The organism is Citrobacter sp. JGM124, assembly GCF_018257795.1.
In the GTDB taxonomy this organism is placed as follows: domain Bacteria; phylum Pseudomonadota; class Gammaproteobacteria; order Enterobacterales; family Enterobacteriaceae; genus JGM124.
In genome coordinates this window covers 173,015-288,357 of record NZ_JAERJD010000002.1, presented here as the reverse complement: position 1 = coordinate 288,357, position 115,343 = coordinate 173,015, and the positions used below count along the sequence as shown (strand labels likewise).

Genomic DNA, 115,343 nt, shown 5'->3' with positions numbered 1-115,343 from the left:
TGGCAGCGTGTGCGTCTGGCCGCTGTCTTTATGCAGATAGACCCACACATCAATGCCAGGGGGCAATTATTATTACTGGATGAGCCCATGAATAGCCTGGATATCGCCCAGCAGACTGCTGTGGACAGGCTATTACACTATTTCCGGGAGGCGGGGATAGGGATAGTCATGAGCAGCCATGATCTGAATCATAGTCTGGGGCATGCGGATCAAGTCTGGCTGTTGCGCAATGGTGTGATGCTGGCTAAAGGGCGTAGTACAGACGTGCTTTCTCCGCGGTATCTGGATGAAGCTTATAATATGTCATTTCGTGTATTATCAGTGGAAGGACACACTATGCTGGTTCACTCAGCATAGCCGTGGTGACGCGTAGTTCATTCATTAAGCTGATGAGGTTTTTAGAATGCGTGTATGGCTGATTGCAACATGGTGCTTGATCCTGGTTGGGTGCAGTAGTCATCGTGCTCCACCACCGAATTCCCGCCTTTCTGACTCAATAACCGTCATCGCCCAGCTTAGTGATCAGTTACGCACCTGGCATGGTGCGCCCTATGTTTATGGTGGCATGAGTCGCCGCGGAATTGACTGTTCGGGATTTGTTCTGACCACCTATCGGGACATATTTTCCCTGCAACTCCCCAGAATGACCAGCCAGCAAGCTAAGGTTGGAACGCGTATTGATAAAGCAGAGTTATTACCGGGGGACCTGGTCTTTTTTATCACCGGGGCCGGCGAGAGTGGGCTACATGTGGGGATTTACGACACGGATAACCAGTTTATTCATGCGTCCACCAGCCGGGGTGTCATTCGCTCTTCGTTGGATAACGTTTACTGGCGGGATAAATTCTGGCAGGCGCGCCGCATTTAGCTCACTCCGCACTTTTATTCTTTTGCGGGGGCGGAACAATCCATGCTGGCGTCAATTTAAGGCCTTTACAGGCTATTACTTTCATAAAGATACAATCTTAAGCACAATTTGGATGGAAATTATACTTTGTGCACCATATTATACTGATGCTTATATTGTGTGTCTTTCTTGGTTCAGCACTGACAGCCTCTCCCGGCAGGTATGCTTACCCTGGTCAATTCAGGCATAAATCGCGGTACAAATCCGAACCTACGGGGTTTGTGTTGCATGTCGGGGGGTAAACAGCAATGCCCCTCAATGAGATAGATGCTCATGCCCCTGTCATTTATATCAGACCACTATTTCAGGGCTCTTTATTTAACGCTGTAATATTCGTAGCTTATATTGCGGGCCGCAAGACAGATGGCTCGGGATATATTTGTATTTCAAGGTACTGGAGCCAGTACTTTGTTATTTCGGTCACTATGCCTAAGGATGGGAAAATGATTAACTTGTTTACTGATATTGGTTCTCCCCAGTATGTCTTTGTCCCTGTCCGGAATGCCCATAACCATCTGCTTGGGGTTGAATTAGCCCGCCATGAAGCTAAAGAAAACGCCGTTAATTCTGGTTCGACAGGATGTGACGATGCACAGCAACTAATCACTTTTCATGAAAAAATAACGCTTATAGAAAAATATAAACAGCTGTTATCTTCCTGTGAAATAATCGTCTGGGTGAATGTTAATGATATTATTCTCACTGAAATAATGCAGGACCATAATTGGGTCACACGCTTACAGGAATTACCCTTTTTAACGTTGATGGTTGATGAGTCTTTTTCAGGAATATCCTATGGACGAAATAACTTACGGTTAATTTGGCTGGTAGAAAAGTTTCCGTTAGCACTGGCTAATTTTGGCGGTGGGAACAGCTCAAATCGCGCCGTGTTCGATGGCCTGTTCCGCCATGTGTTTCTGGACAGAGATTTTGTCCGTAACCAGTCACAGCGTTTTTCCTTCATCCCATTTGCCAATGCGATTATTCGGCAGGTCGCCCCATGTTGTCAGGGGCTGATGGTATCAGGGATTGATAACTCGGCGCTTTACAACGAAGTGAAAAAGCTCGAATTTACAGGGATGAGTGGCAGTTTATGGCCAGCTGTTACCGCTGATAATTTACCCACGCTGCTTAATATGGGTAAACACACGTCACCGTAATTCCCCTGGTTTTCGGCGGTATTTAAATTCTTCGCCAGGGACTACACTGTGAGGCGGAGGATCTATGACAAATACTATCGCGTTTCAAAATAGCTGGCATGATGAATTACCGGGTTTTTATACGGCCCTCTCCCCGACGCCTTTAAAAGGGGCGCGTCTGCTCTGTCACAGTCAACAACTGGCCCAGGATTTAGGTCTGTCAGACTCTCTTTTTGATGCGTCATCCTCCGGTTTGTGGAGTGGTGAAACTTTGCTACCCGGTATGCAGCCCCTGGCTCAGGTTTATAGTGGACACCAGTTTGGGGCCTGGGCCGGGCAGTTAGGTGATGGTCGCGGTCTGTTACTGGGAGAGCAACTGCTGGCTGACGGGCGAAAAATGGACTGGCATCTTAAAGGTGCAGGTTTGACTCCCTATTCCCGAATGGGGGATGGTCGCGCGGTGTTGCGATCCACGATTCGTGAATTTTTGGCCAGTGAGGCCATGCATGCCCTGGGTATCCCCACCACTCGTGCACTCACGATTGTGACCAGCGATACGCCAGTACATCGTGAAACCATTGAACAGGGCGCGATGCTGGTTCGCGTTGCGCCAAGCCATCTTCGTTTCGGTCATTTTGAACACTATTACTATCGTCGCGAGCCAGAGAAAGTGCGTCAGCTCGCCGATTACGCTATTGCACACCACTGGCCACATTTACAGAATGAGGCCGATGGCTATGCGCTCTGGTTTACTGATGTGGTCAAACGTACTGCCGGGCTCATTGCGCACTGGCAGGCCGTTGGCTTTGCCCATGGGGTCATGAATACGGACAATATGTCTCTGTTGGGGCTGACCATGGATTATGGCCCTTATGGCTTTCTTGATGACTATCAGCAGGATTTCATTTGTAACCACTCAGATTACCAGGGGCGATACGCGTTTGATAATCAGCCCGCTGTAGGGCTTTGGAATTTACAGCGTCTGGCCCAGACCCTGTCGATGTTAATTACGGCGGACAGGCTTAATGAAATTTTGGGTGAGTATCAGCCTCTGCTCATGCAGGCCTTTGGCCAACGAATGCGTGCTAAGTTGGGCCTGTTTACCGCCCGGAAAGATGATAATGCCATCCTGAGTGAGCTGTTTGCGCTAATGAGTAAAGAGCGTAGTGATTACACCCGCACTTTCCGTATGTTGAGCGAAACCGAACAAGGGAGTGCTGGCACGCCTTTGGGGGATGAATTTATCGATCGGGCTGCCTTTAACCAGTGGTTTGCACATTACCGGCAACGGTTGCAGGATGAACAAATTGAGGATGCCGAACGTCAGCAGTCAATGAAAGAGGTAAACCCCTCACTGGTACTGCGTAACTGGCTGGCTCAGCGTGCCATCGCCGGGGCAGAGCAGGGGGATACTGGGGAACTTGAGTCACTGTATCAGGCGTTGTGTCAGCCATTTGCGGACAGGGATGATGATTACAGTCAGCGACCACCTGACTGGGGGAAAACACTGGAAGTCAGTTGTTCCAGTTAAGAACGTAACCCCGCAATAGCGGGGTTTCAATTATTGTTCCAGCAACACCTGGGGAACCGGGTGATCCGGGTGGCGGAGAACCCGCAGATCAGCCTGGTACCAGCGCTGCAAAGTCTGCTCGTCCAGTACGTGGTCAGGCGTGCCGTCAGCCACGACGCGCCCCTTGTGCAACAGGATAATACGATCTGACCACAGGGCAGCCAGATTGAGATCGTGGAGCACGACGCAAACAGAAAGTGCACCCATTTTCGCGAGTCGCTTTAGCAGGCGTAATATATGCTGTTGATGATAGAGGTCCAGGGCGGAGGTGGGTTCATCAAGAAAAAGCCATCCCTGAGGAATGTCATCATGCCATAGCTGGGCCAGTGCTCGGGCTAACTGTACTCGCTGTTGTTCCCCACCAGAAAGACGGGAAAAATCCCGCCCCTTAAGGGCATCACACCCGGTTAACGCCATCACTTGGTTGACCACGTGATTCGTGTTATCAGAGGGCCATGGGGCACGCCCCATGGCAATGACGTCTTCAACACACCAACTGAAAGCCATGGTACTTTGCTGACGCATTACCGCCCGTAAGCGTGAAAGGGACTCACTTGACCAGCGTGTGAGATCTTTGCCCTTCAGCAAAACCTGCCCACTTGTTGGGGGCTGGAATCCGGTCAGGGTTCGCAGAAGCGTCGATTTTCCCGCACCATTAGGGCCGATGAGAGCCACGACTTCCCCGGGGTGCAGGCTGACATTGATATTCTCAAGCAACTGCTGATGACCTATTTTTAACGATAAATTCTCAGTATGCAGTTGTGCTGGCATCAGCCCCTCCCTTGATTACGGAAAATCATCCACAGGAACCATGGGCCACCAATCAGGCTGGTGATTAACCCGACGGGCATTTCTGCCGGGGTTACCAGGGTGCGGGCAAGCGTATCCGCAACCAGGAGCAGTAATGATCCTATCAGTACCGAACCCGGCACCAGCCAACGGTGGTCGGCCCCTAACCACATCCGTGCCAGGTGTGGTACTACCAGACCGACAAAACCGATAACCCCACTGACGGCAACCGCGGCTGCAACGAGCAGAGCACTCAGAACCAGTAACTGACGTTGGGTGCGTTTAACATCAACGCCAAGGTAGTGTGCTTCCTCATCGCCAAGCTGGAGCAGGTTAAGACGCCGTGCCAGTAATCCGATACCCCATATGGCTGGGATCACAAACGAGGCGGCAGCCAGTAAGGTCGGCCATTGTGACTGCCCCAGACTACCCATGCCCCACAGGGATAATTGACGTAACTGGGTGTCGTTACTCAGCCAGGACAGTATGCCAACCGCTGCACCACATAAGGCGTTGATAGCGATACCGACCAGCAGTAGCCGTGACAGATTATGGCTCCCCTGGCGACTGAGCAGAAAAATAACAAAAGTAACCACTAAACTGCCGATGAATGCGGCAAACATGGGGGCATACAGTGCCAGTATGGCTGGTAAGGCAAGAGGAAAGACGACGGCCAGGCCAACAAACAGTGCCGCGCCGCTACTGATCCCCAGCAGGCCTGGATCGGCAAGGGGATTGCGAAACAGGCCCTGCATTACGCATCCCGATAGCGCCAGAGCCCCACCGACCAGGATGGCAAGCAGAACGCGGGGGAGGCGGATATGTAGCCAGATATGACGCATAGCATCGTTATCAGACTGCCATAATACCGCCAGAGAGAGCTTCATGGCACCAAGATTGGCTGCAATGAGCACCGTCGCTATCAGGATGGCCCCCATTAGCCACAATGTGTGGCGAGGCTGGGGACGTCGTATCACGGAAGCTGCTCCGCTTTATGCCGAAGGTCAATCACCTGCTGTGGTGTATGGATACCAAATCCTAATAGTGCCATATCATCCACAACCATTAGCTGTTTGTGCTGACCCGCAGGCGTTTGTGCAAGGCCCGGCAAAGCCCAGACATTCTCCTCGCTACCTAAAGTTTTCACACCATCGGTAGTGACCAGAATAAGGTCTGGCTGACTGGCGATAACGCCTTCCTGAGACAGCGGCTGATAACGGGTGAATCCTTGCATCGCATTTTGCAGGCCAGCGGCACGGATCACGGCATCAGCCGCCGTTTCCTGGCCAGCTGCCATTGCTGTGGTGCCACCATGACTCATAATGAACAACACTTTCTTGGCCAAAGGCTTTGTCGGCAAGGACGCCAGCTTTTGTTTCAGCTGTGCCCGGAGTTCATTTCCTTGCGATTCTTTATCAAGGGCTTTTGCAACGGCTTCAACCTTGGCATCAATCACGTTCAGGTCATTTGCCCCAGGGATGGTGACCACTTTAACATTCGCATCCTCCACTTGTTTCAGTGCCAGTGAGGGTTGCGCCTGAGCGCTTGCCAGAACCAGGGTCGGACGCATGGCAAGAATACCTTCAGCGTTCAACTGACGCATATAACCCACATCCGGCAATTGCGTTACCGCCGGGGGCGTAAGGCTGGTGCTGTCTCGTGCGACTAAGTCTTTATTGGCGCCCAGTGCCCAGACAATTTCAGTGACATCGCCACCGATAGAGACCAGGCGTTCGGCCGCACCTGCCATGACTGGCAGGGCGAGAAGGGCGAGCAGCAGCCGTCTCATGCAGTTAATCCTTTACTGAGCAGGGTATCGATTTGTTTACGCCATTGCTGTTGCTCTGGCTCCCCTTCAGTACGCTGGCCATACAGTTGGGCAATCTGAGTACCATCAGCAGCATAGAGCTCCAGGCTGGTAACATGACCATCTTTGGTTGGTTTACGTGTCACCCAAGTTTCAGCAATTTTGTCTGACATCAGGTGCAAGGTAAACTCTGGGTTAAACACGTTAATCCAGTTTTCCATTGGCATCAGCTTATGAATTTCACCGGTGAATATTTGCACACAACCACGGTTGCCCACGAAAATCATGATCTCGTTTTGATCTTCTTTTGCCAGATCAAGCAGGTCAGACAGGGCGTGATTGTCCACCTTGCAGGCTAAATCATCACTTACCAGACGGAATGCTTGCTGGCGAGTCAGCTGATAGCGTTTCAGCAGAATAAAGAAGTCATGCACATCAGTGAGTGCCCGCCATTCTGCTTCAAATTTCGCGGCATCAACTACTGGTGTGGCTTCGGTTGGAGCCTCAACAGGGGTTATCACCAGATCAGGGTTTTCAGTTTGCGTAAATTCCGTAACAACTTGATCCCAGGCAGCAAAATCTGTTTTATCCGTGGTATAGACTTTTAATACAGCATCACCATGACGATCAAAGAACTGAATACTCTGACGTTCGCCACGTGCAGTGGTTTCCCGAATATAGAACGCATGCACCCACTGGCTAAAGAACAAACGCAGATCCAGAGCCCGTGGATTAAGTATCAGGCCAGCGTGACCGTCCAGCTGCTGATTATCAAAACGTCCTACCTGCTCATGTACCGCATACTCATTACGGCAGATACATTTGGTCTCGCCCACTGCTTGCAACGCTTTTAACAGGGCTTTGGCATCACTTTTTAAACGCCTGGCATCATGACCAACACGGGCGTGGGTCAATTCGGCTTCGCTAATGTGCATCAATTTAGCAATATCCCGGGCATATTGCTTCGGATGCTCTGCCTTCAGCTGTAACCAGGTTTCATAACGCTGACTCATGTAATGCTCCTTTACCATTGATAGCTCACAAAAATTTTCCCATTCCGGCCATCCTGTGGGATTCCCTGAGGTGACCAGTACTCTTTATCGAAGGCATTGCCCAGCACTAATGAGGTTGTGATACCGCGGAACTGCTGCTGCCCCGTATAACTGATGTAGAAATCGTTAACACCATAGCCTGCTTGCGCCTTAGTCGATGGTGCAAGATCTCTGTAGCGATCAACAAATGTGCCGACCCAGCCGACAGAGAAACCACTGTTTGAGACAGGAATATCCAGGGTGGTGACAACCGTGTCCGGGTTTACGGTAGCCAGCCAGTCATTGGTACCTTCTTTCTTCCCTTTCGTTCGGTTGTAAGACACACCCAGACTGAACAAGTCGCTGGTGTATTTGCTCATAACATCCCAGCCCCATATTTTGGCTCTGGGAATGTTGTAAGACATGGTGGTGTTGTTATCCATGTCGACAGTGGTATCGATATAGTCTTTGGCTTTGGTATCAAAGTAACTGGCTTTAAACTCCAGCCCATCATTAGCCATCAGTAAATCGTCAAAACGCAAACCGAAACCGTATTCCTGGGTTTCATTGGTTTCTGGGCGCAGGTTAGGATTAGGTACCCAGTAGTTTGTTCTGCCTGGGTACAAGGTGAAATGTTTTGAGTCGTTATACATTTCAGCCATAGTGGGGGCCCGGAAGGCTTGAGCCCAGGAACCGAATAGCATCAGCCATTGTGTCGGGGTCACGGATACCGCACCACGAGAGGACCACTTACTGGCATCAACATCATCGTAACCATGGCTGCTGCCTTTGTAGTCATCATACCGGGTACCGATAAGGAAACTAACAGGGAGGTCACGCAGGGTGATTTCATCTTGCAACCAGCCTGATTTAAAATCGATGGTCGCCTGTGGGAAACTTTCCGTCTGACCACCCGGGTGCTGCTTCTGGCGATAATATTCACTACCGTAGGTAAAGGTGTGAGCCGCCGGGCTGTCGCTGAATGCGTCACTGCGATTCTCAAGCTTAATGCCATTGGTCGTCTGTTTACGGAATTCCCCTTTGAAGTCATCTGTTTGCGCATTGATACGAACTTCTGACCAATAAAGAGTAGCGTCAGCATTTAACCAGTCACTATTCTGCGGGTCGACGTGGTATTTAAGCTCTGCATCACGCTGGATCGTTGAGCGGTTCACCATAGGATTGCTGGTTGTCGGCTCGGTGGTTTGGGGATTTTTGGGTTCGCGAGCACTGTTGTTATAATAGCGAACGGATCCAGTAAGGGATTGAGCATCATCAACAAACCATGTGCCTTTGGCGAGCATATTGCCAATCGTTTCGTCATTGGGCGCGGTCTGACCATCACTTTGGCGCAGGTTGCCACGATCCCGGGCAGACCAGGATACGATCCCATCAAGATTATCCGTGCGACCAAATGCACTGGCACCTATGCCAAAACTGTGATCGCCTGTGGCCGCATTTGAAAAGACACGATAGCCGCTATTCTGCCCGTCATAGAGTAAATCGGCTGCATTCACGGTCTGATAAGAGATAACCCCCCCCAATGCGCCACTGCCGTACAGTAACGCAGAAGGGCCACGAACCACTTCGATACGCTTAATTAATGCCGGGTCGAGGAAGGTACTATTCAGGTGTCCAGTGTCGGTGCCCTGGCGAACCCCGTCAACTAAAGTAACAATCCCTGAGCGGCTATAACCGCGCATTGAAATATCCTGGCCATTAACACGACCAGAGCCTGAAACGGAAACACCAGGTACGCGGCGTAGCATATCGGCGGCAGATGCAGCGGTTTCACTTTCGGGGGTATTGCCGTCGATGACAGTGACCATCATAGGGGCTTCAAACGTACTGCGCTGATTACCTGTGGCAACGACAGTCATTTGATCATTTTTGGCAAAAGCAGGCAGAGTACTGAAAACGACCAGGGTAATGACAGACAGGCGAAAGCCTGCCGATTTAATGCGAGGCATGCAAGATTCTCCATAGAAATCAGAAAATGCTGGCTGCCTTGGTCATAAAAACCTGGGTGGCTGGCTTTAACTATTTATGTTTTAAAACTATTTTGTCAGGATTAGTTTTCCTGCCTGAGTCTGTCGTAAAAGGTACTGTTGACCTTCATGCACGATAACCACTTTGCCTTCAGGTCCCAGTAATTTTTTACTGTCAATTTGCCGAGGCATTTCTGGGGGAAGTGGGCTAGCAGGGGAATATGATTTATTCATGCGACTCATTCAACTCATAAATGGCAATCACAATAACAATAACAATAACAATGATAATCATTATCATGAAAAGTTAAGGACGCTGCAAGTTTTATTTAGGCAAGAGCAGCTGAAGTGTAAGTCCTGTGTTAAAAATATAACCAAAGGGGATAAAAAAACATCAGTAAGGTCTGTCACCACCAGAAAATCGGGAGATGACAGAACCAGAACATAATAAAACACTATATATTATATAGAGATAATTACTGGAAGCGTGATTCAACAGCTGTAGCTAATTTATCCAGTAACGTAACAGTATCTTCCCAATGAAGGCAGGCATCCGTAATTGACTGCCCATAAACCAGAGGCTTACCAGGGATCAGGGGCTGCGTCCCTTCTTTAATGAAGCTTTCCGCCATAATACCAACAATAGCCTGCTGCCCATTAATAATTTGCGCACAAATATCATCACAAACCATTAATTGCTGGCGATGTTTTTTCTGGCTATTCCCGTGACTGAAATCCACCACTAAGTGAGGCGCTAATTGATGCTGCTCGAGCATTTCGCATGCCCCCGTAATATCCTCTGAATGATAATTAGGCTTTACCCCACCACGCATTATTACATGCCCATAAGGATTACCACTGGTCTGGTAAATTGTCATTTTCCCTTGTTTATCCGGGGAGAGAAACATATGACTGACTTGGGCTGCCCGGATGGCATCGATAGCAATACGAATATTTCCGTCAGTGCCATTTTTAAAGCCAATCGGGCAGGACAGTGCCGAAGCCATCTCCCGATGGATTTGGCTTTCCGTCGTACGCGCTCCAATAGCTCCCCAACTAATTAAGTCAGCAATAAATTGCCCCGTTACCATATCGAGAAATTCCGTAGCGGTAGGAATTCCCAGCTCATTAATGGTCAGAAGTAAACGACGTGCTTGTTCCAGGCCGTGATTGATACGGCAGCGGCCATTTAAATCAGGATCGGAGATCAATCCCTTCCAGCCAACGACAGTACGAGGTTTTTCAAAGTAGGTACGCATCACAATTTCCAGCCGGTGCTGGTATTTATCACGTATTGCCGCCAGGCGCCGGGCGTAATCAACGGCGGCCTCCGGATCATGGATTGAGCAAGGGCCAACGATGACTAACAGGCGATCGTCATGACCGCTGAGGATCTTCTCTATTCGTTTGCGGGAGTCGGTCACATGTTGCGCAACAGAAGGGGAAAGGGATAAACGAGTAATTAATTCAGCGGGTGTTACCAGGCTTTCAATAGGCGCAGTACGCAATTCATCTGTCTTATGCATGATAGTCTCAAAATATTAGCGTTCTTAGCCTTTGCCAGACTAAGAAGTGATGGGAGTCACAATAAACGAAATCAGCATGATTTCAACGCATGTTTTAACCAGTGTAAGCCGTAAGCATGTGTCCCACAGAATTAAACATACTGTATCACAGATGAATGATCTTTTGTACTAGCATATTAGTACATGCGGCGATTCAGTCCCATAATATCCAGAATCTTTGTCGCCATCTCTTCAACTGAATAGTTGGTACTATTAAGATAACGAATCTTATTCTTGCGAAAGAATGCCTCAACCTCAGCCACTTCCAGACGACACTGGCGCAGTGAAGCGTAACGACTATTCTCCCGGCGTTCTTCACGTATTGCCGCCAGACGCTCTGGGCTAATCGTCAGACCAAACAGTTGCGGCTGCAGTGTTTTCAGTTCCTGGGGCAACTGCAGGTTGTCCATATCATCGGCAATGAAAGGGTAATTTGCTGCCCTGATCCCGAATTGCATGGCTAAGTAAAGGCTGGTGGGCGTTTTACCGCAGCGAGATACGCCTAATAAAATGACCTGTGCCTGATCAAGATTACGCATAGAAATCCCGTCGTCATGGGCAAGGGTATAGTCAATAGCAGCGATGCGTGCATCATACTTAATGATATTACCGGGGTTAAGACCGTGGGTTCGATGGGCGACGGGCGTTGGGTCTATCCGCAGCTCATTCTGTAGTGGGGCCACCAGTGCCTGGACGATATCCTGACAAAACCCTTCACTCTGGATAATTATCTCACGAATTCTGGGAATAACGATTGAATAGAAGACCAACGGACGGACGCCGGTTTGCCGATAGATACGGTCTATCTGCTCTTTTACGTCATAAGCCCGGGTTTCATTTTCTACAAACGGGAGTGTCACACTGTTAATGGACACTGGAAATTGCGACATAACAGCATGTCCCAGTACCTCTGATGTAATGGCTGTGCCGTCTGAAATATAGAAGACGTGGCGATCGACTTTGCTATCCATAGTTAACCCTGTCGTTGTGATCTTGAATGACAGCATAAATGAAAAGATGACAGATGGCAGGGTAAATGATGTTGAACATCGATGATGAGTTTTTGGTTAAAAAATTCATGAGCCAGTGCCTTTCATTCACACTGAAAATAATACTTTATTGATTTATTCGGGTCACTATTTGGCTTTTTTTTATATAATTCATTATTAATCATTGGATTAACTCTCATACTGATTTATATGAAAAATTAAAAAAAATTTTTTGCTTGAACGATTCACCAGGTTCATTCTTATCGCGGAATATGCAAAGCTTATTAAGAAGTCTGGTATTTCTTATACCCATTCATTTTAAAAAAGGATTGCTTTGATGCCCAATACTGATTCTTCACCACTGGTACTTTGGTATAACCAACTTGGTATGAATGATGTAGACAAGGTCGGGGGCAAAAATGCCTCCCTGGGAGAAATGATTACAAATCTTTCAGGTATGGGCGTGTCTGTACCTAATGGTTTTGCGACTACCGCCGACGCGTTTAATCAGTTTCTTGACCAAAGTGGTGTGAATCAACGCATCTACGCGTTACTGGATGTGACTGATATAGATGATATTCATCAACTGACGAACGCCGGGGCACAAATCAGGCAATGGATCATCGAGACACCGTTCCAGCCTGAACTGGAAACCGCGATCCGTGAAGCCTATCAGACGCTTTCTGCGGATGATGATCAGGCCTCATTTGCTGTGCGTTCTTCCGCCACGGCCGAGGATATGCCTGATGCTTCATTTGCCGGGCAGCAAGAAACCTTCCTGAACGTTCAGGGGTTTGAGGCGGTGCTGGTAGCAGTCAAACATGTGTTTGCCTCGCTATTTAATGACCGGGCTATCTCTTACCGCGTACATCAGGGCTATGACCACCGGGGGGTGGCGTTGTCTGCCGGTGTTCAGCGCATGGTGCGTTCCGATTTAGCCTCGTCCGGGGTGATGTTCTCTATTGATACTGAGTCGGGTTTTGACCAGGTGGTCTTCATTACTTCCGCCCTGGGGCTGGGTGAAATGGTTGTGCAGGGAGCGGTTAACCCGGATGAGTTCTATGTACATAAACCCACTCTGGCAGCGGGAAGACCCGCGATAGTGCGCCGCACGATGGGATCAAAAAAGATTCGTATGGTCTATGCCGCAACACAAGAGCATGGTAAGCAAGTTCGCATCGAAGAGGTACCCGACGTTGAGCGTGATCGCTTCTCTGTCACGGATGAAGAAGTTCAGCAACTGGCCCAGCAAGCGATACAAATTGAAAAACACTATGGCCGTCCGATGGATATTGAATGGGCCAAAGACGGGCATACGGGAAAACTCTTTGTCGTCCAGGCTCGTCCTGAAACGGTACGTTCTCAAGGGCAGGTAATGGAACGTTACCAGCTTCACGCCCAGGGTAACATCCTGGCGGAAGGGCGTGCGATTGGGCATCGCATTGGTGCCGGTGTGGTGAAAGTGATTCACGATATTGGCGAGATGCATCGCATTGAACCGGGGGATGTGCTGGTCACTGATATGACAGACCCGGACTGGGAACCTATCATGAAAAAGGCGGCCGCCATTGTGACCAACCGGGGCGGGAGAACCTGTCATGCGGCGATCATCGCCCGTGAGTTAGGCATACCTGCCGTAGTCGGTTGTGGTGATGCAACTGATCGCATCACCGAGGGGCAAAGTGTCACCGTCTCTTGTGCTGAAGGGGATACTGGATATGTCTACAGTGAGTTACTCGACTTTAGTGTCAAAAGCTCTACGGTGGACAAAATGCCAGATTTACCGCTAAAGATCATGATGAACATAGGTAACCCGGATCGGGCTTTTGACTTTGCCTGCTTACCGAATGAAGGGGTCGGGCTGGCCCGGCTTGAGTTCATTATCAACCGCATGATAGGCGTTCATCCCCAGGCGCTGCTTGAATTTGACCAGCAATCTCCCGAGCTGCAAGCAGAAATACGTACCCTGATGAAGGGCTACGATAGTCCGACTGAATTCTATGTGGGGCGTTTAACCGAAGGCATTGCGACCCTTGGTGCTGCTTTCTGGCCGAAGCGTGTCATTGTACGTCTCTCGGATTTTAAGTCTAATGAGTACGCCAACCTGGTAGGTGGGGAGCCTTACGAGCCAGAAGAAGAGAACCCGATGCTGGGCTTCCGTGGTGCAGGTCGTTATGTGGCTGACAGCTTCCGTGACTGCTTTGCGCTGGAATGTGCCGCCATGAAGCGGGTGCGCAATGACATGGGCTTAACTAACGTGGAAGTGATGGTGCCCTTTGTGCGCACGGTTGCCCAGGCGAAAGCGGTGGTTGAAGAGCTGGCACGCCAGGGGCTAAAACGTGGTGAAAATGGGCTGAAGCTGATTATGATGTGTGAAATCCCGTCTAACGCATTGCTTGCGGATCAATTCCTTGAGTACTTCGACGGGTTTTCTATCGGCTCTAATGATATGACCCAGCTGACTTTGGGGCTTGATCGTGATTCCGGGGTTGTCTCGGCGCTGTTTGATGAACGTAATGACGCGGTCAAAGCATTACTGTCGATGGCGATTCATGCAGCGAAAAAACAAGGGAAATATGTCGGGATTTGTGGTCAGGGCCCTTCTGACCATGAAGATTTTGCCGTCTGGCTGATGGAACAGGGAATTGATAGCCTGTCGCTGAACCCAGACTCGGTGGTGCAAACCTGGTTGAGTCTGGCAGAACAAGCCCGCTGATTTTTTTCGCTGATAAAACAAAACGGCCCCCGGAACGTGGAACACCCACGCCGGGGGCTGTTCTGTTCAAACCTGTGGTATTTAAGCGCAAAAAAAAGCCCATCAAAGATGGGCAAAGACTACACAGCAATTTGTCCCGGGGGAGGTCTGAGCAACCCATGGGGGATGAGGTTGTTGCACGAGTTTATTCTTTGATATTAGATACTCACCTGTGCAGCGTCATTCGGATTCATCCCAATCGTCAGTGAAGGAAAAAAGAGTGTTAAGGGCATCACAGAAAACAGGCGATATCCTTCCCACTCAGTCGCATCACTTATTTGTCACTGGCTTCCTGATGCATATTTTCTTCTATCTGCTCTATGACTTTATGGGGGGCGTCATGAGGTTCAGGGACTTCATCCATCCAGACAAGCACCAGACGGTAGGAGACAGCCAGCAGCATTGGGCCAATAAACAAGCCAATCAGACCAAAGGCAATTAAACCGCCGATAACACCACACAGAATCAGGACCATTGGCAGATCAGCACCCATGCGGATCAGCACCGGGCGGATAACACTGTCCATGGTTCCTACCACACAACTCCAGATCAGTAGCAGCGTGCCCCAGGTAGCATCACCACTCCAGTAAAGCCAAATAATGGCGGGTACCAGAACCAGTAATGGGCCCACCTGAACCAGGCAGCAAAGAATCATTACCACCGTGAGCAATGAGGCAAATGGAATCCCCGATATTGCCAAGCCAATACCGCCCAAAATCCCCTGTGCCAATGCGGTGACCACAACACCCAGAGCTACAGCGCGAATGGCCTGAGAGGCGAGAATGACTGCGGCATCACCGCGTCTGGGAGCAAGACGTGCAGCAAAATGACGGAGACTGAAGCCGATACTTTCCCCTTTGGCAAACAGCACAATACTGAATAACAGCATCAGGCCTAAATGGATGAACAGGCTACCAATTTGTATTGCCTGGTTCAGAAACCAACTTGTGGTCATACCAATATAGGGCTTAACACGGTCAAACAGGGCATTGCCACCACTGTTTAGCAGGCTATTCCATAAGTTATGCAATGAATTACCCACCACGGGGATGTCATGAAGCCAGTCGAGGGTGGGCAGAACAAAATGGCCCTCTTTCGCCCATTCAATCAGCGGGGCACTGTTTTGTACCAGGCTGCTGGCAAGTAATGAGATAGGAATAACAAAAATCATGATTAGCAGGAGCATCATGGCGATGACGGCAAGAATACGTTTTCCCCATAACAGGCGTTCTAGCTTGATAAGCAGAGGCCAGGAAGTGATAACGATGGTACCGGCCCATGCCAGCCCCAATAAGAAAGGGCGGATTATCCAGATACAGGCGACGATCATCACTGACATACATAAAACAGAGAGGACTATCCGCAGAAGATCCTCGGGCTGATTGGTTTTAACCATGGAATAATCACCTTAAGAAACAGCAAAAATGTGTAAACAACGTTAACTGAAAACAGAATCATGGTGCATGTTGTCGGTTTTTAACAAGGCTACTGAGCGTCTTATTATCTTAAATAACTACCGCAACTTTTAATGAAGTATGATAAAAAAAGAGACGCAAACGATAACTTACAACGATTATAAACAGGGTCGGCGAATCAATGATCCCACAAATTTCTCAAGCACCTGGTGTGGAAAAAACGGTGCTCAATTTTTTAAAAGCGCTGGAGCAGCAAGGTTTTACTGGAGATAGCGCTACGCGCTATGCCGATCGTCTAACCATGGCAACGGACAACAGTATCTATCAACTGTTGCCTGATGCGGTAGTTTTTCCTCGCTCTACCCAGGATGTGGCGTTAATCACTCGGCTTGCCAGCGAGCCTGCTTTCACTTCGCTGGTTTTTACGCCACGTGGTGGCGGTACCGGGACCAATGGCCAGGCTCTGAACCGTGGCATTGTGGTCGATATGTCCCGCTATATGAACCACATCCTGGAGATAAACCTGGAAGAAGGCTGGGTGCGTGTCGAAGCGGGGGTGATTAAAGATCAGCTTAACCAATACCTTAAACCCTATGGGTATTTCTTTGCCCCAGAGCTCTCTACCAGCAACCGAGCCACCCTTGGAGGCATGATCAATACGGATGCCTCCGGGCAAGGATCACTGGTTTATGGCAAAACATCAGACCATGTCCTGGGGGTAACCGCGGTTTTAATGGGCGGAGAGACTCTTAATACTTACCCGATGCCTACTGCACTTGCCGAAGCCAGGGGACAGGAAGAGGGGGTTGTGGGGCGCGTTTACCATCAGGTACTGACCCGCTGCCGTGATCATCGTGCACTGATCCTCGAAAAATTTCCAAAGCTGAATCGTTTTCTGACAGGCTATGATTTACGCCATGTGTTTGATGATACGCTTTCTCAGTTTGACTTGACGCGCATTCTGACTGGCTCAGAAGGGACGCTGGCATTTATTACCGAGGCAAAACTCGACATAACTCCTTTGCCAAAAGTGCGTCGTCTGGTCAATGTAAAATATGATTCGTTTAACTCTGCCCTTCGCAATGCGCCATTCATGGTCGAGGCTCGTGCCCTGTCTGTTGAAACGGTGGACTCCACAGTATTAAACCTTGCCCGGGAAGACATTGTCTGGCATTCGGTGAGCCAGTTAATTACTGATATCCCCGGGAAAACCATGCTGGGCCTCAATATTGTTGAGTTTGCTGGTGATGATGAGACGCTAATCAATCAGCAGGTGGATACCCTGTGCCAACGTCTTAATGACCTGATAGCCAATGCCGAAGGCGGGGTGATTGGCTGGCAGGTTTGCGATCGACTCATTGATATAGAAAGAATTTACGCAATGCGTAAAAAAGCAGTCGGTTTGCTGGGTAATGCGAAAGGGGCGGCGAAACCGATCCCCTTTGCCGAAGACACCTGTGTGCCTCCACAGCATTTGGCTGATTACATTGTTGAGTTTCGTGCCCTTCTTGATAGCCATAATCTCAGCTACGGCATGTTCGGGCATGTGGATGCCGGGGTGCTGCATGTGCGTCCAGCGCTGGACATGTGTGATCCACAGCAAGAAGTACTCATGAAAAGCCTTTCAGATGAAGTGGTTGCATTAACTGCAAAATATGGGGGCTTACTGTGGGGGGAGCATGGCAAAGGCTTCCGGGCTGAATATAGCCCGGCATTTTTTGGTGAGGTGCTTTATGAGGAGCTTTGCCGTATTAAAGCCGTCTTTGATCCGGATAATCGCCTTAATCCGGGGAAAATATGCCAGCCCTGGGGCAGTCATGCCCCAATGATGAAAGTGGATGCGGTGAAGCGTGGTACCTACGATCGCCAAATCCCGGTCACTGTCCGCAGTGCCTGGCGAGGCGCAATGGAGTGCAATGGCAATGGCCTGTGTTTCAATTTTGACGTCAAAAGCCCCATGTGCCCCTCCATGAAAATTACCCATAACCGGCTGCATTCACCTAAGGGGCGGGCAACCCTGGTACGGGAATGGCTACGGATGCTGTCTGAACAAGGCGTTGACCCACTTAAACTGGAGCAACAGTTGCCTGAATGGAATACCAGCCTGCGTTCATTAATCGAGCGCACACGTAACAGCTGGCAAGCCCGTAAAGGGGCTTATGATTTCTCCCATGAAGTGAAAGAGGCAATGTCAGGATGCCTGGCTTGTAAAGCGTGTTCCACACAATGCCCGATAAAAATTGATGTTCCTGCCTTCCGTTCTCGGTTTTTACAACTTTACCATACACGATATTTGCGCCCTGTTCGGGACCATTTGATGGCGAATGTAGAACAGTATGCCCCTGTGATGGCTCAGGCGCCGAAAATGTTTAATTTCTTCATGCGCCAGACGTGGATGCAAAAATTGTCAGAAAGACATATTGGGTTAGTCGATTTACCGTTGTTATCCACGCCCAGTTTAAAACAGCAATTGGTCGGGCACCGTTCTGCTAACACCACGCTGGAACAGCTGGAGAGTTTTAGCCCTGAGCGTCGGGCTAAAACGGTGCTGGTGGTGCAGGACCCCTTCACCAGCTTTTATGACGCCCAGGTGGTGGCTGATTTTATCAAACTGGCGGATAAACTCGGTTTTGAACCCGTGGTATTGCCTTTTTCACCGAATGGCAAAGCCCAGCACATTAAAGGATTCCTGAAACGATTTGCCCGCACGGCCAGTAAAACGTCAGAATTGCTGAATCGGATAGCCCGATTAGGCATGCCGTTGGTGGGGGTCGACCCAGCCTTAGTGCTCTGTTACCGGGATGAATACCGGCAGGTACTGGGAGAGACGCGGGGCGAGTTTCAGGTGCAACTGGTACATGAGTGGTTACAGACCGTCCTGGAAGGCACAGCAAGACGATCCTCGGAGGATGAAGCCTGGTATCTTTTAGGGCACTGCACTGAAACCACGGCATTACCGACCAGTACCGGGCAGTGGGGGGCTATTTTTGCCCATTTTGGCGCAAAACTTGAAGGCGTGAATGTGGGATGTTGTGGTATGGCGGGTACCTATGGTCACGAGACACTTAATCACGCTAATTCCAAAGGGATTTATGCCCTGTCCTGGCAGCAAGCCTTACAGCGTTTACCACACCAGCGTTGCCTGGCAACAGGTTATTCATGCCGTAGCCAGGTCAAACGAATGGAAGGCCAGGGGGTTCGTCACCCGCTCCAGGCCTTGCTGGAGATAATCTGATGCTATGGCGACGTACAGCAAGCCTGGAACAGCTCAATGGCATGAGCCACCACACCCTGATCGCACACTTAGGTATTGAGTTTACACGGATAGGTGCGGATGAGCTGGAAGCCACGATGCCTGTTGACCAGCGAACCAGACAGCCTTTTGGGCTGTTACATGGTGGGGCTTCTGTGGTCCTGGCGGAAACGCTGGGATCGGTTGCCGGCTATTTATGCTGTGAAGGCGAACAGAAGGTGGTGGGGCTCGAGGTGAACGCCAACCATGTGCGTTCAGCAAAAGAGGGGATTGTCAGGGGAGTCTGTCGTGCTATCCATGTGGGGCGGCATAATCAAGTCTGGCAAATTGATATCTACAATTCACAAGGGCAGCTCTGCTGCAGTTCGCGTCTGACAACCGCCGTTCTCTGACAACTCCGCGTCGACCCGGGAGACTGAGGTGTTCTTCAGGGAGGATGGAGATTGTTTTTTCTGTTACTACTTTACATCCTTCCAGTAAGGGCCTTAAACGGCCTTCAGGACGTTAACCGTCATTAAAGAGGGTAGTTGCAGGGCTGACAGATGGAAAGCGTTTAGCGAGCGGCTGAGAGGCTTAAATGAAAGGCAAAAAAAAATGGCGCACAATGTGCGCCATTTTCATCAAGCTACTCTTACTTACGGTAAGAATGAGCCAGATTATCCAGACGCTGGTTAGCACGAGCTGCGTCGTCTTTAGCTGCCTGAACGTCAGAACGAACTGCGTTCACGTCGCTGCTCAGCTGATCAACTTTAGCGTTCAGAGTCTGAACGTCAGAAGACAGTTGATCGATTTTAGCGTTGCTTGAGCAACCAGCCAACAGTGCAGAACCCAGGATTACCGCGCCCAGTACCAGTTTAGTACGATTCATTATAAATACCCTCTAGATTGAGTTAATCTCCATGTAGCCTTGTAAGTATTACACAAAGTTTTTTATGTTGAGAATAATTTTTTCAGGATAATGCATTTAAAGTTGATCGTTCGCTCAAAGAAACATCGAATAGTGGAAAAAAATAAAAAAAAATGGTGTCCGGGATCAGATGTTTCTTATTTAAGGTCCTTGCCATAAATAAAAAAAAGACGTTTTTATTTGCCGACTTAAAAATAAAAAGAGAAAGAGAGCAAATGGCTTAACTTTCCTCGTCGGCTGACAGGGGATCGCTGACAATAAAAAAGCGCCCGCAGGCGCTTTTAATCATCAACGACGGGGCGTTAATTACAGAACATGTACTGAAGCGGTATTGGTTGTGCCGCTGGAAACCAATGCGCCGGAGACCATAACAACAATTTCACCTTTCTTCGCCAGGCCACTCGCCAGGGCGGCTTCTTTACCTTGCAGGTAGAAATCATCAGTCGAAGCAATCTCTTTCACCAGATTGCTCACAACGCCTTTACTTAGTTGTAACTGACGAGCGGTAATTTCATTGGTTGTCAGTGCCAGGATGGTTGCGTTCGGGAAGTATTTACGCACAGCTTTAGCGGATTTGCCCCCATGGGTCGCCACAACAATCAGGACAGATTCCAGTTTTTCTGCTGTTTCCACCGCACCACGACACACAGCTTCAGTGATACGCAATTTACGGTTATCAAAGCTGCTATCAAGACGGCTGTTCATTACACGGTCGGTACGCTGGCAGATAGTTGCCATAATGGTAACGGCTTCCAGGGGATATTTACCTTTGGCAGACTCGCCAGAAAGCATAACGGCATCGGTACCGTCCAGAATGGCGTTAGCCACATCGCCCGCTTCCGCACGTGTTGGGCGTGGGTTCTTGATCATTGAGTCAAGCATCTGGGTCGCGGTAATCACGACTTTGCGTGCGCGTACACATTTTTCGATCATCATTTTCTGGGCGAAGATGACTTCTTCAACCGGAATTTCAACACCCAAGTCACCACGTGCAACCATGATGCCATCAGAGGCTTCAAGGATCTCGTCAAAATTATTCAGACCTTCCTGGTTTTCAATTTTAGAGATGATATGAATATTTTCACCCCCGTGAGCTTTCAGGAATTCACGAATTTCGACAACATCAGAACGCTTACGAATGAATGACGCGGCGACGAAATCAACGCCTTGTTCACAACCGAAGATAAGATCCTGTTTATCTTTTTCGGCCAGCGCGGGCAGGGCAATAGAAACGCCTGGAAGGTTCACGCCTTTATTTTCACCCAGCTCACCATTATTCAGAACCTTACAGACCACATGCTTACCATCAATACTGATGACTTCCATGCCAATCAAGCCATCGTCAACCAGTACTGTGTTGCCCACGCTTAAATCATTGGTGAAACCTTCATAAGTGACAGCAACAATTTCATTGTTACCGACCACGGTCTTATCGGTGGTAAACGTGAAGGTCTGTCCTGCTTTCAGGCTGACATCATTGCCGCCTTCCAGTTTAATCGTGCGGATTTCCGGGCCTTTGGTATCCAGCAGTATGGCAGCAGGTTTACCGGTTTTGGCAACGACGTTGCGCAAATTTTTAATACGTTGACCATGTTCTGCATAGTCACCGTGGGAGAAGTTTAAACGCATAACGTTCATGCCAGCGTCCAGCATTTTGGTCAGCATCTCTTCAGATTCAGTTTTTGGACCGATAGTACAAACAATTTTAGTTTTTTTCATAATAAGCTTATCTATAAGTTGAGGAGGATTGTTAAAGTCTGATCCCGCGGGACTGAACCCACGAAACTTAAATGTGTATGCGTGTTGCGCAAAGAGTACTTATTAAGGATAGGTGACAGAAAAGAAGCGTGCAGAAGAAAATGTGCTAGTGGTTCAGCGGACGGTGATGAGGATGATTTTTGTTGTATTAAGAAGGAGTCCAATGGGCTGAAACCTTTCAAGTTAAGAACGCGCGTATTATAAAGATTTATTCTCGTGAAGGGAAAGAAAAACGGCTGACAGATGAAGAAAGAGTATATTTATCCGCGGGCTTGCCTGGCAAAGGGCAATAATATGAATATTTGTTCAGTAGCAGGGATAAAAAGGGGCGGAATGTGGCATGGGCAGTAGATAAAACTGGTTTTGCGCAAATTGTAAAAACTTTGTTTTACTGACCAGAATATCAGTGAAGTTCAACGGCAAAACGGCTGCCACTGGCGCAATATTTATTTTATTTGAAATTGTACTGGAAAGTACCGGGTGCCATTTAACGTTGTTAAATGGTGCGTCCGAGTGGACTCGAACCACCGACCCCCACCATGTCAAGGTGGTGCTCTAACCAACTGAGCTACGGACGCACTGAGCAAGAAATGGTGCGTTCAATTGGACTCGAACCAACGACCCCCACCATGTCAAGGTGGTGCTCTAACCAACTGAGCTATGAACGCATTGTGTCTTTGTGACAACGGGGACGAATATTAACGGCACCGTTGCCACCTTGCAAGGGGAAAAATACAAATTTCTGCACTATTTCAATCAACTGTCGAGACTCTGTGCAGAATGCTGCTAAAACAACCGCCTCAGCCAGTGCGTGAATGGTGGATCAAGACCGTTACCGGGCCGCCCGCTGTAAAATGAGTGTTGCAGGCTGACGCTGTAGCCAGCGTACACGCAGTACCATCAGTACCGCTGCGGAGGTCAGGCCAACAATGAAGCCTATCCAAAAACCAGCAGGCCCCATAGGAGCTCCTGCCCAGTGGGTCAGGGCGAGAATATAACCTGAGGGTAATCCGAGGAGCCAGTATGCGGTGAAAGTGATGTAAAAGATGGCCCGAGTGTCTTTATAGCCTCGTAATATACCGCTTCCCACGACTTGTATTGAGTCTGAAATTTGGTAAATGGCTGCCAGTAGCATTAAATGGGTTGCCAGAGCGACAACCGCAGGGTCGCTGTTATAGAGTAGCGCAATCGGTTCGCGGAACGTGATAGTAAACAGTGCCGTCATGACAGCCATGCAAACACCAACAGCAAAACCAGTACGGGCCGCCACTTGAGCATGGGCTGTGGAACCCTGCCCAAGGTAGTAACCGACACGAATAGTTACGGAAACGGCCAGGGAGAGCGGTAAGACGAACATTAACGAACTAAAGTTAAGGGCTATCTGGTGCCCGGCGACATCCACAATACCAAGAGGGGATACCAGCAATGCGACCACGGCAAATAAGGTTACTTCAAAGAACAAGGCAAGGGCGATGGGCAAACCTATCTGCGTTAAACGTTTGAGCACCATCCAGTCAGGTTTACTAAAGTAGAGTGGGTTTTTAATATCACGCATTGACCCCGCTCTTCGGATATAAGAGGTCATACAAAAGAACATGGCCCAATACACGACCACGGAAGCAACGGCACAGCCGACGCCACCTAATTCAGGCATGCCTAAATGACCGTAAATAAAAATATAGTTAATGGGAATATTGACGAGCAAGCCAATAAAACCGACCACCATGCCGGGTTTTGTTTTAGATAGCCCCTCACACTGGTTACGCCCCACTTGATAGAATAAATAACCCGGTGCGCCCCATAATAAGGTACGCAAGTAGTCAACGGCTTTATCTGCCAGTGCCGCATCGACATTATCCATAGCCCGGATAATATATCCGGCGTTCCAGAGCACCAGCATGACCAGGACAGCAACAAAAGCCGCTAACCAAAAACCCTGACCCACCTGATGGGCAATCCGATGGCGTCTTGCAGAACCATTAAGCTGGGCAATGGTTGGGGTTAATGCCAATAACAAGCCGTGACCAAAGAGAATAGACGGGAACCAGATTGAGGTTCCTATCGCCACTGCCGCCATATCCGTGGCGCTGTATCCTCCCGCCATGACCGTATCGACAAATCCCATTGAAGTGAGCGCCACCTGGGCAATAATAACGGGGATAGCCAGGGAAAGAAGCTGCTTCGCTTCGGTAAAGTACTTCTGCATACACCTACCTGATTATTTCTATTTATATCGGTAAACCCTATGGCGTATTCGCACCCAGGGCTGCAAACAGTCTGAATGGCATGGGGTATAATTGGAGACTAAAAAAACCGCAATTGCTGGCGGTTATAAGATGTAGTGTTTCTTAATCAGGTCTATTGTAGCGAGAGAATATTTATAAACCAGTGAAAAATAGTTCACTACAGATGATTGCTGGCACGCTTTTTTTTCAGCTGATAGAGTGTGTCACTATTAATAGGCTTTAAATACGATAAATCCTTATGTATCGTCAGGAGTTTAAGCATGTTTACAGGTATTGTGCAGGGTGTTGCTCCCCTGGTATCTATTGAAGAAAAATCAAACTTCCGCACCCATGTCATTGAATTACCGGAAGAACTATTACAGGGGCTTGAGACGGGGGCATCGGTTGCTCATAATGGCTGCTGCCTGACGGTAACCACCATCGAAGGAAATCGCGTAAGTTTTGATTTAATCAAAGAAACCCTGCGCATCACTAATTTGGGTGAGTTAAAGGTTGGCGACAGCGTTAACGTTGAGCGTGCCGCGAAGTTTAGTGATGAGATTGGCGGTCATTTGATGTCCGGGCATATTGCTACCACGGCCGAAGTTGCAAAAATTTTAACCTCTGAAAATAACCGTCAAGTCTGGTTTAAAGTTCTGGACCCGTCATTGATGAAATATATTTTGCATAAAGGTTTTATTGGTATTGATGGTATTAGCCTGACGGTGGGAGAAGTAACCACAACACGTTTTTGTGTACATTTAATCCCGGAAACGCTGGAGCGTACTACCCTGGGTAAAAAGAAACTTGGCCAACGGGTAAATATTGAAATTGACCCGCAAACTCAGGCAATTGTGGATACCGTTGAGCGGGTTCTGGCAAGCCGTGAAATTAAATTGCCCGCGATCAATGCGGAAGAATAATTTCAGCATCAGTATTTCCACCTGAGCCATCAAATGTGATGTGCTAAAAAAAGCCGGGCAGCTCAATCAGCCCGGCTTTTTTTTATTAGGCAGGTGGTTGCCTGCTGATATAAAAGTCACCACATCGCGTGTTAGCGAGCGACCCGTAGTCCATCCGTCACCCCGTGGCTGAAGACAACCTGCCACAGCTGAATATCACGCGCCCTGAAAGCACCCGCGCAGGCATAAAGATAATAGTTGAACATACGATAGAAACGATCATTGTAATGATCACTGATCTCAGGCCAGCTCTTCTGGAATTTTTCAGCCCAGGCCATGAGTGTTTTATCGTAGTCTGCACCAAAATTATGCCAGTCTTCCATCACAAAATAGGGCTCGCTGGCGGCAGCGATTTGATAAACAGACGGCAGACGCCCATTCGGGAAAATATATTTATTGATCCATGGGTCAACATTATCATCAGATTTATTTGAACCGATGGAATGCAGTAAAAAGAGGCCGTCAGGTTTGAGATTGCGGTTGACCACATCAAAGTAGGTGGCATAGTTCTTGGGGCCTACGTGCTCAAACATACCAACGGAAACGATACGGTCAAACTGTTCGTTAAGGTCACGGTAGTCCTGAAGCATGATTGTGACATCAAGTCCCTGACAACGTTGCTGCGCCATTTTCTGTTGTTCTGCCGAAATGGTCACACCAAAAACTGAAACACCGTAATTCCGTGCGGCAAACTCTGCGAGACCACCCCAGCCGCAGCCGATATCAAGGAGTTTCATTCCCGGTGCTAATTGCAGTTTTTCACAGATCAGTTTGAGCTTGGCATCCTGGGCGTCAGACAGATTGTCTGCATCTTTCCAGTACCCACAAGAGTACTGCATGTGCTTGTCTAACATTCGCTGAAATAGATCATTACCCAAGTCGTAATGCTCTTTTCCGACGATCCATGCCCGCTTTCTCGATTGTAAATTGACTAATTTAGCTGCAGCAATACGTAATGTATCTTTCAAATGGTGGGGCAGCTGATTTTCGAGTCCGGCATCCAGTACTTTAGTAAAAAAAATGTCCAGCCGTTCACAATCCCACCAGCCATCCATATAACTCTCGCCAAGACCAAGAGAGCCTTCTTGCAGGACGCGTTTAAAAAAATCTGAATTATGTACCTGAATATCAAAAGGATTGGGGCCATTCAGCGTAATGCCTGCTCTCCCCAACATCTCACTCGCAATACGGTACCACTCATTATCCCGTAAGTTTTCTTCTTCTATACACGATGAACTCATAGTTTCTCCATCACTCCATTGTGATCAGAACCCCTGAATATTGTAGTCACTATTCTGGTCGTCGTGAAAAATTTCACGAAACGCCCGTGAGCCTGAAATCCGGAGTTTAAAAAAGAAAGGAGGAAGATCTCCTTACTTAACGTCTTTTCTAAGAAACAATATAGACTCAAACTGATTTGACGCCATTATTATAAACCCTGCAAACAAAATCAGCAGCAACTGTAATGATTATCGAAACTGATTCATAATATGCAAGATTATTATGCATTTTTGTTTGGCAGGGGCATTGTTAATGTGTGCGGGATAGGGTAGAGCGTCTGGTGTTGTACTGTAACAGATAGCCTGCACTGGCAAGCACGATAGTGCCAAGCATCACGCTGGTGGTTGTGAGCAGTGGTGTCATGACCAGCCATGAGACGACCAGACTCGCGAGGAAGCAGAGCCCTAATTGCAATGTGTTCTGCAGTGCAGCAGCCTTGCCGCTGGCATGGGCAAAGGGCAGTAAAGCCGCCGCCACCACAATCGGATAAATAGCACCGTTCGCCATGGCCATAATGCAGAATGGGATCAGTACCAGGGTTAAGGTCGCATGACCACTGATGGCAATGAGCCAAGTAGCGACAGTACTGACCCCGTAGAGCACTAATAACCATGGCAGTAATGTTTTGCCCTGAAACTTCAGCAATGCGCTGCGACAACCATAGCCACCAATCAGAAAGGCTATCGTTTGAGGAACATAGCTCAAACCAATTGCTCCCGCGCCGTAACCCATTTCACTAATAATAAAGGGCGATCCTGTTAGCCAGGCAAAAAAACTGGCCGAGCAAGCGGCGTACATTAATACATTGCCACTGTAGGTACGGGAACGGAGCAGAGAAAAAAAACTGACCTTTTCCTCTGTTTGGGCAGGGATAAATTTAGCTGGTTGTGGTTTGAGAAACAGGGCTGGCACCATAAGTATTAGCGTGATGATAAACAGCACGGCAAAAATAGCTTGCCAGTCGTAGTGATTAAGTAACCAGCTGCCTAATAACGGTGCCAGTGCAGGGGAAAGTCCCACCAGTGGCATAATTGTGGCAAAAATACGCCCCGCACGCCGGGCCGGATAGTGGTCGGTCACTAATGCCTGCCAGCTTACGGCGGCGGAACAAACCCCTATCGCCTGAATAAAGCGCAGGACGAGGAGTTGAGTGACGTTTTCGACCCACAACATTCCCAGACAGCTGATAGCAAAGATACTTAATCCCATCAGTAGAACCGACTTCCGCCCGTATTTGTCAGACAATGGCCCCCATGCCAGCTGGGCAAAAGCAAAGCCAGCAAGAAACAGACTCAGGCTGGCACTGATCGCTGAGGCATTACTGCCTAAGTCATGCTGGATTGCGGGGAAAGCAGGTAAATACATGTCTGTTGCCAGGAAGCCAAGTACGCTCAGGCCAGCCAGCCATATAAGAAATCCCTTTGATGGTTGCATATCTTTCTCTTGTATTTAGATGTAATAAAAAGCAGGCGAATGTGGCAAAAGTCTACGGAGTGGTAATATTGTTGTAAAACGCTAATATTTGCTTATTGCATTCAAAAATTTTGCAGGCAAAGCATGTGGTCTGAATATTCACTGGAAGTCGTTGATGCTGTGGCACGTAACGGCAGTTTTAGCGGTGCGGCGCAAGAGCTCCACCGTGTGCCGTCGGCAATCAGTTATACCGTGCGTCAACTGGAGGAATGGCTGGCGGTACCGCTGTTTGAACGTCGACATCGGGATGTTGAATTGACAGCAGCCGGGGCACTTTTTTTAAAAGAAGGCCGTTTTGTTATCAAAAAAATGATGGCAACACGCCAGCAGTGTCAGCAGATAGCGAATGGCTGGCGGGGAGAGCTGGCTATTGCCGTTGATAACATTGTCAAACCTCAGCGTATCCGTCAGTTGGTTATTGATTTTTATCGTCATTTCCCGGATGTCGAACTGCATGTTTCCCGTGAGGTCTTCAACGGTGTATGGGATGCACTGGCTGACGGAAGAGTGGAGCTGGCTATTGGTGCCACACAGGCTATTCCTGTCGGGGGGCGTTATGGTTTCCGGGATATGGGGACGCTAAACTGGCAGTGTGTGGTTGTCTCGACACACCCGCTGGCGGAAATGAACAATGGGCCATTGAGTGATGAATTATTACGCGACTGGCCATCACTGGTGCTGGAGGACACTTCGCGTTCCTTACCAAAGCGTATCACTTGGCTACTGGGTAACCAACGGCGGCTGGTCGTGCCTGACTGGGCATCCGCCATCGACTGCCTCAATGCGGGGCTGGGTATTGGCATGATCCCGGCTCATATTGCCAGGCCGTTTGTGGCGTCCGGCCGCTGGAAGCCATTACAGCTAGAGAACCCTTTCCCCGATTCTTCTTGTTGCTTAACCTGGCGACAGAATGATGCCTCACCAGCCTTAAACTGGCTATTAGACTATTTAGGTGACAGTGAGACAATGAACCAGGAGTGGTTACAGGAGTCAGATGCAGCCACTGACCCCTGCAAGAGTTAACGTCGGTAGTCAATAAAGGGGCCGTCCGCCACAGAGCGACGTTCAACAATTCGGGGATGAACCTCAATGGTCTGTGATTCTTCGCGCTTATTAATGATGCGGTCAAGCAACATATTAAGCGCGGTTTCACCGAGACGTTCTTTAGGTTGATGAACAGTCGTTAATGCGGGGGAAAAATAACGCGAATTTCTCACATTGTCATAACCAATGATCGAGATATCTTGTGGGACACGTAATCCCATCTCATCGGCGGCGCAAATCGCCCCCATGGCCATAACATCCCCCCCACAGAATACGGCTGTGGGGCGATGGGGCTGCCCCAGGAGTTGTTGCATGGCACGATACCCTGACTCAGGTTCAAAATCCCCCTGAACGATCCAGTTATCAGGAATAGCGAGGTTTGCTTCTTCCAGCGCTTTCATAAAACCAGCATGGCGACCACCGCCGGTATTACGTTCCAGTAGACCGGGAATGGCACCAATATCACGGTGACCCCGTTCAATTAAATAACGACCCGCCAGGTAACCACCATGAAATGCGTTATCAATCACGGAGTCAGTAAAGTCTGCCCGGGATTCTCCCCAGTCCATAACAACCATAGGAATATTACGGTACTCTCCCAGGGTCGTCAGCAAGTCCTCCGGGTATTCTGAACACATCACTAATAACCCGTCGACACGTTTTTGCGCCATCATTGACAGGTAGGCTTTCTGCTTTTCAAAATTGTTATGGGCATTGCCGAGGATAAGGGTGTAGCCCTTGGCAAAACAATGGTTTTCCACTGCTTCGATAATTTCGGCAAAGTAGGGCGCTTCACTGGATGTTGCTAACAGGCCAATAGATTTGGTGTGATTGACCTTCAGGCTTCGTGCTACGGCGCTGGGGGAGTAGTGGAGTGCTTTGATAGCTGCCCAAACAGCATTACGCGTCTCCTCTGCTACAAATCGCGTCTTATTGATTACATGCGATACCGTGGTAGTGGAAACGTTTGCGCGCTTCGCTACATCCTTAATTGTTGCCATTAATTGTCACTCCAGACCATATTGTAACCTCCTGAGGACTTGATGTTAAACGTTTGCCTCCGCCCAATCCAGACATACTCAACCGGATGGGCCTGTCGGAGTACGACATGAGATGTGGAGGGGTGTTATCAGGCGATTAAGTAGCAGAGGATTTTGGACGATCCTGATAAAAAGTGGAAGCAGAAAAAAACGCTTATTATAAGAGATAACATGATTTTTACGCACAACTGTGGGAAAATCAACGAAGCCTCAAACTTTGTAAGGTATTAAAAGGAGAATAGTGATGAACACTGATCTGAAATTATCCCTGATGACGACAGTTATCGCGTTGGCTTTGATTGTTGTGGCGGGGTTTATCGCGGCACTGCATTAATCATAAGCGTCCTCTGGTCATGCCAGAGGACGCTTATTGTGCCAGTACGCCGTGGTTAACGGTTTTCCGCCGGGACATTAACGCAGATTTTTTGCTGTCATTACACGGCGGGCGCCCACGTAATGACGCTGCCAGTAGTCCTCACTGAGTGAGGTTATCTGAATATCACGACCCGTGCGGGGGGACTGAATAAACTTACCATTCCCTACATAGACACCCACATGGTCAGCTGTTCCCCGGCCCTGAATGCGGAAAAAAACCAAATCACCACTCTCAAGTTCGCCCATTTTCACCGCAGCAGCATCTTCAAGATGATACATTTCATTAGCTGTTCGTGGGATACGGAAGTTAACCAGGTCTTTATAGGCGTAATAAACCAGCCCGCTGCAGTCAAAACCCGTTACCGGAGAGGTACCACCCCAGCGATAGGGTTTCCCCAATTGCCCCATTAATTTATGCATGGCGGTCTTTTGTGCTTTTTGTACCCGGATTCTGTGCGCCTGGGCTAATGACTGATTTTTCTGCGCTTTGAGGGTACAAGGATTTTTGTACCCTTTTTTAGTTGTGCATTTTGCAGAAGCTGACGCGGTTTTAGTTAAGGTTGCGTGCACCACTCTGGCCGTGTTTTTTTTATGCGCTGTACGTGACGGTTTAGTGGTTTTAGCTGCTGGCTGGGATTTATGGATAGTTCGTGCTTTGTTAGTGCTGGTACTGACTTGTCGGTGTGAGCTTTTTTGGGGGGCGTTTTTTTTGCTGTTTTGTTGCCGGGACTTCTCTTTGCTCTTCTTGGTTTCGCTGGTGACGGAAGCCTTGGTTAACTCAGTCGAGCGAGTTTGTTGAGATGCCTGAGTCAATGGTGTAAAGGACAATGCCAGTAGCAGAGTACAGAGAGTAAGAGAACGTGTTTTTATCCGTGCCACTCGTCAATCCTCTGGTGGAAGAAAACATGATGACGACATCGACATCACCATGGGCGGTAATCTATTAGGAAAACTCGTTATCCGCTGTTCAGTATTAGCGGAATTCGTTAATACTAATGCATAAACCCTGTTGATGTTAATAGCTTTAACTGATGAAAAACGCATAATGTTATCCACTGCAAAAATTTTAAACAGTCTGAGTAGTTAAGTCTTATTCTAGGGTATTTTGCAAGGTTAAAAAGTTCGATGTTTTGCAACCATTTGTAGCAAAGGCGACACAGATACAATCCCGTATAAAAAATGTTGTTTTCTGATAGGGGCTCTACTGGCTACAATAAGCAACTAAAGCGCTATAAAAAAGTCTGAGGAAGCATGCAATGAGCACAATTGAAAAGATTCAACGCCAAATTTCAGAGAACCCTATTCTTCTCTATATGAAAGGCTCCCCTAAATTACCAAGCTGTGGTTTTTCTGCTCAGGCGGTACAAGCGCTGTCTGCTTGCGGTGAGCGTTTCGCCTATGTTGACATTCTGCAGAACCCTGATATTCGCGCAGAGTTACCACAGTACGCCAACTGGCCAACTTTTCCTCAGTTATGGGTTGATGGGGAACTGGTCGGGGGCTGCGATATCATTATTGAAATGTACCAACGCGGTGAACTGCAGGCGCTGATTAAAGAGACAGCGGCTAAATACCCGACCCCGGAAGCATAAATACGCAGTACAGGCTTAAGAAAGGCGCCTGTTTAATCATGACCGGTAGGGGCATTCCCCTGTCGGTCATTTTTTTGCCTTCGCTCGACAGGTAATCCTTTCTGCTCTCAGGAACCTGACAGGCAGATATCTGCCCGGACGGGCCCTATGGGTATTCGTGTGAACGACTGGGGGGACTACTGTTACCACGTCATACCCTGTTGCCGTGATAACAATAGTCAATCCGGGAACGGATGATGTGGCACTTAATCAGCAGCCGATGCCGAATCTTCAGGCAGGGCTAACGGCCAGCCGCCAAGACGTTTCCAGCGGTTAACGATTTCGCAAAACAGCAAAGCTGTTTGTTCGGTATCGTATAATGCGGAATGGGCTTGAGTATTATCAAAGTCCAGCCCTGCGGCGGTGCAGGCTTTTGCCAGGACTGTCTGCCCCAAAGCCAGGCCACTCAGTGCGGCGGTATCGAAGGTGACAAACGGGTGAAAAGGGTTACGTTTCAGGGAGGCGCGTTCGGCAGCAGCCATCATAAAACTGTGATCAAACGTCGCATTATGTGCCACCATAATCGCCCGGCTGCATTCAGTCTCTTTCATACCTTTACGCACGGCCTTAAAAATAGCATGCAGGGCATCATATTCACTGACAGCACCACGTAACGGGTTATGTGGATCTATACCATTAAAAGCGAGCGCTTCAGGCTGTAAATTTGCACCTTCAAAAGGCTCAACGTGAAAATGGATTGTCTCGTCAGGCAGCAACCAGCCATCTTGATCCATTTTTAGTGTAATAGCGGCTACTTCCAGTAACGCATCGCTTCTGGCATTAAATCCTGCGGTTTCAACATCAATAACCACTGGGTAAAACCCACGAAAACGGTCGCATAAGCCATGCAATTGCGTGTTGTCTGACATCTGATTCTCTTAATACGGGGAAAGTGCAGGGCGCATTATGGCAAATTTTAGCGAGGGATGCAGTATTGGGCGTAAGATACGCCCAATAGGGTATATCAGTGGCCTAAGCCTTTACCGGCGTCTTTCTCTTCGATAAGCTCGATTTTATAACCATCCGGGTCTTCAACAAAGGCAATCACAGTGGAGCCACCTTTGACCGGGCCAGCTTCACGGGTTACATTCCCGCCATTATTGCGGATGCGCTCACAGGCGTCGGCAGCGTTATCAACACTTAACGCGATATGCCCATAAGCATTACCAAGTTCATAACTGTCAACACCCCAGTTATAGGTTAATTCAATGGCGGCGGCCTCACTTTCCGGAGCGTAGCCGACAAACGCCAGAGTATATTTGTATTCCGTGTTTTCACTGGTACGCAGTAAGCTCATACCCAATACTTTGGTATAAAAATCGATAGAGCGTTGTAAATCACCAACACGTAACATGGTATGGAGTAGGCGCATATTGTCCTCATCAGATTAAACAATGTGTTACAGGAATTGTTGAGTATAACGGCGATTACCCGCCGCTATCAATGATTGCCCGTTATTCAGACCACGTAGGGTAGTCGGTATAACCTTCAGCATCGCCACCGTAGAAGAACTCAGGCCGTTGTTCATTCAGCGGGCGCTGATGCTGGAATCGCTCAACCAGGTCAGGGTTAGCGATATAATCCCGGCCGAAAGCCACCGCATCAATCAGCCCTTTATCAATCAGTGTTTCTGCTTTTTCAAGGGTATAAGCCCCGGCACCAATGATCACACCATTAAAGTGTTCACGTACCGTGCGACGGAAGACGTCACTATAAGGCGCACCACCAACCCAGTCAGGTTCAGACAGATGAATATAGGCGATGCCACGTTTATTGAGTTCATCAATTAAATACAGTGCATCTTCTTCAGCATCAGGGCCGTTATCCACATTCTGGAAACTACCAATAGGTGAGAGACGAATACCAATACGATTCGCTCCCCACTCAGCGCAGACTGCATCAACCACTTCCAGAAGCAGGCGGGCACGGTTCTCACGGCTACCACCATACTCGTCTGTACGCTGGTTTGAAGCAGCAGACAAAAATTGATGCAACAAATAGCCATGCGCTCCGTGGAGTTCCAGAAGATCAAATCCGGCTTCACGGGCACAGGCTGCTGCATGACGAAAATCAGCAACAATACCCGGAATTTCACTCAGTTCCAGGGCGCGTGGGTCGGAAGTATCAACACGGATAGCCTGACCATTTTCATCCCGAAGGGAGGTGCGGGTTCCTGAATTGATTGCGGAAGGAGCTACCGGCGCTTGCTGATCAGGCTGAATGCTGGAATGGGAAATACGACCTGTGTGCCAAAGTTGTACCGCAATGTGTCCCTGATGCTGATGCACCGCATTAGTGATGATTTTCCAGGCTGCGATTTGTTCATCAGTATGCAAACCCGGTGCGCCAGCATAGCCTTTTGACTGGAAAGAAATTTGCGTCGCTTCGGTAATAATCAAACCAGAACTGGCGCGTTGCTGATAATACTCCGCCATTAATGGGGTTGGAATATCCCCCGGTTCAATGCTACGCAGGCGGGTGAGGGGGGCCATAAAGATACGATTAGGGACGGTGATCGCTCCAACAGTTAATGGGGTAAAAACTTTTTCACGGGACATGTGCACCTCAAATAGACTGGTCGACTAGTGAATGGACAAATAAAATACCTGTCAGGGGACAGGCACAACAAGCAAGGTCTTAATATGTGCCAGAGCATTTTCCAGGGGGGTGGCTTTACGGGATAGTTTTGCCTGCAAGCTGGCCCCTAGCCATAATGTATAAAGCACCTGAGCCAGGGCTGGTGCTTCACCGGTGAAATAGAGCTCTTTTTCAGCTCGAGCCTGTTCGAGAGAGTGCGCCAGTAATTCCATCATTCTGGTTGCACCACAGTCAAGAGCGGCACGCATATCTTCAGAGAGATCGCAGACCTCGGCTGAGAGCTTGACTGCCAGACAGTTGGTCAGATGACCACTGGCAAAAAATTCATGCAATGAATCCTGGTACCAATTGAGCAATCGTTGACCACGGGCCCCGGGTGGGGCTGCAAGCTGAGTTTCAAATTGTTGATTAAAACGGCGATAATAATCCTCAAGCATCGTCACACCAAACGCCTCTTTAGAACGAAAGTAGTGGTAAAACGATCCCTTTGGAACTTCCGCGGTACGCAACAATTCACTCAGCCCCATTCCCGTAAAACCGCGGGCGAGGCAAAGCTGTTCACCAGTGGCAAGCAGATGCTTGCGAGTATCATGCTCAGGATTTCTGTTCATCATGTCAATATAATAGACCATTCGGTCTAATGCAATATCCGGGTCATAATTTCTGGCGTAATTGCCCCAACAGCCAGCATGGTGACGCTCCCCCCCTGCTATTTTTCCTTTCAGACACAACCAGAGTTGTGACACCGTCACTTTTAATGGTGCCTGTCAGCTAACGTTTTAATCAGTGAGAGCACATTATTTGTCTTAATGACTTGCAAGAGTCGGTTGATAAGACTTCAATAAGTTTATGATTAAATCAGGGGTTGTGCCTTGTCAGAGCAGCTTGAGTTTTTTCCATTACAAAGTCCGTGCCGTGGTATCTGCCAGTCAGATGATCGCGGTTTTTGTCGTGGTTGCTTCCGAAGTCGGGAAGAGCGTTTTAACTGGCAGACGATGAATGACGGTCAAAAGCAGGAAGTTTTACGATTATGTCGGTCACGTTTGTTACGTAAACTTCGGGGGGCTAAAACCCGTCAGGATGAAGAGCCCGAGCAGCCCTCCCTGTTTTAATTGAATACGACCCGGGTTCTTTCTTAAAAGGCGATAATATTATGATGCAACGCATTAAAACAGCTCCCCAGGGCCCCGAATTTTCACGTCTGGTAATGGGATACTGGCGTTTGATGGAATGGGGAATGACATCCCGGCAGCTGGCTAGTTTTATAGAAGAACATGTTGATCTGGGGATTACAACGGTAGACCATGCGGATATCTATGGTGGTTACCAGTGTGAAGCGACTTTTGGTAAAGCCTTGCAGCAGCTTGGTCATGTGCGCAATAAAATGCAGATTGTGACGAAGTGTGGCATTGCCACCAGGGCAAAAACTGAAAACAAGATTGGTCATTATATTACCAGCCGTGACTATATTATTCACGGTGCTGAGAATTCGCTGAAAAACTTGGCCACAGACCGGCTTGATTTACTCCTGATCCATCGCCCTGACCCGTTGATGGATGCTGATGATGTTGCGGAAGCGTTTATTCACTTGCACCAGAGCGGCAAAGTTCAGCACTTTGGCGTGTCAAATTTTACCCCGTCACAGTTTTCTTTACTGCAATCCCGATTACCATTCACTCTGGCCACGAATCAGGTTGAAATATCCCCAGTCTGCCAGTATTCGCTACTGGATGGGACTCTGGATCAGCTGCAGCAACTGCGTATTCACCCGATGGCATGGTCCTGTCTGGGGGGAGGGAGTCTGTTTAAGGATGATCAATATCAGTCTTTGCGTAATGAGTTGCAAGATGTGGCCATTGAGCTCGGGGCTGAGAACATTGAACAAGTCGTTTACGCCTGGATCATGCGGTTACCCTCACAACCGTTACCGATTATCGGCTCCGGTAAAATTGAACGGGTTCGTTCCGCCATTCACGCGCTGTCACTGGAGATGGATCGTCAGCAATGGTTCCGTATTCGCAAAGCGGCGCTGGGTTATGATGTCCCTTAAATACGCCAGACATACGGGAACGAACGCCTGGGGTTGAAACGGAAGATTGCAATGAGTAAGACAACTCATGTCTGAATAGTAACTTGTTGTTATCTTCCGGTATTTTTTCGGTTTTTGGCAAACGACTAACAACGTGTTAGATTGATTTTGTGAGAGGTTCATCGGTTGTTCCCCACTCGCTGTTGTGCCAGTGTTTTCAGGTTTCAGACGCTAGCGCCTGGCTTGTCGGATGCGACTCATCGCACATCAGACAGATTATTTCTGAAGGGCAGCTAACAGCTACATTTAAATCGTTAGTGTTAAAATGTGTCTTTTGACGTGCTATTTTCAGCCTCAATCTGGGCGATTTTTTGTACATCGATTGCCTTCAAAAATACAACATACCATCTGCACCGATACGTTTAACGTACACCTTTTCATCTGACAGATTTTATCTCTGCACGATAATAAGGAGGAGTAGAAAATCAGAATATTGGGCTGGTTACTTATCAGTAAAAAGTAAAATTACCGTCAGTAAAACCTCTGAATTGTAAAGTGTACTTTTCATTTTTGTTAGTTTGTAGAATATTGAAGTGGCAAAGAGTGAGTAAACTTTATCAAAATAAGGGATTCGGTTTTGGCATTTAATGTCTGGACATGACATTAGGATCGGCAAATTAAGTTAGAAAGCTAATTATAAGGAGGTGAAATTGGAATCGCCATTAGGATCGGACTTATCCCGTTTGGTGCGTCTCTGGCGCGCATTAATCGATCACCGATTAAAGCCTTTGGAATTGACACAGACCCATTGGGTGACATTGCATAATATTCATCAAATGCCCCCCGAACAGTCTCAAATTCAACTGGCTAAAGCCATTGGTATCGAGCAACCTTCTTTGGTCCGTACTTTAGATCAGTTGGAAAAGAAAGGGCTTATTGCTCGTCGTACCTGTGCCTACGATCGTCGAGCCAAACGAATTACGCTAACAGAAAGTGCCGGAGTAATTATTGAACAAATGGAACATGTCATCGGCATGACACGTTGTGAGATTCTTTCTGGTATCAGCTCAGAAGAACAAGAACAACTCATTAACTTAATCAGCCGACTGGAAACAAATATCACCCGATTACAGGGCGGTGAGGTGTAGCATTCATACTTCTGCGACGGTCCATACCACTGCAGTATTATGCCTGCTGCGCGACGGCTCGGTTTATGTTCAGCCATAACAGTATCCCAGTACTGTAGGGTGAAATAAACGACGGTGGGAATAACAAAAAACCTGTAAATATAAGGCCTACCTGAATTATCAGGTGAGGCCTTTAGTTATATTAACGTGGAGCAACTGAGACCTGGTTGCCATTCCCTATCAGTGAAACACGTTGTCCAACAGAGAAGCGTGTTGCATCCTGTTTTTGCGTCACAACGATAGTTCTGCCACTGTCTTCACGAATTTCCATTTGTACGCCATTGGTTTTATTCAGTTCACCCTGTACACCCTGACCTGCTAAACCACCTGCGATAGCTCCCGCAGCGGTAGCCAGTGAACGCCCCGTACCGCCGCCGATAGTATTACCCAGGAAACCGCCCAGAACGGCACCGCCAATAGCACCAACGATGTTTTCATCGCTACCACCCTGAATTTGTACTGGACGTACTGACAGAATGGTCCCGTATGTCACGTTTTGGACTTGCTTCGCTTGACTGGCACTGACCACATCACCAGAAAGTGCATTGTTGTTAACACAACCCGCGAGGGTTAAACCTACCAGTGAAACTACCAGAACACGTGAAATCATTTCTATCTCCAATCATGACGAGACGCTCAAATGAGCTTCCATGAGTACTCATTATATAGGGTAAATCGATCTGATACTTATCTTGTTACAACATCAACCGGTAAAATATAAGCAGATCTAAACTAATAATACCTAAACGGATACTAAAAAAATATCGGATTGCTGCATTATTACACGATTAACACTTCATCGAATTCAGAGCAAATCAGCGTCGCCATTCTGCGGCTGAAAGCACAATATTTATGCTATGCATGATCTCGATGAGAGGGTGAATATTGAGACTGTCATTTTATCGAACAGTTCACTACAGGGAGCATGCCGCTCAGGGATATTGGCAGTATTTAGTATTAAACAGGAAATAAGCCAGAAATTAAACGTCAAAGCCTGAACATTGCTGGTATCCAAAAGATTGAGATTTTTGGATACGGGGAGCACAATAGAACTCATTCAAAAATAGTGGGTGTAACATCATGTCTGATAACGATTCTTTGCAGCAGATAGCCCATCTTCGGCGGGAATATACGCAAGGTGGATTACGGCGTCAGCAGCTCACCGAAACGCCATTACCGCTATTTGAGCGCTGGCTGGCACAGGCTTGTGAAGCAAAACTGGCTGATCCTACGGCAATGGTCGTGGCGACAGTGGATGAGCATGGACAACCCTACCAGCGTATTGTTTTGCTTAAACATTACGACGAAAGAGGGATGGTGTTCTATACCAACCTCGGCTCACGCAAAGCGCAGCAAATTGAGCATAACGCGCGTATTAGTCTTCACTTTCCTTGGCATATGCTGGAACGTCAGGTGATGGTCCAGGGAATAGCTGAAAGGTTGTCGACCCTGGAAGTATTAAAGTATTTCCATAGCCGCCCACGTGACAGTCAAATCGGTGCCTGGGTTTCTAAGCAGTCCAGCCGTATTTCTGCACGAGGCATTCTTGAAGGGAAGTTTTTAGAACTCAAACAAAAATTCCAATCTGGAGAAGTTCCGTTGCCCAGTTTTTGGGGAGGATTCCGGGTGAGCATTGAGCAGATGGAGTTCTGGCAGGGGGGGGCCAATCGCCTCCACGACCGTTTTCTTTACCAACGAAACGAAAATGGCTGGAATATCGACCGTCTTGCCCCATAAGCGCAGGAATTTCTTGTTAAGCGCTGGTACTGTGGATGCGAGCGCTTTATTCTATGCATCCAGACAATTGATGTTGCAGGTTTTGTAAGTTCAGACTCATAAACAGGGCTGTGACATGGAAGAATGGGGCGTTTAGCGCTTAATAAAGAAACTTTCGCCAGTGGGCGAAAAGCCGTGTACCGGTAAAGGTGCAGTCGTATAGAGATGGAGAATTTGATGTCAGGCATCAATTTGATAAAACAATTGCAAGAGCGGGGCCTGGTGGCCCAGGTTACGGATGAGGATGCGTTAGCAGAGCGACTGGCGCAAGGGTCAATCGCACTCTATTGCGGCTTTGATCCGACCGCTGATAGCTTGCACTTGGGCCATCTGGTTCCTCTACTGTGCCTGAAACGTTTTCAGGAAGCAGGTCATAAGCCGGTCGCATTAGTCGGTGGGGCAACCGGGCTTATTGGTGATCCTAGCTTTAAAGCCGTAGAGCGTAAGCTCAATACTGAAGACACTGTTGAAGAGTGGGTAGAAAAGATTCGTCGCCAGGTTGAGCCTTTCTTAAGCTTTGACTGTGGTGAAAACTCCGCGATTGCTGCCAATAACTATGACTGGTTTGGCAACATGAATGTACTGACTTTCCTGCGTGATATCGGCAAGCATTTCTCTGTTAATCAGATGATTAATAAAGAAGCGGTGAAGCAGCGCCTTAATCGTGATGATGTGGGAATCTCTTTTACCGAGTTTTCCTATAATTTATTACAAGGTTATGACTTTGCCTGCCTGAACAAACTGCACGGGGTGGTATTGCAGATTGGTGGTTCGGACCAGTGGGGGAATATCACTTCAGGGATTGATCTTACCCGCCGTTTACATCAGCAACAAGCTTTTGGGTTAACGGTTCCTCTGATCACTAAATCCGACGGCACCAAATTTGGGAAAACTGAGGGTGGCGCCGTCTGGCTTGATCCGAAAAAAACCAGCCCATATAAATTCTACCAGTTCTGGATCAACACCGCCGATGCGGATGTCTACCGTTTCCTGAAATTCTTCACGTTTATGAGTCTCGAAGAGATAAACCAACTGGAAGAAGAGGACAAAAATAGCGGTGCAGCACCTCGTGCTCAGTATGTTTTGGCAGAGCAAGTGACACGCCTGGTTCATGGTGATGTGGGCCTGACTGCGGCCAAACGCATTACTGCCAGCCTGTTTAATGGCAATCTCAGTGAACTGAGCGAGGCTGACTTTGAACAGCTGGCACAGGATGGCGTTCCTATGGTTGAACTCGATTCCGGGGTTGACCTACAACAAGCCCTTGTTGAGTCAGAGCTGCAACCTTCCCGGGGCCAGGCACGCAAATCTATTGCTCAGAATGCGATTACCATCAATGGCGAAAAGCAGTCTGATCCTGAGTACCGTTTTGTCCCGTCAGATATTCTGCATAATCGTTACACGCTTCTGCGTCGTGGCAAGAAGAACTACTGTCTGATTTGCTGGAAGTCAGTCTGATAAACTAAGAGCGTAGCGCAAGCTACGCTTTTTACTTTTGGCCGGTGTTCCCGTCCGGCATACCTGGTGAGTAAATAGTCAAAAATGAAAAACATCCTTGCCATTCAATCCCATGTGGTCTTTGGTCACGCGGGAAACAGTGCGGCTGAATTCCCCATGCGTCGTTTAGGTGCCAATGTCTGGCCATTGAACACCGTACAATTCTCGAACCATACACAATACGGACAATGGACGGGAAGCGTGATGCCTGCCAGCCATTTAAGTGACATTGTGCAAGGTATCGCCAATATTGATAAGCTCAAATATTGTGACGCAATACTTAGTGGTTATCTGGGGTCAGCGGAACAGGGTGAGCATATTCTGTCTATTGTTCGTCAGGTTAAAGCAGCGAATCCAGCAGCAATCTATTTTTGTGACCCCGTAATGGGGCATCCAGAGAAAGGCTGCATTGTAGCGCCTGGGGTGGCGGAGTTTCATACTCGCTACGCACTGCCCGCCAGTGACATTATCGCGCCCAATATGGTGGAGCTTGAGATCCTGTGTGGGCACAGTGTGAATTCCGTGGCCGATGCGGTGGTCGCCGCTCGGGAGCTGATTGCGACAGGGCCACAAATTGTGCTCGTCAAGCATTTGGCGAAAGCGGGATTTCATGCAGAAAACTTTGAAATGTTGCTGGTAACGGCGGATGAGGCCTGGCATATTCATCGCCCGCTTGTGGATTTTGGTGAGCGCCAGCCTGTTGGTGTCGGGGATGTGACCAGTGGATTGCTACTGGTGAAACTCCTGCAAGGAGCCTCCCTGCGTGAAGCCTTTGAGCATGTTACTGCCGCAGTTTATGACATCATGCTGAAAACCCAGCATATGCGGGAATATGAACTGCAACTGGTGGCTGCACAAGAGAATATTGTTAATCCAGAACACAGATTCACGGCCGTAGCCCTTGATTAACACGATGATGGGGAAGTGGCTTCCCCATCATCGAACGTCATACCAGGTTAAATATTACTGGGCTTCAGCCGCCAGTGCTGCCGCAACAGCAGGGCGTTCTTTCATTCGTCCCATAAAGGCTGCCAGATGGGGCAGGTGCTCTATATTTAGCCCCAGAGCATAAGCCCAGCGAGCGACAGTAAACAGATAAGCATCTGCCACACTGAAACGTTGCCCCATCAGCCACTGCTTACCCTCCAGCACGGTATCAATATAAGCAAACTTCTGCGCCAGCTGCTCACGGGTGGCTGTTTTGTTCTCTTCAGGTGTGTCTGGCTTGAACAGGGGAGAGAAGCCTTTATGTAATTCGGTGGCAATATAGTTCAGCCATTCCAGGGTGTGGTAACGAGTCAGACTGCCCAAAGGCGCCAGTAGTTGACGATCAGGCACTTTATCCGCCAGGAACTGCACAATAACGGCCCCTTCTGTCAGCAATTCCCCATCATCGAGCAGCAGGGCGGGTACCTGGCCTTTCGGATTGATTGCCAGATAATCTTCATTATGCTCTGTGCGCTTAGTGGCTAAGTCGACCTGGACGGTTGAAAAATCCAGTCCGGATTCGCGCAGAATGATATGAGGAGAAAGGGAACAGGCGCCGGGCTTGATATACAGCTTCATGAGTCACTCCTTAAAGGGGAACTAACAGATAAGTGAACAGTGTGGCATAACGGCAGGGTAAATGATTCAGCCTTATTGGCATAAGTGGTTCCTGCTTATGCCAATAAGGTCTCCTCAAATTAGCATCAGAGGAGACCTGAATGAGGTTATGGACCTATGATGCTGTTACGTCCTTCGCATCCGGGTTCATCATACGGTTCAGTCTTGGGGCCGTGAATATCATCAGCAGAGCAATAACTGCCGTCACGATACCAATTTGCAGGAACACGCGTCCGTATATTTCCAGTGACTGGAGCGGGTTATTAATATTGCTGGGCACTGCCATCATGGCCGCCACCTTTCCGGCAATAATAGCAGCACTTGCAGAGGTCAGGAACCAGCTACCCATGATGAAACCCATCAAGCGCTGTGGTACCAGCTGGGCAACCATCGCCAGACCAAGGCCGGAAATCATCAGCTCGCCAATACTCTGCATGGCGTAGCTCAGGATTAACCAGTTAGAGGAGACGATCCCCGCCGCGCTGGCAAAGCTAATCCCCAGGGGCAGCACTAAGAACGATAAGGAGCAGAGCACCATACCAATGGCAAATTTATGTGGCATTGGCATTTTGTCGCCAAGCTTGTTATAGATTGCCGCCAGAATTGGGCTGCCAACGACGATCCAGAATGGGTTCAGCCCCTGGAATTGCTCCGGCTCGACTGCAAAACCTAAAATGCTGTGTTCAACATTGCGAATAGCAAAAAAGTTCAGTGAGGTTGGCATCTGATTATAGAGGACAAAAAACACGACTGCCTGTAGCATCAGGATAAAGGCCACGATCATTTTGCGACGTGCCGTTCCTTTCAGCGAGAAAGTCTCTTTCGCAAAAATAAAAATAACCCCTATAGCTACCAGCGCCAGCATCAATCGGGCAATCCCCTGGAAATGCAGTAACCAGGTCGCAGCGGTAATCAATACTGCAACACCGATCAGAGTTGTCAGTAGTTTTCCTGCATGAAGCGGTTCAAAATCAGGTTTTGAGCCGTGATTTTTAACCCATTTGCGACAGAATAAAAAGTTAACAATAGTTATCAGCATGCCCACCACACTCAATGAGAATGCAGCGCTCCAGCCATATTTGGCAGCCAGCCAGGGGGTCGCCAGTGTAGAGAAGAAAGAACCGATATTAATTGCCATGTAATACATGGTAAATGCCCCATCGATACGGGGATCGTCCTTTTCATAACAAGTAGAGAGTAACGATGACGGGTTAGCTTTAAACAGGCCATTACCGACGGCAACGGTGGCTAAACCAACATACAGGATACCACTGTCATGACCTGAGGTGGCGATGGCTAAATATCCCAAGGCCAGCACAATGGCGCCCAGCATAATAACGCGTTTAGTCCCGAGGATTTTATCCCCCAGCCAGCCACCAATTGACATCATGCCGAACATTAGGGCACTGAAGGTGGCATACAAGGTTACCGACTGCTCCTCCGTCAGCCCCAGCATTTTGACCAGGTAGACAGTCAGAATAACTTGCAGGCCGTAGTAGCCGAAACGCTCCCAGAGTTCGATCGAGAAAATCAGATAGAAGGCGCGTGGCTGTTTAAAAACATTTAAGCTAACGCTTTCATTGGGTTGTTTGTTGTTTGTAGTTGACACATAGACCTCTTTACACATCCCGTATTAGTACGGTTTTTATATAATGCCTTGCATGATCTTCATTCCACTTGCTACCCATTATTCAGTCATTATCTGAGTCTGGCATGACCGGCAGATGGAATGTTTCCAGGCAAGACATTTAATTTTTATTATCAAAAATTAAAAAACGGCGGGTAATGTTCCTTATCCTTACCCATTCGACAAGTGATTTGACATATTTGGTTACATATAATCTTCACCAGCATAATACACTATGATTAAAAAAGGATGAAGGTGTTAAATTTCACTATCGCTCTCAATTTCCTGCAAATACTCTGCAATTATGTGGTTTTAAGGAGCGAGCGGTGTTATTCCCTGCATTATGTCACCAGGCTGGTGTGATGAACTGCCTTAATGGTAATTATCCAGCTATTTATAGGGCGAGAGCGGCTCCGGCATGCTCTGGTAAATAGAGTGAATAATTGTTTTTTACATTTTTTTAACTAAAAACTCACTAATAAATCATACGTTTCAGCAGGCTAATCTTTTTCCCTTTATGGGGCCCAAAAAATCCCGAACGCGTCAAATATCCTAATCAATGCTCCTGATGATAACCGCAATAGTTACCGGAGAAACGGCAGGGCATTATGCCTATAATCCGCACTCAGGATTCAAATACTGGTTTTTTCTTTATATTCACACAAGTCTTCAATCAGGCATGAGCCACAGCGAGGTTTGCGTGCAATACAGGTGTATCGACCATGGAGAATTAACCAGTGGTGACAGTCCACTTTAAAGGCTGCAGGAACGACTTTCAGTAGTTTGGCCTCGACTTGTTCAACATTTTTGCCAGGCGCAAATTGCGTCCGATTACAGACACGAAAAATGTGAGTGTCCACCGCAATGGTAGGCCAGCCAAAGGCTGTGTTAAGGACCACATTCGCTGTTTTCCGCCCGACACCAGGGAGTGCTTCCAGTGCCTCCCTGTTTTCTGGCACCTCACCCTGGTGCTGATCCAGCAAGATACGGCAGGTCTTTATGATATTTTCAGCTTTGCTGTTAAACAGGCCAATGGTTCGGATGTAGGCTTTAATCCCGTCAACACCTAATGCCAGCATCGCCCCTGGTGTGTTTGCCACGGGATAGAGTTTAGCCGTAGCCTTATTGACACTGACATCTGTCGCCTGGGCTGATAACAGCACCGCAATCAATAGCTCAAAGACAGAGTTGAATTTAAGCTCGGTGGTTGGATGGGGATCGTTCGCCTGTAAACGCTGCAGAATGAGCAACCTTTTCGCACTATTCATCAGGCCTTTTCCACACTGGCATCTATTATGATTTCCGCAGATTTCCCTTTGCGCGCTTTCATCCGCTCATCAATCAGATATTTTACTGCCAGCATTAAACCAAGGCCAATAAAGGCGCCAGGGGGTAACATGGCTAACAGAAAAGGGGTATCGGTATGGAAAATTTCAATACGGATGGATTTGGCCCACTCTCCCAGCAGGGCATCAGCGCCATCGAACAGGGTACCATTACCAATAATTTCACGTAATGAACCCAGAACAAACATTGCACAGGTAGCCCCGAGTCCGGTGGCAAAGCCATCAAGGGCAGCCAGGGGAATGCTGGCTTTGGCTGCATAGGCTTCTGCCCGGCCAATGACGATACAGTTAGTCACGATCAACGGGATAAAGATCCCCAATGACTGGTAGAGACCAAAAGCATAAGCATTGATCAGCATCTGAACCACACTGACGACCGACGCGATGATCATCACGTAGATAGGGATACGTATCTCTGCGGGTACCCAAGAACGAAATGCCGACACGGAGGCATTTGTCAGGGTGAGTACCAGCATTGTCGCCAATCCAAGTCCCAGAGCATTCGTTGCGGTTGAGGTTACGGCCAGCAGTGGACATAGCCCCAGTAGTTGCACCAAAGCCGAGTTGTTCCTCCAGACGCCGTCGCCCAGAACACGTTTTGCTTCGTTCATGACTGTTCTCCGCAAGCACTAAGTTGATTAAGCATAGGTGGCAAGGTCCGGGCAAACAGCCCGGCGCGTTTCACCGCATTGACCACCGCGCGTGGTGTGATAGTTGCACCAGTAAACTGGGTGAACTGCCCGCCGTCTTTCTGTACTGCCCAGTTCGGATCCTGGTCATTCTCAATGTGTTTATGGGCAAAATGTGTGATCCAGTCACTGAGACGCAGTTCAATTTTATCACCCAAGCCCGGTGTTTCATGGTGTTCTGTTACTCGGGTGCCAATGATTGTGCCGTCAAAATCGGCGCCCACAAGTATTTGTATAGCACCAGAATAACCATCTGGCGCGGTGGTTTCCATCACAACCCCGATGGGGGTAGGCCCTTTGCGTGCGATATAAATTCTGTGTTCCCCTTTGCCTAGAGGGGAGTCTTTTACCAGTAAACAGCTATGCTGAATATCATTATCATAGAGATCATGATCGATAACCTGATCGAATAACTGCTGTTGCTGTAAAGCGGTTTGTATTGCAATAGTGGGCTTAGTGAGCTCATTCACGAGAGCGGTTAATCCCGTCAACAGAGCGGCAAAAAACGCCAGTGTGACACCATGTTTTCGCATTGTCTTTAACATCGTCTTTCCTAACGGTGGCCATAAGGGCGGGGACGGGTATAATAGTCAATGAGCGGGACCGTAATATTGCCTAAAAGTACCGCAAAAGCGACACCATCTGGATAGCCTCCCCAGGTACGAATTAACCAGACCAGTAGCCCGACCAGCCCGCCGAAAATAAGTCGCCCGCGATCCGTGGTTGAGGCAGTAACCGGGTCTGTCAAAATAAAGAAAGCACCGAGCATGGTGGCGCCAGAAAATAACATGGTCAGTGGCGGCAGGCATTTATCAGGTGCAATCAGCCAGCCGAGACCAGAACAGAACACCAGCATGGCCAAAAATGCCACGGGCATATGCCAGCGTATAGTGCCACGCCAGAGTAAGAAAAGGCCGCCAGCCAGATAAGCAAGGTTTACCCATTGCCAGCCCACTCCCGCCAGAGCACCAGAGAAAAGAGGCATCTGGAGTAAAGACTCCGCTGACTGCCCGGAATGCAGACCCGTTTTAAATGTATCCAGGGGGGTCGCCTGACTAATACCATCAATATCCAGTCGATATTCCTGCAATGTCTGACCACTTTGAGTCACACCATGGAGGATCAAGTTCATGCTATCCAGTGTGTCCGGGGTGGACGCTGCAAGCACATTCGGGGGTAACCATGTGGTCATCTGTACCGGGAAGGCGATAAGCAGCACCACATAGCCTATCATTGCCGGGTTAAACGGATTGTGTCCCAGCCCGCCATATAATTGTTTGGCAATGATAATGGCGAAAGCGGTACCCAGAATAACCATCCACCAAGGGGCGAGTGGTGGAATACTGATACCAAGCAGCAACCCCGTCAGCAACGCAGAGTTATCATTCAGATAAGCCCGGGGGGATTTTTTACGCAGCTGCATAACCAACGCCTCGGTAAAGAGTGCGGTGGCAACAGCCAGCAATAACTGAATCAGGGTGCCGGCCCCAAACCAGTACCATTGGGTTACAATCCCGGGTACCGTGGCGAGGCAAACGAGCATCATAATCCGCGAGGTATTGCGCTGATTATGGGTAAAAGGTGAGCTTGCGATTTTAAAAACCATTTATTCCTCTGAAGGCATCTGAGCGGCTTTCTTTGCCTGGGCCCGGGCAATGGCGGCCTCAACCGCCGCTTTCCGTGGGTCGACAGGCTCCGCAGGGTGCGCGGTTGCCGCCGTATCGGCCTGCTGCTTACGGGCTTTGGCCCGGGCAATGGCGGCCTCAACTGCCGCTTTTCGTGGGGCGACAGGCTCCGCGGGGAGTTCGGTTACCGCTGTGTCGGCCTGCTGCTTGCGGGCTTTGGCCCGGGCAATGGCGGCCTCAACTGCGGCTTTTCGTGGGTCCATATCAGCAGCTAATTCAGACGTCTGGTTTTGACGGGGCATGCTCGCGCCTGAATTATCATCAGCACGATTTTTCTCGGCCTGGCGTGCTCGGGCAAGGGATTTACGGGCCTCACGACTGGCAATTACGGCACTATTGTCTGGCACGGCTCCAGGTGTGATAACCGTGGACTGTTTGTCCCCGTTTATTTTGCTTTGTACGCGTGCCAGAGCAGCCTGAATTGCGGCACTGTCCTCACGACTGGGTTGCGCGGCGGCGGCTTTATGTTTTTCCTGGCGTGCACGTTTGTCGCGATCCAGTCGTTGCTGACGGGCTTCAAAGCGCGCTTTTGCTTCCAGGGTCCGTTTTGCTTCGAGCTCGATTTCACGTATCTCGGCTTTTTCCTGACGGAAATACTGGATCAGGGGAATGTTACTGGGGCATACCCAGGCACAAGCCCCACATTCGATGCAGTCAGACAGGTTATAACTTGTGGCTTTATCATGCTGTTTCCCCTTACTGAACCAGTATAGCTGTTGGGGTAACAGGTCAGCAGGGCACGCATCTGCACAAGCACTGCACCGAATACACCCTTGTTCTTCTTGGGGCGGGGCTATCTCTTCACTTGACGGTGCAAGTAAGCAGTTCGTGATTTTAACTACGGGGACATCAAGCTCCGGCAGGGTAAAGCCCATTAATGGCCCTCCCATGATGACTTTTTGCTCGGCGCTGGTTCGGAAGTGCGCAAACTTGAGCAAATGACGCACCGGCGTACCTAAACGAGCCCAGACATTACCTGGCTGAGAAATGGCTTCACCTGTCAGGGTGACCACACGTTCGGTTAACGGTTCCCCATCAATAACCGCTCGCTTAATCGCATAAGCGGTGCCAACATTCTGCATTAAAATACCGATATCTGACGAGCGTCCCCCATGGGGAACTTGCTTACCGGTCAGAATTTGTGTCAGCTGTTTGGCTCCACCAGAAGGGTACTTAGTCGGAATGACCCGCAGTTGCATATCATGGCTTTCAGCCAGCACTGCACGCATCATTGAGATTGCCTGAGGTTTATTATCCTCAATCCCAATCAGGATTTTCTGGGGCTGCAGAATATGCGCCAGGATGCGAATCCCCTCGACAATTTGTGCGGCACAATCCTGCATCAGGCGATCATCTGCAGTGATATAGGGCTCGCACTCGGCAGCGTTGATAATCAGGGTATCAATATTATCACCACCACCACGCAGTTTTGTTGCGGTAGGAAATCCCGCGCCACCCAGGCCGGCGACGCCAAACTGATGGATACGCTCAATCAGCTCGGTTCGGGAGCGCTGGGTATAATCACTCCAGCCCTCTCTCTCAAACCAGCGATCTTCACCATCAGCAAGCAGAATGATGCAAGGCTCCGTCAGGCCTGAAGGGTGCGCTGTAATATGATGTGTGATCCTGTCAATGGTTCCAGAGGTCGGAGCATGAATCGGTAACATGCGTCCGAAGCCGCGTGTTAACGGCTGACCACGCAACACCTTATCCCCAACGTTGACGCACAGTTCACCTTCATCCCCGATATGCTGTTTCAGTGGGATTACCAATGTTGGTGGCAGCGGAACCTGACGCAGAGGCGTGCCATTAGATTGGGTTTTCATTTCAGGGGGGTGAATACCACCGTCAAAATCCCAAATTCGATTTGCATTAAAACGTTTTAAAAAACTAAACATGATTATCTACCGGGATATTGCGTACTGGGATGCTGTTTAAATCCCATTTCCAGCTTTCAGTTGTCACAACTACAGGGCGCAGTTCGATACAAAGGGTTGGACAAGGGGCAACACAGAGATTACACCCGGTACATAAATCACTGATAACGGTATGCACGGCCCGGGTCGAACCGATAATGGCATCCACCGGGCAGGCCTGAATACATTTGGTGCAACCTATGCAGTTTGCCTCATCAATGATGGCCAGCATACGTTCCGGCTCTGCCTGATTATCACCGTCAAGGGGGAGGGGATCGACATTGAGCAGGGTAGCAATTTTGTGCATCACCGCTTCACCGCCAGGGGCGCAGAGATTGATTTTAGCGCCCTGGTTACCTACTGCCTCGGCATAAGGACGGCAGCCAGGATAGCCACACTGCCCGCACTGACTCTGTGGCAGTAATTCTTCAATACGTTCAACAATGGGGTCCTCGGTGACAGCAAATTTACGCGAGGCATACCCCAAAATCAGGCCAAAGACTAACGCCAGTAACGTCAGGGCGATAATCGCCATCCACAGGGTACTCATCAGAACTTCACCAATCCGCTGAAGCCGAGAAAGGCCAGTGACATCAGACCTGCGGTAATTAAGGCAATGGCATTACCTTTAAATGGGGCGGGAATATCTGCGACGACCAGGCGCTCACGCATAGCGGCAAACAGGACCATCACCAGCGAAAATCCAACCGCAGCAGAAAAACCGTACAGAGCCGATTGCAGGAAGTTATGGTTAAGGTTGACATTAAGCAATGCGACCCCCAAAACGGCACAGTTAGTAGTAATCAGCGGTAAGAAGATCCCTAACAGGCGATAGAGCGCCGGACTGGTTTTACGTATAACCATCTCAGTAAACTGAACGACTACCGCGATAACCAGAATAAACGAGAGGGTGCGTAAATAACCCACGTCCAGAGGTATCAGGATAAGCTCATTAATTATCCATGAAAAAATGGACCCAATGGTCATCACGAACGTGGTGGCAAGTCCCATACCTATGGCACTTTCCAGCTTTTTGGATACACCCATGAAGGGACACAAGCCAAGGAACTTCACCAATACGAAGTTATTGACCAAAATAGTGCCCACAAAAAGCAGCAAGTAATCTGACATGATTTGACCTAAAACGAAAAAAGCCGCCTATTATCGACTAATCAATCGATGGCAGCAACAGGCTGATTGTAGGGTTATTACGGATTTATAAAAGTTTCTTTAACCCTTTTAGACCGTTTTAAGTAGGGAACTGCTAACGCCGCAGCCAATAATGGGAACATCAGCTGGCGCAGGGCGAGACTGTCACTGACGGGGGACAGAGCAAAAGCCTTGATGGCCAGAATCAGGGACAGCATTAGCCACAAAATATAATGACGGACGACATTGCGGCGGCGCTTAAAGAATGCCACCGTCAGCCACAGGGTATAGCACCACATAGCTAATGCGCAAATAACTGAGAAATACCATAAAAACAGCATGTTATTTCCTTGCGCGGCCATCATCTGATGAGTGTCAGGGGCCAGCAGCATCATCCCGTAAATAGCAACCGCCAGGGAGCTGCTAATCAGTGACATTAAAAGCCAGGCCAAAGGTGCAAGTAACCAGCCAGCAATACGTGGGGGTTTAACCGTCATAAAAAATCCCGAACCACCGAAGATAAATAAAGTCCGTGATTATAAGTGTTTTTATCATGAATGCTACCGCTACGCTTGTTTGGGGTAATTATGGTCTGGCTGTGTTATCCTGGTCATACACGTTATAGTTCAAGCCGCAGGTGCGTTGGCTGTCCTCGCTCACCCCGGTCACTGACTGATGTCAGCTCCCGGGGATTCGCTGCGTTGCCGCCTGCCTGCGACTCGAACTATTTAGTGTATGAATGTGATAGTTCAAGCCGCAGGGGCGTTGGCCGTCCTCGCTCACCCCGGTCACTGACTGATGTCGGCTCCCGGGGATTCGCTGCGTTGCCGCCTGCCTGAGACTCGAACAATACCATCGTCCAACTGGGCCACACCCATAAATGAGGAATGCCAATGAGTGAAGTTATTCGTGTCGGGCTTGTCGGTTATGGTTATGCCAGTAAGACATTTCATGCCCCGTTGATTGCGGGAACCCCGGGAATGGTGCTTGCTGCCATCTCAAGCAGTGATGCAAAAAAAGTGCATGCAGACTGGGCACAAACCCCAGTCGTTTCGAGTCCACAGCAGCTTTTTGATGACCCGAATATCGACTTGATTGTTATCCCAACTCCTAACGATACGCACTTCCCGCTGGCGAAGTCTGCGCTGTTAGCGGGCAAAAATGTGGTCGTCGATAAGCCCTTTACTCTGACCCTTGAGCAAGCGTATGAGCTGGATGATCTTGCCCGGCAGCAAGGTTTATTGTTATCTGTATTTCATAATCGTCGCTGGGACAGTGACTTCCTGACTCTCAGGCAACTACTTGCCGGGGGAAGCCTGGGAGATGTTGTCTATTTTGAGTCTCACATTGACCGCTATCGCCCTGTTGTGCGCGATCGCTGGCGTGAGCAGGCCACTGCCGGGAGTGGTATTTGGTACGACCTGGGGCCACACCTCATCGACCAGGCGCTCACCTTGTTTGGTCAGCCGACCAGCATTACTGTTGATTTAGCACAGTTACGTAACGGGGCAAAAGCAACAGACTATTTTCATGCACTGCTGACATATCCCGGGCATCGGGTTGTCCTGCACAGTACCGTTCTGGCTGCTGCAGAAACGGCACGTTATATCGTCCATGGTACTCAGGGCAGCTATGTTAAGTTCGGTTCAGACCCTCAGGAAGATCAACTCAGAGCCGGGGCCCGATTGCCTCAGGATAACTGGGGTCTGGATACGCGTGATGGCGTGTTGACCCTGGCGAAGGAAGATAAACTTGAGTCACACCCTCTGCCAACCGAGCCGGGTGATTATCCCGCTTACTATGCGGGTATTCGGGATGCCTTGAACGGCATTGCTGAGAATCCGGTGACAGCGAAGGATGCGATTGCCGTGATGGAGCTGATTGAGGCGGGTATTGCCTCTGCCCGGCAAAATAGGACAATTGACGTTATTTAGCCTGTTATCGCTACCGGCAGGGTTTGGCAGTATTGGAACCGTGTTGCCGTGATGCGAAGAACCGCTGGCACGTCGTGAAGGGCGGCAGAGCATAGCATATTCGCCACGGTGTGGTGGGCACGCACACCGTGGCGTTCGATTAACAGGCGCTAACTTTTTGTATCAGTGCCTGTTTTTCCGCAGCGGTTAAAAATGCAATTTCCAGCCCGTTTTTCTGGGCAGTACGGATATGCTCCGGGCTTAATCCTGCCAGAGGGGCAGCAACCTGATATTCATGAATGATATCAATCCCCTGAACGGCAGGGTCATCAGTGTTAATGGTTGCCAGGATGCCATGATCCAGGAATCTCACTAACGGATGTTTATCCAGGGTGGCTATTGTGCTGGTCTGAATATTGGATGTCAGGCAGGACTCAATGCCTATTCTCTGTTCGGCGAGAAAATCCATCAACGCAGGATCTTCGACAGCTTTCACGCCATGTCCAATACGTTCAGCCCCCAGTTCACGAATGGCCTGCCAGATACTTTCCGGGCCGGCGGCTTCGCCTGCATGTACGGTAATATGCCAGCCAGCATCACGAGCCCGCTTAAAATGCTCGAGAAATAAACCGCCAGGAAATCCCAGTTCATCCCCTGCCAAGTCCAGGGCCGTAATCTGATCCCGGTGAGCCAGTAAGGCATTCAGTTCCGCTTCACAGGCCGCTTCACCAAAGGTACGGCTCATTATGCCAATAAGGCGAGCCTCAACGCCAAAATGGCGGCATCCCTGAGTGACACCCTCTATCACGGCTTCGACAACACCCGCCACTGGCAGGTTATGCCTCATCGCCATATAACCTGGAGAAAAACGCAGCTCAACGTAGTGCAGACCATTACGGGCGGCATCTTCAATATTTTCCCAGGCGACACGGCGACATGCCTCCAGCGAGCCCAGTACGTTGACTCCCCAGTCCAGTTTTTGCAAAAAACTCACCAAATCAGGGGCGGTTTCTACCACTTGCACGTGTGGGCGTAAGGTTTCCAGCGTCTCTGCTGGTAGGCTGATGTTGAACTCACGACCAAGCTCAAGAATGGTTTGCGCGCGAATGTTACCATCAAGATGGCGATGCAGATCGGTTAACGGCAGGCGGGTATCAAGCATAGGGCACTCATTATTACAAAGAAGAAGTGCGTCATATTATAAGAATATTTGCCAATAAAATGCTACGAAACTCATTCTGTTGCGCAACAATAAATTGCCGAATGGCGGTTTGACAGCCTGGTTTGGGGAGGCGAGTGGGACGACGGTCGTCGTCAGAGAGGGGATGTAGGTCGCGAAAAACCGGAAGCACGGGGTGCTTCCGGTTTGCTGGTAAGCCTTATGGCTGTGGTGCTTCTTCTGGTGCGACTGAACCCGGAGCAGCTTGAGGTTCTGACACGGCCGGGGCTTCTCCCTGACCTTCATCGCTTTCCAGGCTAAATGGTAAGCTACCAAACAGATCACGTAATGGAATCGCTTCACCATTGAGCGTGGCTTTGTCATTAGCAAAGGTCAGACTGGCAGTAATGCTGTTGTTCTCAACTTTAGTGATATGGAACATTTGTCCCATTGCGGCCAGGCCTTTCACTTGTTGATTTGCCAGTTTTTCAGCTTCTGCAGGGGAGGCACCTTCCAGTTGCGCAACCTGGCTCATCAGCTGGATAGCCATATCAAAAGGGATCACCAGACGGGTATCGAGGTTAGTGATATATTGCCCCAATGCACCTTCTACAGAGTCGGCAGGCGCACTGGCAGATTGGGGATCCTTCAGCGCCAGTGCCAGATTAAAGGTTGCTTCACCTTTACTGTTTTTCCAGCTTAATGGTGAAACACTGATGTTTGGATTACCTTTTAACAGCTGTGGGAAGCTGGCTACTAAGGCTTCAACCATCTCTTTACGATACAATTCAGGATCCTGCATGATGTCAGGATCTTGCAACAACCTTTGTGATTCCTGGGCATAAGCCTGGCTCACGGCACTTAAGGCTTCTGCATCCAGGTTGTCCAGCTTAATAGCCAGTTTGCCGCTACCGAAATCGTGCCCCTGCGCCTTCAGTGCATCCAGACTGTAGTCAGTTTGAATGGCAATATTCTTTTTATCTGCCTGTAGTTCAGTATTCGCGGACAGCACCAAACCATTTAATGCAGCCAGCTCTTTATCCGCCACATTGAGTGACAGGCTTTTTAAACTTGCTTTCTGAGTGCCTACACGTAAATCAGCAACACTGTTTTGTGAGTCAGAGGTGATGTTAATGCCATTGAAACTGATTTCAGTTGGCTGTCCGGCTTCATTTTTGGTTTTAATACTGCCACTGTTAGCATCAAGGCCAAAGGTCATTTTGTCCCCTTCGGCGTCAACATCCGCGTTCATTGTGCTACCACTGAAAACAAAATGTGTGTCGTCTTTAGTATAATCAACAGGGATTATAGAGATAACAGATGACGTGGCACCGTCAAATGCGACACGAGTCACCCCATTAATCAGTGATTTGTCTTGTGTCATGTCAAACAATGGTTGAGTGGTTTCGTTTTTCGCCAGTTCGGAATGAACAGAAGCCATCCCGGGGATGAAATTGAAATGTGTTAAACCCGGGAGGGGGCCGTGGGAGATGGTTTCATTGAAGATAATATTCTCACCAACAGGCAACAGAGGGCTTTTGGCGTCGGCGGTAGTCTTAATGACTAACTGCATTTTGCTATCCAGCAGCCCGCGTTGATAATTTTCATAGCTCACGACGAGCCCTGAATCAGGTAATGCCTTGGTGAGTTCTTCATTGGCTTTTTGAACCATATCCGCCATACGAACTTCGACTTCTTTACCAACATACCAGGATGATCCCGTCCATACCACACCCAAAGCGATAATAACACCAACCGCAACCAGAGATTTTTTCATTGTATTAAGTTCCATATTAAGTACCGGTAGTCGCCCCTACCGGGTGGATGAAAACGCCTGTAAACAGGCGCTGAAACGGCTAACCAGACGGAAAAAAGCGGCTTTCCTTGCTGTCTGGTAATTGTTTAATACCATAACTCAATATCGTCAGTACCCGACGCTAAACGTTTCTGTACTGTGGTTTGAGCGACCAACTGACAATAAGCGTAGCAAATTATAGCAAAAAAGAGTTTGTTAAACTTTGTTGTAAACACGAGCCAGCCGCCCATGGCCACTGATACTGACGGAAGGTTCATTAGCGGCAATGAACGCTGACTCACCAGCGTTAAGCACTAACTGCTGCTGCGCGCGGGACAGTACAGCTTCTCCTTCAATACAAAAAACGATGGCGGCACTTCGTTGCACAAGCGGCACTGCCTCGGTACGCAATGTATGGATAGAGAAAGCAAAATCATCAACAGGGATCGGGAAGTCCAGACTGTCACCGTGCTGTTCAGGTTGCATCAGCAACTGATTCGCCGGTTTGGCTATAAACTTAACATTAGCGATAAGTTCAGGAATATCAATGTATTTTGGTGTTAGCCCTGCACGTAACACATTATCTGAATTCGCCATGACTTCAAGAGCGACACCATCAAGATAAGCGTGCGGCGTCTCTGCAAACAGGAACATTGCCTCACCAGGTGCCAGTTTTACCACGTTCAATAATAATGGTGAGAAGAGGCCCGTGTCATTAGGATAAAACTTACTGATACTGCGAATGGTATCCCAGGGCTCACCTTGCTGACGGGAAAGGGCTGATTTTAAGACCGCAAGGGCCTGGTTTTTTGGTTCGCCCTCCAGGGCCAGTAAACCTGCAAAAAGCTGTGATAGTTGTTTTTCATCTGGCTGTTCAAGGAAATGACTAATCAAATCATGTGCTTCAGAAACTGGCTGCAGTAGTGTCATTATCTCTGAAAACTCACGAAAACCGTTCATTGCTAAGAAGGGGGTCAGGGCATAAACCAGCTCAGGTTTGTGATTTGGATCTTTATAATTTCGCTGGGGGGAGTCCAGCGGAATACCGCGTGCATTTTCTTTGGCAAAACCATCCACGGCGGCTTGCTTACTTGGGTGAACTTGTATTGACAAGGGTTGTGCGGCACACAGTACTTTGAACAGGAAAGGGAGCTCACCAAAACGTTCTGCTACCGTTTCCCCCAGCAAAGCCGACTTCGCCCCGTCAATCACATCTCGTAAGACGCGTTCATCACCGTCTTTATCGACTAAATATGAACTGCTCTTTGGGTGAGCGCCCATCCACAATTCGGCCATAGGCTGATTGTCAGGATTCGGGTAACCATAAAGCGCTGTTAAGGCGTTATGGCTTCCCCAGGCATAATATTGGATAGAATTGCGCAGCTTTTGCATGGTAGCTCCCTGGATAATATGTTGTGATACCCCTCATACTTCAAGTCCGCCAGGTACAGGACGATAACGAGCATCGATTGCAGCCCATTGATGCAGCTTCGACCGTACAGGGAAACGGCTTGAACTATTTAGGTTATATGTCCTTATTAAAGCAATAAATCGCCAGGAAGTAACCTTGGCAATAAAAAGTCGTATCAGTCGCAGTTTTTGTTAAAAAATTGTGTAGCATATTATGACTTGTTTTTAACGCGGCGCAGGCGTTTGCGCCGAACAATAATATTAACGTTGCTGTTGTCGCAAGTGAGATAAAATGTCGAATAAAGCGTTTCATTATCAAGAACCTTTCCCGCTAAAGAAAGATAAAACGTCGTACTACTTACTGACCAGTGATTATGTCTCGGTTGCCCATTTTGACGGCAACGAAATAGTAAAAATTGACCCTCAGGCTCTGACCTTGCTGGCCCAGCATGCTTTCCATGATGCATCATTTATGTTGCGTCCGGCCCACCAGCAGCAGGTGGCAGACATTCTGAGTGATCCTGAGGCCAGTGAGAACGACAAGTATGTGGCTCTGCAGTTTCTGCGCAACTCAGAAATCGCTGCTAAAGGCATATTACCAACCTGCCAGGATACTGGCACTGCGATTATCATGGGTAAAAAAGGCCAGCAGGTATGGACCGGTGGCGGTGATGAAGAGGCCTTATCTCTCGGGGTCTATCGCACGTTCACTGAAGATAATCTGCGTTATTCCCAAAATGCGGCCCTGGATATGTATCAAGAGGTTAACACGGGCACTAACTTACCCGCGCAGATAGACCTCTACAGTGTTGATGGTGATGAATACAAGTTTCTCTGTATTGCCAAAGGGGGAGGTTCTGCCAATAAAACCTACCTTTACCAGGAAACCAAAGCGTTACTCTCACCCGGCAAACTTAAACATTATTTGGTCGAAAAAATGCGTAGTATCGGTACTGCGGCTTGTCCTCCGTACCATGTTGCCTTTGTGATTGGTGGCACATCAGCAGAAGCCACCCTGAAAACGGTTAAGCTGGCTTCCACCAAGTATTATGATGAATTGCCCACCGTCGGGAATGAATACGGTCAGGCATTCCGTGATCTTGAGCTGGAAAAAGAGTTGCTCCATGAGGCGCAACGTCTTGGTTTAGGCGCGCAGTTTGGCGGGAAGTATTTTGCCCATGACATTCGCGTTATCCGCCTGCCACGCCACGGCGCATCTTGCCCTGTCGGTATGGGGGTTTCTTGCTCGGCAGATCGTAACATTAAAGCCAAAATTAATAAGCAGGGTATCTGGATAGAAAAGCTGGAAAATAACCCCGGGAAGTATATTCCAGAGTCATTGCGCCAGACCGGTGAAGGTGAGTCCGTCAAAGTTGATCTGAACCGCCCCATGTCTGAGATCCTGGCACAACTCTCCGCCTATCCTGTGTCCACCCGACTCTCGTTGAGTGGCACCATTATAGTGGCCCGTGATATTGCCCATGCGAAGTTAAAAGAGCGTATCGATAACGGTGAAGGTTTGCCGCAATATGTGAAAGATCACCCCATTTATTATGCAGGGCCGGCTAAAACCCCGGAGGGTTATGCCTCAGGCTCGTTAGGCCCGACCACCGCGGGGCGTATGGACTCTTATGTTGATATTTTACAGGCCAACGGAGGGAGTAAAATCATGCTGGCGAAAGGTAACCGTAGTCAGCAGGTTACTGATGCCTGTCATAAACATGGTGGGTTCTACTTGGGTAGCATTGGTGGGCCGGCTGCCGTACTGGCTCAAAACAGTATCAAAAGTCTCGAATGTATTGAGTACCCAGAATTAGGAATGGAAGCTATCTGGAAGATTGAAGTGGAAGATTTTCCGGCATTTATTCTTGTTGATGATAAAGGGAATGACTTCTTTCAGCAAATTCTGTCCTCCCAGTGTTCAGCATGCCTTAAATAACCGGGGAGCCGTCCGGTAGTGTTACCGGGCGGTTTTTTTACGTATTAACATGCCATGGCAGGGCGAGTACCGTTGCATACAACCAGACACCAGGCCACTTAATGCTGACAGTAAAGGTGCAGTCTGGGGATAATCATTTCCAGTGGCTGGGCATCAGGTTTATGGCGGTGGTGAATATTGTCCGCGTCATAGTCCAGGAGCTCACCTATCTGAGGAATCGCCTCCCCCTGTTTCCGCTGACAGAGGATCAGTAGTGGGGAAGGGCAAGCATACTGTACTTGCTTCTGAATTTGCTGATACCACACCCTGGCAACGGGTTGTACTTTTACTGGTCGTTTGATTTTCAGTCTGCTTTCTTCGGGTAATCGTGCAATGTCGTTGATCTCTTGCGTCAGACGGCTGGCCCACTGTTCTTTAGTCCAGGGGGGAACAGCGCGGCAAGCTTTCAGACTTTTATTCAGCCCCTCCAGCACCTGCTCGCGGGTGAGATTTTTAATAACGTGCTTATTGGCCCAGCCAAACCGGACCGTGTCCGGTGCCTCCAGTAGCGTAATCGTCCGGTAAGCATTCAGAGTAATAAGACCGGGTATATAACGATGAACCCATTCAAATCTTTGCGCAGAAGCCAGCCCGGCATCAACCGTGATGATTTGTTCCAGCGCCTGTTTCAGCGTGTTGATTAATGATATTTGTTGGGTTAACTGCTGGTGCTGCTTTTGAGTTACGTTGTAACAAATTGCGCCGGGTAATCGCACAGCAGCCTTGCTGCTGATATTTTCAGACTGCTGCTGAATAAACAGGTGTGTTAAATGCGTCAGGCTTGCCTGATGCGCCGCCTGTCCGACACTCTGACTCACCGCAATACGGGAAACGGGATCATGCTCTTTAGCTTTCGGGATCTGCGGTAGTACAAAAACGCGCCCGGCAAGCAGCTCAGACTGCTCCAGCCCTTCACGAAGTTGCAGCAAAGCCTGTTCAAGAGTACGGAAAGTTGACGTCATGCGTTCAACTACGTCATAAGTCGCCATAAGCATCTCAAAATAGTTACAACATACTTTTATTTTTAGCACAAGTGCCAGGCATCAGCAATGGGAACCGGCTCGCCTGGCAGGAAGAAGGGGATTAGCTTGTTACATGGGGGGCCACCGGCCAGGTAAAGCAAATGCTGGCACCGCCCAGTGGACTGCTTGATATGCTCACACTCCCACGCATCGCGACGGCGATAGAGTGTACAATCGCGAGCCCGAGTCCACAGCCCCCGGTTGCCCGATCACGGCTAGGGTCAAGGCGAACAAAGGGTTCCAGCACCCGGATGCGATCGCTTTCCGGGATACCCGGGCCATCGTCCTCAACTTGCAGGTAGGCTACCTCTCTGTCGCGCCATAGACTGACCCGCAGTCGTTGCTTGCCATAACGCAGGGCATTGTTAATCAGGTTATCTGTGACACGTTCCATCAGGCGTAAATCCAGCGCACCATAGTCTACGGGAACCAGGGTTTCTGTTTCGAGATCGATCGTTTGTTGGGGATTCATCAGTCTGACATCTTCCACATGACTTACCAGCCACTGGCTAAAATCAGAGGAAGTGAGATGCAATTCGGTTTGTGGCCGGTCGAGACGTGCATAGGTCAGGAGTTCATCAATAAGGGACTCCAGCTGGCCAATGTCACGGTTCAGCATCAAAGATTCTTCTTCACTGAGATTATCGCTGATTGCCAGACGATAGCGCAGTCGTACCAAAGGGGTACGCAGCTCATGAGCAATGCCATCGATTAACCGCTTTTTACTGCTAATCAGCGTATTAATATTATCCGCCATTGTGTTGAAAGTGACTCCCAGACGCGTAAAGCCTGAGGTATTGTCAAAATGGACACGCTCTTCAAGATGCCCTTCACCTAGCCGTTGGGCGGCATGTTCAAGTTTGAGCATGTCTTGCCAGTGTGGACGTATCCAGATAAACACAGGTAAGGCGAGAGAAAAAGCAATAAAGGCAATAAAGGCGATATCCATCAACCGCATTTGATGCAGAAAAAACAGATAAGGTACCGGGCCAACGACCAGCACATAGTGACTACGAGGAATACGCTGGATAAAGGTGTACTCCTCGTCGAGGGCGACTATCTCACCATTACGCAGATGCTTCATACTGACTTCATCAAGGTCAAATTTATTCAGAGGATGGATATTCAGTTTAAACGAAAGGTTCAGATCCAGTTGGTGAATCGTTTTGTTCCAGTCGCGTGGTGGAGTCTCACGTAGCTCACTGCGCATGAGATATAAGGAACTTTTCATTAAATCATCAAGGGTTTGCCTGCCTGCGCGTTCCGCCGTAAATTTATAAACTAATCCGACCAGCATTGTCATTACCAGGAAGCAGACAAAAAGCAGCAGATAGAACTGAATAAATAATTTCTTCATCAGACATCACTTTCCCAGGCATGGGGTGCAAATAAGTAGCCTTTGTTACGAACTGTTTTGATGCGAAACGGCTCAGTTGCACTGTCGTACAGTTTTTTACGCAAGCGTGATATCGCCACATCAACACTGCGATCCATGCCGTCATAGCTCACACCACGCAGGTTTCTCAGCAAGGCATCACGGTCCATAATTTGGCCCGCATGGGTTGCCAGTTCCCATAGAAGGTCAAAATCGGCAGTGGATAAGATAATATTTTCATTAGCCAGGGTAACCTGTCGGTTGACTGGATCGATTGACAGTGTGCCAAAATGGATGGCTTTATGTGGAATTAATGCCTGATTACGATCATCACTGACCGCTGGCCTGGCGGGAAGATTCTGACGCAGATGTAAGCGTAACCGTGCGAGGAGCACTGCTGGCGGCGTCGTTTTTAACAGATAATCATTGGCACCCATTTCAAGGGACAGAATATGATTCATATCGCTGTCCAGGGCGGTTAAAAGAACTATTGGCCCATCCCAGTGGGGGCGTAGGTCCCGACACAGGGTCATACCATCTTTACCGGGTAGCATAATATCCAGTAATACTAAATCAGGCTGCTCGCGAAAAATGACGGCTTCAGCCTGGTCTCCCCGGCCTTCTACTATTACGTCAATATCATGTTTTGCCAAATAGGCTGCAATTAAACGTCCTACTTCGGGATCGTCTTCGACAAATACGACTTTATTCATTATTGATAACACCGGGTCAAAAGATTGGATCCTGATTGGGTCACTATACCATGGCACTAAATTAACGCAGAGGGCGTCCGCCATCGACACCATGTGTACGGCCAGTGACATAGCGACTATTCAGGAGGTACTCAACCAGACTGATTATCTCCCCTGGGCCGGGTTCAATTTTCATCAGGGATTTATCCAGCGCCTGATGCCGGTAAACGGCGTCATCGTGCTCGTTAAACATGATCATTGCTGGGGCAATGGCATTGACTTTCACTGCCGGCGCCAGCTTGCGGGCGAAAGAACGTGTCATATTATCGAGAGCAGCTTTGCTGGCTGCATAAGCAATATGCTTATCGCTCCCTCGTTCCGCAACATAATCCGTCAGATGAATAATATCGCCACCAGCCAGGCCCGACTGACTTAATAGCGGGGCAAGTTGATGATTTAACAGATAAGGGACTTTAACATGAATCTGCATCATTTTATCCAGGGTACTGCCGAGTGTCTGAGCCGAGCCTTCTGCCTGCCAGTCACTGGCATTATGGATAACAGCACGTAATACAGGAGTGATTGCCATAACCGCGGTAGCAAAATCCACAATTCCCTGGTCAGTTGAAAAGTCTGCGTAGAGGCAGGTGACCCCGGCCTGCTCTAACTGTGCTATCGCCGGGTAGTAGCTACGGTAGCTAATAATAAGCGGTTGCTGTTGGTCAATAAAGTGTTGTGCCAGGGCCAGGCCAATGCGTTTCCCGCCGCCGGTCAGAACAATGGGGCTTTGTGTCATAAAATTTTTCCAACCTCAGGTCTTGAAAATAAAAAGAGAGTCAGCAGGCAAGAAAGTGGCACCTCACCATTGGTCAGATATTCACATCAGAGTCTCACACAGATGATAACGCGCTCTGGCTACACAGGTAGTCTATTATCTGTAAGAGACCATTAAAAAAAACAGACTGGGATAAAAAAGCGTCAACGTGAGGCGAAAAATGGCGATATATGCATCTGTTTTTTCAGCTGGCGAAAAAAAAGACAGCCCAGGCTGTCTTTTTTATCAGCACGGTGGTTATTTATACAGGTCAGCACTTACTGTAAGGTTACCGCCATTTTCCTGCCACTCACGCGTGATGTGATAGTACTTCGCGCCTTTCTTGGCTGCACGTTTAGCCACCTGGTAAGATACTTCCGTGGTGTTACCGTAGTTACCCGTGAATTTGACACTGTCAAAGGGCACCATTTGCGCTGCGGTGACTTTGTTAACTTCTTCAATTTTTGTGCCGTCAGGCAAGGTAACGCTATAGCGTCCGCCTCGGGATGTTTGTGTTTCAAAGAAACGTCCCACATCACTGCTTGGCATTTCAGAAGAAGCAACTCCCGGGATTTCAACGCGTTTAGCGGCCTCACCACCTTGCGCCAGCGCCACTTTTGCGGCTTCTGAATCAGCAGGGATCACATCCGGGCTCTGGACTACGCGCTCTTTAGCATCGGCTTTATAAATATAAGCCGTAATACGCTGGTTACCACCCTGGTTGGCATCAATTTGGCGAACGATAAAGAACGCGGCGGCTCCTTTTGCTTTTGCTGCTTTCGCAATGGCTTCGTTAACATCAGGCTGGTTACGATAGAATCCCTGAATTGTTACTGTGTCGAATGGCTCTAATTTATAAGCACGATCTTTAGGTAATTCAGTGACCCCTGCGATGACACGATCTTTGGGGGCAGCTGCAGCAGGCGCATCCGATTTATAAACTGCAGCCACTACACGCCAGTTACCGCTATTCCCTGTATCACTGGTGTCCTGGACATAAAATGAGGCAGCGCCGATGTGGTCTGCGCGACGAGAAACAGCGGATACAGCATCACCAATGGAGTTAAAATGCCCGGTCACCACAACCGTATCATAAGGTTGCAGAGCGGCAGCTTGTTCTGGTGTCAACTCTGTTGCCGCCTGGACGGACAGCGAGGTAACTGAAAAAATAGCTGACGCCAGAATAGTATTCTTGAGCTTCATAAAAATGATCCTTCGCCTTGCGCAAAATGAGTACGGGTGCTGATTTCTAAGGCCAGCACCTGTTAGGCCTCGATTATGGCATTGAAACAACACAGTTGTCTGCGCCATTTTTGCTCCAGATATTATCTAAGTGATAACCGGCGGCAGTCTGAAGTGATAATTTCAGAAAATAGACACGTTAATCGGCAGAATAGATAAAAGTAATCACTATTTTAGTTAATGCATTGTTAAAAAACATTATGTTGTGGTTCAGAATCATGTTTTTATTGCACCGATAAGTGAATTATCGGGTCTTAATTGTTGATTTAAAATCAAAATGACTGGTTTAACACCGTAAGTGGAAAGTTTTACCGCTATCCAGAGTAAATAGTTATAGCCATATCTGGATCACAAGCGTTATTTTCAGTAGGTTATAAAAGATTACCAGAGAAATATTTTTGTAACGGGTGATGAAGTCGTGGTCTGCATGCCACAGTAAAAACAACTCGCTTATGCTGCTGTGGCAAAGTCTGACAAACCACAATAAAAACAGATGGAAGGGAATAGTATGCGTATTGGTATACCCAAAGAGAGGTTGGCCAATGAATCCCGCGTCGCTGCGACACCGAAAACGGTAGAGCAGTTACTTAAACTGGGATTCACCGTCGCCATTGAAAGTGGTGCCGGCAAAGAGGCAAGTTTTGATGACGAGGCGTATGAGCGTGTTGGCGCCAGCGTGACAGAGACAGCTGATGTCTGGCAGTCAGATGTCATTTTAAAAGTGAACGCGCCACTGGACAGTGAGATACCGCTGACACGTGAAGGATCGACGCTGGTCAGTTTTATCTGGCCCGCACAGAACCCAGAGTTACTTGAAAAATTAGCTGCACGTAATATCACCGTCATGGCGATGGACTCGGTGCCACGTATTTCACGTGCCCAGTCTCTTGATGCGTTGAGTTCGATGGCTAACATTGCCGGATATCGTGCGATTGTTGAAGCTGCACATGAGTTTGGTCGCTTTTTCACCGGGCAAATTACTGCCGCGGGTAAAGTTCCACCTGCAAAAGTGATGGTCATTGGTGCAGGTGTTGCTGGCCTTGCCGCTATTGGTACCGCTAATAGCCTTGGGGCGATTGTTCGTGCCTTTGATACCCGCCCTGAAGTGAAAGAACAGGTCCAGAGCATGGGCGCTGAGTTTCTTGAACTGGACTTTAAAGAAGAGGCTGGCAGTGGTGACGGTTATGCAAAAGTGATGTCTGATGCCTTTATTAAGGCTGAAATGGCTCTTTTTGCTGCCCAGGCGAAAGAGGTGGACATTATTGTTACCACCGCACTGATCCCTGGTAAACCTGCACCGAAGCTTATCACCCGTGAAATGGTTGACTCCATGCAGCCGGGGAGTGTCATTGTTGACCTCGCCGCACAGAATGGGGGGAACTGTGAGTATACCGTAGCGGATCAAGTCACCATTACGCCTAACGGTGTAAAAGTGATTGGTTACACGGATTTGCCCGGGCGTTTACCTACACAGTCATCTCAACTGTATGGCACAAACCTGGTAAACCTTCTGAAATTGCTGTGTAAAGAGAAGGACGGCAATGTTGTCGTTGACTTCGACGATGTGGTTATTCGGGGTGTGACGGTGATCCGCGACGGTGAAGTGACTTGGCCTGCGCCACCTATCCAAGTATCAGCCCAGCCTAAGCCAGCAGCGGCGAAAGTGACAGCACCTGTTGAAGAGAAAAAACCTGCGTCACCATGGCGTAAGTATGCCCTGATTGCGCTGGCTATTATCCTGTTCGGCTGGCTGGCGAATGTTGCACCGAAAGAGTTTCTTGGACACTTTACCGTCTTTGCACTGTCCTGCGTGGTGGGGTATTACGTGGTGTGGAACGTATCACATGCACTGCACACCCCATTAATGTCGGTCACTAATGCCATTTCAGGTATCATTGTGGTTGGGGCATTACTGCAAATTGGCAGTGGGGGCTGGGTCAGCTTCTTGAGTTTTATTGCAGTATTCATTGCCAGCATCAATATTTTCGGTGGCTTCACCGTGACTCAGCGCATGCTGAAAATGTTCCGGAAGAATTAAGGGGTAATATATGTCAGGAGGATTAGTTACAGCTGCATATATTGTTGCCGCTATCCTATTTATTTTCAGTCTTGCGGGGCTGTCTCGCCATGAAAGTTCAAAACAGGGTAACCTGTTTGGCGTCATCGGGATGGCTATTGCCCTAATCGCCACAATCTTTGGGCCTGAGTCAGGGAATGTGGGTTGGGTTATTGTCGCCATGGTATTGGGCGGGGCAATTGGTATTTATCTGGCGAAAAAAGTCGAAATGACGGAAATGCCAGAGCTGGTTGCGGTACTGCACAGTTTTGTTGGGCTGGCGGCAGTTCTGGTTGGTTTTAACAGCTATCTGGAACATCAGCCTGGCCTTGATTCGGTGATGGAAAATATCCATTTAACTGAAGTTTTCCTGGGGATCTTTATCGGTGCGGTGACGTTTACCGGGTCCATCGTGGCCTATGGTAAATTGCGTGGCAAGCTCTCTTCCCGCCCGTTGATGTTGCCCCATCGCCATAAACTGAATCTGGCAGCACTGGTGGTTTCATTGCTGCTGCTTATCATCTTTGTGCGTACGGAAAGCACCGGTGTTCAAGTACTGGCTCTGTTGGCAATGACCATCATTGCGCTGGCTTTTGGCTGGCATTTGGTCGCCTCTATCGGTGGTGCTGATATGCCAGTTGTTGTCTCCATGCTGAACTCTTACTCAGGTTGGGCGGCGGCGGCGGCGGGTTTTATGCTGAGCAACGATTTACTTATCGTCACTGGCGCGCTGGTGGGGTCCTCGGGGGCTATTCTGTCTTACATTATGTGTAAGGCGATGAATCGTTCCTTTTTCAGTGTGATTGCAGGGGGCTTTGGTACGGATGGTTCTTCTTCCGGCGAAACAGAAGAAGAGGGTGAACATCGGGAAATCACTGCGGAAGAGACTGCTGAGATGTTGAAAAATTCGACCTCAGTGATTATCACCCCAGGCTACGGTATGGCCGTTGCCCAGGCGCAGTATCCGGTCGCTGAAATTACAGAGAAACTTCGTGCCCGTGGTATTAAAGTCCGTTTTGGTATTCATCCGGTTGCCGGGCGTTTGCCTGGACACATGAACGTGTTACTGGCTGAAGCACGCGTACCCTATGATATTGTGCTGGAAATGGATGAAATCAACGATGATTTCACTGATACCGATACGGTGCTGGTCATTGGCGCCAATGATACCGTCAACCCGGCTGCACAGGATGATCCTAAAAGCCCGATTGCGGGAATGCCGGTACTGGAAGTCTGGAAGGCACAGAATGTCATCGTGTTTAAACGTTCAATGAACACTGGCTACGCGGGAGTGCAAAACCCGCTGTTCTTTAAAGAGAATACCCAGATGCTGTTTGGGGATGCGAAAGCCAGCGTTGAAGCGATTCTGGGAGCATTGTCAGACAAGTAACGAGGTGTTCTGACCCCATGTTTTCAACATGACAGATCAAAGAGGGAGCAAGTCTGCTCCCTCTTTTTTTACAGCCGTCCTTTGAATCAATGACGATCACTCATCCTCATCTTCTTCGTCATCATCGTCCAGTTCAACAGAGCTTTTGAAGTCGTCAGGTTTGATAACCAGTAAGTCACAACGCAGACTGCCAATGACTTGTTCAGCTGTATTGCCGAGGAAAGCTGCCGACAGACCCGTCCGGCCGACAGTACCCAGCACGACAATGCCGACATCAAGTTGGTCTGCCAAGTCAGGGATAACCTCTTCCGCCTGTCCCTTAACAACATGAACCACATCTTCATTGATCGAAAATTTTTGCCGCAGTGCCTTCATGGCAATGAGATGCTGGGCACGGATTGCATTGTTATAAGTGCTGGAGTCGAAGTCAGGTAATTCAATGGCAATACTGATGGGCGTGATGGGGTAAGCGCCAACCAAATGAACTTCAGTTTTGTTAATTTTATCTGCCAGTAGTAGCGTTTCCCGTACTAACTTTTCGTTTAGCGGGTCATGGTGGGACTCTTCGCTGGTTAAATTAACAGCAACCAAGGCCTTGCCACCCTCAGGCCAGGGTTGATCATTGACTATCCAGACCGGGCACGGGCATTTACGCAGCAGGTGCCAGTCAGTTGGTGTGAACAGTATGGCACTTAAACGATCATACTGGTGTGCCATTTTCAGCACCAAATCGTGTTGTTCTGCGATGACTTCCTGAATAATGGCTTCAAAAGGGCGATTATGCCAGACGACCTTTATCTCAATAGGAACCCCTGCATCGAGATAGGCCCGGGCCTGTTCTTTAAGCCATGCGGTTCGTTGACTGATAACCCCTTTACGCATCGCTGTGCGCTCATCAGGTGATAGCAGGGTCGTCATTTCATAAGAAAACTCATAAATTGGCAGAAAGGCTTTAATTTTGCAGCCGATACGATGATGCAAGTAAACTGCCCGGCGCAGGGCAGGTTGGTCGTCCTGGCTTGCATCAATGGCTACCAGTACATTTTGATAGTTTCCCATACCGTTCTCCTTACAAAGCGAACCAACGCTGGTGTAATTAGAGTACATTAAAGCGTCGAAGGAAACAGCAGAGTGATGATTGCCGGCTGAAATAAATGCACACTCACCGGCAATGGGCAGGAGGGTTAACTAGCGAACGGCTGCGATTTGTGGCTGCCCTGCGAGTTCCGCGAGCATTTCACTGTTTTCAATAGTGATGTATTTGCCTTTAACGGCTAACATTCCACTTTTCTGGAAGCGGCCCAATAAGCGACTGATGGTCTCAACGGTCAAACCGAGGTAGTTGCCAATATCACCGCGAGTCATGGTAAGTCGGAACTCCCGTGGTGAAAATCCGCGTTGAGCAAAGCGCCGGGAGAGGTTGTAAATAAAGGCAGCGAGACGTTCCTCAGCATTCTTTTTCGACAACAGCAGAATCATCTCCTGATCGTTTTTAATCTCACCACTCATTAAACGCATCATTTGCTGGCGCAGGCTCGGCACTTTGCCCGATAAATCGTCAAGCGTCTCGAAGGGAATTTCACAGACCATTGAGGTTTCCAGCGCCTGAGCAAAGCTCGGATGGCTGCCTGCACCTATAGCATCAAACCCGACTAAATCCCCCGCTAAGTGGAAGCCAGTAATCTGCTCATCACCCTGTTCGGTAATGGTATAGCTCTTAATGGTACCGGAACGAATGGCATACAATGACTTAAGATCATCGCCAGCTTTAAAAATAGTCTGCCCCTTCTGAATGGGCTTTTTGCGCTCAATAATATTATCGAGTTGATCTAATTCATGCTCGTTCAAAGTAAATGGAATGCATAACTGACTGATGCTGCAGTCCTGGCAATGAATTGCACAGCCACCAGACTGAATACGTCGAATAATGCGCTTTTCTGGAATCATAAATAAGCTCTCGGCGTAATTGATATTGATCAATTTTAACATCTTTTCGGAGTGCAGGTAAGCATAACGAAGAGCTGTTAAAATAATATAAGATCAATACTTCCAGTAACCTTTACTATCATTATGAATTATAACGAGTTGATGATTTCATTTGCGCATTTTTTGATAAATATTTTTTTGCTATTCTTCGTTTAAAAAACCTTCATGCCGTAATAACCAGGCTTTCCTTGCCACCCCACCGGCATAGCCCGTCATGGAACCGTCACGGCCAATTACACGATGGCAGGGCACAACAATACTCAGGGGGTTCGCACCATTCGCTGCGCCAACGGCCCGTGCTGCGGTCGGACGCCCTATTTGTTGAGCCAGCTGTCCATAGTGGAGTACCTGCCCGCAGGGAATGGTGCGCAAAGCTTGCCAGACATCGCGCTGGAACGGTGTTCCCATCGTTGCGGTAGGCAGATGAGTGACCGCATCCAAATCACCCGCGAAATAAGCATGAAAAGCATCACTTAACCCGCCAGGATTGTGACTGAAACCACGTGTGATGCCCATTTTCCCATAGTGGATATCGAGCAGTTTCTCCAGACGCCAGCGGTGTTCTTCCCACTCGACAGCCCGAAGAGTGAACTGGGTATCACATAAAATACACAGCTCCCCAAGGGGAGTATTAATCTTGTCTTCTAAAAAAGTTAGCATTGTCGCCCCATTGAATGATTTCATGCCGTTATTTATACACCACGCAGGCTGATTAAAGCGGGTGAATACTATAAATAAATCGTATCAAAAATAGAGTGCTTTATGGCAACGGGGCATGCGATCAAGGGGTAGTATCACCCTTCATGGCGTTGAGCCTGGAGGGGGGCAGCGTTATAGTATTCGGGTTAATTATGGGGGAGGCTATCATGGATTTTGCGGACAAGTCATTGTTTTTGGAAGCAATGGGTGATGTGACCCCGTTGAAGAATGGTGAAAATCAACAATGGCTAAAATCACAGAAGACACCGGTGAGACAACCGCCAGACCTTACGCAGATCGATAACTTCCTGACAACGGATTTTTTAGAAATAGTGCCGCTCAATACTCCGCTTGAGTTTAAACGGGAAGGGGTGCAGCAAGGCGTTCTGAATAAACTGCGATTAGGGAAGTACCCCCAGCAAGCGAGCCTGAATCTCTTGCGGCAGCCGGTTGAGCAGTGCAGGCAGATGCTCTTTAACTATATTATTACCGCCCGACAAGAGGGATTCCGCAATATTCTTATTATTCATGGTAAAGGTCGTGAGGATAAGTCACACCCCAATATTGTGCGTAGTTTTCTTGCCCGCTGGCTGGTTGAGTTTGAGGACATTCAGGCTTTTTGTTGCGCGCTACCACACCATGGTGGCAGCGGTGCCTGTTATGTGGCGTTGAAAAAATCCCCGGAGGCCAAGCAAGAGACTTGGGAGCAGCATGCCAAACGCAGTCGCTAAATGGATTAGCTGCCCTGTACAGACTTGCGAATCAAAGAGATAAGTATCTGTACCCCAGTCGAAGGTGCGGTATCGACGCGGGTTAAAATACCGATAGGTTCAGCATCACATGGTGTAATGACGGGCAAGGCAGTCAATACCCCTTGTTGTAAATCGTCTTTTACTGCCCCTGAAGGTACAAACCAGACATAGTTATAATTCAGGGTTAACTGGCGCGAGAGTGAGGCTGAGAGTGTTTCAACACAAGCCGCCGGTAGCTGACAACCCTGGGCGGCAAGTAGTGCTTCGGCATTTTGCCGTGGTGCTGTGCCCCGGGGCGAAACCACAACCGGCCAGTTCATCACCTGGCTCATGGTGATATTTTCATACAATAATGGGTGATTAGGGCGTACAACCAATTTTAAAGACTCAAGGAATAGTAGTTCATAGTTGAGTCCGACCATCAGTTCCGGGTCGGATATCCGCCCAACGCCTAAATCCAGTTCACCTGACTTGAGCCCGGAGAGGATCATGGTGTTATTCATGGTTGCCACTTGTAATGTCACATGGCGTTGTTGTTTGTGAAATGGGCCAAGAACCGTGGGTAATATTCCCAGGGCTGCGGTTGGCAGTGCTCCGATACGTACCCACTCTGGTGGTGTTTCTGTTTTGTGGTTAAAAGACTGCCCGGCCTGATTAAGGGCATCAAGGATTTTCATTGCATGCCCAAGAAACTGTTCACCGGTTAATGTGAGCTGCGCGCCCAGACGGCCGCGTTCAAATAAGCGTGTCCCAGTGAGCTGTTCCAGCTCAGTTAATGTTTTAGAAAGGGCTGGCTGGCTCAGATTAAGTGTTTCTGCCGCCCGCCCCAGTGTGCCTTGCTGCGCAACCGCCAGGAAAGTATGCAGATGGCGCAAGCGAATGCGCTGAATGAAGAGACCATTTTTTTCCATACGGAATGTTAAAAAATAGCCCTCTACTGGACAAGGGCTATTGTTTGAATTTGATAACCTGATTGCAAAATTAAATTAACATTTACCGACAGATCACAACATCAGCCGCGCGGAACAGGCAAAATTCCGTGAGCGGAGAGGAATGGACTAACGATGTCCGGCATTCATCTCCACTGGGATGTCAACATGCCAGAATTTTGTGTTCACGTGGGATCACAAAACGAACATTCTTCTCACATTAATCCAGGCCAGGCACTAGGCTTTCAGCAGAACGCATTAGAGAGTGACGATTATGCCGAATATTATCTCAGCCGATGACATCAGAGAAAGATTTTCACAGGCCATGTCGAGCCTGTATCAGACTGAAGTTCCACAGTATGGTGAACTGCTGGACTTGGTCGCTGATGTGAATCTTGCTGTACTGGAGTGTCATCATGATCTTTACCAGAACCTTGAGAATAACGATCAATTATCCAGACTCAATGTTGAACGCCACGGAGCCATTCGGGTGGGTAAAGGAGAAGAGTTGGCCACCTTAAGGCGTATTTTCCAAATAATGGGAATGTATCCGGTGGGGTACTATGACTTATCTCAAGCAGGCATACCTGTACACTCGACGGCATTTCGCCCCATAGAGGAAAGTGCCTTAGGGCGAAATCCATTCCGTATCTTTACCTCGTTATTGCGACTGGAGTTGATCGGGAATGAAACATTGCGTAACAAAGCGGCTGACATTCTCAACACGCGGGATATCTTCACTCCTCGCTGTCGGGCATTGCTGGATCTCTATGATCAGCAAGGCGGTTTTACCCTTTCTTTGGTCAACCAGTTTATCCCTGAGGTTCTGGAGACGTTCCGCTGGCACCAACAGGCCATAGTGGACAAATCAACCTATCTGGCCCTGCATAATGAACACCGGCTAATTGCGGATGTGGTCTGTTTCCCGGGCTGCCATATTAATCATCTTACGCCACGAACTCTGGATATCGACAGAGCACAATCCTTAATGCTGGAGTATGGAATGCATCCCAAAGCCATTATTGAAGGTCCTCCTCGTCGTGAGGTGCCGGTTTTATTACGCCAGACGAGTTTCAAGGCACTTATGGAACCGGTGTTCTTCACCGATCAGCAACAAGGTACCCACACGGCCCGTTTTGGTGAAATTGAACAGCGTGGTATTGCTTTGACCCCCAAGGGCCGGGCGCTTTATGACGAACTACTGTGTGAAGCCGGGCTGGGAGCCGATAATTTCCAGCATCAGCAGCAGTTATGTCAGGCATTCAGCCGCTTTCCGGACAGCGAAACTGTATTGCGGCGTCAGGGGCTGGCCTATTTTCACTATCGTCTTACCCTGGCGGGGGAACGCCATCGTCAGGAGATAACCCCGGCAGATGATCCTGAAATATTGATCGAACGGGGCTGGTTACAGACGCAGCCCATTATTTATGAAGACTTCCTGCCTGTGAGTGCTGCGGGTATTTTTCAGTCCAACCTCGGCGGGGAAAATATCACGCATCAACAGGGGGCAGGGAACCAGGCTGCCTTTGAACAGGCCCTTGGTGCTGTACCGGCCAATCCGTTTATGCTCTATCAGCAAATGGAAGCACGTAGCAAGTCCCGGTGTGGTTTGTTGTCGTCATGTACTTATCCAGTGACGATGAGTTAACGGGCCGTCAGAGTGTTAATGGGAAGATTAACGGGAAGCTTTTTCTGTGAATGTCTTGTGAGCGGAAAGCCGGCCCCTTTTTATGGGAAAAGTCTGGTCATTTTTCTCTAGAGTGTTCCATTGAAACAGGGCAGAATCTGGGTATTGCGCTGCGCTATCCCGGCAGTATATTCCCAGAAATGAGGACAAGTTTCCAGGCATGAATCGTAGACGTTTTCTTAAAGCCTCCATGGCGCTTGCAGCCGCTTGCGGCACCCCGGCACTGGCCACTTTGTTTTCCCGGGCAGCTTTTGCCAGTGGGGTTGATATTGCCGACGGTCAGTCGACCAAATTTGACTTCACTGTGTTACAAAGTATGGCCCATGATTTGTCAACTCAGCCCTGGCGTGGCGCACCAGGACCACTCCCTGACACTCTGGCGAATTTGACACCTCAGGCCTATAACAGCATTCAGTATGATGCTGGCCACTCCCTGTGGAATAACCAGAACGATCGTCAGCTGGATGTTCAATTCTTCCATGTGGGTATGGGGTTTCGCCGCCGTGTTCGTATGTATTCGGTTGACCCCGCGACCCATCTGGCGAGGGAAATTCACTTCCGCCCGGAGCTGTTTAACTACCATGATGCTGGTGTTGATACTCAGCAGCTACAGGGCAAGTCTGATCTTGGTTTTGCTGGGTTCAAGGCATTTAAAGCCCCGGAAATTGCACGCCGTGACGTGGTCTCATTCCTGGGAGCCAGTTACTTCCGCGCCGTTGATGATACTTATCAATATGGCCTGTCTGCACGGGGACTGGCGGTTGATACTTATGCCGGTAAACCGGAAGAGTTCCCTGACTTTACTGCCTTCTGGTTTGAAACCACGAAACCCACAGACACCACATTTGTGGTCTATGCTTTGCTCGACAGCCCAAGTGTCACAGGGGCTTATAAGTTCGTGATTCATTGCGAAGAAAAACAGGTCGTGATGGAGGTGGACAGTCACTTGTATATGCGAAAAGCGGTTAAACAACTGGGTATCTCGCCAATCACCAGCATGTTTGCTTGCGGCACAAATGAGCGTCGTGTCTGCGATACGATTCATCCGCAAATTCATGATTCTGATCGGCTGGCTATGTGGCGGGGTAACGGTGAATGGGTGACCAGACCCTTAAATAATCCGCAAAAGCTACAGTTTAATACCTTTATGGATGATAACCCGAAAGGCTTCGGTTTATTACAGCTTGATCGTGATTTTAACAGTTATCAGGACGTTATTGGTTGGTATAACAAACGTCCAAGCCTGTGGGTTGAACCGCGCAACAAATGGGGTAAAGGTAGTATCGGATTGATGGAAATCCCCACCACAGGTGAAACGCTGGACAATATTGTCTGCTTCTGGCAACCAGAAAAACCCGCTAAAGCAGGGGACGAGTTTGATTTTAAATACCGGCTCTACTGGAGCGCATTCCCACCAGTAGAAAGCGCGCTGGCTCGCGTTTATGCAACCCGAACCGGGATGGGTGGCTTCCCGGAAGGATGGGCACCGGGTGAACATTACCCGGATAAATGGGCCCGTCGTATTGCTGTTGACTTTGTGGGTGGGAATTTAAAAGAGGCCGCCCCGAAAGGGATAGAGCCTGTCATTACGTTATCCAATGGTGAGGCAAAACAGGTAGAAATACTCTATGTTGAACCATTTGATGGCTATCGTATCTTGTTCGACTGGTACCCTACCAATGACTCTACTGACCCTGTAGATATGCGGATGTTCTTGCGTACTCACGATGAGACATTGAGTGAAACTTGGCTGTATCAGTACTTTCCACCGCCAGCAGAACAACGTCAACATCATGATGATCGCATAATGTATTAACAGCAACCCACTCCCAGGTGAGCATGGGTGCTGACAGTCCAGGGATTTTTCCTGTGGTCATCCACGGAGTGTCGTGAGGTTTCTTCAACGACTGAATCCCTTCTTTTATGATGGATAACACGACAGAAAACTAATGATGACAACCCATTCTGTGACAGATTACAGCGCAAAATATGGCCTGACCGCCACGCACTCCGAAGTCATTGCGGCGCTGGGGACCGTTCTCCCCGGTAATGCGCTTGATTTAGGCTGTGGGAACGGACGAAATAGCCTCTATTTGCAACAGCAAGGCTTTAACGTGGTGGCCTGGGATAAAAACCCGATGAGTATCGCCAATCTGAATAGCATTATTGCCAGTGAAGGACTGAGCGGGATCACCACGGATGTTGTCAATCTTAATGGACTTACCTTCGATGGTGAATATGACTTTATTCTCTCCACCGTTGTGATGATGTTTCTTGAACCAGCGACCATTCCAGGGCTTATAGCCAATATGCAGCGTTGTACGAAACCTGGGGGCTACAATCTGATTGTGGCCGCCATGGATACCCCGGACTATCCCTGCACGACAGGATTCCCGTTTACCTTTAAGACCGCAGAATTGGCCCGTTATTATTCCGGCTGGACATTGTGTAAATACAATGAGGATGTCGGCCAGTTACATAAGGTTGACAGTGAGGGCAACCGTATTTCCTTGCGATTTGCGACGTTATTAGCCCGTAAAGCGGTTTAATAACAGAAGGTAACTGAGGCTGACAGGAGAGTCTGTGGCCTCGTTGTACTCTGTAAGATCCAGATTCAGGATGACATTCCCCGACGCAGTGACAGCAGTGTATAACTGGCTCCACCCGCGACCAGCCCCCAAAAAGCAGCCCCTACCCCTGCCAGAGTGATACCTGAAGCAGTAACCAGGAACGTAATAATTGCGGCATCACGCTCTTCCACATGGCTTAATGCCTGGTACAGGCTGCCGGCAATGGTGCCAAGTAGTGCCAAACCAGCAAGGGTTTGAATAAAAGCCAATGGCAGGGCCGTCAACAGGCTGGAAATGGAACCGCCGAACAGCCCCGCTAACAGATAAAAGCCCCCAGCGGCGGCGGCAGCTATCCAGCGTTTACTTCTTTCACTATGGGCATCCGGGCTTTGACAAATCGCGGCAGTGATTGCAGCGATACAAACAGAGAACACCCCGAAGGGGGCAAGGAGCAGGGCAATCAACGCTGTGACGACAATCAGCGGCGATACAGGAACGTTATAGCCAGAGGCATTGAGCGTGGCAATGCCAGGGGCATTCTGAGATGCCATGGTAACCAGAAAGAAAGGGATACCGATGCCGAGTAAATCAGCCCAATGAAACTCCGGCGCAGTCAATTCGGGCATGACTATATTGATGGGGTCGGCAGCAGGGGAAAACTCGCCGTTAAGCATACAGACCGCCAGCCCGACCACCAGGGCTGCAACCACGGCATAGCGAGGTGCCAGTAATTTCAGTAATAGCCAGCTTATCAGCATACTGAATGATAAAAAAAAGTGACCCTGTAACGAAACGAATGCATCCAGTCCAAATCGTAGCAAAATGCCGGCTAGCATCGCTGCGGCCAAAGAGTGTGGGATAATCCGCATCAGACGTGCAAACAAGCCACTGACACCACAGATAAGGATCAGGAATGATGAAAAAATAAAGATGCCCACCGCCTGGTGCACATTGCTTCCTGCTAAACTGGTTGCCAGTAGCGCCGCTCCCGGAGTTGACCAGGCCGTGAGGATTGGGGCCCGATACCAGAGCGTTAATGCCAGGGTACTTATTCCCATGGCGATCCCTAGCATGGTGAGCCAGCCCGCTATTTGTTGTGGTGTGGCTCCGGCAGCCGCGGCAGCCTGCCAGATAATAGCGGCGCTGCTGGCGTAACCGACCAGAACGGCAATAAATCCGGCGAGGATGGCGGGGAATGGAAGGGTAGACAGACGCATTCAAACAGTCTCTGTGCGTTATAGCGTCCGGTGACTCTATCATTGTACGTTATAGCGCACAAGGCGTTATACTGTGCAAGTCAAGGAGAATACATCATGGATTCGGCACACTATCTGGCTATTACACTTAAGCATCTTCGCCATGAAAAGGGGATGAGTCTGGCTCAGGCGGCAGAGCGGACGGGCGTCTCTAAAGCAATGCTTGGGCAAATTGAACGTCATGAATCTAGCCCGACAGTGGCAACACTCTGGAAAATTGCGACAGGTTTTAATGTCCCGTTTTCACGGTTTATTGCCCCGGCTTCACCCTTGATAAAACCGCGTTATAACCCGCCATCACAGGATATGCAGGTTGAGCCACTGTTTCCTTTTGATGCAGAACTCAGGTTTGACCATTTTTCGATAAAGCTGGCCCCCGGCGCGCTTAGTGAGTCATCCGCACATGATACGGGGGTGGTAGAACATGTGGTAGTGATCAGTGGGGTGCTTGACCTTAAAATTGACGATCAATGGCAGACATTACAGCCAGGAGAGGGGCGGCGCTTTGCCGGGGACAAAGCCCATAGTTACCGTAATCGTCAATTGGAAGAGGTGCATTTCCATTCATTGATTCACTATCCTGTTCCTGAGTTATAAATCCCCTGTTTTTGTGCGGGGGATACGACTACAATAGTCGCCTTTCGTTTATTATTACAGAACTCGATAAATATGCGCCTGCACGCAAATCAACTTGAATTACTCAGTCCTGCTCGTGACACGTCTATCGCCCGTGAAGCGATTCTTCATGGTGCGGATGCCGTGTATATTGGTGGTCCTGGTTTTGGCGCTCGTCACAATGCGGGTAACAGCTTACGAGATTTAGCTGAACTGGTGCCTTTTGCACACCGCTATGGGGTGAAAATATTCGTTGCCCTGAATACCATCCTGCATGACGATGAACTGGAACCTGCCAGACACCTGATTCATGACCTGTACCAGGTCGGTATTGATGCCCTGATCGTGCAGGATATGGGGGTACTGGAAATGGATATTCCGCCGATTGAACTTCACGCCAGTACCCAGTGTGATATTCGCAGTGTAGAAAAAGCTAAATTCCTTTCCGATGTGGGTTTCTCGCAGATTGTTCTGGCGCGTGAATTGAACCTGCAGCAAATCGCTGGCATCCATCAACAGGTTGATGCCACGATAGAGTTCTTTATTCACGGCGCATTGTGTGTCGCTTATTCCGGGCAGTGCAATATTTCCCATGCACAGACCGGGCGCAGTGCTAACCGTGGTGATTGCTCCCAGGCGTGTCGTTTGCCTTATACCCTGAAAGATGATCAGGGGCGCGTCGTTGCTTATGAAAAGCATCTGTTATCTATGAAAGATAACGACCAAAGTGCAAACCTGGGCGCACTCATTGATGCCGGGGTGGGATCTTTTAAAATAGAAGGGCGTTATAAAGACGTCAGTTATGTAAAAAATATTACTGCTTACTATCGCCAGTTACTGGATGAGCAGATGGAGTCCCGAGGGAATTTACGCAGAGCTTCTGCCGGCGTCTCGTCACATTATTTTATTCCTTCACCGGATAAAACGTTCCACCGAGGCAGTACTGACTATTTTGTCAATGAGCGTAAAATAGACATTGGTGCGTTTGACTCACCAAAATTTATCGGGCTGCCCGTTGGCGAAGTGCTGCGCGTCAGCAAGGATTACCTTGATGTGGACGTCACTGACACCCTGAATAACGGTGATGGTCTCAATGTTCTAATCAAGCGTGAAATTGTTGGTTTTCGTGCCAATTCAGTCGAAAAAACGGGCAAGAATCAGTACCGTATTTGGCCAAATGAGATGCCCGCCGCGCTAAAAAACCTTCGCCCACGGCACCCCCTCAATCGCAATCTTGACCATAACTGGCAACAAGCGTTGCTGAAGACGTCCAGCGAACGCCGCGTGGGGGTGGATATGGCCCTGAGTGGTTCAGACCAGGAGCTGGTATTAACCCTGACAAGCGAGGAAGGGGTTAGTGTGACCCAGCGGTTAGCCGGCCCTTTTGCTGCCGCCAATAACCCTCAACAGGCTTATAACAACCTGCGCGATGGACTGAGCAAGCTGGGGCAGACCCTGTACCGTTCACGGCAGGTGGATATTCTGTTACCTGAGCCGCTATTTGTCCCTAACGGTGCTCTTAACCAGCTCCGTCGAGATGCGGTCGATACGCTGAACGCAGCACGTTTACAGAGTTACGTCTCTGGACGTCGTAAAGCGGTATCTGTACCCGCCCCCGTCTACCCCCATACGCACTTAACGTTTCTGGCTAATGTCTATAACCATAAAGCCCGCGAATTTTATCAGCGTTATGGTGTGCAATTAATTGATGCCGCCTATGAGGCTCATGAAGAGAAGGGGGATGTGCCGGTAATGATCACCAAACATTGCCTGCGTTTTGCATTCAACCTCTGTCCTAAACAGGCAAAAGGCAATATTAAAAGCTGGAAAGCGACGCCAATGCAGCTGGTACAAGGGGATGAAGTACTGACGTTAAAATTTGACTGCCGCCCCTGTGAAATGCATGTGGTGGGTAAGATGAAAAGCCATATTCTGAAAATGCCGCTACCCGGTAGCGTGGTGGCCAGTATTACGCCTGATGACTTAATGAAAACTTTACCAAGTAAAGCATTGCGCTAAATGGTGAGACGGGTGCATGAATACTGGGCTAATAATCATATTCATGTACCAGTAACAGGGAGTGAATCTGATGATATAACAAGCAAAAGCAAGAGGTTGCTGAATAATTAACCTCTCTTTTCTTATGCTCACTGTTATTTTCTTAAGGTCGAATTAAGCATTTTCTGTTAAATTCACGTGGTGAAGAAAAATAATTAGATATCTAAACCCACATTCTATAAAACGTTGTCGTTCTATTGAGTCTGTGTGAACCATTATTCGGTCTGTTTGTCGACATACAGCGATTATTTTAAGGAATCCATGTAATGAATGATTTTCTGCCATTTTCACGTCCTGCATTTGGCGCTGAGGAAATTGCAGCCGTAACGGAAGTTATGCAATCAGGATGGATAACTACCGGCCCGAAGAACCAGGCTCTTGAGCAAGCCTTTTGCGAACTTACCGGTAATCAACATGCGATAGCGGTCAGCTCTGCTACCGGGGGTATGCATGTCACATTAATGGCACTCGGTATTCAGGCCGGTGATGAAGTGATCACGCCTTCAATGACCTGGGTCTCAACACTGAACATGATAGTACTGCTGGGTGCCGAGCCTGTCATGATTGATGTGGACAAAGACACCCTCATGGTGACACCTGAAGCGATTGAGGCTGCCATTACGCCGCGAACTAAAGCTATTATTCCGGTTCATTATGCGGGTGCCCCGGCGGATATGGATGCTATCCACGAGATCGGTAAACGCTACGGTATTCCTGTCATTGAAGATGCAGCTCATGCAGCGGGAACGGAATACAAAGGGCAGCATGTTGGTCGCAGTGGTACCGCAATATTCTCCTTCCATGCCATCAAGAATATGAGTTGTGCGGAAGGTGGGCTGATTGTTACCGATGATGCTGAACTTGCCACCCGTATTCGTAGTCTCAAGTTTCATGGTCTGGGTGTTGATGCTTTTGACAGGCAGACTCATGGGCGCGCTCCCCAGGCAGAGGTTGTCTCACCTGGTTTTAAATATAACCTCGCTGATATTAATGCGGCGATTGCGTTAGTCCAATTAGATAAGTTGCCACGGCTAAATGCCCGACGCACAGAGATAGCTGAACGGTATTTGCGTGAACTGGCGGATACACCATTACAGCCACTGGCTATTCCTGCCTGGCCACATCTCCATGCCTGGCATTTGTTCATTATCCGTGTTGATGAGGCGCGTTGTGGTATCTCCCGTACCGGGTTGATGGAAGCGTTAAAAGCACGAAATATTGGCAGTGGATACCATTTCCGTGCTGCCCACACACAGAAGTATTACCGGGAACGCTATCCGCAGCTCCAGTTACCGAATTCTGAGTGGAACAGTGATCGTATTTGCTCTATTCCACTGTTTCCAACCATGACTGACGACGACGTTACGCGCGTCATTCATGCATTACGTGAAATTGTAGGACAATAAGATGATAACCACGGATCCAATCAAAAAAGTTTCTGTTGTGATACCGGTTTACAATGAGCAAGAGAGTTTACCTGAGCTTATTCGCCGTACCACCGAAGCTTGCCAGCAACTCAATCGTGACTACGAAATTTTGCTGGTTGATGATGGCAGTAGTGATAACTCCGCTGCCATATTAACCGAAGCTGCCGGCGTGCCAGGGAGTCATGTGGTTGCGGTACTGCTTAATCGTAACTATGGGCAACATTCAGCGATTATGGCAGGTTTCAGCCATGTTTCGGGTGATTTGATTGTTACTCTCGATGCTGATTTACAGAACCCACCAGAAGAGATCCCTCGTCTGGTTGAAACCGCAGATGAAGGCTACGACGTTGTCGGGACTGTGCGCCAAAATCGACAGGATAGCTGGTTCCGTAAACGTGCTTCAAAAATGATCAACCATTTAATTCAGCGCACCACAGGCAAAGCAATGGGGGATTACGGATGTATGCTACGTGCTTACCGCCGCCACATTATTGATGCCATGCTCAACTGTCATGAGCGCAGTACTTTTATTCCGATTCTGGCTAACACGTTTGCCCGCCGGGCGACAGAGATCCCTGTTCACCATTCTGAGCGTCAGTTTGGTGATTCAAAATACAGCATCATGGGTCTTATTAATTTGATGTATGACTTGATAACTTGCCTGACGACAACACCTTTACGCCTCTTAAGCGTGGTAGGTAGTGTGATTGCATTATCGGGTTTTGCTCTGGCCGTATTACTGGTGATATTACGTCTCGCTTTAGGCCCGGAATGGTCTGGTGATGGCGTATTTATGTTGTTTGCCGTGTTATTTACATTTATTGGTGCGCAGTTTGTTGGTATGGGCCTGCTCGGTGAGTATATCGGTCGTATCTACAACGACGTGCGTGCTCGTCCGCGCTATTTCATTCAGCGGATTGTTAGCAGTAAACAAGCTTCATCTTCAGAGGAACATAAATAATGAAAGCTGTTGTTTTTGCCTATCACGATATGGGCTGTGTAGGGGTCAAAGCCCTGGTTGAAGCCGGTTTTGAGATTGCGGCAATTTATACACATCCTGATAACGCGGCAGAGAATAATTTCTTCGGCTCAGTTGCGCGTACCGCAGCAGAATTCGGTATTCCTGTTTTTGCTCCAGAGGATGTGAATCATCCTTTGTGGGTTGATCGTATTAAGGCCAGTGAACCTGACGTTATTTTCTCTTTCTATTATCGTAATCTGTTAAGTGAAGAGATCCTTAATACTGCGAAAATCGGTGCATTTAACTTACATGGTTCATTGCTGCCGAAATTCCGTGGCCGGGCGCCACTGAACTGGGTTCTGGTTAAAGGTGAAACGGAAACTGGCGTTACCTTACACCGCATGGTGAAACGTGCTGACGCGGGTGACATTGTGGCCCAGGAGCGAGTCGCTATTGCTGCTGATGATACAGCCCTGACGCTGCACCACAAACTGTGCGCCAGTGCTAAATCACTGTTGAGTAACGCGTTGCCAGGCATTAAAAGTGGCGAATTTAGCGAAACCGCGCAAGATGAGAGCCAGGCAAGCTGCTTTGGCCGTCGTTCACCAGAAGATGGTGCTATCGTCTGGACGGACTCAGCCAGTGCGGCGCACAATTTAGTCCGTGCCGTCACTGAACCATGGCCGGGCGCGTACAGCTACGTCGGTGGTAATAAGTTTATTATCTGGAAAAGCCGTATTGTTAAAAACAATCATGGCGTTAAAGCCGGGACAGTCATCTCTGTGAGCCCGCTGATCATTGCCTGTGGCGAAGATGCCCTGGAAGTGGTCACAGGTCAGGCTGACAATGGCGTTTATATGCAAGGGACTCAGCTGGCACAGTCTCTGGGGCTGGTGAGTGGGGCGATTCTGAGCAGCAAACCGGTTTCAGCTATCAAACGTCGCACCCGAGTGTTGATCCTGGGTGTGAATGGCTTTATTGGTAACCACCTGACTGAACGTCTGCTGCAAGATGATAACTTTGAGATTTTCGGTCTGGATATCGGTTCTGATGCAATAGGCCGCTTTATGGGTAATGATCGCTTCCACTTTGTGGAAGGGGACATCAGTATCCATTCAGAGTGGATCGAGTACCACATCAAGAAATGCGATGTTGTACTGCCACTGGTCGCGATTGCTACCCCGATTGAATATACCCGTAATCCATTACGCGTATTTGAACTCGACTTCGAAGAGAACCTGAAAATCATCCGTGATTGTGTTAAATACAAAAAACGGATCATCTTCCCATCCACTTCAGAAGTGTATGGCATGTGTTCTGATGACGTATTTGATGAAGATACTTCACCACTGATTGTCGGGCCTATCAACAAGCAGCGCTGGATCTACTCTGTTTCTAAACAGCTGCTTGACCGAGTCATCTGGGCTTACGGTGAAAAAGAAGGCTTACGCTTTACGCTGTTCCGTCCGTTCAACTGGATGGGGCCACGTCTGGATAACCTGAATGCGGCGCGTATCGGGAGTTCACGTGCAATTACTCAGCTAATTCTCAACCTGGTTGAAGGTTCGCCTATCAAACTGATTGATGGCGGCCGTCAGAAGCGTTGCTTTACCGATATTGGCGATGGTATTGAAGCGTTATTCCGTATCATTGAAAATAAAAATAATAACTGCGATGGGCAGATTATTAATATCGGTAATCCGGAAAATGAAGCCAGCATCAAGCAACTGGCTGAGATGCTGCTCGAAAGCTTTGAGCGCCACCCACTGCGTAGCCAATTCCCTCCGTTTGCTGGCTTCCGTGAAATTGAAAGCAGCGCATACTATGGTAAAGGCTATCAGGACGTGGAACACCGTAAACCAAGCATTCGCAATGCCCAGCGTTTACTGGAGTGGACTCCAACCGTTGAGATGGATAAAACTATCGATGAAACGCTCGATTTCTTCCTGAAAACTGTGGATTTAACGGACAGCGATTCATGAGAAAAGTCGGCCTGCGCATCGATGTCGACACTTGGCGAGGCACCCGTGAAGGGGTGCCTAACCTTCTGGAAACACTAGGTTTACACCAAACACAGGCAACATTTTTCTTCAGCGTCGGGCCCGATAATATGGGGCGCCATTTATGGCGCCTTATTAAACCTCAGTTCCTGTGGAAAATGTTACGATCTAACGCCGCCTCACTCTATGGGTGGGATATTTTACTGGCGGGTACCGCCTGGCCTGGTCGACTTATTGGTAAAGGGAACGCTGATATTATTCGGGCTTCCTGTGAACAACATGAAGTAGGGCTCCATGCCTGGGATCACCATGCCTGGCAAGCCTGGGCGGGCGTTTGGGACCGGCAAGCCATGGAGCGCCAAATTGGGCTGGGGCGTGATGCTCTGGAACATATCATTGGTCAACCGGTAACTTGCTCTGCTGTGGCAGGCTGGCGAGCTGATGAACGGGTTACTGAAGCTAAGGCCGCGTTTCCATTCAGTTATAACAGTGATTGTCGTGGTACAACGCCTTTTATTCCACAGCTCCCTGATGGGCGACTCGCCGCACCACAGATCCCTGTCACACTACCTACCTGGGATGAGGTGATTGGCACCCGTGTAAGCAAAGATCAATTCAATCGTTTTATCCTTGATCAAATTCATCAGGATAAAGGCGTGCCCGTCTATACCATTCATGCGGAAGTGGAAGGGATGGTCATGCGGAATGAATTCAATGAATTGCTGACCATGGCGAAAGCTGAAGGTATCGAGTTCTGTCCCCTTAACAGACTGTTGCCTGACGACTTAACCACCTTGCCCAAAGGCAAAATCGTTCGTGGAACCATTCCTGGTCGCGAAGGATGGCTGGGCTGTGAACAACTTATTGAGTCCTGAGTTAATGAAATCAGTAAAATATGGCAGTGCCTTACTGGCCTGTTTTATCTTGCTTTATTTAGTTCCACTGGAATTCCGTGCCCTGTGGCAGCCTGATGAAACACGTTACGCTGAAATTAGCCGTGAAATGCTGGCAACCGGTAACTGGATTGTTCCGCATTTCCTCGACCTGCGTTATTTTGAAAAACCAGTAGCCGGTTACTGGATAAATAACATCAGCCAGTATCTTTTTGGGCATAACAATTTCGGCGTTCGTTTCGGTTCTGTTTTTTCGGTTACCCTCAGTGCATTACTTACCGCCTGGCTGGCGTTTCAGTTATGGCGTGATAAGACGATTGCCATCTTGTCTGGCGTGGTTTTCCTTACCTGTTTGTTGGTCTACGGGATAGGCACCTATTCTGTTCTTGATCCCATGATTACTCTGTGGATGACCGCGGCGCTCTGTTGTTTCTGGGGAGCATCAAGTGCGAAAACGACAGGGGGTAAAATTGCGGGCTATATCCTGCTGGGATTCGCCTGTGGTATGGGTGTGATGACCAAAGGTTTTCTGGCCCTGGCGGTACCCGTGGTAGGTGTCCTGCCCTGGGTTATTGCCCAAAAACGCTGGAAGGAGTTGCTGTTATTTGGACCCATTGCGGTTATCAGTGCGGTTCTGATTACCTTACCCTGGGCCCTGGCAGTGGCAAAAGCCGAGCCTGACTTCTGGAACTATTTCTTCTGGGTTGAACATATTCAACGTTTCGCAGAAAAGGATGCCCAGCATAAAGCCCCGTTCTGGTACTACATTCCCTTCCTGATTGCGGGAAGTCTACCCTGGCTTGCTTTTTTACCTGGTGCGATTAAGCGAAGTTTCCAGGAAAGACGGGAACAGAATGGTGCTTTCTACTTACTTGGTTGGGTAGTTATGCCACTGCTGTTCTTCAGTATCGCCAAAGGTAAACTGCCGACGTATATCTTGCCTTGCTTTGCACCATTGGCAATTTTGATGGCGCGTCACGCTGTGTTACTGGCCAGAGCCGGTTCGCGTACTTTACGGGTGAATGGCTGGATTAATCTGGCCTTTGGTATCCTTTGCGTCTTGATTGTCTTGTTGGTATTAGCCCCGTTTGGGTTGTCAAGCCATCCCGTTTATGATGCAACGGAAAACAGTAAAGTTGTCCTTGGGGTGATAGCCTTTGGTGTATGGGGCGTTGTCGGCGCTCTGACCTTGTTCCAGAGCTCTCAACGCTGGTTTTGGGCCGGAGCTTGCCCGTTAGGCCTGGCACTACTGCTGGGTGCGGTGATCCCTGTGCAAGTGATTCACTCGAAGCAACCACAGGCATTTATTGAGTCGGTTCGCCCGGAACTTGAAAAGAGCCATTTTGTGTTAACCGATAATGTCGGTGTGGGGGCGGGTCTTGCCTGGGAATTGAAACGGAGTGATATCATTCTCTATGGCAACAAAGGCGAGGTTAACTACGGACTGAGTTATCCGGATGCCCGGCACCGGTATATTGATGGTGGGGATCTCGCTGGCTGGCTGGCTGAACATCGTCACGAAGGTGCTGTCTCGTTAGTCATTTTGTTGTCAAGGCAGCGTGACTTGAGTGATCAAGGGCTGCCTCCCGCGGACAGTGAATACAGCGATGGTCGCCTGGTTTTGTTGCAATATAATAAGCAACCATGAGTATGTTAATGATTATTCTCGCGAGCTTGCTGAGTTGCGCGGGGCAGTTATGTCAGAAACAGGCCGCCCAAGGGAAGGGGCGGCGCTATTTGCTTATTTGGCTGGGGCTCAGTGTGTTGATGCTCGGACTCGGGATGCTGGTATGGCTATGGGTACTACAGCATGTTGACGTCAGTATTGCTTACCCCATGCTAAGTCTCAATTTCATTTTTATTACTTTGGCGGCGCACTGGATTTGGAAAGAGCGAATTTCACTGCACCATTGGGTGGGATTAGTGTTAATTATTTCGGGTATTGTGATGCTGGGGGGCGCTGCCTGATGGGCTATTTATGGGCGTTATGCAGTGTCCTGCTGGTGAGTGGGGCGCAACTCACCATGAAATGGGCGATGATGCAGTTTCCTTTGGTGTCATTTGATCCCGAGTTTCTTTATCAGGTGTTATTTGAACACTGGCCTGCACTCTTCGCCTTGTTTACCGGCCTGGCTGCCTATGCCTTATCGATGCTGTGCTGGTATCTGGCGTTACGTAGGATCCCCCTCAGTAAGGCCTATCCATTACTCAGCCTGAGTTATGTGCTGGTCTGGGGGGCCGCCATTGCTTTACCCTGGCTTAATGAGCCTTTCAGTGAGATAAAACTCATCGGGGTTGGTATTATCTTTATTGGCCTGTTGTTTATTTTCTTTCCCGGTAAAGTGAAAGCGACGTAATAAAAAAGCGTCGTATTTTCGTTGTTGCGAAACGCTCCCCTTTAATTGCTGAAGGCGGTTTAAACGAAGGTATCCCATGAAAAAACTCACTATTCCACCTGAAGAGTATCAAAAGCTGAGTGAGTTCATTATTGACTGGTTTGATGATAATCACGAACTCACGCTGGGGCAGTTTGAATCGGCTTTTTTCCTTGATGAATTAATCAAAAGAATGGCTCCCGTTCTATATAATCAAGGGCTGGATGATGCAATTAAAGTGACTCAGCACAACATGTTGACACTGGAAGAGTTACTCGATTTAGAAAAAGTTATACCATAATATTTGGCACAGGGTTTGCAGCGGGGTACACTGCAAGTCAGTCATTCCTGTTTGACTCATGAGGTGACAATGAAAGCATCATTATTAACGACTCTGCTGGCCAGTTTGTTCCTGAGTGGATGCGTCACTATCCCCCAAGATATCAAGGGGAATACAGGCTTACTGACGACGGCAAACTATCGGAGTATTAACCAAGACATTTCACGCTTTAAAGGGCAAGAGGTTCGCCTTGGCGGCAGAGTTTTAAATGTGGTTAATACCCGGGATGAGACCTTATTTGAAATTGCGGTACTGCCGCTGGATGATAGTGCCAGACCGCTGCTGGGTAGTGCTTATCAAGGGCGGATTATTGTAAAAGCCAGTAAGTTTATTGAGCCTTTAACACTGAAAGACCATTTGGTCACCGTGCTGGGTAACGTTGTCGGTACAACTGACGGCAAAGTAGGGCAGGCAGAATATAAATATCTGACCCTGAGCTTACTGGGTTATCAGGTCTGGCAAATACGGGACAGTATCACACCAGTTAACTACCCGCCTTACGGTATGTATGGGCCGGGCTCTTACTGGCGGGATGGTTATGGATGGGGGCCAGGTAATCCGGCGCTAATGTCTGGCTGGGGATGGTATCCTGGTGAACCGATGTTTCAGATTGAACCGCAGGTTGTAGAATAACCTTAAAACAGTATGATGGCCGTTGCTCGCCAGGGCAGCGGTATTTTTACGCCCTGTTTATCGCCCTCGCTATTTTTGCCTGTCACCTGTTCCTTTTCTTTTTCATCCCTGCAAAGGTATCTTCCTGGCACAGGTCGGGATCTGTTATTGTGCCGCGTTGGAGCCTGACAAGGGATATAACGCTTATTCTGAGCATGCTTTGAACAGTAGGCGACTCGGCAGACCTGGTGATGAATAATCTGGGGGCCACAAGCTGAAATAAGTGCAAATATGGGGTAGTGTAAGCGCGGATGTATCTCACAGTGGCACTTCGGAGAGTCAGAACGCATGAAAAAGCTCATTATTTTATTACACGGTGTTGGAAGCTCTGGGGCTGACCTTGAAGGGCTTGGTTATTTTGTTCAACAAATGATGCCAGATATTGTTTTTGCTTCCCCCGACGGAAGTTCGGTGTTTGATGGAGGTGGAGAAGGATATCAATGGTTCAGTGTTACCGGTGTTACGGATGCGCTGCGTACTGAGCGTGTTGTTGAGGCAAGAGCAGCATTTGATAATATTATCAATGGTATTCTGGCTGAACACGAAATCGTTCCGGGAAGGGATAAAGTGATGCTGTTAGGCTTCTCTCAGGGGTCAATCATGGCCCTTGATGCCCTGGTGACGGACCGTTTCCCCCTCGCCGGCGTGGTAGCGTTTTCGGGGCGACTTTCTTCCCCAAAACCTTATCATCCTTCTGCTGATGCGGCAGTACTGCTTGTACATGGCATGGCGGATACAGTGATACCCTGGACTGAGAGTGAAGCGGCTGCTACCGGGCTGACTGAGGCAGGGGTGAGTGAAGTTGAAACCCTGTTTGAACCTGGTGTGGTCCATACTATCAGTAGTGAGGGGATCGCCAGGGCAATGGCATTCATTACTGAACAATTCGAGCTTAACTGATCAGTCTTCCCAGGATGCTATTTTACCGGCTCATTCTGATGCTACTTTGATATGTTTTGCAGGGGAATGAGCCTGTTTTTTCTTATTCGCGGGGGTAAAGTGACAGGCCATACTTCGGTAACAGGTAAAGATAGGTAAAATATTTCACTTATGGTCTAATTTGTGGTAAAAAATTCCGGTGTTTAACTACTGAGGACAATTTTCTATCCGCAATCGATGAGAAGCAATACCGCGGATAAGTTGGAAAATCTATGGACAATATGTTCAAAACCCGTTCAAACAATCATCTCGCAACCTCTCTGTCTGCAGTTTCTCTCTCTGGTGAGCAGCACTGGCGCAACGCGCTTTAGTCCTTTTCTTCTGACAATTCTGATGTTAACAACTGGCCTGTCGCATTATGCGTCTGGCGTATATCTATAATTTTATTTTCTCTGTCAGGAGAGAAAAATGATTTACTGGATTTTTCTAGGGATGGCTATCGTCGCTGAAATTACCGGCACCCTTTCGATGAAGTGGTCAAGTCTCAGCGAAAATAATACTGGTTATATTTTTATGCTGGTAATGATTGCTCTTTCATATATTTTACTGTCATTTTCAGTGAAAAAAATTGCCCTTGGTGTCGCCTATGCGATGTGGGAAGGGATCGGTATTTTGATCATTACGGTGTGCAGCGTCTTATTATTTGATGAATCTATTTCTCCCCTTAAAATATTGGGTCTGACGACTCTGGTTGCCGGGATTATATTGTTAAAGTCAGGCACTGCGGGTAAAAAAGAACGTCAAATAGCTGACCCGGAAAAACGGGGGGAACATGCTGTCATTTGAATGGGTACATGGGCTGTGGCTATTTTCAGCCATTGTGTTAGAAATCCTCGCGAATATTTTTCTAAAACATTCTGATGGTTTTCGCCGCCCGATCTATGGCATTTTTTCGTTGATAGCTGTATTAGCGGCATTCAGTGCTCTATCCCAGGCAGTAAAAGGTATCGAACTTTCTGTTGCCTATGCCTTATGGGGAGGGTTTGGCATCATGGCCACAGTTGCAGCAGGCTGGATACTGTTTGGTCAGCGGCTCAATCGCAAAGGCTGGATAGGACTGGGTTTATTATTAACGGGCATGATTATTATTAAAATAGCCTGAAAACAACCCTCTGCTACTGAGAAGATGCAGAGGGTTGTGATTTCTTTACAACGTCAGAATACCTGCAGTGATCTCAAACGATGTGTTAGTAGAATAGATCTAACTGATAAGGTTCACCAATAATTATCCTGTTACCGGCTTTGTTCAGGATAAAATTTGCCTGATAGCGGGTATTTTTTATTCCCGCGACCAAATTATCCAGAGTGCTGTAGGCACTTCTTATCGCGGGTGTTTTAGCCCATAAGGGAATATCATCTATACGGTAATCAAAGACGACTGATACAGTACCATCCTTGTTATGGGTGATCTCATCAATGTGATTAACTCGCATTTTTCCATAGCAAAAATCCCCCTTTTTTTTAAACTCTTTTTTTCCTTTATCGGTGAGCACCCATTGTTTATTATGGGAGCCTCGCACCATCATGATCAAACCCGCATCACTTAACGCTGCCATTTTGGCATATACCCAGGTTGATTCATGCTGTTCGGGAAGCGGCCAGGTTATTTCACCCAGGCAGAGTGGCGGCTGTTTATCCAATGCTTGCTGGATAAGGTTAACATAGGCGCTTGTCCGGGCGTGGCTGCAGCAGGGCAGTGTTACGATAAAAAGTAAAACAGAAGGCTTCATTTTAGCCTCTCGATACTGAAGTGCTTAAAAGCCTCATCGATGTCCAGATACCTTTCCGTGGAGGTATAGGCAGAGGTGTATTCCCAGGAATAGGGTGGAACACCCGGGCTATCCTGATAAGGGCTCATATCATAGCGAATAAATTTGACGGGCAATGCATCAGCCATATCGTCACCATATTGACCACCAGTAACCTTATTAGCACTGATAATAAAATAACCAGATTTTTTCTTATATAAAGAGTAATCTGATATTTTTACTGTTGAGGCGGATAAAATAAAATCAGACCAGGTGAAGCCTAAATCATTGGGCACCGGTACAATGTAATACTTCCCTTGCTGATTTTTTATAAAGATAGTCATGGTGTTGTTGGGATGCGAAGTATTATTTTCGAACCTGGAACCGATAACCAGATCGACAATACCATCCCCATTAATATCCAGTTGGTTGATACCATCCTTAAGAGTGACTCTACTGTTAATCAATGAGAAACCATTCATTGAGATCAATAATGAGAATAAAAGAAACCATCTGTTAATTTTCAACGGGTGCGCTCCTGACTAATCTGAATCCAATATCTGGCATAACAAAACCTGCACTGTGACTATCACAGCTGGCCAGACTCGAAGTATGGGAAAGATAACTTCCACCACAGAAATAGTACATAATGGAATCGCCCAGCTGATAACTGTCATAAACCCATTCAGATACGTTGCCACTCATATCAAATATACCCAGAGCATTAGGAGATAATTGACCGACAGTACGTGTTCCCACCCCTGGAGCATCAAAAGGCGGGAACCAGGCCACTTTATCGGCCTCATCACTCCCGGAATGACGGTCGCCATAGTGACCTGACTTGATAGCGAGCCTACCCCCCCTGGCTGCCACGTGCCATTCATTCAAGGTCGGCAAACGGTAACCATGGGCCTTAGAGTCAAGGTGAAAAAGAGGTTTCGTACTACTGTCACGCAAGGGGTGACCATTCTCCATTAAATAGACTGGTGTGAGATGGTGCATCTCACTCAGTGCATTGGCAAATACCAGGGTATCAAGCCATGCTATATTCGTGACCGGGTGCATGCCGTTCTCCTGATCCGGTGGCAGACATTCCTCATCTCTTGCACCATTACAGCCACTGTTAAGATGATAGCCATTGTTATTTGCCCAGTTTACAACCTGCTGATAAAGCGCATAGGTAATTTCGGTTTTCATCATGAAATATGATGGCAAAGTAACATTGGTATGAGTGGCATAGGCGTGGGACCCAAATACATCACCAACGTAATAGTCACCTCTCTCAATAAAAGCTTCAGGGATAATGGGAGCTGCTTCTGACTGTAAAGGATACGTGAGCAGAACAAATAAAGTTAGACTCTTAATATAAACCTCCATTAAATTTCGATATCACTGAGAGGGAAGCTACAACATGCAAGAGTGTAGCCATCAGCAATATTTGCTCTGGATATCCCCCCGTTATGGTCCAGTTTCACCTTACCATTGATTAATTTAATCTTGCATGCGCCACAGAAACCATTTGCACAATAATGTTTCATTTCTATGCTATTTCTGATGGCACATTCCAGAATGGATTCAGTTGATGTTATTTCTAAGTAAGTCGTGCCAATTTTTAAACGAAATGAGTCATTTTTCATTTGCTACTCCTTATAAGCCTCGATTTAATCTCCTTTTTTAAAAATAGATTATCATTGCAAAACGTATCCTGTGATATAGCATTCTCTTCTATTCGCCTTACTAAATACGGGAATGATTTTTTAAAGGGGCCATAAGGTAAATATTTACAAACTTGGGCGCCTCTCTTCACTGCATCTATAGAGATGTAATCACCCACGCCATAAAGCTGAGCAAGCCAAATTTTTTTGCTCGATGATAATGGGTGATTCAATACTTTAGAAATACTGACCTGATTGTGAGTGGCAAAAAAAGGGGCAAAGTTGCTAATGTTATCAAAAATAAAATCGACGATGGTATTATAGTTTCTGTCGGTTTCAAGCTGTGTGGTGAAAAATAATTTTTCTGGGTGTGCGTTAAACTTCATCTCCTCTTCTAAATAAGCACCCCGTACCAGCTTGATGCCTATAACAATGCCATGTTTCATGGCAATGTTATTAAGCAATGAAATTAAACTGTATGAATCTCTGCGATAGCATTGCAGTGTTAATGTGACAATAGTCTGCTTGTTATTATATTTTATCATGTTTTCAATGGCGATTTCGTTAACCGGCGGTTGAATCCATGATTGTTCTGCGTCAATCATCACAGGGATAGACTTTTCCTGAGCGTAGGAAAAAATGGTTTCATAACGACCCAACAGTCTTTCCCAGAGTGGTAAATAAAATTCAAAAGAAGGCTGACTAGTCAGCCTGGCTTGATACAAATCGACTGAACCCAGGGCTGAGGGTTTAATCACCACATAGGGGATATTAATATCCTGGCTGGCAAGATCAATAGCACGAAGTATGGATGTGACAGCATGGTCGAAAGATATTTCACACTGTTCGTCTTCAACCGCATAGTCCAGAACACTGGAAATGTTACTGTGTGCCAAAAATTCAATAGATTTTTTAACATCAGCAAGTGTTTCGCCTCCAAAATAAATACCGTTTAATATCCTGGTTATATTGTTGATGTTATTTTTTATCGCCGCTTTCATGAGCCATATAGCAGATCTTTTGGTAAAGCTGCGTGTCAAAAATAGAGTGACAATATACTTTACTAAAAGCATAGGCAGAGTATACCTGGAATATAGTGAATGTTCATTTATATCCATTACGCTAACTCCATGATTAGTTAAAAAACACATCAGATAACCGATGTCTGTTAAACTGATACAGTTTGTCCACGGTAAAGACGGCGGATGATACTTTTGTCTTCAAATTGTTCTCGTTCATGAATAAGCCGTCTGTTATCCATTATGAGTAAATCTCCACGCTCCCAGTAATGTTTGTAGAAATAACGTTCACGCTTCATAAACTGGGTTAATTCACTAAAGAAACACTTTGTCTCTTCAATAGAAAACCCTTTGATTCGAGGTTTCCAGCTGGCAGGTTGCCCCTCATCAAAGGGGAAATAGATCAACATTTTCCTCACCCAGCCGAGGTCGGTAAAAACGGGCACTCTGAACCACCCTGCGGGTGATACATCCGCATAGTAGCCATGCTCTAATACTCTGACCTCGAAGATTTCACTCTCGAGTACTTTTATCAGGTGGGCAGGCATCTCCTGACAGGCCAGGACATGGTCACAGAGAGTTGTAGCACCACGAAACTTCATGTTTTGAATTTCTACACCATAAAGAAAAACATGATCAACCTGTGACAGCAGTAGCCCCCCATCCGCATGCAGAGGCAGTTGCCCGCGTCCTGTAACTATTTTTCCGATATCGCCTTCGAGTTTTAACGTATCGCGGTAACCAAAGCCCACCTTGATTTTTTCATCGGTATATTCAACGACTTTACCGTACTGGCAATAGATATCCCTGAAACTGTCAGCGTCCAGCTGCAGGTTTTTTATGATAATAAAGCCATGACGCATCAAAAGATTTTTAATCTGTTCCGTAGAAGCGTTATAGAAATCACCGGTGGTTATTTCGATACCAAAACCGGTAGACATAATGGGGGTGGCGGTTATCTTACTTTCCATATATTTTCTCCTTGTGTTTTAGTATTTTTTCCCCAGAACATTTTTTATATGTGCCTGTACATCACGCTTTGCAAATGTTTTTTTATGAATAGATTTAGATTCTTCTTTTACATCATCTAATATACTGATGAATTTTCTATTTATATATTCTTTGGTATTTGAAAACGCAGTCACAGGATAGTTAGCTAAGAGTGTCGCTTTGGCGATGGCTATAGGCAATAAGTTGTCTTTTGTGACAACAGAATCAACGATCTTATAGGCATAACACTGTTCAGCGGTGAGCCGTTCACACTCAAATAAGATTTTTTTCATTACCGTATGACCGTGGGTATGATCAAGAATAGCAGCCCCGACGGAACACCCAATGCCATGTTTTAACTCCGGCATACTAAAAATAGCTTGCTCAGACATCACTCGTTGATCGAACATCATGGCAAACTGAAATCCCATACCTATGGCATAACCTTCCACGGCTGCCACCGTAGGTTTTTTTATTTTTAGTACGCACTGATAAAGATCGATTACCCGGTCTATCCAGTCTTCAACATCGCAGCCGGCAGATAAATTTTTAATTTCGTTGAAATCACCACCTGATGAAAAAGAGCGGTCACGGCCGCCGTAAACAACGACAGCTTTAATACTGTCATCACCGTCGGCATGATTAAGTGCATATTTTACTGATTCTTCTAACTCTTTACTGAATGGATTGTGCTGGCTTGAGTGATTCATTGTTAATATACGAATACTATTTACATCTTGTGTAATAACCATCATGCACTCCTTTTCAATAGGCCACGTAATTTATCTATGGATAGATCTTCAGGTATCAGACTCCCCGTCAAAAATGCTTTGTACAGCGTATAACTAAATCGGGTTTTCTCCTGATAGTTATTGGTCTGGGTACTGATGAAATTGGCAAAGGCCTGATTGACTGCTGATCCTTCATGGATGCCTCTTTTCTTTCGCCAGATGATATCAATGGGTAGTTTATTTAAATTGGCTGTATATTCGCGTAGTACATTTTTAACTTCATTATTTCTGACTTTAAAGTGAGGCGAGAGGTTTCTACAGAGTGACAGCATATTGTTACACCAAAAAGGGTGATACACATTCAGCCCATAGTGATTCGCCCCATGAGTCGAGAATTCATTAGTCCATTTTGTTCGGTAAATTTGTTGTGCAAGAATGGCATTAGGGTCGGATGGGGGGTTTTCTGGGTTGATAATACCACCAAATAACAGGTCAGCACCGTAGCCGGTTAACAAAGATGATACTTTCCCTGATGCCAGTTTATAGACATTGAATAAGCCTGATTGCACTTCCGAAGAGAGTCCGTCAAATATCTCATTGTGATAAATAGCTTCTGCGATACCTGAAATGATATCATCATCCGTGAGTATTTTTATTTCATGGTCAGTGCCTAATGTTTCAGCAACAATTTCTGCAAAGATGAATTCATTGCGTTGCTCTGAGCCAATCGACCAGGTTTTTACACTGGAAAACTGCTGACAAGCAAGGGCTGTGATGAGACTGGAATCGACCCCTCCAGAAAGGGGTATGCCAATACTTGCGTTAATATCAGGCCAGGATGATATTGCACCACGCAAGTGTTGGTCTATCAATTGATATAACGTATTTTCGGGGAGTGTTAATATATTATGACTCGATAATGAAGTCAGGTACTGATTTTCAATATAGAGATGATGTTGTTCATCATGCATGACTCTGGTAATGGTTCCGGGCTTTAGCCGGGTAATATTGCTGACTGGAGAAAAATTATCAGCCCTGTGTATATTGTCGATCACTTCTTTTTCCGGACGGAAGGAAAATGCGTCCGCACCTGCGATTTGACCCACTATTTTTAAACTATTTGTTATCCAGTGATGTTGTGTTTGTACTAAGCTAATTGAATTTAACCCTCGGGTTTCCGTAATGATTTCGATTGTGCCATTATGGTGTTCGATAAATAAACAAAAATCACCCTCGGCTAATGCGAGAGCAGTATTACCTAGTGTCTTTCTTATTAAACAAAACAGCTCTGCATCATTCATTGCCCAAACTTGGCTGTCACTGTTTGCAACCAAAGTTCTGAGCATCATTTGGTTGTAAATATTACCAATCAGATACGCCGTGTAACGCTCATTAAAGTACTGTGTGATATTCGTATCACCTTTTAAAAGCAACATGCCAGTAGTGAGTGGCGTAACAGTAAAATGTTTTCCGACATTACTTAATATGGCATCTGAACAGTGATGAATAAAACAAAATGCATTGCTCATCTCAGGCCTCCCTTTGCATGATATCCAAAAAGTGAATCATTTATTGATTACAACGAGAAATAATATATAACCAGAGTATTATGAACCCCCCTTTAAAGCTGAGTAGCTACATTATTAAATGATGGTATGTAAAGTCAATCGTTAAAATTAAATTTACCGCTAATTAATCAATACATTTCTAGTGTTTTTATTAGGACACATAAAAATATTCTTCATGCGTGACCAAGTAACTGGCAGGGTAAATTATAACGGCTTAGGGTAATTTAATGATTGTAAGTAAAAATGGGTTATTTATTTAATGAAGCACACTTGTCTTTTCTATGGATATTTTTCGGGCTTGGCCATTTTCTAACAGAGTTTTCACCTTATTATTAAATATAACATGTTATTTTTATTTCTGGTTTTTCAGTAGAGTGATATATCCATGTTTAACATTGTCCTGAAATTATAGTGATATTTTCTATGTGGCTGAGATAAATATCTCCGTTATATTTACCGGTACATTTGCCATCAGTCTCACCCGGTCATGGGGTAGGGGAATACTACAGGCGGTTTACATCAGTGGCATGACCGTGGGGACTGTCCACAGGATATCAGGCACGTTGTCTTCCCCCGAGGTGTTGCTAATAATTGGCCCATCTGGTTCAGGAATAGCATCCTGAAACAGGAAAAAGCTGTACAATGCCGGCGATCGCCCTACTTAGAGAGTAATATTGTGACTGCTTTTTCTGAATTGAACGCTTTACCTGAAGCCCAGTTAGCTAATCTTAATGAACTGGGTTATCTCAGTATGACCCCTGTACAGGCGGCAACATTACCCGCAATCCTGGGGGGTAAAGATGTGCGGGCACAAGCAAAAACCGGCAGCGGCAAAACTGCCGCATTTGGTCTCGGACTACTACAGCGCATTGAAGCCGGGCAGTTTTCGACTCAGTCATTAGTTCTGTGTCCGACCCGTGAACTTGCCGCTCAAGTCGCTGAAGAGTTGCGCCGGCTGGCGCGCTATATGCCGAACATTAAAGTGCTTACCCTTTGTGGGGGACAACCCTTTGGTGTGCAAAAAGAGTCATTGCACCATGCGCCACATATCATTGTTGCCACGCCCGGACGTCTGCTTGATCACCTGAAAAAAGAAACGGTTAACCTTGATACGCTCCGTGTCGTGGTCCTGGATGAAGCTGATCGTATGCTGGATATGGGATTTGCTGATGCGATTGATGAAGTTATGGCGCATGCACCAGCCGGGCGTCAAACGTTGCTGTTTTCTGCAACCTGGCCGCCGGCTATTGCTGCGATCAGTGGGCGTATTCAGCGTAACCCGGAGACAGTTGAGATTGACTCTGTGGATGAACTACCGGCTGTTGAGCAACAATTTTATGAGGTCAGTCGTCATCATAAAGTCGAACAGCTACAACGCTTGTTAAGTCAGTATCAGCCGGCTTCTTGTGTGGTGTTCTGTAATACCAAGAAGGATTGTCAGACCCTGTGTGAGCAGCTGAATGAAGCCGGTCAGAGTGCACTGGCACTGCATGGTGACATGGAGCAGCGTGACCGTGATCATACCCTGATCCGTTTTGCTAATGGCAGTAGCCGTATCCTGGTTGCCACTGATGTCGCCGCTCGTGGGCTGGATATTAAAGCACTGGAGATGGTGGTTAACTACGAACTTGCCTGGGATCCAGAAGTGCATGTTCATCGCATCGGTCGTACTGCACGGGCAGGGCAGGATGGGATCGCCATTAGCTTTTGTGCTCCTGAGGAGGCCCAGCGTGCCACACTGTTAGCCGAAATGCTTAATCTTTCCTTGAACTGGCAGCAACCTGTGAGTAACGGTTCTGTGAAACCCCTGCTCGCTGAAATGGTTACGTTATGTGTTGACGGGGGCAAAAAAGCGAAGATGCGCCGGGGCGATATCTTAGGCGCATTGACGGGTGAAATGGGGCTTAACGGTGCCGATATAGGTAAAATTGATGTGCATCCACTGCATGTTTATATTGCAGTACGCCGGTCCGTGGCCCGGCAGGCGGCCCAGCAAATACAGCAAGGGAAAATTAAGGGGAAATCCTGCAAGGTCAGAGTATTGCGTTAGTGTTTCTCCATATCCCGCATCAATAAGCGCACACACTAGAAGGGATTAACCAGGACCTTCCCATCAAAGATGGTATGTGAGCGGCATTGACCCACGATAACAAGGTCAATGCCACTCAGTCCTTACCGCATCGGCTTATTCTGTCGTTTTCTCCGCTTTTCCCGCCATACTGGCAAGGAAGTCATACCGTTTCTGTAAGTTATCTGCTGCTTCTTTCCATAGCTGCTGTGCTACTTCAGGCTGTTGGGTATTAAGACGACGGAAACGCTGTTCGTTCATTAATGTTTCACCCAATGCCTCCGATGGTGGACGTGAGTCCAAAGCCAGGGGGAGTTTCCCTTCATCAGCACGACGAGGGTCGAAACGGTAGAGTGGCCAGAAACCGGTCGCAGTCAGCTGGCGCATTTGGTCATGGCTTAATGCCAGATCATAGCCATGCTCTTCACATGGACTGTAGGCAATAATTAATGACGGGCCAGGATAGGCTTCGGCCTCCTGAATGGCTTTGATGGTTTGGTTCAGTTGGGCACCTAAAGATATTTGTGCCACATAGACATGGCCGTACATCATCATGCTGACGCCTAAATCCTTGCGTGCTTTACGTTTACCGTGCTCACCAAACTTGGTTACTGCACCGAGTGGGGTGGCTTTAGACGCCTGCCCACCTGTATTGGAGTAGCACTGGGTATCAAGCACCAGAATATTGACGTTTTCAGTCAGACTCAGCACATGGTCAAGCCCTCCGAAGCCAATGTCATAGGCCCAGCCATCTCCCCCAATCAGCCAGATAGATTTCTCAACCAGCGCATCGGCATCGGTGACTAGCTGACGAGCCTCCGCATCATCCAGTGACGCCAGTTGCTGACGCAACGCGGTAACTTGGGTGCGACGCAGTTCTGGTGTCGCCTCGACCTGGAGTGCCTGATAGAGTTCTGGTGTCAGAGCCGGGGCAAATTTTTCCAGCAGGCGCATGACCCGGGCGCGGTGCTGATCCACCGTCAAACGGAAACCTAAACCAAATTCAGCGTTGTCCTCAAACAGGGAATTAGCCCATGCGGGGCCCCGGCCATTGGCATCAGTGGTGTAAGGAGTTGAAGGTAAATTGCCCCCATAGATAGATGAACAGCCTGTGGCATTAGCAATCAACATCCGATCCCCGTAAAGCTGAGTCAGAATTTTGATATAAGGCGTTTCGCCACAACCAGAACAGGCGCCTGAATACTCGAAGAGCGGTGTAATCAGCTGGGATGTCCGAATATCAATTCGCTCAATCTGGCTTCTGTCAATTTCTGGCAAATTAAGGAAGAAGTCATAGTGTGTTTTTTCTTCCTCCAGGTGTTCCAGGCGGTCCATCATATTGATGGCTTTAATTTCCGGATTCTTACGGTCTTTTGCAGGGCAGACTTCGACACACAGGTTACAGCCGGTGCAATCTTCAGGAGCAACCTGTAATACATATTTTTGTCCACGCATATCGCGGGCTTTCACATCCAGCGTTTGCAGGCTGTCAGGGGCATGATCCATTGCTTCTGGCTGTACCACTTTTGCCCGAATGGCTGCATGAGGACAGGCCGCGACACAGTGGTTACACTGGGTACAGAGATCAGCCTTCCAGATAGGTATGGCTTCGGCAATGTTACGTTTTTCCCATTGCGTCGTACCCACCGGCCAGGTACCGTCAGGTGGCAGGGCGGAGACGGGGAGTGCATCACCCAGGCCGGATAACATCGCGGCGGTCACCATTTTAACAAAGTCAGGGGCGCTGTCGGAAACTGCGGGTGGGCGCATCGCGCTATCCGGGTTAACCGGCTGTAAAGGCACTTCATACAGCGATTCCTGGGCCAGTGCTAAGGCTTGCCAGTTACGGCTGACTAACTCTTCACCTTTGCTGCTGTAGCTACGGGCAATGGCATTCTGCAATTCAGTGATTGCCGATTCCCCAGGTAAAATATGCGTCAAATGGAAAAAGGCCATTTGCATGACGGTATTTATGCGAGCACCAAGCTGGCAGTCACGGGCGATTTTTGCTGCATTAATGATATAGAAGCGGGCCTGTTTTTGATTCAGTACCGCCTGGACATCCTGGGGTAAACGATGCCAAACCTCTTCAGCACTGTAAGGGGTATTGAGCAGGAAGATCCCCCCTTGTTTTAGGCGTTCTGCCATCAAATACTTATCAATAAACTGTAACTGATGACAACCTACAAAATCCGCTTTTTCAATTAGATATGTTGAATTGATGGGGCGTTCACTTACCCGCAGGTGAGATACCGTCAATCCCCCGGCTTTTTTCGAGTCATAGACAAAATAGCCCTGGGTGTACCACTCGGTTGCATTGCCAATAATTTTAATATTATTCTTCGTCGCGGAGACACTGCCGTCGCTTCCCAGCCCGTAAAACAACGCTTCCAGTTTAGCGTGGTTGGGTAAGGTGTTGGCGGGCAGGGGCAGCGACAGGTGGGTAACATCATCATAAATACCCACGGTGAAACGCGGACGGGGTTTGACTTCATTAAGCTCATTGAAGACAGCCAGTACACACTCGGGACCAAACTCTTTTGAGGATAAACCATAACGGCCACCAGATACCTGAGGCAGGGAGGTACGCTCGCCGTGGCTGAAAGCCTCAGCCAGTGACGTCATCACATCCAGGTAGAGAGGTTCGGCGTGAGCACCTGGCTCTTTAGTGCGATCGAGTACAGCAATTTTGCGGGCACTTTCCGGTAATACGGCCAGCAGATGGCGGGCACTGAACGGGCGGAATAAGCGGACTTTTAACACCCCTACTTTTTCACCCCGGATCAGCAACTCATCAATGACCTCTTCACAGGTGCCAATAGCGGAACCCATCACAATAATCACGCGTTCAGCGTCGGGATGGCCGTAATATTCAAAAGGTCGATACTGACGTCCAGTGGCGGCGGCAAAGTCATCCATGGCTTGTTCAACATGCGCATAGGTAGCATTGTACCAGGGGTTGGTCGCCTCACGTGACTGGAAGTACGTGTCTGGGTTAGCCGAGGTACCTCGGATCACCGGATGTTCGGGATTTAAGGCTCGGCGACGGTGCTCATCAATCTCCTTCTGGGGCATCAGGCTGCGCAGGGTATCATCGGCGAGTGGCACGATTTTATTGATTTCGTGAGAGGTACGAAAGCCATCAAAAAAGTGGATAAACGGCACCCGACTTTTTAGTGTGGCGATATGTGAAATCAGGGCGAAGTCCTGGGCTTCCTGGACATTGCTGGCACACAGCATGGCACAACCGGTCTGGCGTATCGCCATCACATCCGAGTGGTCGCCAAAAATTGACAAGGCATGCGTCGCCACGGTACGGGCGGCAACATGTAATACAAAGGGGGTTAGCTGCCCGGCCAATTTATAAAGGGTCGGGATCATCAACAATAATCCCTGGGACGAGGTAAAGGAGGTGGATAATGCTCCTGTCTGTAATGCCCCATGAACCGCAGCAATGGCGCCGGCTTCAGACTGCATTTCCACAACGCGTGGAATATCACCCCAAATATTTTTACGCCCGTCACCCGACCATGTGTCCGCTTGCTCTGCCATGGTTGAACTGGGGGTGATAGGGTAGATAGCAATCACCTCACTGGTGCGGAATGCCACTGAGGCAGCTGCACCATTACCGTCGATAGTTTGCATAAAAAAAGCCCTTACATTGCAAAAAAGTAAAGTGGCACTAAACGGCCATTATTCCTGTAATAGTGTTGTTATTTTAGCAAAGCAGAAAAAACAGGTTTTCGCTTTTGTGTGCCTGGTGTAAATAATATCCTGAAATAGAGTGAGGTATTTTGTTCAGCCTCAGGCTATCAGTACAAAACCAATAAAATTTATGCTTTTTATCCTCGACGTGATGCCAGGCATAGTTCATTATTGCAACGTTTTGTCCCTCTGAAGGAATACATCATGCGTTCGTTTTTTTTGGTCGCGTTAGCGACGCTCTCATTATCTGCGTGCAGTAGTGAACCCCCCCAGCAAGCCACGGCAGCACATGTCTCCCCTGGATTGCGCGCTTCATTGTCGAGTCAAGGCGAGGCTAACTGTGCTATGGCAGGAGGGATACTCAGTGTTGCACACCAGCTTGATGGCAGTATGGTGGGAATGTGTGCGATGCCTAACGGCAAGCGCTGTGCTGAAGACTCGCTTGCCGCCGGAACTTGTGGGAGTTACTGAGGCCGGGCCAGGGTGTATACCAAGGTGTACTGGTCCCTTTCCAGGGTTAATTGCTGACCGTTGAAACTGATCCGGGCACCGTTGTTAAGCATCTGTGTTAGCTGATTATCCAGCGCGTTGAGTTGTGGGTCATCGCACATCATGCGCGTCATTCCCAAACCTTCCGCCTTCAGCTGGTCGCCATTAAGCGTACCTTGACCAACGAAACGGTTACACATCGCACCGAAAATTTGCATTTTCTCACCAAAGCCCAATTCGGGTACTTTTCCAGAATCTTTGGCGACGTACGGGCTACCATTGACGCTTTGCAGCACAAAACGATGATTTTCTAAATCTTGCGCAACAAGATTTTTTTGTCCTGATGTTTGAGCACAACTGGCAAGGGCCAGGGTGGTGAGTATCAGTAATGCCGTCTTTTTCATTATATTTCCCTTATATTCAGCTCTTCAGTATATCTGCACTGATGATGGCTATTCCGGTATTAGCAATTGTCTGTGGCTATTCTATCTGATTGGCACAAGGTTCGCCGCTCTCAAGCTTACGTAAGTTTTCCAGTGTTGTCTGGGCGATACTGGTCAGCGCCTCGGCAGTTAAAAAGGCCTGGTGTCCCGTGAAAAGAACGTTATGGCAAGCTGACAGCCGACGGAAAACATCATCCTGGATGACATCATTGGATTTATCTTCAAAGAAAAGATCCCGCTCGTTTTCGTAAACATCCATACCCAGAGCGCCAATTTTTTGATGTTTTAATGCTTCAATCGCTGCAGGGGAATCAATTAATCCGCCGCGGCTGGTGTTGATTATCATGACACCATCCTTCATCTGGGCAAAGGCTGAACTGTCAATTAAATGATAGTTCTCAGGTGTCAGTGGGCAGTGCAGGGAGATAATATCAGACTCAGCAAACAGCGTGCCGAGGGGAACATACTCGACACCCAACTCCAGCGCACTTTCGCTTGGGTACGGATCAAAAGCCAACAGGCGTAAACCAAAACCTTTAAGAATGCGCAGGGCGGCAACACCAATTTTACCGGTGCCGATAACCCCGGCAGTTTTGCCGTACAGCGTGAATCCGGTGAGCCCCTCCAGTGAGAAGTTAGCATCACGGGTACGCTGATAAGCCCGGTGAATACGGCGGTTAAGGCACATCATCATACCAATAGCATGTTCTGCAACCGCTTCCGGGGAGTAAGCTGGTACGCGTACCACAGGCATGTCCAGCGCTTTAGCCGCGTCGAGGTCAATATTGTTAAACCCGGCGCAACGCAGAGCGATAAATTTTACTCCCTCATTTTTAAGTTCTTCAAGCACGCGGCGATTACCCACATCGTTGACGAACAGGCAGACACCATCAAAACCTTTGGCATTCTTGGCTGTTTTTTCAGTCAGCAAGAAATCAAAAAATTCAATATCAAAGCCATACTCATGGTTTACTTGTTCAAAGTACTTCCTGTCATATTGTTTTGTACTGTACATCGCGAGTTTCATCATATCGCTCTCCAAAAGGCTATGGCATAAAATTATCATGCTTAAAATCAGCATACAAATCAGGATAGTTAAACATCCTCACTTGAGGCGCTTTTCTTTCGCTGAACCGCTAAACTTGTTCATTATACGTTTTTTTAACAGACTCAGGCTGGTCGAAATAGCAAAGTATCAGGCTTAAATTATGCAAAATCAGGAAGATAAATCACCCATGAAGGGAAAGTATAAGGCGATTATTGCCCTGCTGTTGGTGCTGGTGATACTGCCGTTATCGTTATTTTTGTCTTTATCATCCTGGTTGCCGAGGGTTGCGGGATACTGGCTCCCTCCCGGGAGCAGTATCACGATGGACTCTGGCATTCGCCTGGAACGATGGGCTATTTCTGTGCCAGGTATTCGTTACTGGGCCGGGCACTGTGAGGTCGCGGGAGTAAAAAATGCTCGCCTTAGCCATCCCAGTCGCTGGCAGCTGGATGTGGGGGAACTGCAGGTTAATCCTGACTGCTTTTCTTCATTAGCAGGCGATAAAACCAGTGATGATGCCCCCCTCGCTCTCAGTACCCTGCAGCAATTACTGCCGAATAGCTGGGTTAATATTGATAATCTGCTGATCACCCCCTGGCCACAATACCAGGGCGCTTTGCAACTTGCTCTGACTCCGAGCCGGCAGGAACTTCACTATGAGGGATCGTTGATCTCCACGCATTTGATACTGCGCCAGCAATCACTGGAGGTGAGTGCCCTGCGTGTGACCCTGGGGGAAGCCGTTCCCCCGCTTGAGTTAGTCGGGAAACTCACTCTGGCAATTAACCCGGATGGTATTCCTCCAGAGGGACAGCTGAGTACCCGTTTTGTTTCGCCGAATATACCCGGGCCCCTGGATGTGCATCTACACTGGCGGAAAAATGCCGGCCTTCTGAACGTTATTGAAGCGGATAAACAGACGCTATTACTGGCCCTTCCCTGGTCTGTGGAAGGGGAGCGGTTAACGATTGAACAGGGACTGTGGCAGTGGCCCTATACCGGTTTTCCCCTTCGGGGGGGGCTGGCGCTACGGGTTGATGGCTGGCAACAGGGGCTGGAAAATATGACCCTCAGTGGGCGCATGAATATGGTCAGCGAAGGGCGCGCGGGTAAAGGTAATGCGGTGCTCAATATTGGCCCAGGCAAGCTGAGTCTGCTTGACAGTGCATTACCACTACAACTAACTGGTGAAATTAAAAGAGAACAACTCATCCTCTATGCGTTGTTACGGGGGCAACTTAGTGGGACGATTATTGACCCCTTGTTTACGTTTCATCCCGGGTCTTTGCTAGCCTCCCGGGGGCAGGTCAATGAAGCACTGAATATTGATGATGTCCGCTGGCCCCTGGCCGGGGTGCGTATTTCCCGCCAGGGTATCGATGGCCGTCTGCAGGCCATTCTACGGGCGCGGCAAAATGTCCTGGGGGAGATGACGCTGCACCTGGATGGCAAAGCAAAAAACTTCCTGCCCTATGAGAATCAGGGGCTTTGGCAATGGCGTTATTGGGGGCGTGGCTTATTTGCTCCCGTACAGGCGAAGTGGGATGTTCAGGGAGAGGGGGAATGGCGCGATAAGCGTATCCAGTTTAGCACCTTGTCCACCGGTTTTGATAAACTTGAATATGGTTCCATGCTCGTTAGCAAACCACGGCTCCATTTAGTCCGCCCGCTATTTTGGGACACCGGTGAGCCGCAACAGTTAACGGGGGCATTTGTTCTGGAAACAGGCCGAACCCTGTTCGGAACCGGGGGCAGTGAGCTTCCACCGGCGGCACTGACGTTCACTGTTGATGGCCGCACGCCGGCAGACTTCCAGTTTAAGGGGGAACTCCGGGCGAAAGCCATTGGCCCGGTACGCGTCTCCGGGCGCTGGGATGCTGAACGTCTACGGGGTGAGGCCTGGTGGCCAAAACAGTCATTAACGGTGTTCCAGCCCCTGCTTCCTGCTGACTGGAAGATGGAAATGAAAGGGGGGGATCTTTTTGCACAAGTCGCTTTCTCCGCCGCGAAAGGGCAAGGCTTTGAAGCCGGGGGGCATGGTGTTGTGAAAGGGGGGAAGCTGTGGCTGCCCGATAATCAGATTAATGGTGTCGATTTTGTTTTACCATTCCGTTACCAAGACTCGCGCTGGCATTTAGGTGTGCGTGGCCCGGTAAGCTTGCGAATAGCGGAAATTCGTAACCAGTTCAGAGTGCAAAATGTGACTGCTGACCTGCAAGGCGGGTATCCCTGGGATGAACGGAATCCCCTGTGGTTAAGTCATGTAAGTGCGGATGTTCTGGGCGGGAAGGTCATAATGCAGCAGTTGACCATGCCGCAAAAAGATGCCGCTTTAATCCGCCTGCAAGATCTGTCCTCCAGTGAACTGGTTCATGCCATTAAGCTGAAACAATTCACTTTTTCAGGGCGAATCAATGGGGGATTACCTTTATGGCTCAATCACCCCAAATGGATAGTGAAAGATGGCTGGATCACCAGCCCGGGAGCCATGACTTTCCGGATGGATAAGGATATGGCGGACGCTATAGCTGACAAAAACATTGCGGCCGGGGCGGCAATGTCCTGGATTCGGTATCTGGAGATCACCCGTTCCTGGGCTCGAGTTAGCCTTGATAATCTAGGGGAGATGGAAATGTATGCCACGGTTACAGGGGTGAGTCGCCAGAATGGCAAAAGCAGTAGTGTTAATCTTAATTACCACCATCAGGAAAATATCTTTTCCCTGTGGCGTAGTTTACGCTTTGGTGAAAACTTACAAAGCTGGTTAGAGGAAAATGCTGCACTGCCGTTGGTACCTTGTAAGAAAAACGACCTGGTTTGTGAGGAGAAACAATGAAGAGCGTCCTGGTTGCACAAGTGGTCGTATGCCTGTTTTTGCTAACGGCTTGTGTACCGCGTATTGAAGTGGCGGCACCCAAAGAGCCTATAACCATTAATATGAACGTCAAAATTGAGCACGAAATTTTTATCAAAGCGGATAAAGACGTTGAAGCTTTATTAAAAAATCGTCAGGACGTGTTTTGAATGGGGAACGCATGAACATGAAAAGAGTCATTAACGGGTTATTTGCACTGCTCTTGCTGGTGGGGCAATCTGCCCTGGCACTGACCCTTAATGAAGCACGGGAGCAAGGGCGTGTTGGTGAAACGTTAAATGGCTACCTTGGCGCGGTCAGGCAGGACCCCGAGACGCAGGCTTTAGTGACCAGAATTAATGCTTCCCGCAGTGAGATATACCAACAGCTGGCAACCAAAAACCAGATGACCCGCAGTGATGTGGCAAGACTGGCTGGGCAAAAATTGGTGGATAAGGCCCGACCTGGTGAGTATGTGCGTGGCATTAATGGGCAGTGGCTAAAAAAACAGCAGTGAATGGTCAGGCTATTCTGGCAGAATATTTGAAAGACAAAAAGGAATGGGCGCGAGCCCATTCCTGGAACATCAGTGGCTAATCAGGCTGCAACAATACTGTCAATGGCTGCTTTTGCATCTGACTGAGCTTTGGTCGCGACTTCCGGGCCGTAAGCGATACCTTCAGCAAACACATAATCCACATCAGTAATACCGATAAAGCCGAGGAACAGATTCAGATAAGGGACCAGCAAGTCACTCGGGGTATCTTTATGGATCCCACCACGGCTGGTCAGGACGATGACACGCTTGCCGGTCACCAGACCTTCAGGCCCTTTCTCTGTATAACGGAAGGTCACACCAGCACGGGCAACCAGATCAAAGTAGTTTTTCAACTGTGTTGGAATGTTGAAGTTATACATAGGTGCATTAAGCACGATAATATCATGAGCTTGCAATTCAGCGATCAGCTCATCCGATAACTTCAGAGCTTCCTGCTGGCGCGGGGTCAGGGGAGCATCGGAGGGGCGCAGGGCACCAACAAGTTCACCATCCAGCACGGGAACAGGGTTTGCCGCTAAGTCGCGCACGGTGATTTCATCATCACTGTGCTTCGCCTGCCACTGCTTTACAAAATAATCAGAAAGTTGACCGGATTGAGAATAGTCAGCCAGAATACTGGATTTAAGCACTAATACTTTGCTCATGGTAGATCCTTTATCGTGATTACTGGGAGCATTGCCCCGAATGAACCTACTGTATTGACATTATCGCTACAGAGATAGCGTAATAAATCGAACCCTATATTCGAATTTATTGAACAACACACGACAAGATCAGCTGTGGTAAAATACAGAATATCAAAACGATGATTTACATTTGCGTGACTTGGAGCGTTTTTACGACAGCAATGATGGAAATAAACACACACTCACTGTCCTCTCTGTTTTCCCGTCTGGACGGGTTAATGTTGCGCGATAAACAGCGTTTTTCCCGGCGCTTGCATGGGGCAAAGAAGGTCAAAGATCCGCAATCACTGCAGAAGTTACTGACGACACTGGCCGGTGAGATCACGGTTGCTGAAGCACGAGTGCAGCGGCGTCAGGCGGCTACCCCGGCAATAAGCTACCCAGAAAATTTGCCTGTCAGTCAAAAGAAAGACGATATTTTAGCCGCCATTCGTGATCACCAAGTGGTGATTGTGGCCGGGGAGACCGGGTCGGGGAAAACGACCCAGTTGCCAAAAATATGCATGGAACTGGGGCGAGGCATTAAAGGGCTGATTGGCCATACCCAGCCTCGTCGTCTTGCGGCCCGTACCGTAGCCAATCGTATTGCCGAAGAGTTAAACAGCGAACCGGGCAGTACCGTCGGCTATAAAGTGCGTTTCACCGATAGCGTCAGTGAAAATACCCAAGTTAAACTGATGACAGACGGTATTTTGCTGGCTGAGATCCAGCAAGATCGGTTGTTGATGCAATATGACACCCTGATTATTGATGAAGCCCATGAACGCAGCCTGAATATTGACTTCCTGCTGGGCTATTTGCGTGAATTGCTGCCAAAACGCCCTGATCTGAAAGTAATAATCACTTCCGCGACGATCGATCCGCAACGCTTCTCACGGCATTTTAATCATGCCCCGGTGATTGAAGTCTCAGGGCGTACCTATCCTGTTGAGGTGCGATATCGTCCTTTAGTGGAAAATAATGACGATACCGATCGTGACCAGTTGCAGGCTATTTTTGATGCCGTTGATGAACTGGGCCGTGAAAGTCCGGGCGATATTCTGATTTTCATGAGTGGAGAGCGCGAAATCCGTGACACCGCCGATGCGTTAAATAAACTGGCGCTCCCCCACACTGAAATTTTGCCACTCTATGCACGTCTTTCTAATAGTGAACAGAATCGGGTTTTCCAGAGCCATGTCGGGCGACGCATTGTACTGGCCACTAACGTGGCTGAAACATCACTGACCGTACCGGGCATTAAATATGTTATTGACCCCGGTACGGCGCGCATTAGCCGTTATAGCTATCGGACTAAAGTCCAGCGCCTACCCATTGAGCCTGTTTCCCAAGCCTCCGCTAACCAGCGAAAAGGGCGCTGTGGGCGTGTTTCCGAAGGGATCTGTATTCGTCTTTATGACGAGCAAGACTTTCTCTCACGCCCGGCATTTACCGACCCGGAGATTCTGCGTACCAACCTGGCCTCCGTTATTCTGCAAATGACCGCCCTGGGCCTCGGAGATATCCAGGCCTTTCCGTTTGTCGAAGCGCCGGATAAGCGCAATATTCAGGATGGTGTACGCCTGCTACAGGAACTGGGCGCTATTACCGGTGATGATCAGCAAACTGCCTATAAGTTGACGCCATCAGGGCGTTTACTCTCCCAGCTCCCGGTGGACCCACGGTTAGCTAAAATGGTGCTGGAAGCACAGAAATTTGCCTGTGTTCGTGAGGTGATGATTATTGTATCGGCATTGTCGATCCAAGATCCCCGGGAACGCCCCATGGATAAACAGCAAGCATCGGCGGAAAAACATCAACGTTTTCAGGATAAAGAGTCAGACTTTCTGGCCTATGTTAATTTGTGGAACTACGTGGGCGAACAGCAAAAAGCCTTGTCAACTAACCAGTTCCGCCGCCAGTGCAAGCTGGACTATCTCAACTACTTACGGGTACGGGAATGGCAGGATATCTATACCCAGTTACGTCAGGTAGTGAAAGAGCAGGGCTTACCTGTTAACAGTGAACCAGCAGATTTCCGGGGCCTGCACTGTGCGCTGTTAACCGGCTTGTTATCGCAAGTTGGTCAGAAAGATACGGATAAACAAGAGTATACCGGTGCACGTAATGCACGCTTTTCAATTTTTCCTGGCTCAGGGCTGTTTAAAAAACCGCCTAAATGGACGATGGTCGCGGAATTGGTGGAAACCAGCCGCCTGTGGGGGCGTATTGCGGCCCGTATTGACCCTGAATGGATAGAACCCCTTGCACAGCATCTGATTAAACGTAGCTACAGTGAACCTCACTGGGAAAAAGCGCAAGGTGCGGTGATGGCGGTGGAGAAAGTCACGCTCTATGGCTTGCCCATTGTTACCGGTCGTAAAGTTAATTACAGCCAGATAGACCCAGTACTCAGCCGTGAGTTGTTTATTCGTCATGCCCTGGTGGAAGGGGACTGGCAGACGCGCCATACTTTCTTACGGGATAACCTGAAACTGCGAGCGGAAGTGGAGACGCTGGAGCATAAATCACGTCGTCGAGACATTCTGGTGGATGACGAATCGCTGTTTGAATTTTATGATAAGCGTATTGCTCAGGACGTTATTTCCGCTCGTCATTTTGATAAATGGTGGAAAATCACTCAGCGTACTACGCCAGATTTGCTCAGTTTTGAAAAGAGTATGCTGATTAAAGAGGGAGCGGAGCAAGTCAGCAGACTCGATTATCCTAACGTCTGGTATCAGGGGAGCCTGAAGTTACGCCTCAGTTATCAGTTTGAACCCGGGGCCGATGCTGATGGTGTGACTGTCCATATCCCTCTTCCTCTCCTTAATCAGGTTGAGGAAAGTGAGTTTGAATGGCAGATCCCAGGTGTGCGTCGTGAGCTGATTATTGCACTGATTAAATCACTGCCGAAACCTGTTCGCCGTGGTCTGGTGCCAGCCCCTAACTATGCGGAAGCCTTCTTGAGTCGGGCAACGCCCTTAGCCTCGCCTTTGCTGGATAGTCTGGAGCGTGAATTCCGACGTATGACCGGGACAACCATTGACCGGGAAGCATGGAACTGGGATGCGGTGCCCGATCATCTAAAAATCACTTTCCGGGTGGTGGATGAACACCATAAAAAACTGGCGGAGGGGAAAAACCTCACTGAACTAAAAGCAGCACTGAAAGAGAAAATTCAGCATACATTGTCCGCCGTGGCGGATGATGGTATCGAACAATCAGGGCTCCACATCTGGAGTTTTGGCCAATTGCCTGAGAGTTATGAGCAGAAGCGTGGGGGCTATCGTATGAAAGCCTTCCCGGCACTGGTGGATGAAAAAGAGAGTGTGGGGATTAAACTGTTTGATAATCCTCAGGAACAGCAGCAGGCGATGTGGCAAGGTTTACGTCGCTTGTTACTCCTTAATATTCCGTCCCCGGTGAAATACCTGCATGAAAAACTGCCGAACAAGGCGAAGCTGGGGCTCTATTTTAACCCCTATGGCAAAGTGCTGGAGTTGATTGATGACTGTATTGCGTGTGGTGTCGATAAGCTGATTGCCGAAAATGGTGGGGCGGTGTGGACCGAGCAGGCCTTTGCGCAATTACATGAGCGCGTGAGAGCGGAGTTAAATGACACCGTGGTCGATATTGCCAGACAAGTAGAACAGATCCTGAGCTGCGTATTCAGCATTAATAAACGTTTGAAAGGGCGGGTAGACATGACCATGGCTTTGGGTCTGTCTGACGTAAAAGCGCAAATGTCGGGGCTGGTATATCGTGGGTTTGTGACACGTAACGGTTTTCGTCATCTTGCGGACACACTACGTTACTTACAGGCGATTGAAAAACGGCTTGAGAAAATGGCGATTGATCCTCACCGGGATCGGGCTCAAATGCTGAAGGTCGAAAGTGTTCAGCAAGCCTGGCAGCAGTGGTTAAACAAACTGTCACCAACCCGTCGCGAACAGGATGATGTGGCGGAAATTCGCTGGATGATTGAAGAGCTACGGGTCAGTTACTTTGCCCAGCAATTGGGAACCCCGTATCCTATTTCGGATAAGCGTATTTTACAGGCAATGGATCAGATAGCCACTGAATCAGTGGGGTAGCACATTAGAATCCCGCCCAGGGGATATCCTCCGGGCGGTGATTTCGTCAGACAATTCGCTGTTGAGCCAGGTTCTCACTGGGGGTGAGGGTGACCGGGACAGATTTAGATGCAGGTGTGCCAGTATCTTGTCCAAAATAACTGAGTGGTACTAACGGATTGGTTTCCGGATAGTAGGCCGCCAGATTCCCCCGGGGAATATTATAGGCAACCAGTTTGAAGTGGTTCACTTTACGCTGAATACCATCGTTCCACAGGGTTTCAATATCCACATAATCCCCTGCTTTTAACCCCAATTGCTGAATGTCATCCGGGTGGATAAAGATAACTTCACGCTGCCCGTAAACGCCACGATAACGGTCGTCCAGCCCATAAATTGTGGTGTTATACTGATCGTGAGAACGCAGTGTCTGTAGCGTAAAGCGAGAGCTGTCTCCCCCCAGATACAGGTCTGGCAGAGGAACGCTGCTGAACTGCGCTTTACCACTCTCAGTGTTAAACCGCAGCTCCGCAGCGGCATTGCCCAGATAGAACCCCCCAGGAAGTTCACAGCGGCGGTTAAAGTCGCTGAAGCCAGGGATCGTGGCTTCAATATGATCGCGAATTAAATTGTAGTCACTCGCCAGTTCTGGCCAGTCCAGGTATTTATCCCCCAATACCGCATTTGCAATTCCTGCAACAATAGCCGTTTCAGAACGTTGAGTCTCTGCAATAGGTTTGCCCACTCCTTCTGAGGCATGCACCATACTGAAAGAGTCCTCAACGGTGATAAACTGTGGCCCGGTGGCTTGAATATCCTGCTCGGTACGGCCCAGGGTAGGTAAAATGAGGGAGGCTTTGCCGGGTACGACATGGCTGCGATTCAGTTTTGTACTAATATGAACCGTTAATCCACAGCGCTGTAATGCCTGCTCACTGCGCAGACTGTCCGGGGCCGCTGCAGCCAGGTTACCACCTAAGGCGATAAATACTGGCACATTACCCGCCAACATTGCTTCCAGCGCAGCCACCGCGTGATAACCGTGTTTACGTGAAGGGGTAAAATGGAAGTGCTGTTCCAGACTGTCCAGGAGAGCGGCAGGGGCTTTTTCATCGATACCCATGGTGCGATTACCTTGCACATTACTGTGGCCGCGCACAGGACAAATCCCCGCCCCGGGGCGGCCAAGATGGCCTCCTAAAAGCTGAAGGTTAGTAATTTCACGCACGGTATGCAGGGCGTGCTGGTGCTGGGTTATTCCCATGGCCCAGGTGACGATGACCGCCTTAGCCTCCTGCCAGATTTTTGCCGCATCCCGTAATTGCTGTTCACTTAATCCTGACTGTTGTGTGATGAGTGACCATGGCGTGGCATCAAGCACCGCAAACCATTCTTCAATACCTTGGGTGTTGGCTTCAATAAACGCAAGGTCAAAAATACCTGGCTGCCCCTCGCTTACCAGGGCTCGCTGGGTTTCCAGCAAGGCCTTCGCCATGCCACGAACCGCCGCCATATCCCCCCCGAGGTGAGGCTGGAAGTAGTTCGTACTGATGGCCCCGGAGAGATGAGTAATAACCTCAAGCGGTTTTTGCGGATCAGCAAAACGTTCCAGTCCAGGTTCACGCAGGGTATTGAAGGTTACCACTTTGGCACCATGTTCAGCGGCATGACGCAAACTGTGAAGCATACGTGGATGATTGGTACCAGGATTC

Annotated in this window: 102 protein-coding genes and 2 tRNA genes (2 of these 104 running past the window's edge); 45 read left to right on the top strand and 59 right to left on the bottom strand. The window is 48.4% G+C overall.

What is annotated here, in order from left to right; all coding sequences use genetic code 11:
• The 4 genes from btuD to selO all read left to right on the top strand — a co-directional run.
• Nucleotides 1–357 carry the final stretch of a vitamin B12 ABC transporter ATP-binding protein BtuD gene (btuD, locus tag JK154_RS03865; RefSeq protein ID WP_211991186.1) on the top strand. Its footprint begins 390 nt before the window's first position, so only the last 357 of its 747 coding nucleotides appear in the window; its start codon lies off the left edge, out of view; its stop codon occupies nucleotides 355–357.
• 46 nt (nucleotides 358–403) lie between these two features.
• Nucleotides 404–868 (top strand): NlpC/P60 family protein, encoded by a 465-nt coding sequence (locus tag JK154_RS03860; RefSeq protein ID WP_211991185.1) that lies wholly within the window; start codon nucleotides 404–406, stop codon nucleotides 866–868.
• Between the two features lie 482 nt (nucleotides 869–1,350).
• Nucleotides 1,351–2,067, top strand: a complete 717-nt coding sequence (locus JK154_RS03855) for a hypothetical protein (RefSeq protein WP_211991184.1) — start codon at nucleotides 1,351–1,353, stop codon at nucleotides 2,065–2,067.
• Between the two features lie 64 nt (nucleotides 2,068–2,131).
• Nucleotides 2,132–3,577: a protein adenylyltransferase SelO gene (gene selO, locus JK154_RS03850; protein ID WP_211991183.1), complete on the top strand. Its 1,446-nt coding sequence runs from the start codon at nucleotides 2,132–2,134 to the stop codon at nucleotides 3,575–3,577.
• Between the two features lie 30 nt (nucleotides 3,578–3,607).
• Here selO and JK154_RS03845 read toward each other — a convergent pair whose 3' ends face one another.
• The 8 genes from JK154_RS03845 to JK154_RS03810 form a co-directional block, all read right to left on the bottom strand.
• Nucleotides 3,608–4,387 carry a heme ABC transporter ATP-binding protein gene (locus JK154_RS03845; RefSeq protein ID WP_211991182.1) on the bottom strand — a complete coding sequence of 260 codons (780 nt, stop codon included), beginning with the start codon at nucleotides 4,385–4,387 and terminating at the stop codon, nucleotides 3,608–3,610.
• Nucleotides 4,387–5,343 (bottom strand): iron ABC transporter permease, encoded by a 957-nt coding sequence (locus JK154_RS03840; RefSeq protein ID WP_211991356.1) that lies wholly within the window; start codon nucleotides 5,341–5,343, stop codon nucleotides 4,387–4,389. The genes JK154_RS03845 and JK154_RS03840 overlap by 1 nt, the downstream gene beginning before the upstream one ends.
• A gap of 35 nt (nucleotides 5,344–5,378) precedes the next feature.
• Nucleotides 5,379–6,194, bottom strand: a complete 816-nt coding sequence (locus JK154_RS03835) for a hemin ABC transporter substrate-binding protein (protein ID WP_211991181.1) — start codon at nucleotides 6,192–6,194, stop codon at nucleotides 5,379–5,381.
• Nucleotides 6,191–7,225: a ChuX/HutX family heme-like substrate-binding protein gene (locus JK154_RS03830; protein ID WP_211991180.1), complete on the bottom strand. Its 1,035-nt coding sequence runs from the start codon at nucleotides 7,223–7,225 to the stop codon at nucleotides 6,191–6,193. Before JK154_RS03830 ends, JK154_RS03835 begins: the two co-directional genes overlap by 4 nt.
• Nucleotides 7,226–7,236: 11 nt before the next feature.
• Nucleotides 7,237–9,213 (bottom strand): TonB-dependent hemoglobin/transferrin/lactoferrin family receptor, encoded by a 1,977-nt coding sequence (locus tag JK154_RS03825; protein WP_211991179.1) that lies wholly within the window; start codon nucleotides 9,211–9,213, stop codon nucleotides 7,237–7,239.
• Between the two features lie 87 nt (nucleotides 9,214–9,300).
• The gene (hemP, locus tag JK154_RS03820; protein ID WP_249215759.1) at nucleotides 9,301–9,465 is read right to left on the bottom strand and encodes a hemin uptake protein HemP; all 165 of its coding nucleotides are present in this window, start codon (nucleotides 9,463–9,465) and stop codon (nucleotides 9,301–9,303) included.
• Nucleotides 9,466–9,707: 242 nt separating this feature from the next.
• Nucleotides 9,708–10,757: a 3-deoxy-7-phosphoheptulonate synthase gene (locus JK154_RS03815; protein ID WP_211991177.1), complete on the bottom strand. Its 1,050-nt coding sequence runs from the start codon at nucleotides 10,755–10,757 to the stop codon at nucleotides 9,708–9,710.
• Nucleotides 10,758–10,933: 176 nt separating this feature from the next.
• Nucleotides 10,934–11,767 carry a pyruvate, water dikinase regulatory protein gene (locus tag JK154_RS03810; protein WP_211991176.1) on the bottom strand — a complete coding sequence of 278 codons (834 nt, stop codon included), beginning with the start codon at nucleotides 11,765–11,767 and terminating at the stop codon, nucleotides 10,934–10,936.
• A 355-nt stretch (nucleotides 11,768–12,122) separates the two neighbouring features.
• Here JK154_RS03810 and ppsA point away from each other — a divergent pair, with 355 nt between their 5' ends.
• Nucleotides 12,123–14,501 carry a phosphoenolpyruvate synthase gene (ppsA, locus tag JK154_RS03805; protein ID WP_211991175.1) on the top strand — a complete coding sequence of 793 codons (2,379 nt, stop codon included), beginning with the start codon at nucleotides 12,123–12,125 and terminating at the stop codon, nucleotides 14,499–14,501.
• 313 nt (nucleotides 14,502–14,814) lie between these two features.
• On the opposite strand, the gene ydiK is transcribed toward ppsA, so the two are convergent.
• Complete coding sequence (gene ydiK, locus JK154_RS03800; protein WP_211991174.1) at nucleotides 14,815–15,936, bottom strand: AI-2E family transporter YdiK; 1,122 nt, start codon at nucleotides 15,934–15,936, stop codon at nucleotides 14,815–14,817.
• Between the two features lie 200 nt (nucleotides 15,937–16,136).
• Here ydiK and JK154_RS03795 point away from each other — a divergent pair, with 200 nt between their 5' ends.
• Entirely contained in the window at nucleotides 16,137–19,190 is a 3,054-nt protein-coding gene (locus JK154_RS03795) for an FAD-binding and (Fe-S)-binding domain-containing protein (RefSeq protein ID WP_211991173.1), read from the top strand.
• The gene (locus JK154_RS03790; RefSeq protein ID WP_211991172.1) at nucleotides 19,190–19,600 is read left to right on the top strand and encodes a hotdog fold thioesterase; all 411 of its coding nucleotides are present in this window, start codon (nucleotides 19,190–19,192) and stop codon (nucleotides 19,598–19,600) included. The genes JK154_RS03795 and JK154_RS03790 overlap by 1 nt, the downstream gene beginning before the upstream one ends.
• 239 nt (nucleotides 19,601–19,839) lie before the next feature.
• Here JK154_RS03790 and JK154_RS03785 read toward each other — a convergent pair whose 3' ends face one another.
• The 5 genes from JK154_RS03785 to mdtK all read right to left on the bottom strand — a co-directional run bounded on the left by JK154_RS03785 (nucleotide 19,840) and on the right by mdtK (nucleotide 24,079).
• Complete coding sequence (locus JK154_RS03785) at nucleotides 19,840–20,076, bottom strand: major outer membrane lipoprotein (RefSeq protein WP_211991171.1); 237 nt, start codon at nucleotides 20,074–20,076, stop codon at nucleotides 19,840–19,842.
• A gap of 345 nt (nucleotides 20,077–20,421) precedes the next feature.
• The gene (gene pykF / locus JK154_RS03780; protein ID WP_211991170.1) at nucleotides 20,422–21,834 is read right to left on the bottom strand and encodes a pyruvate kinase PykF; all 1,413 of its coding nucleotides are present in this window, start codon (nucleotides 21,832–21,834) and stop codon (nucleotides 20,422–20,424) included.
• A gap of 540 nt (nucleotides 21,835–22,374) precedes the next feature.
• Nucleotides 22,375–22,451 (bottom strand) — tRNA-Val (locus tag JK154_RS03775).
• Between the two features lie 13 nt (nucleotides 22,452–22,464).
• Nucleotides 22,465–22,541: transfer RNA gene (locus JK154_RS03770), tRNA-Val, on the bottom strand.
• A 164-nt stretch (nucleotides 22,542–22,705) separates the two neighbouring features.
• A complete protein-coding gene (gene mdtK / locus JK154_RS03765; RefSeq protein WP_211991169.1) occupies nucleotides 22,706–24,079 on the bottom strand; it encodes an MdtK family multidrug efflux MATE transporter in 1,374 nt (457 codons plus the stop codon).
• 300 nt (nucleotides 24,080–24,379) lie between these two features.
• Here mdtK and JK154_RS03760 point away from each other — a divergent pair, with 300 nt between their 5' ends.
• Nucleotides 24,380–25,021, top strand: a complete 642-nt coding sequence (locus JK154_RS03760) for a riboflavin synthase subunit alpha (RefSeq protein ID WP_211991168.1) — start codon at nucleotides 24,380–24,382, stop codon at nucleotides 25,019–25,021.
• Between the two features lie 131 nt (nucleotides 25,022–25,152).
• On the opposite strand, the gene cfa is transcribed toward JK154_RS03760, so the two are convergent.
• Both cfa and punC read right to left on the bottom strand, forming a co-directional pair.
• Nucleotides 25,153–26,301 carry a cyclopropane fatty acyl phospholipid synthase gene (gene cfa / locus JK154_RS03755; RefSeq protein WP_211991167.1) on the bottom strand — a complete coding sequence of 383 codons (1,149 nt, stop codon included), beginning with the start codon at nucleotides 26,299–26,301 and terminating at the stop codon, nucleotides 25,153–25,155.
• 289 nt (nucleotides 26,302–26,590) lie between these two features.
• Complete coding sequence (punC, locus tag JK154_RS03750) at nucleotides 26,591–27,775, bottom strand: purine nucleoside transporter PunC (RefSeq protein ID WP_211991166.1); 1,185 nt, start codon at nucleotides 27,773–27,775, stop codon at nucleotides 26,591–26,593.
• 123 nt (nucleotides 27,776–27,898) lie between these two features.
• On the opposite strand from punC, the gene punR reads away from it, so the two are divergent.
• Nucleotides 27,899–28,837, top strand: coding sequence for a DNA-binding transcriptional activator PunR (gene punR / locus JK154_RS03745; protein WP_211991165.1), 939 nt, complete (start codon nucleotides 27,899–27,901; stop codon nucleotides 28,835–28,837).
• On the opposite strand, the gene purR is transcribed toward punR, so the two are convergent.
• Nucleotides 28,834–29,859: an HTH-type transcriptional repressor PurR gene (gene purR, locus JK154_RS03740; protein WP_211991164.1), complete on the bottom strand. Its 1,026-nt coding sequence runs from the start codon at nucleotides 29,857–29,859 to the stop codon at nucleotides 28,834–28,836. The genes punR and purR overlap by 4 nt on opposite strands.
• Nucleotides 29,860–30,142: 283 nt before the next feature.
• Between purR and JK154_RS03735 the strand changes: the two genes are divergently transcribed.
• Nucleotides 30,143–30,232, top strand: coding sequence for a YnhF family membrane protein (locus tag JK154_RS03735; protein WP_211991163.1), 90 nt, complete (start codon nucleotides 30,143–30,145; stop codon nucleotides 30,230–30,232).
• A 77-nt stretch (nucleotides 30,233–30,309) separates the two neighbouring features.
• Here JK154_RS03735 and JK154_RS03730 read toward each other — a convergent pair whose 3' ends face one another.
• Nucleotides 30,310–31,152: a C40 family peptidase gene (locus tag JK154_RS03730; protein ID WP_211991162.1), complete on the bottom strand. Its 843-nt coding sequence runs from the start codon at nucleotides 31,150–31,152 to the stop codon at nucleotides 30,310–30,312.
• Between the two features lie 377 nt (nucleotides 31,153–31,529).
• Here JK154_RS03730 and JK154_RS03725 point away from each other — a divergent pair, with 377 nt between their 5' ends.
• Nucleotides 31,530–31,865, top strand: coding sequence for a Grx4 family monothiol glutaredoxin (locus tag JK154_RS03725; protein ID WP_211991161.1), 336 nt, complete (start codon nucleotides 31,530–31,532; stop codon nucleotides 31,863–31,865).
• Between the two features lie 245 nt (nucleotides 31,866–32,110).
• Here the strand turns inward: JK154_RS03725 and rnt are convergent, their stop codons facing one another.
• The 4 genes from rnt to JK154_RS03705 all read right to left on the bottom strand — a co-directional run bounded on the left by rnt (nucleotide 32,111) and on the right by JK154_RS03705 (nucleotide 35,113).
• A complete protein-coding gene (gene rnt / locus JK154_RS03720; RefSeq protein ID WP_211991160.1) occupies nucleotides 32,111–32,773 on the bottom strand; it encodes a ribonuclease T in 663 nt (220 codons plus the stop codon).
• A gap of 95 nt (nucleotides 32,774–32,868) precedes the next feature.
• Entirely contained in the window at nucleotides 32,869–33,276 is a 408-nt protein-coding gene (gloA, locus tag JK154_RS03715) for a lactoylglutathione lyase (protein WP_211991159.1), read from the bottom strand.
• An 82-nt stretch (nucleotides 33,277–33,358) separates the two neighbouring features.
• Entirely contained in the window at nucleotides 33,359–34,462 is a 1,104-nt protein-coding gene (locus tag JK154_RS03710) for an alkene reductase (protein WP_211991158.1), read from the bottom strand.
• A 51-nt stretch (nucleotides 34,463–34,513) separates the two neighbouring features.
• Nucleotides 34,514–35,113 (bottom strand): TetR/AcrR family transcriptional regulator, encoded by a 600-nt coding sequence (locus JK154_RS03705; RefSeq protein WP_211991355.1) that lies wholly within the window; start codon nucleotides 35,111–35,113, stop codon nucleotides 34,514–34,516.
• A gap of 261 nt (nucleotides 35,114–35,374) precedes the next feature.
• Here JK154_RS03705 and JK154_RS03700 point away from each other — a divergent pair, with 261 nt between their 5' ends.
• The 3 genes from JK154_RS03700 (at nucleotide 35,375) to slyA (ending at nucleotide 37,679) form a co-directional block, all read left to right on the top strand.
• A complete protein-coding gene (locus JK154_RS03700) occupies nucleotides 35,375–35,614 on the top strand; it encodes a DUF1289 domain-containing protein (protein ID WP_211991157.1) in 240 nt (79 codons plus the stop codon).
• Between the two features lie 41 nt (nucleotides 35,615–35,655).
• Nucleotides 35,656–36,552, top strand: a complete 897-nt coding sequence (locus JK154_RS03695) for an aldo/keto reductase family oxidoreductase (protein WP_211991156.1) — start codon at nucleotides 35,656–35,658, stop codon at nucleotides 36,550–36,552.
• Nucleotides 36,553–37,235: 683 nt separating this feature from the next.
• The gene (slyA, locus tag JK154_RS03690) at nucleotides 37,236–37,679 is read left to right on the top strand and encodes a transcriptional regulator SlyA (protein WP_211991155.1); all 444 of its coding nucleotides are present in this window, start codon (nucleotides 37,236–37,238) and stop codon (nucleotides 37,677–37,679) included.
• Between the two features lie 181 nt (nucleotides 37,680–37,860).
• Here slyA and JK154_RS03685 read toward each other — a convergent pair whose 3' ends face one another.
• A complete protein-coding gene (locus JK154_RS03685) occupies nucleotides 37,861–38,328 on the bottom strand; it encodes a glycine zipper 2TM domain-containing protein (protein WP_211991154.1) in 468 nt (155 codons plus the stop codon).
• A 470-nt stretch (nucleotides 38,329–38,798) separates the two neighbouring features.
• Between JK154_RS03685 and pdxH the strand changes: the two genes are divergently transcribed.
• From pdxH to pdxY, 3 genes are all read left to right on the top strand, one after another.
• A complete protein-coding gene (pdxH, locus tag JK154_RS03680) occupies nucleotides 38,799–39,455 on the top strand; it encodes a pyridoxamine 5'-phosphate oxidase (RefSeq protein ID WP_211991153.1) in 657 nt (218 codons plus the stop codon).
• Between the two features lie 216 nt (nucleotides 39,456–39,671).
• The gene (tyrS, locus tag JK154_RS03675) at nucleotides 39,672–40,952 is read left to right on the top strand and encodes a tyrosine--tRNA ligase (protein WP_211991152.1); all 1,281 of its coding nucleotides are present in this window, start codon (nucleotides 39,672–39,674) and stop codon (nucleotides 40,950–40,952) included.
• Between the two features lie 84 nt (nucleotides 40,953–41,036).
• Nucleotides 41,037–41,900 carry a pyridoxal kinase PdxY gene (pdxY, locus tag JK154_RS03670; RefSeq protein WP_211991151.1) on the top strand — a complete coding sequence of 288 codons (864 nt, stop codon included), beginning with the start codon at nucleotides 41,037–41,039 and terminating at the stop codon, nucleotides 41,898–41,900.
• Nucleotides 41,901–41,954: 54 nt separating this feature from the next.
• On the opposite strand, the gene gstA is transcribed toward pdxY, so the two are convergent.
• The 10 genes from gstA to JK154_RS03620 form a co-directional block, all read right to left on the bottom strand.
• Entirely contained in the window at nucleotides 41,955–42,557 is a 603-nt protein-coding gene (gene gstA, locus JK154_RS03665) for a glutathione transferase GstA (RefSeq protein ID WP_211991150.1), read from the bottom strand.
• 154 nt (nucleotides 42,558–42,711) lie between these two features.
• Nucleotides 42,712–44,205: a dipeptide/tripeptide permease DtpA gene (gene dtpA, locus JK154_RS03660; protein ID WP_211991149.1), complete on the bottom strand. Its 1,494-nt coding sequence runs from the start codon at nucleotides 44,203–44,205 to the stop codon at nucleotides 42,712–42,714.
• Nucleotides 44,206–44,855: 650 nt separating this feature from the next.
• Nucleotides 44,856–45,491 (bottom strand): endonuclease III, encoded by a 636-nt coding sequence (nth, locus tag JK154_RS03655; protein ID WP_211991148.1) that lies wholly within the window; start codon nucleotides 45,489–45,491, stop codon nucleotides 44,856–44,858.
• Nucleotides 45,491–46,180, bottom strand: coding sequence for an electron transport complex subunit E (locus JK154_RS03650; RefSeq protein ID WP_211991147.1), 690 nt, complete (start codon nucleotides 46,178–46,180; stop codon nucleotides 45,491–45,493). The genes nth and JK154_RS03650 overlap by 1 nt, the downstream gene beginning before the upstream one ends.
• On the bottom strand, nucleotides 46,177–46,803 hold the full coding sequence (gene rsxG, locus JK154_RS03645; RefSeq protein WP_211991146.1) for an electron transport complex subunit RsxG: 627 nt from the start codon (nucleotides 46,801–46,803) through the stop codon (nucleotides 46,177–46,179). The genes JK154_RS03650 and rsxG overlap by 4 nt, the downstream gene beginning before the upstream one ends.
• An 8-nt stretch (nucleotides 46,804–46,811) precedes the next feature.
• The gene (gene rsxD / locus JK154_RS03640) at nucleotides 46,812–47,864 is read right to left on the bottom strand and encodes an electron transport complex subunit RsxD (RefSeq protein ID WP_211991145.1); all 1,053 of its coding nucleotides are present in this window, start codon (nucleotides 47,862–47,864) and stop codon (nucleotides 46,812–46,814) included.
• Nucleotides 47,865–49,841, bottom strand: a complete 1,977-nt coding sequence (gene rsxC, locus JK154_RS03635; protein WP_211991144.1) for an electron transport complex subunit RsxC — start codon at nucleotides 49,839–49,841, stop codon at nucleotides 47,865–47,867.
• Nucleotides 49,834–50,409 (bottom strand): electron transport complex subunit RsxB, encoded by a 576-nt coding sequence (gene rsxB, locus JK154_RS03630; protein WP_211991143.1) that lies wholly within the window; start codon nucleotides 50,407–50,409, stop codon nucleotides 49,834–49,836. Before rsxB ends, rsxC begins: the two co-directional genes overlap by 8 nt.
• The gene (rsxA, locus tag JK154_RS03625; RefSeq protein WP_211991142.1) at nucleotides 50,409–50,990 is read right to left on the bottom strand and encodes an electron transport complex subunit RsxA; all 582 of its coding nucleotides are present in this window, start codon (nucleotides 50,988–50,990) and stop codon (nucleotides 50,409–50,411) included. The genes rsxB and rsxA overlap by 1 nt, the downstream gene beginning before the upstream one ends.
• A 77-nt stretch (nucleotides 50,991–51,067) precedes the next feature.
• On the bottom strand, nucleotides 51,068–51,505 hold the full coding sequence (locus JK154_RS03620; RefSeq protein WP_211991141.1) for a DUF2569 domain-containing protein: 438 nt from the start codon (nucleotides 51,503–51,505) through the stop codon (nucleotides 51,068–51,070).
• A gap of 396 nt (nucleotides 51,506–51,901) precedes the next feature.
• Here JK154_RS03620 and JK154_RS03615 point away from each other — a divergent pair, with 396 nt between their 5' ends.
• Nucleotides 51,902–52,942 (top strand): oxidoreductase, encoded by a 1,041-nt coding sequence (locus JK154_RS03615; protein ID WP_211991140.1) that lies wholly within the window; start codon nucleotides 51,902–51,904, stop codon nucleotides 52,940–52,942.
• A 139-nt stretch (nucleotides 52,943–53,081) separates the two neighbouring features.
• Here JK154_RS03615 and add read toward each other — a convergent pair whose 3' ends face one another.
• The 3 genes from add to manA all read right to left on the bottom strand — a co-directional run bounded on the left by add (nucleotide 53,082) and on the right by manA (nucleotide 57,267).
• Complete coding sequence (gene add, locus JK154_RS03610; RefSeq protein WP_211991139.1) at nucleotides 53,082–54,083, bottom strand: adenosine deaminase; 1,002 nt, start codon at nucleotides 54,081–54,083, stop codon at nucleotides 53,082–53,084.
• Nucleotides 54,084–54,300: 217 nt separating this feature from the next.
• Nucleotides 54,301–55,857: a YdgA family protein gene (locus tag JK154_RS03605; RefSeq protein WP_211991138.1), complete on the bottom strand. Its 1,557-nt coding sequence runs from the start codon at nucleotides 55,855–55,857 to the stop codon at nucleotides 54,301–54,303.
• 234 nt (nucleotides 55,858–56,091) lie between these two features.
• A complete protein-coding gene (manA, locus tag JK154_RS03600; protein WP_211991137.1) occupies nucleotides 56,092–57,267 on the bottom strand; it encodes a mannose-6-phosphate isomerase in 1,176 nt (391 codons plus the stop codon).
• 310 nt (nucleotides 57,268–57,577) lie between these two features.
• On the opposite strand from manA, the gene fumA reads away from it, so the two are divergent.
• Nucleotides 57,578–59,224: a class I fumarate hydratase FumA gene (gene fumA / locus JK154_RS03595; protein ID WP_211991136.1), complete on the top strand. Its 1,647-nt coding sequence runs from the start codon at nucleotides 57,578–57,580 to the stop codon at nucleotides 59,222–59,224.
• A gap of 98 nt (nucleotides 59,225–59,322) precedes the next feature.
• Here fumA and tus read toward each other — a convergent pair whose 3' ends face one another.
• The 5 genes from tus to ydgH form a co-directional block, all read right to left on the bottom strand.
• A complete protein-coding gene (tus, locus tag JK154_RS03590) occupies nucleotides 59,323–60,252 on the bottom strand; it encodes a DNA replication terminus site-binding protein (RefSeq protein ID WP_211991135.1) in 930 nt (309 codons plus the stop codon).
• A 94-nt stretch (nucleotides 60,253–60,346) separates the two neighbouring features.
• Nucleotides 60,347–61,642 carry a two-component system sensor histidine kinase RstB gene (gene rstB / locus JK154_RS03585; RefSeq protein WP_211991134.1) on the bottom strand — a complete coding sequence of 432 codons (1,296 nt, stop codon included), beginning with the start codon at nucleotides 61,640–61,642 and terminating at the stop codon, nucleotides 60,347–60,349.
• Nucleotides 61,642–62,373, bottom strand: a complete 732-nt coding sequence (gene rstA / locus JK154_RS03580) for a two-component system response regulator RstA (protein WP_211991133.1) — start codon at nucleotides 62,371–62,373, stop codon at nucleotides 61,642–61,644. The genes rstB and rstA overlap by 1 nt, the downstream gene beginning before the upstream one ends.
• 61 nt (nucleotides 62,374–62,434) lie before the next feature.
• Nucleotides 62,435–63,148: a dihydromonapterin reductase gene (gene folM, locus JK154_RS03575; RefSeq protein WP_211991132.1), complete on the bottom strand. Its 714-nt coding sequence runs from the start codon at nucleotides 63,146–63,148 to the stop codon at nucleotides 62,435–62,437.
• 276 nt (nucleotides 63,149–63,424) lie between these two features.
• A complete protein-coding gene (gene ydgH / locus JK154_RS03570; protein WP_211991131.1) occupies nucleotides 63,425–64,369 on the bottom strand; it encodes a DUF1471 family protein YdgH in 945 nt (314 codons plus the stop codon).
• Between the two features lie 547 nt (nucleotides 64,370–64,916).
• On the opposite strand from ydgH, the gene pntA reads away from it, so the two are divergent.
• Together pntA and pntB are read left to right on the top strand one after the other, a co-directional pair.
• Nucleotides 64,917–66,446 (top strand): Re/Si-specific NAD(P)(+) transhydrogenase subunit alpha, encoded by a 1,530-nt coding sequence (gene pntA, locus JK154_RS03565; RefSeq protein WP_211991130.1) that lies wholly within the window; start codon nucleotides 64,917–64,919, stop codon nucleotides 66,444–66,446.
• Between the two features lie 10 nt (nucleotides 66,447–66,456).
• Nucleotides 66,457–67,854, top strand: coding sequence for a Re/Si-specific NAD(P)(+) transhydrogenase subunit beta (gene pntB, locus JK154_RS03560; protein ID WP_211991129.1), 1,398 nt, complete (start codon nucleotides 66,457–66,459; stop codon nucleotides 67,852–67,854).
• A gap of 96 nt (nucleotides 67,855–67,950) precedes the next feature.
• Here the strand turns inward: pntB and uspE are convergent, their stop codons facing one another.
• The 3 genes from uspE to ogt all read right to left on the bottom strand — a co-directional run bounded on the left by uspE (nucleotide 67,951) and on the right by ogt (nucleotide 70,500).
• Nucleotides 67,951–68,913, bottom strand: coding sequence for a universal stress protein UspE (gene uspE, locus JK154_RS03555; RefSeq protein WP_211991128.1), 963 nt, complete (start codon nucleotides 68,911–68,913; stop codon nucleotides 67,951–67,953).
• 129 nt (nucleotides 68,914–69,042) lie between these two features.
• Entirely contained in the window at nucleotides 69,043–69,801 is a 759-nt protein-coding gene (locus JK154_RS03550; protein ID WP_211991127.1) for an FNR family transcription factor, read from the bottom strand.
• A gap of 180 nt (nucleotides 69,802–69,981) precedes the next feature.
• Complete coding sequence (gene ogt / locus JK154_RS03545; protein WP_211991126.1) at nucleotides 69,982–70,500, bottom strand: methylated-DNA--[protein]-cysteine S-methyltransferase; 519 nt, start codon at nucleotides 70,498–70,500, stop codon at nucleotides 69,982–69,984.
• 206 nt (nucleotides 70,501–70,706) lie between these two features.
• Between ogt and smrA the strand changes: the two genes are divergently transcribed.
• Nucleotides 70,707–71,270 (top strand): DNA endonuclease SmrA, encoded by a 564-nt coding sequence (gene smrA, locus JK154_RS03540; protein WP_211991125.1) that lies wholly within the window; start codon nucleotides 70,707–70,709, stop codon nucleotides 71,268–71,270.
• Nucleotides 71,271–71,275: 5 nt separating this feature from the next.
• Here the strand turns inward: smrA and JK154_RS03535 are convergent, their stop codons facing one another.
• A complete protein-coding gene (locus tag JK154_RS03535) occupies nucleotides 71,276–72,202 on the bottom strand; it encodes a LysR substrate-binding domain-containing protein (RefSeq protein ID WP_211991124.1) in 927 nt (308 codons plus the stop codon).
• Nucleotides 72,203–72,494: 292 nt separating this feature from the next.
• Between JK154_RS03535 and JK154_RS03530 the strand changes: the two genes are divergently transcribed.
• The 3 genes from JK154_RS03530 (at nucleotide 72,495) to tehB (ending at nucleotide 76,456) form a co-directional block, all read left to right on the top strand.
• Nucleotides 72,495–73,868, top strand: coding sequence for a VOC family protein (locus JK154_RS03530; protein ID WP_211991123.1), 1,374 nt, complete (start codon nucleotides 72,495–72,497; stop codon nucleotides 73,866–73,868).
• 199 nt (nucleotides 73,869–74,067) lie between these two features.
• Complete coding sequence (locus tag JK154_RS03525) at nucleotides 74,068–75,723, top strand: glucan biosynthesis protein (RefSeq protein WP_211991122.1); 1,656 nt, start codon at nucleotides 74,068–74,070, stop codon at nucleotides 75,721–75,723.
• A gap of 136 nt (nucleotides 75,724–75,859) precedes the next feature.
• On the top strand, nucleotides 75,860–76,456 hold the full coding sequence (tehB, locus tag JK154_RS03520; protein ID WP_211991354.1) for a tellurite resistance methyltransferase TehB: 597 nt from the start codon (nucleotides 75,860–75,862) through the stop codon (nucleotides 76,454–76,456).
• Nucleotides 76,457–76,521: 65 nt separating this feature from the next.
• On the opposite strand, the gene JK154_RS03515 is transcribed toward tehB, so the two are convergent.
• Nucleotides 76,522–77,694 carry a benzoate/H(+) symporter BenE family transporter gene (locus JK154_RS03515; protein WP_211991121.1) on the bottom strand — a complete coding sequence of 391 codons (1,173 nt, stop codon included), beginning with the start codon at nucleotides 77,692–77,694 and terminating at the stop codon, nucleotides 76,522–76,524.
• Between the two features lie 96 nt (nucleotides 77,695–77,790).
• Between JK154_RS03515 and JK154_RS03510 the strand changes: the two genes are divergently transcribed.
• The 14 genes from JK154_RS03510 to mdtI all read left to right on the top strand — a co-directional run bounded on the left by JK154_RS03510 (nucleotide 77,791) and on the right by mdtI (nucleotide 91,115).
• A complete protein-coding gene (locus JK154_RS03510) occupies nucleotides 77,791–78,330 on the top strand; it encodes an XRE family transcriptional regulator (RefSeq protein ID WP_211991120.1) in 540 nt (179 codons plus the stop codon).
• A gap of 72 nt (nucleotides 78,331–78,402) precedes the next feature.
• Nucleotides 78,403–80,367, top strand: coding sequence for a U32 family peptidase (locus tag JK154_RS03505; protein WP_211991119.1), 1,965 nt, complete (start codon nucleotides 78,403–78,405; stop codon nucleotides 80,365–80,367).
• Nucleotides 80,368–80,672: 305 nt separating this feature from the next.
• Nucleotides 80,673–81,812: a UDP-4-amino-4-deoxy-L-arabinose aminotransferase gene (gene arnB / locus JK154_RS03500; RefSeq protein ID WP_211991118.1), complete on the top strand. Its 1,140-nt coding sequence runs from the start codon at nucleotides 80,673–80,675 to the stop codon at nucleotides 81,810–81,812.
• Nucleotide 81,813: 1 nt separating this feature from the next.
• On the top strand, nucleotides 81,814–82,794 hold the full coding sequence (arnC, locus tag JK154_RS03495) for an undecaprenyl-phosphate 4-deoxy-4-formamido-L-arabinose transferase (protein WP_211991117.1): 981 nt from the start codon (nucleotides 81,814–81,816) through the stop codon (nucleotides 82,792–82,794).
• A complete protein-coding gene (gene arnA / locus JK154_RS03490; protein ID WP_211991116.1) occupies nucleotides 82,794–84,776 on the top strand; it encodes a bifunctional UDP-4-amino-4-deoxy-L-arabinose formyltransferase/UDP-glucuronic acid oxidase ArnA in 1,983 nt (660 codons plus the stop codon). Before arnC ends, arnA begins: the two co-directional genes overlap by 1 nt.
• Entirely contained in the window at nucleotides 84,773–85,669 is an 897-nt protein-coding gene (gene arnD, locus JK154_RS03485; RefSeq protein ID WP_211991115.1) for a 4-deoxy-4-formamido-L-arabinose-phosphoundecaprenol deformylase, read from the top strand. The genes arnA and arnD overlap by 4 nt, the downstream gene beginning before the upstream one ends.
• 4 nt (nucleotides 85,670–85,673) lie before the next feature.
• Nucleotides 85,674–87,335 carry a lipid IV(A) 4-amino-4-deoxy-L-arabinosyltransferase gene (gene arnT, locus JK154_RS03480; protein WP_211991353.1) on the top strand — a complete coding sequence of 554 codons (1,662 nt, stop codon included), beginning with the start codon at nucleotides 85,674–85,676 and terminating at the stop codon, nucleotides 87,333–87,335.
• A complete protein-coding gene (arnE, locus tag JK154_RS03475; protein ID WP_211991114.1) occupies nucleotides 87,332–87,655 on the top strand; it encodes a 4-amino-4-deoxy-L-arabinose-phosphoundecaprenol flippase subunit ArnE in 324 nt (107 codons plus the stop codon). Before arnT ends, arnE begins: the two co-directional genes overlap by 4 nt.
• Nucleotides 87,655–88,044 (top strand): 4-amino-4-deoxy-L-arabinose-phosphoundecaprenol flippase subunit ArnF, encoded by a 390-nt coding sequence (gene arnF, locus JK154_RS03470; RefSeq protein ID WP_211991113.1) that lies wholly within the window; start codon nucleotides 87,655–87,657, stop codon nucleotides 88,042–88,044. Before arnE ends, arnF begins: the two co-directional genes overlap by 1 nt.
• 76 nt (nucleotides 88,045–88,120) lie before the next feature.
• Nucleotides 88,121–88,363 carry a DUF2164 family protein gene (locus JK154_RS03465; protein ID WP_211991112.1) on the top strand — a complete coding sequence of 81 codons (243 nt, stop codon included), beginning with the start codon at nucleotides 88,121–88,123 and terminating at the stop codon, nucleotides 88,361–88,363.
• Nucleotides 88,364–88,432: 69 nt separating this feature from the next.
• Nucleotides 88,433–89,035: a Slp family lipoprotein gene (locus tag JK154_RS03460; RefSeq protein WP_211991111.1), complete on the top strand. Its 603-nt coding sequence runs from the start codon at nucleotides 88,433–88,435 to the stop codon at nucleotides 89,033–89,035.
• A 327-nt stretch (nucleotides 89,036–89,362) separates the two neighbouring features.
• On the top strand, nucleotides 89,363–89,974 hold the full coding sequence (locus tag JK154_RS03455; protein ID WP_211991110.1) for a dienelactone hydrolase family protein: 612 nt from the start codon (nucleotides 89,363–89,365) through the stop codon (nucleotides 89,972–89,974).
• A gap of 447 nt (nucleotides 89,975–90,421) precedes the next feature.
• Nucleotides 90,422–90,799: a multidrug/spermidine efflux SMR transporter subunit MdtJ gene (gene mdtJ / locus JK154_RS03450; RefSeq protein ID WP_211991109.1), complete on the top strand. Its 378-nt coding sequence runs from the start codon at nucleotides 90,422–90,424 to the stop codon at nucleotides 90,797–90,799.
• Entirely contained in the window at nucleotides 90,786–91,115 is a 330-nt protein-coding gene (mdtI, locus tag JK154_RS03445) for a multidrug/spermidine efflux SMR transporter subunit MdtI (protein WP_211991108.1), read from the top strand. The genes mdtJ and mdtI overlap by 14 nt, the downstream gene beginning before the upstream one ends.
• 85 nt (nucleotides 91,116–91,200) lie before the next feature.
• Here mdtI and JK154_RS03440 read toward each other — a convergent pair whose 3' ends face one another.
• The 8 genes from JK154_RS03440 to JK154_RS03405 form a co-directional block, all read right to left on the bottom strand.
• Nucleotides 91,201–91,743, bottom strand: a complete 543-nt coding sequence (locus tag JK154_RS03440; protein ID WP_211991107.1) for a CpmK protein — start codon at nucleotides 91,741–91,743, stop codon at nucleotides 91,201–91,203.
• Nucleotides 91,740–92,288, bottom strand: a complete 549-nt coding sequence (locus tag JK154_RS03435) for an integrin alpha (protein ID WP_249215757.1) — start codon at nucleotides 92,286–92,288, stop codon at nucleotides 91,740–91,742. Before JK154_RS03435 ends, JK154_RS03440 begins: the two co-directional genes overlap by 4 nt.
• Nucleotides 92,278–93,048 carry an SUMF1/EgtB/PvdO family nonheme iron enzyme gene (locus tag JK154_RS03430; protein WP_349291094.1) on the bottom strand — a complete coding sequence of 257 codons (771 nt, stop codon included), beginning with the start codon at nucleotides 93,046–93,048 and terminating at the stop codon, nucleotides 92,278–92,280. Before JK154_RS03430 ends, JK154_RS03435 begins: the two co-directional genes overlap by 11 nt.
• Nucleotides 93,049–93,137: 89 nt before the next feature.
• On the bottom strand, nucleotides 93,138–93,398 hold the full coding sequence (locus JK154_RS03425) for a 2Fe-2S iron-sulfur cluster-binding protein (protein ID WP_211991105.1): 261 nt from the start codon (nucleotides 93,396–93,398) through the stop codon (nucleotides 93,138–93,140).
• Nucleotides 93,395–94,534, bottom strand: coding sequence for a proline dehydrogenase family protein (locus JK154_RS03420; RefSeq protein ID WP_211991104.1), 1,140 nt, complete (start codon nucleotides 94,532–94,534; stop codon nucleotides 93,395–93,397). Before JK154_RS03420 ends, JK154_RS03425 begins: the two co-directional genes overlap by 4 nt.
• A gap of 50 nt (nucleotides 94,535–94,584) precedes the next feature.
• Nucleotides 94,585–95,406 carry a TauD/TfdA family dioxygenase gene (locus JK154_RS03415; RefSeq protein ID WP_211991103.1) on the bottom strand — a complete coding sequence of 274 codons (822 nt, stop codon included), beginning with the start codon at nucleotides 95,404–95,406 and terminating at the stop codon, nucleotides 94,585–94,587.
• Between the two features lie 18 nt (nucleotides 95,407–95,424).
• Nucleotides 95,425–96,180: an enoyl-CoA hydratase/isomerase family protein gene (locus JK154_RS03410; protein ID WP_249215756.1), complete on the bottom strand. Its 756-nt coding sequence runs from the start codon at nucleotides 96,178–96,180 to the stop codon at nucleotides 95,425–95,427.
• A complete protein-coding gene (locus JK154_RS03405; RefSeq protein ID WP_211991102.1) occupies nucleotides 96,177–97,685 on the bottom strand; it encodes an asparagine synthetase B family protein in 1,509 nt (502 codons plus the stop codon). The genes JK154_RS03410 and JK154_RS03405 overlap by 4 nt, the downstream gene beginning before the upstream one ends.
• A gap of 715 nt (nucleotides 97,686–98,400) precedes the next feature.
• On the opposite strand from JK154_RS03405, the gene dbpA reads away from it, so the two are divergent.
• Nucleotides 98,401–99,774 (top strand): ATP-dependent RNA helicase DbpA, encoded by a 1,374-nt coding sequence (gene dbpA, locus JK154_RS03400; RefSeq protein WP_211991101.1) that lies wholly within the window; start codon nucleotides 98,401–98,403, stop codon nucleotides 99,772–99,774.
• Between the two features lie 135 nt (nucleotides 99,775–99,909).
• Here dbpA and nifJ read toward each other — a convergent pair whose 3' ends face one another.
• Nucleotides 99,910–103,437 carry a pyruvate:ferredoxin (flavodoxin) oxidoreductase gene (gene nifJ, locus JK154_RS03395; RefSeq protein WP_211991100.1) on the bottom strand — a complete coding sequence of 1,176 codons (3,528 nt, stop codon included), beginning with the start codon at nucleotides 103,435–103,437 and terminating at the stop codon, nucleotides 99,910–99,912.
• Between the two features lie 264 nt (nucleotides 103,438–103,701).
• Between nifJ and JK154_RS03390 the strand changes: the two genes are divergently transcribed.
• Nucleotides 103,702–103,968, top strand: coding sequence for a DUF333 domain-containing protein (locus tag JK154_RS03390; RefSeq protein ID WP_211991099.1), 267 nt, complete (start codon nucleotides 103,702–103,704; stop codon nucleotides 103,966–103,968).
• On the opposite strand, the gene JK154_RS03385 is transcribed toward JK154_RS03390, so the two are convergent.
• Nucleotides 103,962–104,390, bottom strand: a complete 429-nt coding sequence (locus tag JK154_RS03385) for an META domain-containing protein (RefSeq protein ID WP_211991098.1) — start codon at nucleotides 104,388–104,390, stop codon at nucleotides 103,962–103,964. The genes JK154_RS03390 and JK154_RS03385 overlap by 7 nt on opposite strands.
• A 76-nt stretch (nucleotides 104,391–104,466) precedes the next feature.
• A complete protein-coding gene (locus JK154_RS03380) occupies nucleotides 104,467–105,456 on the bottom strand; it encodes a 2-hydroxyacid dehydrogenase (protein ID WP_211991350.1) in 990 nt (329 codons plus the stop codon).
• A 208-nt stretch (nucleotides 105,457–105,664) separates the two neighbouring features.
• On the opposite strand from JK154_RS03380, the gene JK154_RS03375 reads away from it, so the two are divergent.
• The 3 genes from JK154_RS03375 to JK154_RS03365 are packed head-to-tail and all read left to right on the top strand — an operon-like array spanning nucleotide 105,665 to nucleotide 108,848.
• A complete protein-coding gene (locus JK154_RS03375; RefSeq protein ID WP_211991349.1) occupies nucleotides 105,665–108,313 on the top strand; it encodes a YdbH family protein in 2,649 nt (882 codons plus the stop codon).
• Entirely contained in the window at nucleotides 108,310–108,501 is a 192-nt protein-coding gene (locus JK154_RS03370; RefSeq protein WP_211991097.1) for a YnbE family lipoprotein, read from the top strand. Before JK154_RS03375 ends, JK154_RS03370 begins: the two co-directional genes overlap by 4 nt.
• A gap of 17 nt (nucleotides 108,502–108,518) precedes the next feature.
• The gene (locus JK154_RS03365; protein ID WP_211991348.1) at nucleotides 108,519–108,848 is read left to right on the top strand and encodes a YdbL family protein; all 330 of its coding nucleotides are present in this window, start codon (nucleotides 108,519–108,521) and stop codon (nucleotides 108,846–108,848) included.
• A gap of 80 nt (nucleotides 108,849–108,928) precedes the next feature.
• On the opposite strand, the gene azoR is transcribed toward JK154_RS03365, so the two are convergent.
• Nucleotides 108,929–109,534, bottom strand: a complete 606-nt coding sequence (gene azoR / locus JK154_RS03360) for an FMN-dependent NADH-azoreductase (RefSeq protein WP_211991096.1) — start codon at nucleotides 109,532–109,534, stop codon at nucleotides 108,929–108,931.
• Between the two features lie 203 nt (nucleotides 109,535–109,737).
• On the opposite strand from azoR, the gene hrpA reads away from it, so the two are divergent.
• Nucleotides 109,738–113,652 carry an ATP-dependent RNA helicase HrpA gene (gene hrpA, locus JK154_RS03355; protein ID WP_211991347.1) on the top strand — a complete coding sequence of 1,305 codons (3,915 nt, stop codon included), beginning with the start codon at nucleotides 109,738–109,740 and terminating at the stop codon, nucleotides 113,650–113,652.
• A 46-nt stretch (nucleotides 113,653–113,698) separates the two neighbouring features.
• On the opposite strand, the gene JK154_RS03350 is transcribed toward hrpA, so the two are convergent.
• Nucleotides 113,699–115,343, bottom strand: the 3' portion of a protein-coding gene (locus JK154_RS03350; protein ID WP_211991095.1) for an FdhF/YdeP family oxidoreductase. 653 nt of this gene lie beyond the right edge of the window; 1,645 of the gene's 2,298 nt are visible here — the last part of the coding sequence; its start codon lies off the right edge, out of view; its stop codon occupies nucleotides 113,699–113,701.

Coding starts and splice junctions, on each gene's coding strand:
- JK154_RS03425 (WP_211991105.1), bottom strand. CDS start 93,398: ATGAAAAATGACTCATTTCGTTTAAAAATTGGCACGACTTACTTAGAA.
- JK154_RS03530 (WP_211991123.1), top strand. CDS start 72,495: ATGCCGAATATTATCTCAGCCGATGACATCAGAGAAAGATTTTCACAG.
- hrpA (WP_211991347.1), top strand. CDS start 109,738: ATGATGGAAATAAACACACACTCACTGTCCTCTCTGTTTTCCCGTCTG.
- JK154_RS03615 (WP_211991140.1), top strand. CDS start 51,902: ATGAGTGAAGTTATTCGTGTCGGGCTTGTCGGTTATGGTTATGCCAGT.
- JK154_RS03620 (WP_211991141.1), bottom strand. CDS start 51,505: ATGACGGTTAAACCCCCACGTATTGCTGGCTGGTTACTTGCACCTTTG.
- tyrS (WP_211991152.1), top strand. CDS start 39,672: ATGTCAGGCATCAATTTGATAAAACAATTGCAAGAGCGGGGCCTGGTG.
- arnC (WP_211991117.1), top strand. CDS start 81,814: ATGATAACCACGGATCCAATCAAAAAAGTTTCTGTTGTGATACCGGTT.
- JK154_RS03385 (WP_211991098.1), bottom strand. CDS start 104,390: ATGAAAAAGACGGCATTACTGATACTCACCACCCTGGCCCTTGCCAGT.
- manA (WP_211991137.1), bottom strand. CDS start 57,267: ATGCAAAAGCTGCGCAATTCTATCCAATATTATGCCTGGGGAAGCCAT.
- arnB (WP_211991118.1), top strand. CDS start 80,673: ATGAATGATTTTCTGCCATTTTCACGTCCTGCATTTGGCGCTGAGGAA.
- uspE (WP_211991128.1), bottom strand. CDS start 68,913: ATGGGAAACTATCAAAATGTACTGGTAGCCATTGATGCAAGCCAGGAC.
- JK154_RS03605 (WP_211991138.1), bottom strand. CDS start 55,857: ATGAAAAAATCTCTGGTTGCGGTTGGTGTTATTATCGCTTTGGGTGTG.
- selO (WP_211991183.1), top strand. CDS start 2,132: ATGACAAATACTATCGCGTTTCAAAATAGCTGGCATGATGAATTACCG.
- JK154_RS03410 (WP_249215756.1), bottom strand. CDS start 96,180: ATGATGGTTATTACACAAGATGTAAATAGTATTCGTATATTAACAATG.
- pdxY (WP_211991151.1), top strand. CDS start 41,037: ATGAAAAACATCCTTGCCATTCAATCCCATGTGGTCTTTGGTCACGCG.
- JK154_RS03795 (WP_211991173.1), top strand. CDS start 16,137: ATGATCCCACAAATTTCTCAAGCACCTGGTGTGGAAAAAACGGTGCTC.
- JK154_RS03510 (WP_211991120.1), top strand. CDS start 77,791: ATGGATTCGGCACACTATCTGGCTATTACACTTAAGCATCTTCGCCAT.
- rsxD (WP_211991145.1), bottom strand. CDS start 47,864: ATGGTTTTTAAAATCGCAAGCTCACCTTTTACCCATAATCAGCGCAAT.
- JK154_RS03650 (WP_211991147.1), bottom strand. CDS start 46,180: ATGAACGAAGCAAAACGTGTTCTGGGCGACGGCGTCTGGAGGAACAAC.
- JK154_RS03790 (WP_211991172.1), top strand. CDS start 19,190: ATGCTATGGCGACGTACAGCAAGCCTGGAACAGCTCAATGGCATGAGC.
- hemP (WP_249215759.1), bottom strand. CDS start 9,465: ATGAATAAATCATATTCCCCTGCTAGCCCACTTCCCCCAGAAATGCCT.
- JK154_RS03735 (WP_211991163.1), top strand. CDS start 30,143: ATGAACACTGATCTGAAATTATCCCTGATGACGACAGTTATCGCGTTG.
- JK154_RS03525 (WP_211991122.1), top strand. CDS start 74,068: ATGAATCGTAGACGTTTTCTTAAAGCCTCCATGGCGCTTGCAGCCGCT.
- punC (WP_211991166.1), bottom strand. CDS start 27,775: ATGCAACCATCAAAGGGATTTCTTATATGGCTGGCTGGCCTGAGCGTA.
- JK154_RS03855 (WP_211991184.1), top strand. CDS start 1,351: ATGATTAACTTGTTTACTGATATTGGTTCTCCCCAGTATGTCTTTGTC.
- JK154_RS03390 (WP_211991099.1), top strand. CDS start 103,702: ATGCGTTCGTTTTTTTTGGTCGCGTTAGCGACGCTCTCATTATCTGCG.
- JK154_RS03685 (WP_211991154.1), bottom strand. CDS start 38,328: ATGATTTCACGTGTTCTGGTAGTTTCACTGGTAGGTTTAACCCTCGCG.
- pdxH (WP_211991153.1), top strand. CDS start 38,799: ATGTCTGATAACGATTCTTTGCAGCAGATAGCCCATCTTCGGCGGGAA.
- tus (WP_211991135.1), bottom strand. CDS start 60,252: ATGGCGACTTATGACGTAGTTGAACGCATGACGTCAACTTTCCGTACT.
- JK154_RS03455 (WP_211991110.1), top strand. CDS start 89,363: ATGAAAAAGCTCATTATTTTATTACACGGTGTTGGAAGCTCTGGGGCT.
- JK154_RS03515 (WP_211991121.1), bottom strand. CDS start 77,694: ATGCGTCTGTCTACCCTTCCATTCCCCGCCATCCTCGCCGGATTTATT.
- smrA (WP_211991125.1), top strand. CDS start 70,707: ATGGATTTTGCGGACAAGTCATTGTTTTTGGAAGCAATGGGTGATGTG.
- pntA (WP_211991130.1), top strand. CDS start 64,917: ATGCGTATTGGTATACCCAAAGAGAGGTTGGCCAATGAATCCCGCGTC.
- purR (WP_211991164.1), bottom strand. CDS start 29,859: ATGGCAACAATTAAGGATGTAGCGAAGCGCGCAAACGTTTCCACTACC.
- nth (WP_211991148.1), bottom strand. CDS start 45,491: ATGAATAGTGCGAAAAGGTTGCTCATTCTGCAGCGTTTACAGGCGAAC.
- tehB (WP_211991354.1), top strand. CDS start 75,860: ATGACAACCCATTCTGTGACAGATTACAGCGCAAAATATGGCCTGACC.
- JK154_RS03760 (WP_211991168.1), top strand. CDS start 24,380: ATGTTTACAGGTATTGTGCAGGGTGTTGCTCCCCTGGTATCTATTGAA.
- add (WP_211991139.1), bottom strand. CDS start 54,083: ATGCTTGATACCCGCCTGCCGTTAACCGATCTGCATCGCCATCTTGAT.
- JK154_RS03505 (WP_211991119.1), top strand. CDS start 78,403: ATGCGCCTGCACGCAAATCAACTTGAATTACTCAGTCCTGCTCGTGAC.
- rsxG (WP_211991146.1), bottom strand. CDS start 46,803: ATGTTAAAGACAATGCGAAAACATGGTGTCACACTGGCGTTTTTTGCC.
- rsxB (WP_211991143.1), bottom strand. CDS start 50,409: ATGAGTACCCTGTGGATGGCGATTATCGCCCTGACGTTACTGGCGTTA.
- JK154_RS03405 (WP_211991102.1), bottom strand. CDS start 97,685: ATGAGCAATGCATTTTGTTTTATTCATCACTGTTCAGATGCCATATTA.
- ydiK (WP_211991174.1), bottom strand. CDS start 15,936: ATGGTTAAAACCAATCAGCCCGAGGATCTTCTGCGGATAGTCCTCTCT.
- JK154_RS03460 (WP_211991111.1), top strand. CDS start 88,433: ATGAAAGCATCATTATTAACGACTCTGCTGGCCAGTTTGTTCCTGAGT.
- JK154_RS03840 (WP_211991356.1), bottom strand. CDS start 5,343: ATGGGGGCCATCCTGATAGCGACGGTGCTCATTGCAGCCAATCTTGGT.
- JK154_RS03415 (WP_211991103.1), bottom strand. CDS start 95,406: ATGGAAAGTAAGATAACCGCCACCCCCATTATGTCTACCGGTTTTGGT.
- JK154_RS03550 (WP_211991127.1), bottom strand. CDS start 69,801: ATGATTCCAGAAAAGCGCATTATTCGACGTATTCAGTCTGGTGGCTGT.
- JK154_RS03365 (WP_211991348.1), top strand. CDS start 108,519: ATGAAAAGAGTCATTAACGGGTTATTTGCACTGCTCTTGCTGGTGGGG.
- JK154_RS03535 (WP_211991124.1), bottom strand. CDS start 72,202: ATGGAAAAAAATGGTCTCTTCATTCAGCGCATTCGCTTGCGCCATCTG.
- pntB (WP_211991129.1), top strand. CDS start 66,457: ATGTCAGGAGGATTAGTTACAGCTGCATATATTGTTGCCGCTATCCTA.
- punR (WP_211991165.1), top strand. CDS start 27,899: ATGTGGTCTGAATATTCACTGGAAGTCGTTGATGCTGTGGCACGTAAC.
- mdtJ (WP_211991109.1), top strand. CDS start 90,422: ATGATTTACTGGATTTTTCTAGGGATGGCTATCGTCGCTGAAATTACC.
- JK154_RS03370 (WP_211991097.1), top strand. CDS start 108,310: ATGAAGAGCGTCCTGGTTGCACAAGTGGTCGTATGCCTGTTTTTGCTA.
- rsxC (WP_211991144.1), bottom strand. CDS start 49,841: ATGTTTAGTTTTTTAAAACGTTTTAATGCAAATCGAATTTGGGATTTT.
- cfa (WP_211991167.1), bottom strand. CDS start 26,301: ATGAGTTCATCGTGTATAGAAGAAGAAAACTTACGGGATAATGAGTGG.
- JK154_RS03465 (WP_211991112.1), top strand. CDS start 88,121: ATGAAAAAACTCACTATTCCACCTGAAGAGTATCAAAAGCTGAGTGAG.
- JK154_RS03440 (WP_211991107.1), bottom strand. CDS start 91,743: ATGAAGCCTTCTGTTTTACTTTTTATCGTAACACTGCCCTGCTGCAGC.
- azoR (WP_211991096.1), bottom strand. CDS start 109,534: ATGAGCAAAGTATTAGTGCTTAAATCCAGTATTCTGGCTGACTATTCT.
- ogt (WP_211991126.1), bottom strand. CDS start 70,500: ATGCTAACTTTTTTAGAAGACAAGATTAATACTCCCCTTGGGGAGCTG.
- JK154_RS03785 (WP_211991171.1), bottom strand. CDS start 20,076: ATGAATCGTACTAAACTGGTACTGGGCGCGGTAATCCTGGGTTCTGCA.
- arnT (WP_211991353.1), top strand. CDS start 85,674: ATGAAATCAGTAAAATATGGCAGTGCCTTACTGGCCTGTTTTATCTTG.
- JK154_RS03695 (WP_211991156.1), top strand. CDS start 35,656: ATGATGCAACGCATTAAAACAGCTCCCCAGGGCCCCGAATTTTCACGT.
- JK154_RS03825 (WP_211991179.1), bottom strand. CDS start 9,213: ATGCCTCGCATTAAATCGGCAGGCTTTCGCCTGTCTGTCATTACCCTG.
- arnF (WP_211991113.1), top strand. CDS start 87,655: ATGGGCTATTTATGGGCGTTATGCAGTGTCCTGCTGGTGAGTGGGGCG.
- JK154_RS03420 (WP_211991104.1), bottom strand. CDS start 94,534: ATGGATATAAATGAACATTCACTATATTCCAGGTATACTCTGCCTATG.
- rstB (WP_211991134.1), bottom strand. CDS start 61,642: ATGAAGAAATTATTTATTCAGTTCTATCTGCTGCTTTTTGTCTGCTTC.
- arnA (WP_211991116.1), top strand. CDS start 82,794: ATGAAAGCTGTTGTTTTTGCCTATCACGATATGGGCTGTGTAGGGGTC.
- folM (WP_211991132.1), bottom strand. CDS start 63,148: ATGACACAAAGCCCCATTGTTCTGACCGGCGGCGGGAAACGCATTGGC.
- nifJ (WP_211991100.1), bottom strand. CDS start 103,437: ATGCAAACTATCGACGGTAATGGTGCAGCTGCCTCAGTGGCATTCCGC.
- JK154_RS03380 (WP_211991350.1), bottom strand. CDS start 105,456: ATGAAACTCGCGATGTACAGTACAAAACAATATGACAGGAAGTACTTT.
- JK154_RS03815 (WP_211991177.1), bottom strand. CDS start 10,757: ATGCATAAGACAGATGAATTGCGTACTGCGCCTATTGAAAGCCTGGTA.
- ppsA (WP_211991175.1), top strand. CDS start 12,123: ATGCCCAATACTGATTCTTCACCACTGGTACTTTGGTATAACCAACTT.
- JK154_RS03845 (WP_211991182.1), bottom strand. CDS start 4,387: ATGCCAGCACAACTGCATACTGAGAATTTATCGTTAAAAATAGGTCAT.
- mdtI (WP_211991108.1), top strand. CDS start 90,786: ATGCTGTCATTTGAATGGGTACATGGGCTGTGGCTATTTTCAGCCATT.
- rnt (WP_211991160.1), bottom strand. CDS start 32,773: ATGTCAGACAACACGCAATTGCATGGCTTATGCGACCGTTTTCGTGGG.
- JK154_RS03710 (WP_211991158.1), bottom strand. CDS start 34,462: ATGTCCCGTGAAAAAGTTTTTACCCCATTAACTGTTGGAGCGATCACC.
- rsxA (WP_211991142.1), bottom strand. CDS start 50,990: ATGTCAGATTACTTGCTGCTTTTTGTGGGCACTATTTTGGTCAATAAC.
- JK154_RS03835 (WP_211991181.1), bottom strand. CDS start 6,194: ATGAGACGGCTGCTGCTCGCCCTTCTCGCCCTGCCAGTCATGGCAGGT.
- fumA (WP_211991136.1), top strand. CDS start 57,578: ATGTCGAATAAAGCGTTTCATTATCAAGAACCTTTCCCGCTAAAGAAA.
- JK154_RS03830 (WP_211991180.1), bottom strand. CDS start 7,225: ATGAGTCAGCGTTATGAAACCTGGTTACAGCTGAAGGCAGAGCATCCG.
- ydgH (WP_211991131.1), bottom strand. CDS start 64,369: ATGAAGCTCAAGAATACTATTCTGGCGTCAGCTATTTTTTCAGTTACC.
- rstA (WP_211991133.1), bottom strand. CDS start 62,373: ATGAATAAAGTCGTATTTGTCGAAGACGATCCCGAAGTAGGACGTTTA.
- JK154_RS03810 (WP_211991176.1), bottom strand. CDS start 11,767: ATGGATAGCAAAGTCGATCGCCACGTCTTCTATATTTCAGACGGCACA.
- arnD (WP_211991115.1), top strand. CDS start 84,773: ATGAGAAAAGTCGGCCTGCGCATCGATGTCGACACTTGGCGAGGCACC.
- arnE (WP_211991114.1), top strand. CDS start 87,332: ATGAGTATGTTAATGATTATTCTCGCGAGCTTGCTGAGTTGCGCGGGG.
- JK154_RS03375 (WP_211991349.1), top strand. CDS start 105,665: ATGAAGGGAAAGTATAAGGCGATTATTGCCCTGCTGTTGGTGCTGGTG.
- mdtK (WP_211991169.1), bottom strand. CDS start 24,079: ATGCAGAAGTACTTTACCGAAGCGAAGCAGCTTCTTTCCCTGGCTATC.
- gloA (WP_211991159.1), bottom strand. CDS start 33,276: ATGCGCCTACTCCATACCATGTTACGTGTTGGTGATTTACAACGCTCT.
- pykF (WP_211991170.1), bottom strand. CDS start 21,834: ATGAAAAAAACTAAAATTGTTTGTACTATCGGTCCAAAAACTGAATCT.
- JK154_RS03860 (WP_211991185.1), top strand. CDS start 404: ATGCGTGTATGGCTGATTGCAACATGGTGCTTGATCCTGGTTGGGTGC.
- JK154_RS03725 (WP_211991161.1), top strand. CDS start 31,530: ATGAGCACAATTGAAAAGATTCAACGCCAAATTTCAGAGAACCCTATT.
- gstA (WP_211991150.1), bottom strand. CDS start 42,557: ATGAAGCTGTATATCAAGCCCGGCGCCTGTTCCCTTTCTCCTCATATC.
- JK154_RS03705 (WP_211991355.1), bottom strand. CDS start 35,113: ATGAACAGAAATCCTGAGCATGATACTCGCAAGCATCTGCTTGCCACT.